Origin of the sequence: Nocardioides zeae, from assembly GCF_010686755.1 — a bacterium.
GTDB classification, from domain to species: domain Bacteria; phylum Actinomycetota; class Actinomycetes; order Propionibacteriales; family Nocardioidaceae; genus Nocardioides; species Nocardioides zeae.
On record NZ_JAAGXA010000002.1, the window covers coordinates 229,049 to 342,170 of the forward strand.

Below are 113,122 nucleotides of genomic sequence, written 5' to 3' on the forward strand. Positions count from 1 at the left end.
GGGTAGGAGCCCGACGGACGGGCGACGCCGTCCGCCTCGAGCCGGTCGAGGACGTGGCGCACCGCGTCCGCGGGGTCGTCGGTGAGGTGCAGGTGGTCGAGGTCGGACTCGCGGATCTTCCCGTCGGCCAGCAGCACGTCGCGCATCCAGTCGATGAGCCCCTGCCAGTACGCCGTGCCGAGCAGCACCACCGGGAACCGGGTGACCTTCTGCGTCTGCACCAGCGTGAGGGCCTCGAACAGCTCGTCGAGCGTGCCGACGCCGCCGGGGAGCACGACGAACCCGCTCGAGTACTTCACGAACATCGTCTTGCGCGCGAAGAAGTAGCGGAAGTTGATGCCCTTGTCGACCCACGCGTTGAGGCCCGTCTCGAAGGGCAGCTCGATGCCGAGGCCGACGCTCACGCCGCCCGCCTCGGACGCGCCCTTGTTGGCGGCCTCCATCGCGCCCGGACCGCCACCGGTGATGACGGCGAAGCCCGCCTCGGCGAGCAGGCGGCCGACCTCCTCCGCCTGGGCGTACTGCGGGTGGTCCACCGCGGTCCGCGCCGAGCCGAAGACGCCGATCGCGGGGCCCAGCTCGGCCAGCGCGCCGAAGCCCTCGACGAACTCGGCCTGGATCCGCATGACGCGCCACGGGTCGGTGTGCACCCAGTCGGCCTCGCCGGCCGAGTCGAGCAGCCGCTGGTCGGTGGTCGTCAGGTCGACCTGGCCGCGGCGCAGCAGCATGGGACCGCGCCGCTTGATGCGCTCGCGGAGCGGCACGGACGCCTGCGGCACCCGCTCCGGGCCCGTGGGCATCGGCGCCCGCTCGCTCTCCACCGCGGCCGGGTCGGAGCCCTCCCCCAGGCCGGTCTCGTGGTCGGTCATGGCCGCTCCTCGTCGTACGGGGTGGCGGGTGCGCCCAGCCACGACCGCAGCTGCTGCTCGCAGCGCACGATGTCGGCGGCGGGGACGAACTCGTCCTGCTTGTGGGCGTACATGGGGTCGCCCGGCCCGAAGTTGACCGCCGGGATGCCGAGGGCGCTGAAGCGGGCCACGTCGGTCCAGCCGAACTTCGGCGCGACCTGCCCGCCGACCGCCTCGACGAACGCGGCCGCGGCCGGGACGCCGAGCCCGGGCAGTGCGCCGGGGGCGGAGTCGGTGACCACGACGTCGTACCCCGCGAAGAACTCCCGCACGAAGGCCGCGGCCTCCGCCTCGGTGCGGTCGGGGGCGAAGCGGTGGTTGACGGTGACGACGCACTCGTCGGGGACGACGTTGCCGGCGACGCCGCCGGAGACGAAGACGGCGTTGAGGCCCTCGTGGTACTCGAGGCCGTCGATGACGGGGCGTCGGGCCTCGTACGCCGCGAGCCGGGCCAGCACCTCGCCGGCCGCGTGGATGGCGTTGGAGCCGCGCCAGCTGCGGGCCGAGTGGGCCCGCTCGCCGCGGGTGCGGACCTCGAGGCGCAGGGTGCCCTGGCAGCCGGCCTCGACCGCGGCGTTGGAGGGCTCCATGAGGATCGCGAAGTCGGCGGCGAGCAGGTCGGGGTCGGAGAGGCTGAGCTTGCGCAGGCCGTTGTGCTCGGCCTCGATCTCCTCGGCCTCGTAGAGGATGTAGGTGACGTCGCGGTTGGGCTCGGCCAGCTCGGCGGCGAGCTTGAGGATGACGGCGTCGCCGCCCTTCATGTCGCAGGTGCCGAGGCCGTGGAGCAGCTCGCCGTCGGGGGTCTGCTCGCGGCGGTGGGGCAGGTTGTCGTTGAGCGGCACCGTGTCGAGGTGGCCGGCGATGACGACGCGCTCGGCACGGCCGAGATCGGTCCGGGCGACGACGGTGTGCCCCCGTCGGGTGACGGTCAGGTGGGGCAAGGGGCTCAGCGCCGCCTCGACCGCGTCGGCGATGGCCTTCTCCTCGAGGCTCACCGACGCGATGTCGACGAGCTGCGCGGTGAGCGTGACGACGTCCGCGTGCAGGTCCAGGGTCTCGTCCGGCATGGCTCCATCCAAGCAGGCGGGCGGGGGCGGTCGGCGCCGAGTTGTCACGTACGCCGCGGTGGCCCCGGCGGTCGGTGACAAACGGGGGGGGGGAGGTGGCCCCCGACGCAGCCTTCGCGAGGTCCTGCTTCCAGACGCGGAAGCCCTCCTCGGTGCGGCCGCGGCGCCAGTACGCCGAGACCGACAGGTCGGCGCGCGCCACGCCCTGGGCCTTCAGCAGCGGACGGACGTGGTGCATCACCGCGTCGCCCTCGCCGTGCACGAACACCTGCACGCGACCGGCGGGCCAGCCGTCGGCGACGAGGGCGCGCACGGCCTCGACCATCGGAGCGCGCTCGCCGACGAGGTCGGTCGCGAAGGACGACGCTCCCCGGTGCAGCCAGCGCAGCTCGACTCCGGCCGGCACCGCGAGCGGCATCTCGTCGCCTGGGCCCGCGACCTCGAGCAGCACGTGGCCGCGCGCGTCGTCCGGCAGCGCCTCGACGGCGGCCGCGACCGCGGGCAGCGCCGACTCGTCGCCGACGAGGAGGTGGGCGTCGGCGCCCGGGTCGGGGGCGTACGCACCGCCCGGCCCGTTGACGAACAGCACCGCCCCGGGCTCGACCGTGGCCGCCCAGGGCCCGGCGACGCCCTCGTCGCCGTGCACGACGAAGTCGATCGCCAGCGTGCCGCGGGCGACGTCGAGCTGCCGCACCGTGTAGGTGCGCACCACGGGCGCCTGCTCCGGCGGCAGGGTCGCCTGCAGCCGACGCAGGTCGGTGGTCTCGCTCACCTCCGTGCCCTCCGGCGCGAAGATCAGCTTGACGTAGCGGTCCGTGTGGACGCTGTCGGCGAACGACGCGAGGTCGCCGGCGAACGTGACGCGCACCAGGTGGTCGGTCAGGGCGGCGCGACCGGTCACGGTCAGGCGGGTGGGCATGCGGACTCCTCGTGGGTGGACTTAGGCAAGCCTAACTCGCCGGCCCCCGCGGTCGTGGTGCGAGGCCCACGGATTCCGCAGGGCTCACACCACGACCGGGTGGGGTTGGAGGAAGAGGGCTCAGGCCTTCGCCAGCGCCACGCTGACCGACTGGCCGTCGCCGACCGTCACGTCGGCGACGTGGGCCCCGGTGGGCAGCACGCCGGTCCCGACGGTGTACGACGACGCGAGCGTCTCCCCCGCCACCAGCGCCTCGTGGGTGCGGAGCGCGGCGAGCACGTCCTCGTCACCCCCGAGCACCAGCACGATGCGGTCGGAGACGTCGAGCCCGGCGTCCTTGCGCGCCTGCTGCACGGCCCGGACGACGTCGCGCGCGACGCCCTCGGCCGCGAGCTCCGGCGTCACCGTCGTGTCGAGCACGACGAAGCCGCCGCCCGGCAGCACACCGATCGCCTCGCCGTCACCGCCGGACGCCACCGTCTCGAGCGTGTACTCGCCCTCGACCAGCGCGAGGCCGCCAGCCGTGACGGTCCCGTCGTCGGCCACCGACCAGTCGCCCGACTTGGAGCCCTTGATCGCGCGCTGCACGTCCTTGCCGAGCCGGGGCCCGGCGGCCCGGGCGTTGACCACGAGACGCTCGGAGACGCCGTACGCCGCGGCCTCGTCCGCGTCGGCGGCGACGAGCCGCACGCCCTTGAGGTTGAGCTCGTCGGCCACGAGCTCGCCGAAGCCGGGCAGCACGTCGGCGAGCGCCGCCGGGTCGTCGACCACGACCGTCAGCCCGGCGAGCGGGAGGCGGTTGCGCAGCTTGGCGCCCTTGCGGAGGGCCGAGCCGGCCGAGCAGACCTCGCGCACGAGGTCCATCGCGGCGACGAGCGCGTCGTCGGCGGGCAGCTCGTCGAGCGTCGGCCAGTCGGTGAGGTGCACCGAACGGCCCCCGGTCAGCCCGCGCCACACCTCCTCCGTGGTGAGCGGCAGCAGCGGCGCCGTCACCCGGCAGACCGTCTCGAGCACCGTGAAGAGCGTGTCGAACGCGGCCCGGTCGACGTCGTCGCCGGTGGACCAGAAGCGCTCGCGCGACCGCCGGATGTACCAGTTCGTCAGCACGTCGAGGAACCCACGGGTCGTCTCGCACGCGTCCGCGATGGCCAGCTCGTCGAGCTGGGTGGTCATCGTGGCGACGTACTGGCGCAGCTTCGCCAGCACGTAGCGGTCCAGCGGATCGGTCGACGCCGTGCTCCGCTGCGCCTCGTAGGACTCGGCGTTCGCGTAGAGGCTGAAGAAGTACCAGCTGTTCCAGAGCGGGATCATCACCTGGCGCACGCAGTCGCGGATGCCCTGCTCCGTGACCACCAGGTTGCCGCCCCGCAGGATCGGCGAGGCCATGAGGAACCAGCGCATCGCGTCCGCGCCGTCGCGGTCGAAGACCTCGGAGACGTCGGGGTAGTTGCGCAGCGACTTGCTCATCTTGTTGCCGTCGCTGCCCAGCACGATGCCGTGGCTGATGCAGGTCGAGAACGCCGGCTTGTCGAACAGCGCCGTGGCCAGGATGTGCAGCGTGTAGAACCAGCCGCGGGTCTGACCGATGTACTCGACGATGAAGTCCGCCGGGAAGTGGCCCTGCAGCGACGCCGCGCCGTCGAACCACTCCTTGTTCTCGAACGGGTAGTGCACCTGCGCGAAGCTCATCGACCCCGAGTCGAACCACACGTCGAGCACGTCGGTGACGCGCCGCATCGTGCTCCGCTCGCCCTCCGGGCGCGGGTCGTCGGGGTTGGGCCGCACCAGGTCGTCGACGAACGGGCGGTGCAGGTCGGGCTCTCCCGCCGCGTTGCGCGGCAGCCGCCCGAAGTCGCGCTCGATCTCCTCGAAGGAGCCGTAGACGTCGATCCGGGGGTAGGCGGGGTCGTCGCTCTTCCACACCGGCACCGGGGAGCCCCAGAAGCGGTTGCGGGTGATCGACCAGTCGCGGGCGTTCTCCAGCCACTTGCCGAACTGGCCGTCCTGGATGTGGTCGGGCACCCAGCGGATCTGCTGGTTCAGCTCGAGCATCCGCTCCTTGATCCGCGTGACCTCCACGAACCAGGACGAGACGCCCTTGTAGATGAGCGGCTGCCGGCAGCGCCAGCAGTGCGGGTAGGAGTGGTCGTAGGTCTCGCGCCGCAGCAGCACCGTGCCGAAGGAGACCGACCCCGTGTCGGTGGCGTCGCGGCCGGCGACGTGGTCGAGGGCGTACGTCGCGTTCTTGAGGTGCTCGATGATCGGCTGGTTCGCGTCGAAGACCTGCACCCCGGCGTACTCGGTCACCGGCGCGGTGAACCGGCCGTCCTTGCCGACGGGCATGACGGCCTCGATGCCCTCGCGGTCGGTGACGACCTTGTCGTCCTCGCCGAACGCCCCGGCGGTGTGGACGAGGCCCGTGCCGTCGGTCGTGGTGACGAACTCGGCCGCGACGACCCGGAACGCGTTCTCATGGCCCGCGTAGTAGGAGAACGGCGGCGTGTAGACGCGCCCGACCAGCTCGGCGCCCGTGTAGCGCGCGACCACCTGGTCCTCGATGCCCTCGCTGGCGTCGTCCTCCAGCTCCCGCGCGTACGACGCGAGCCGCGCCTCGGCGAGGACGTAACGCTCCGGCGTACCGGTGAAGGAGGACTCGACCACCACGTAGTCGATGTCCTCGCCCACCATGACCGCGAGGTTGGAGGGCAGCGTCCACGGGGTCGTCGTCCAGACGAGCGCGAGCGCGCCCGCCAGCGGGTCGTCGCCGCCGTCGGGGCCGTGGCCGTGCAGGCGCACGCCGACGGTGACCGCCGGGTCCTGCCGCATCTGGTAGACGTCGTCGTCCATCCGCAGCTCGTGGTTGGAGAGCGGGGTCTCGTCGTTCCAGCAGTACGGCAGCACGCGGAAGCCCTCGTAGACGAGGCCCTTCTCGTGCAGGGTCTTGAACGCCCAGATGACCGACTCCATGTAGTCGGGGTTGAGCGTGCGGTAGTCGTTCTCGAAGTCGACCCAGCGCGCCTGGCGGGTGACGTAGTCCTGCCACTCGCCCGTGTACTTCAGCACCGAGGCCCGGCAGGCGTCGTTGAACTTCTCGATGCCCAGCTCGAGGATCTCGTCGGTGGTCTTGATGCCGTTCAGGCGCATCGCCTCGAGCTCGGCCGGCAGGCCGTGGGTGTCCCAGCCGAAGCGGCGCTCGACGCGCTTGCCGCGCATCGTCTGGTAGCGCGGCACGATGTCCTTGACGTAGCCCGTCAGCAGGTGGCCGTAGTGGGGCAGACCGTTGGCGAACGGCGGGCCGTCGTAGAAGACGAACTCGTTCTCGCCCTGCTCACCGGCGCTGCGCTGCGCGACGCTCGCCGCGAACGTGTCGTCCGACTCCCAGTAGGCGAGCACCTGCTTCTCGATCTCCGGGAAGCGGGGGGACGTCGGGACGCGGTCGGCGCCGCTGGTGGAGACCTGGGGGTAGGCCATCGCGGGAGCTCCTGGTGGTCGGTTCGGTCGGTCGTCGTGCGTGGCTGCTGCTCGTGCCACGAGGACGACGCCGGGGCGCCGCGGTACCACCTCGCTTGCCGCCGCCCCCGTTGCCGGGACGCGACGACCGCTTCGTTCGTGGGCTGTGACGGGCCCACCCGTCCGGTTCTACTGAGGGAGCAGGCTCCCCGTTCTTCCGGAGGCTCGCCGCTGATGACGGCTCCAGCGCCTCTGCGCGGGATGGTACGCCGCCCGCTCGCCCCCCGCGAATCCGTTCCGTCGCGCTCCTCCGCCGGTGGGACGGTGCTGTCCTAGGGTGCCTGCGTGCCTCCCGCCGTCTGGCTCGTGCCCCTCATCCCCGTCGCGGTCGGCCTCGTGCTCGTCGTCGTGGGACGCGTGCGGCTCGGGATGACGCGCGACTGGGTGCGCACGACGGGGGTGGTGACCACGCGGGACGGCGCGGTGAGCGGCTTCCCGTCGCAGTACCCGACGTTCATGTGGCAGGACGAGGCCGGCACCTGGCACCGGCGCCGCTCGGGCATGCGGGGCGGGATCATGGCGCCCGGGCGGCCCGTGCCCGTGGCCTACGACCCGCGGTCGCCCAGCCGCGCCATGATCGACACCCCGGTGCAGAACGGTCGGCTCTTCGCCGCGATCGGGCTGGCCGTCGCCCTCGGCGGCGGGGGCCTCGCCCTCGCGATCCTCGTGATGGTGGCGGTCGTCGTCGCCTGACCGCGCCGCGGCGTACCGGTGCCCTCCTAGAGTGGGCCCGATCCGTGGGTGCGGTCCGCTGCGAGGACGAGGAGGTGGGCGCCGTGGCTCCGAGGCTTCCCGAGCCGGGTGACGTGATCGACGGGCGCTACGAGCTGGTCCGCGTCCTCGGCCGCGGCGGCATGGCCGTGGTGCTCGAAGCGCGCGACCTGCTGCTGGAGCGGTCCGTCGCCGTCAAGGTGCTGAGCGACGTCGACGACGACGAGCGGGCGCACGAGCGGTTCGTCGCCGAAGCGCGGCTCCTGGCCCGCCTCCACCACCCCCGCCTCGTCACGGTGCTCGACGCCGGCACCGTCGACGGCCGGCCCCACATCGTCATGGAGCTCGTGCCCGGTTCCGACCTGGCGGCCGTCCTGCGCGAGGGCCCCCTGCCGCCGGACCGCGTGGCCCGCCTCGGTGCCGAGGTCGCGGAGGCGCTCGCCCACGCCCACGCCGCCGGGATCGTCCACCGCGACGTGAAGCCGGGCAACGTGCTCGTGGAGGACAGCGGTCACGTGCGCCTCGCCGACTTCGGCATCGCCCGCCTCGCGGAGGCGACCACCCGGCACACCCGCACGGGGACGGTGATCGGCTCGCCCGTGTACCTCGCCCCCGAGCAGGTCGCCGGGGAGACCGTGACGACGGCGACGGACCTCTACTCGCTGGGCCTCCTCCTGCTCGAGGCCCTCACCGGTGAGCCGCCCTTCACCGGCACCCAGGTCGAGGTGGCCATGGCGCGGCTCGCGAACGGACCGACGCTGCCGCCGACCCTGCCGCCCGGCTGGGCCGCGCTGCTGCGCGACCTCACCGCCCGGGAGCCGGCGCAGCGTCCTGCCGCGGCCGCCGCCGAGGCGCGGCTGCTGGCCCTGGCGACGGACGACCCTGCGGGCGCCACCGCCACGGCGGTGCTCCCGGTGGCGGACCTGCCGTCCCCGGCCTCCCTGGCGCCCCCGCTGCCGCCGCACCCCGGCGGCCCTGCGCCGTCGAGCACCGCGGTGCTCCCGGGTCGCGACCGGGACCGCGACGTACGACGACGCCGCGGTCCGCTCCTCGCCGCCGTGGGCGTCGTGGTCGTGCTCGGACTCGTCGGCGGTACCGCGCTCGCCCTCGGCACCGGTGACGACGGGGGCTCGGCGCCCGACGTGCCCGCGGTGCCGGCGGACGCGCCCGCCGACCTCCAGGACCCGCTCGGCGCCCTGCACGACGCCGTCGAGGAGGCGACCCGATGAGGACCCGCCCGTCGTGGCTCGGCCGCACGCTCGCCGCCGCGGCCCTCGTGCTCCTGACCGCCTGCGGCGGCGCGGACGACAGCCGCGCCGCGCTGGTCGACGCCCTCGAGGCGATCGACGAGAGCGTCACCGGCTCCGACGACGACCTCGTGCTGCAACGCATCGACGAGCTGGTCGAGCGCACCCAGGACGCCCGCGACGCCGGCGCCATCAGCGACGCCGAGGCGGAGCAGGTGCTGGCCGCCGCCGAGGCCCTGCGCGAGGCGGTGCTCGCCGGGGCGGACGACGAGCCGACCACCGAGCCGACCACGGGACCGACCAGCGAGCCGACCACCCCGTCGACGACCGGACCCGCTCCGCCCACCTCGTCACCGACCTCGGAGGAGCCCGACGACGAGGACGACGAGGACGAGGACGACCGCCGGGGACCGGGCGGGGGGCCGGGTGGCGGACCGGGCGGTCACGACGACAAGGACGACGACAAGGACGACGAGAAGGACGACGGCCCGCGGGGGCCGCGGGAGCCCTAGCTGATCCCCGCGCGGTCGAGCGCCTCGGCGGTGAGGCGCTGGCCCAGCTCGACCATCTCGGTGGCCCGGTGGAAGTCGAGCGTCCGGCAGGCGTCCACCGGGACGTCGACCGTCACGTCGGCCGGGAACGCCGCCTGCCGGTAGCGGTGCACGAGCCCCTGCATCGCCTCGAACGCCTGGGCGGTGACGTCGGTGAGCCGCAGGTCCTTGGGCAGCGGGTCGATCCCGCCGACCGGGGGCTCCGCGGCGGCCACGGCCTCGACCGCGGCCGGCTCGGCGGGCTCCCCCGGCTGCTCCTCGTGCTCGCCCAGGTCGGCGGCGTGCTCGTCGCGGCCGGTGATGCTGGAGATGGTGCGGCGCAACCGGTCGCGCCACTCCTCGCGCCGCTGCGGGGCTGCGGACTCCTGCGACGGCGCCTGCCGGCCCGGGCGCTCCCGCCGACCGAGCAGCGACACCGCGACGGTCAGGTCCGCCGGGACGGCCGTGGTGGGGTCGATGGGCACGGGGTTGAGCAGCCCACCGTCGACGAGCAGCCGGCCGTTGATCATCACGGGGGTGAAGAAGCCCGGGATCGCGATGGAGGCGCGCACCGCCGGCAGCAGGGGGCCGCGCTGGAACCAGACCTCCCGCTGCGAGCCCAGGTCGGTGGCCACCGCCGTGAACGGCACCGGCAGGTCCTCGATGTCGGCGCCGCCGAAGAGCTCCCCGATCTCGTTGAGCAGCCGATCCGCCGCGACCGCGCCCGGCGCGGAGAGCTTGAAGTCCATCAGGCGCAGCACGTCGCGCTGACGCAGCCCCATGGCCCAGGCGGCGAAGTCGTCGTCCCGCCCGGCGGCGGCGAGGGCGCCGACCACCGCGCCCATCGACGTACCGGCGATCGTCACCACCTCGTGCCCGCGGGCCCGCAGCTCCCGGATCGCGCCGAGGTGCGCGTACCCCCGCGCGCCCCCGCTGCCGAGGGCGAGGGCGACCCGGGTGCGCCGCGCGGGAACCGGTGCCGGAGGAGTCGTCGCGGGGGTCGTCGCGGGGGTCGTCGCGGGGGTCGTCGCCGAGGTCACAGCAGGCAGAATAGGTGGCGGCCCACGACGGGCGTAGCGTGCTGCGCCGTGCAGATCCGCGGCCTCCTCGCCGACACCCGACCCCTCGCCGTGCCCGCGTTCCGGCGGCTGTGGATCGCCAACATCGTCACGGTCATCGGGGCGCAGCTGACGGTCGTGGCCGTGCCCGCGCAGATCTACGCGATGACGGGGTCGTCGGCGTACGTCGGCCTCACGGGCGTGTTCGGGCTCGTCCCGCTCGTCGCCTTCGGCCTCTGGGGCGGCGCGCTCGCCGACCACATCGACCGACGGCTCCTCCTGCTCATCACCACGTCCGGCCTCATCGGGACCAGTGCGCTGTTCTGGGTGCAGGCGGCGGCCGGCTGGAACGACGTGTGGGTCCTGCTCGGGCTGTTCTCGGTGCAGCAGGCCTTCTTCGCGATCAACCAACCGACGCGGACGGCCGTCCTCCCGAAGCTCGTCGACACCTCGCTCCTGCCCGCGGCGGCCTCGCTCAACATGACCGTCATGCAGGCCGGTGCGATCGCCGGGCCGCTCGTCGCGGGGGTGCTCATCCCGTTCACGGGCTTCGCGTGGCTCTACCTGGCCGACACGGTCTGCCTGTTCGCGACGCTGGCGGCCGTGATCAGCCTGCCGCCCCTGCCGGTGGAGGGGATGAGCGGTGCGCCCGGGCTCCGGTCCGTCGTGGAGGGCCTCACCTACCTCGCCGGGCAGCCCGTGCTCCTCATGAGCTTCGTCGTCGACATCATCGCGATGCTGTTCGGGATGCCGCGCGCACTGTTCCCCGAGATCGCGCACGTCTCCTTCGGCGGCCCGGACGAGGGCGGTCTCGCGTTCGCGCTCCTCTTCGCCGCCATCCCCGCGGGTGCCGTCATCGGCGGCGTCCTCTCGGGGTGGGTGACGCGGATCGAGCGCCAGGGCCTCGCCGTCGTGCTCAGCATCGTCGTGTGGGGCCTCGCCATCACCGGGTTCGGTCTCGCGGCAGGTGCGGCCGACGGGTCCGCCGGACCGTGGCTGGCCGTCGCCGTGCTGATGCTCGCCATCGGTGGCGCCGCCGACATGGCCTCGGCCGCCTTCCGGCAGACGATGCTGCTCGCCGCCGCGTCCGACCAGGTGCGGGGACGCCTCCAGGGCGTGTTCGTCGTCGTCGTCGCCGGCGGCCCCCGTCTCGCCGACGTCGCGCACGGCGGTGCCGCCGCCGTCGTCGGGGCCTCGGCCGCCGCGGCGGGCGGTGGCCTGCTGACCGTCGTCGGCGTCGTGGTCGCCGCCCTCGCCGTACCCGCGTTCGTGCGGTACCGCGTCGCGCGGGCGGGGTGAGAGCTGCGCGTCACTTTCCCCGGTCGACCGGGGAAAGTGTCACCTTGACCATCAATATTGATGGTCAAAGCGGCGTGTTCCCCGGTCGACCGGGGAAAGTCGCGGCAACGACGGCTCAGCGCAGGACGGGCTCGGGGCCCTTGATGGTGTCGATCCAGAACGTCACCTGGTCCGGCGCCGGCCACGCCCGCACCGGCGTCACGCCGTCGACCGCGCCGCCGTCGATGCCGGCGAGCCGCACGTAGGCCAGGCGGCCCTCGTCGACGCGCAGCGCCACGACGTACGCCTCCCCGTCCGGCCCCACGAAGCGCGCCCGCACGGGGAACTCCGCGTCGGCGGGTACGGCGAGGGGCACGTCGTCGGGCACCTCGAAGGTCGCGAAGTCGATGGGCTGGCGCGGGTCGTGGGGGGCGTCGGCGGTGACGGAGCGCGCGAGCTGGGCGCGGAGCGCGAGGGCGCCGTAGTCCTCCGTCTGCGACAGGATCGCGTCGGTCAGGGCCTGCACGTCCTCGTCGAGGGCGCGGGTCTCCCACGTGGGCTCGCCGAGGTCGAGGTGGAGCTCGCTGCTGGACGCGTCGCCGCGCGCCCGTGCGGCCAGGCCGCCGAGCCGGTCACGGACGGCGTCGGCGGGGACGGCGCGGCGAGCGACCTCCCACCCGGCCCAGGCGAGGCCGCCGAGGACGGAGGCGGCGGCGCCGCGGCGTACCAGTCGCAGCGCCTCGCGCCGGGCTCGCGAATCGGGATCCATGGACCCAGACGGTAGCCGGACTCACCTCGGAGCTGTCGGCGGTGGTCCGTAGCATGGTGCGACGTGACCACCACCGACGCCGCCGCCCTGCCCGACGACGCCGCACGCCCGGCTCCCACCGCCACCCCGACCGCCGCCTGGGGCGTCGGGCTCGCCACGGTCGCCGCCGACGGCACCGTGCTCGACGTCTGGTTCCCCGCGCCGGCGCTGGGGGCCGCTCCCCACGCCGACGCCGCCGACGAGCTGGCGGGCGTCGAGCTCGACGCCCTGGCCGGGGTCGACGAGCTGCGCGGGGTGACGCGCGAGGTCCGCCGGGTCGAGATCGACGACCTGCAGGCGGCACCGACGTCCACCGAGGAGGTGTGGCTCCGGCTGCACCTGCTGTCCGCGCGCCTCGTGACGCCCCACAGCATCTCCCTCGACGGCCAGTTCGGCCTCCTCGCCAACGTCGTGTGGACCTCGGCCGGCCCGTGCGCGGTCGAGGGCTTCGAGCTCACCCGGGCGCGGCTGCGGGCCGCGGGCCAGCACGTCAGCGTCTACGGCGTGGACAAGTTCCCGCGGATGACGGACTACGTGCTGCCCACCGGCGTGCGGATCGCCGACGCCGACCGCGTGCGCCTCGGCGCCCACCTCGCGCCCGGCACGACGGTCATGCACGAGGGATTCGTCAACTTCAACGCCGGCACGCTCGGCGCCTCGATGGTCGAGGGCCGCATCTCGGCCGGCGTCGTCGTCGGCGACGGGTCCGACATCGGCGGCAGCGCCTCGATCATGGGCACGCTGTCCGGCGGCGGCAAGCAGGTCATCTCCATCGGTCGCCGCTGCCTGCTCGGCGCCAACGCCGGCATCGGCATCTCGCTCGGCGACGACTGCGTCGTCGAGGCCGGCACCTACGTCACGGCCGGCTCGAAGGTGCTCGTCACCGAGCCGGGGGCGGAGCCCCGCACCGTCAAGGCGGCCGAGCTCTCCGGCGCCTCCAACGTGCTGTTCCGGCGCAACTCCGTGTCGGGCGCGCTCGAGGCCGTGCCGTGGAAGAGCGAGGGCGTCTCGCTCAACGCCGCGCTCCACGCCAACGACTGATCGCTGGCGTGTGCGCGAGGGGGGCCGAGCGATGAGGGCCCGCCTGGTCGTCGGGCTCGTGGTCGTGGTGCTCGTCGGTGGCGTCGTGGCGCTGGCCGGACGCTGGGTCTACCGCAGCGTCGAGGGCTTCCTGCCCCCGCCCGAGGGGTGCGTCGCCGAGGTCGACGGCGCCCGGGTCGAGCTCAACCGGGAGCAGGCGGAGAACGCGTCGCTGATCGTGGCGGTCTCCGTGCGGCGCGGCCTGCCCGCGCGGGCCGCGACGATCGCGCTCGCCACGGCGTACCAGGAGTCCAAGATCGAGAACATCGCCTACGGCGACCGTGACTCCGTCGGCCTCTTCCAGCAGCGCCCCTCGCAGGGGTGGGGCACCCGGGAGCAGATCCTCGACCCGTACTACGCGACCGAGCGGTTCTACGACGGTCTCGTCGAGGTGCCGGGGTACGCCGACCTGCCCGTCACCGAGGCCGCGCAGGCCGTGCAGCGCTCGGCCTTCCCCGAGGCGTACGCCGACCACGAGGCCGACGCCCGCGTGCTGGCCTCGGCCCTGACCGGCTGGTCCGAGGCCGCGTTCACCTGCACGTGGGACACCGACGTGCGCAGCGACGCGTCCGACGAGCTGGACGAGGCGGGCCTGACCCCGCGGGCCTCGACGGTCCTCGCGGAGCTGGAGGCGGCGTACGGCGACCTGCCGGTCGGCGGCTTCGCGCCCGGCGGCGTCGAATCCGGCCACTCCGAGGGCTCGGCCCACTACGACGGCCGCGCCGTCGACGTGTTCACCCGTCCGGTGACGGAGGAGTCGCAGCGCTCCGGATGGTCGATGGCGCAGTACCTGGTGGCCCACGCCGAGCGTCTCGACGTCGCCACGGTCATCTACGACGGGAAGATCTGGACGGCCCGGCGCTCCGACGAGGGCTGGCGCGACTACGACATCGACACCGACGGCGTGGACGCGGAGACGGCGGCGATCCTCGAGCACCGCGACCACGTGCACGTCGACGTGTTCTGATCCGACCCGCGGCGACCCAGCAGCGAGCGACCAGACCTCCACAAGACTGGCTCAAGTGCTGGGTCCGGGGGTCGTGACCTGCGCAGACTGGTCGCACGCGGGGCCGCTCGGACGCCCCGACCAGAGCGGGAGCACACACATGGTGGCGATGCCGCGCAGCGGGGTGGACGGCCTCGTCGCGCCGAGCCTGCACGCCGGGATCGTCGAGGCCATGCCGGACGCCGTCGTCGTGACGGACCCCGAGGGTCGCATCGTGCTCACCAACCCGCGCGCCGCCGAGGTCTTCGGCTGGCGCGACGGCGAGCTCATCGGGCGTCCCATCGAGATCCTCATGCCGCCCCGCTACCGTGCCCGGCACCCGCGGCTGCGCCGCGGCTACGCCGGCCTCCGGATGAACCTCCTCGAGCTGCGCGGCTACCGCAAGGACCGCACCGAGTTCCCCGCGGAGATCTCCCTCGCCACCATCGTCGAGGGGTCGAGCACGTGGGTGTGCGCGACGATCCGTGACATCACCGAGCGCAAGCGTTCCGAGGAGCGCTTCCGCCAGCTCGTCGACGCCGCCCCCGACCCGCTGATCATCACGGACGCCGACGGCACGATCGTGCTGGCGAGCGAGCAGGCGCAGGCGGTGTTCGGCTACACCGGCGACGAGCTCGTCGGGGAGCCCATCGAGGTGCTCGTGCCCACCCGGTACCACGCGACCCACCGCGCGATGCGCCAGCGCTTCGCGGCCGACCCCCGGTTCCGGCCGATGGGAGCGGGCCGGGAGCTCTACGCCCGGCACCGGGACGGCTCGGAGATCCCCGTCGCCATCTCGCTGGCCCCCCTCGTCACCGAGGACGAGGTGCTGCTCTCGGCCTCGATCCGCGACCTCACCGAGCGCGACCGCGTGCAGACGCAGATCGACCAGGTCCGCGAGGACCTCGTCGCGACCGTGTCGCACGAGATGCGGACGCCGCTGACCTCGATCATCGGCTACCTCGAGCTCGTGCTCGACAGCGCCGAGCCGCTGCCCCCGAACGCGCGCAGCATGCTCGAGGTGGTGCACCAGAACGCCTATCGCGAGCTGGGCCTCGTCAACGACCTGCTCACCGTCGCCTCCGCGGGCACCGAGGGCCCCTCCGCGACCGTCGTGGACATGGGCGACGTCGTCGCCGCGGCGGCCGCCCAGGCGCGCGCGCTGGCGCAGGACCGCGGCATCGAGCTCCAGGTCGTCGCCGATCCCGGCGCCCGCGCCGTGCGCGGGCGGGCGCACCGCCTGCGCCAGGTCGTCGACAACCTCGTGTCCAACGCGCTGAAGTTCACGCCCGAGGGCGGCACCGTGCGCGTCACCTGCAGCGACCTCGACGGCCGCACGACCGTGACCGTCGAGGACACCGGCGTCGGCATCGAGCCCGACGAGCTCCCCATGGTGTTCGAGCGGCTCTACCGCACCCGCGCGGCCGTCGACGCCTGCGCCCCCGGCGTCGGCATCGGCCTGTCCCTGGTGCGCAGCATCACCCAGGGCCACGGCGGCACCGTCGAGGTGCGCAGCACCCCGGGCACCGGCACCACGGTGCGCGTGCGGCTGCCGTACGCCGCAGGCTGAGGCCCCCGCGGTCCGGCGGGCCGGGAGTCCGCGGGCCGGGGGCGCGGCGGCTCAGGCCGCGGCCGTGGGTGAGCCGACGTGGCTCTCCTCGACGGCGCGCAGCGCCATGAGGACCACGCCGCCGGTGCCGCCGACCAGCACGGTCGAGCCCTCCCGCACCGGAGCCGCGCCCTGCACCTGGACACCATCCACGAAGGTGCCGTTGGTGCTGCCCAGGTCGCCGATCCACCAGCCGCCGCGCGCCTTGTAGAGCACCGCGTGCTGGCGCGAGACCCGGGCGTCCGCGAGCCGCACGCGGCACCCCCGCGAGCGTCCGACGACGGCCCCTGACGGGACGCGGAACAGCAGGCCCGAGGTCGACACCAGCGCGATCTCGTCGCCGAGGAGCACCGATCGTGCGGCTCCCGCCGTGGCCGGCGTCGCGACCGGCGCGGCGCGCGGGTCCCGTCGCGGCCCCGGGACGGGAGGCGGGCCCGGGCGGGGTGCCGGACGTGCGGCGCGCAGGGCCGCCGGGGAGGCGGCCGGGGTCGCGACGGGAGCCGACACCGGACGCATCGGCAGCGGCCGCACCGAGGTCGGCAGCGGCCGGGTACGCCGCGGACCGGGCTCCACGTCGGCGGGCGTCACCGCGGGGCTCACCGCGGGGCCGGGCTCCGGTGCGGCCGGTCGCACCCGCACCGGCGTCGTCACCTCGTCGGCTGCGGCGCGCACGGCCGGGGCGTCACCCGCGCCGTACGAGCCGGCCCGCGGCGGGAGGACGGGCGCGGAGCGGTGCGCCGCACCGCTCTCCCGCGCCTCCTGACGGCGCAGGAGCGCCACGAGCACCACCAGTCCCGAGCAGACACCGACGGTCGCCCCCACGACCGTTGCGACCACGACGACCCACATGCTGCGCCCCCTCTGCTCCGTCCTCAGGCTCCCAGTGAGCCACGTCCGCGGCCGGAAGTCACCTGGTTCGGCGAATTCTCAGGACCGAAGTGGTCGCTGGTCGGACGGCGCCCTACCAAAGGAGGGGGGGTGGTTGCGGTCCCATCTCCTAGACTCTGGCGCGCTGGTGACCGAGGACGGGAGCGACGTGGCAGGGATCGAACGCGGCGACGACATGCTGCGCATGCGGGAGGTGCTCGCGCTGACGGCGCCGGGCACCGCGCTGCGCGACGGTCTCGAACGCATCCTCCGCGGGCGCACCGGCGCCCTCATCGTGCTGGGTCGCGACGCGCTGGTGGAGTCCATCTCCACCGGCGGCTTCGAGCTCGACGTCCCGTTCAGCGCCACCGGTCTGCGCGAGCTGGCGAAGATGGACGGCGGCATCATCGTCGACAGCGGACTGACGAAGATCCACCGTGCCGCCGTGCACCTCATGCCGGACCACACGATCCCGTCGTTCGAGACCGGCACCCGCCACCGCACGGCCGACCGGGTGGCCCGCCAGACCGGCTTCCCGGTCATCTCGGTGTCCCAGTCGATGCAGATCATCGCGGCGTACGTCGGCGAGAGCCGCCACGTGCTCGAGGACTCGGGCCAGATCCTGTCCCGCGCCAACCAGGCGATCGCGACGCTGGAGCGCTACAAGCTGCGGCTCGACGAGGTCGCGACGACCCTGTCCGCCCTCGAGATCGAGGACCTCGTGACGGTCCGCGACGTCGCCGTCGTCGCGCAGCGCATGGAGATGGTCACGCGGATCGCGCGGGAGATCGAGGACTACGTGCTCGAGCTCGGCACCGACGGCCGCCTGCTGTCGCTGCAGCTCGAGGAGCTGGTCTCCGGCGTCGACGCCGAGCGCGAGCTCGTCGTGCGCGACTACCTGCCGTCGGGCCGCCGCTCCCCCACCCCGGAGAAGCTGCTCGAACGGCTCGAGACGCTCTCGGCGACCGAGCTGGTGGACCCGGCCTCCGTCGCCAAGGCGCTGGGGCTCGGCACGAGCGAGCACCTCGACGGCGCCGTCGCGCCCCGGGGCTACCGGCTGCTCGCCAAGGTCCCGCGGTTGCCCGGCGCCGTCGTCGACCGCCTCATCGAGCACTTCGGCACGCTGCAGAAGCTGCTGTCGGCCGGCATCGACGACCTGCAGGCCGTCGAGGGCGTCGGCGAGCTCCGGGCGCGCAACGTGCGCGAGGGCCTCTCGCGACTGGCGGAGTCGAGCATCCTCGAGCGGTACGTCTGAGCGTCAGCCCGTCGGGCCCGTCGTGGCGGCCGGGGGCGTCGTCCCCGTCGTACCGGACGGGGAGGCCGGGTCGCTCGGGGCGCTCGGGTCCACCGTCGGCGTGATGGTGCGCTCGATGACCTCGGGCTGCGGCGTCTCCAGCTCGAACTGCACGTCGGTCGGCTCGCCGGCGAGCGCGGCCGACTCGACGTGGTAGGCGCCCGGCAGCGACCACTGCTCCAGCTCGCAGCCCGGTCCCGAGCGCCAGGCCGGCCACTCCAGCTCCGCCGCGGCCTCCGCGTCCGTCCGCAGCACGAGCTCCCGCTCGGGCAGGGCGTCCGGGCAGTGCTGGGTCGACCAGATGTCGTCGCTGCCGCTGGTGATCTTGACGACCGTGGTCGTCGACGAGGCCGTCCAGTAGCAGGCCGGCGTCTCCTTGCTGGAGAACAGCAGCGTGACCGCGACGGGCTGGCCCGCGACCGCCCGCTCGACCTTGGCGCGCACGGCGACGTCGTCCGCGGCGCAGCGGCCCTCGGGGGTGGCCGGCGGGGGCGGCGCCTCCGTCGTCGTCGTGGGCGCCGGTGCGGTCGAGGTGGGCTGCTCCGTCGTGGTGCTCGCGTCGCTCGATGCCGGCCGGGCCTCGTCGTCGTCGCCGTCCGAGCCGGCGCCCAGGAGACGCCCGACGAGCACCACGAGGAGGGCGGCCACCGCCGCCAGCAGGATCCGACGCCGCCAGTAGACACGGGGCGACAGAGGCCCTCGGGGGCGGGTCACGGCAGACACGGACCCCACGCTAGCCACCGCGCCGGGCACCCTGTCGCAGGCGCACCGTAGTCTCCACCGACGTGCGCGCCACACCCGAGATCCCCGCCGTCGACGACCTTCCCGGGCTGCACGGAGCGGTGCTCTCCTGGTTCGACGAGCACGCCCGCGACCTGCCCTGGCGCGGCGTCGACGCGAGCCCCTGGTCGGTCATGGTCTCCGAGTTCATGCTCCAGCAGACGCCGGTCGCCCGGGTGCTCCCCGTGCACGCAACGTGGCTCGAGACCTGGCCGACGCCCGCCGCGCTGGCCGCCGCCAGCACCGGCGACGCCGTGCGCGCCTGGGGCCGGCTGGGCTATCCCCGCCGGGCCCTGCGGCTCCACGCCGCGGCGACGGCCATCGTGGCCGAGCACGGCGGCGAGGTGCCGCGCTCCTACGAGGACCTCATCGCCCTCCCCGGCATCGGCGACTACACCGCGGCCGCCATCGCGTCGTTCGCCCACGGCCAGCGCCACGTCGTGCTCGACACGAACGTACGGCGCGTGATCGCCCGCGTCGCCGCCGGCCAGGAGCTCCCACCACGCTCGGTCACGGCGGCCGAGCGCGCACTGGCCGCGTCGCTGCTGCCGGACGCCCCGGCCGACGCCGCCACCTGGAACGTGGGCCTCATGGAGCTGGGCGCCCTCGTCTGCTCGGTGGCGTCGCCGGCCTGCGAGCGGTGCCCCGTGCTCGACCGGTGCGCCTGGGCCGCCGCGGGACGGCCGGCCTACGACGGCCCCGCCCGTGTCGCCCAGACCTACGCCGGCACCGACCGGCAGTGCCGCGGCCGCCTCCTGGCGGTGGTGCGCGACGCGGAGGGCCCGGTCGCCTTGTCGACATTGGAGGCCGCGTGGGCCATCGCGGACCAGCGCGACCGGTGCCTGGCGAGCCTCGTCGAGGACGGGTTGCTGGCGCGGGTCGGACCCGCGTCGTACGCCCTCCCCTGACCACCTCGCGGACGTCATGCGGAGCGGCGCCCCCGACCACCGGCTCGCATGACGTCCCGCAGCGGCGGCGGCCCCACCTCGCGGACGTCATGCGGAGCGGCACCCCCGACCACCGGCTCGCATGACGTCCCGCGGCGGCGGCAACCGCCCCACCTCGCGGACGTCATGCGGAGCGACGCCCCCGACCACCGGCTCGCATGACGTCCCGCGGCGGCGGCGGTAGCCACCAACGACGAACGGCCCGCACGCTGGTCGCGTGCGGGCCGTCCGGTCGTTCAGGAGCGGGTCACTCCTCGGGGCGCTTCTCGATGTCGATCGGTCCCTCGGTCTCCGCCGTCGGGTCGCCCTTCGCCATGTCCGCCGTCTCGAACGGGGGCACGTCGGGGAGCGCACCGACCTTCTGGCCCTCGAAGGTGAAGGTCGCGGTCGGACCCTCGCCCTCGACGTCGATCAGCACGATCTGGCCGGGGCCGACCTCGCCGAAGAGCATCTTCTCGGCCAGGGCGTCCTCGATCTCGCGCTGGATCGTGCGACGCAGCGGACGCGCACCCAGCACCGGGTCGAAGCCCCGCTTGGCGAGCAGGTCCTTCGCGGTCTGCGTGAGCTCGACCGACATGTCGCGGTCCTTCAGGCGCTTGTCGACGTTGGCGATCATGTTGTCGACCATCGCGATGATCTGCTCCTGGTTCAGGGGCGGGAACACGATGATCTCGTCGACACGGTTGAGGAACTCGGGACGGAAGTGCTGCTTGAGCTCCTCCGACACCTTCGACTTCATGCGGTCGTAGGAACCCGCTGCGTCACCGGTCTGCGAGAAACCGAGGTTGACGCCCTTCGCGATGTCCCGCGTGCCGAGGTTGGTCGTCATGATGATGACCGTGTTCTTGAAGTCGACGACCCGACCCTGGGAATCGGTGAGTCGACCCTCCTCGAGGATCTGCAGGAGCGAGTTGAAGATATCCGGGTGCGCCTTCTCGACCTCGTCGAAGAGCACGACCGAGAACGGCTTGCGCCGCACCTTCTCGGTGAGCTGCCCGCCCTCTTCGTAACCCACGTATCCGGGCGGGGAACCGAAGAGCCGCGACACCGTGTGCTTCTCGCCGAACTCGCTCATGTCGAGCTGGATCAGCGCGTCCTCGTCACCGAAGAGGAACTCGGCCAGCGTCTTCGACAGCCACGTCTTACCGACACCGGACGGACCGGCGAAGATGAACGAACCACCGGGACGCTTCGGGTCCTTGAGGCCGGCACGCGTGCGACGGATGGCCCGGGAGAGGGCCCTGACGGCCTCCTCCTGGCCGATGACGCGCTTGTGGAGCTCGTCCTCCATCTTGAGGAGGCGGCTGGACTCCTCCTCGCTGAGCTTGACGATCGGGATGCCCGTCGCGACCGCCAGCACCTCGGCGATCAGCTCCTCGTCGACCTCGGCGACCTCGTCCATGTCGCCGGCACGCCACTGCTTCTCGCGGTCGGCCTTCTTCAGGATGAGCTGCTTCTCCTCGTCGCGGAGCGCGGCGGCGGCCTCGAAGTCCTGGCCGTCGATCGCGGCCTCCTTGCGGACGCGGACGTCGGCGATCTTCTCGTCGTACTCCTTCAGGTCGGCGGGCGCCGTCATGCGCTTGATGCGCAGGCGCGAGCCGGCCTCGTCGATGAGGTCGATCGCCTTGTCCGGCAGGAACCGGTCGGAGATGTAGCGGTCGGCCAGCGTCGCCGCCGAGACCAGCGCCTCGTCGGTGATGGTGACCCGGTGGTGCGCCTCGTAGCGGTCGCGCAGGCCCTTGAGCATCTCGATCGTGTGGGCGATGGAGGGCTCGGCCACCTGGATCGGCTGGAACCGGCGCTCGAGCGCGGCGTCCTTCTCGACGTACTTCCGGTACTCGTCCAGCGTCGTCGCACCGATCGTCTGGAGCTCGCCCCGGGCCAGCATCGGCTTGAGGATGCTGGCGGCGTCGATCGCGCCCTCGGCCGCACCGGCGCCGACGAGGGTGTGGATCTCGTCGATGAACAGCACGATGTCGCCGCGGGTGCGGATCTCCTTCAGCACCTTCTTGAGGCGCTCCTCGAAGTCACCGCGGTAGCGCGAGCCGGCGACCAGGGCGCCGAGGTCGAGCGTGTAGATGTGCTTGTCCTTCAGCGTCTCCGGCACGTTGCCCTTGACGATGTCCTGGGCGAGGCCCTCGACGACCGTCGTCTTGCCGACGCCGGGCTCGCCGATGAGGACCGGGTTGTTCTTCGTGCGCCGCGAGAGGATCTGCATGACCCGCTCGATCTCGCTGCCGCGGCCGATCACCGGGTCGAGCTTGCCCTCGCGGGCCGCCTGGGTGAGGTTGCGCCCGAACTGGTCGAGCACGAGGGAGGAGGAGGGGGCCTCGCTGCCGCTGCCGCCCGTCGCGGCCGCCGCACCGGCGCTCTCCTTGCCCTGGAAACCGCTGAGCAGCTGGATGACCTGCTGCCGCACGCGGTTGAGGTCGGCACCGAGCTTCTGCAGGACCTGCGCGGCGACACCCTCGCCCTCGCGGATCAGGCCGAGCAGGATGTGCTCCGTGCCGATGTACGAGTGACCGAGCTGCAGCGCCTCGCGCAGCGACAGCTCGAGCACCTTCTTGGCTCGGGGGGTGAACGGGATGTGCCCGCTGGGCGCCTGCTGACCCTGGCCGATGATCTCCTCGACCTGGGCGCGGACCGCCTCCAGCGAGATGTCGAGGCTCTCCAGGGCCTTCGCCGCGACACCCTCGCCCTCGTGGATCAGGCCGAGCAGGATGTGCTCGGTGCCGATGTAGTTGTGGGAGAGCATGCGGGCCTCTTCTTGGGCCAGCACGACAACCCGACGGGCTCGGTCAGTGAACCGCTCGAACATGTGCGCCTCGATCCTTCTCATTTCGCGGCGCCGGGGCGCCGCAAGGTGGGCCGGTCGACCGCTCTCGGCAGTCGCCCGTACACCGCAGATCAACTCTTCGCCCAGCCTACGTGTTCCCCCCGACGACTCCACGGGGGTCTGCTCAGAGCGAACAGACCCCCGTGGACACCGTCAGGTGCGGCGCTCAGTGCGCGGCGTCGTACGCCTCACGGATCTCGGAGGAGACGCGACCGCGGTCGGGCACGTCCCACCCGTTCTCGCGCGCCCACTCGCGGACCTCCTTGGTGCTCGGCCCGTCGGTCGCCGCCGCCGCGGAGCGCGAGGTGGAGCGCTGGCGCCGCTGGCCGCCGGCGCGGCGCGCGTGGCCGACGTACGGCGCGACCGCGTCCCGCAGCGCAGCGGCGTGCTCGTCGTTGAGGTCGATCTCGTAGGTGACGCCGTCGAGACCGAACGTGACCGTCTCGGTGGCCTCGGAACCGTCGATGTCGTCGACGAGGACGATGTGGACCTTCTGTGCCATGACGCCTTCACTTTCCGCAGATCACTGCGATCGCCGGATATCGGGGGATATCGTCCCGCAGACTATTGCAGACCAGGACGGAGGAAAGCACGGCGCCCCACCGATTCCCTTTCCGGAAAGAGAATCTCGAGAAAGGCGACCCGCCGAATATCAGCCGACGTTGCGGCGGAATACGAGCTCGAGACCGCGGAGCGTGAGCCAGGGATCGTGGCGATCGATTCCCGTGCACTCGGCACTGATCATCGGGGCGAGATATCCCGTCGCCACGACGGTGGTCTCGTCCACACCGCGGCCGATCTCGGCCGCCACCCGTGCGACGAGGCCCTCCACCTGGGCGAGCACACCGAAGTAGAGCCCCGACTGGATGGCCTCGACGGTGTTGCGCGCGATGACGGAGCGGGGCCGCACCAGCTCGACGCGACGCAGCTGGGCCGTGCGCCGGTCCAGGGCCTCGGCCGACACCTCGATGCCGGGAGCGATGAGGCCGCCGACGTACTGGCCCTTCTCGTTGACCACGTCCACCGTGGTGGCGGTGCCGAGGTCGACGACGACGACGGGCCGCCCGGGCTCCGCGTGGTGGGTGGCCGCGGCGAGCGCGTTGACGATGCGGTCGGCGCCGACCTCGCGCGGGTTGTCGACGAGCACCGGGATGCCGGTGCGGATCCCCGGCCCGACGACCACGTGGGGCACGTCCGGGAGGTGCCGCTCGAGCATCTCCCGCCACTCGTGCAGCACTCCCGGCACCGTCGAGGCGATCGCGACGCCCTCCAGCGCGGCGAGCCCACCCGCGGTGCGGGTCCCGACGAGGGACCCCAGCAGCGCCGCCCACTCGTCGGCCGTGCGCCGCTCGTCCGTCGCGACGCGCCAGTCCGTCACCGGCGTGGCGCCGTCGAAGAGCCCCAGCACCGTGCGGGTGTTGCCGATGTCGACGCAGAGCAGGCGGCTCCGCGGGGGCGCCGGCGACGCGGTGCCCACCGCTCAGCCCCGGAGGTCGAGGCCGAGGTCGAAGACCTTCACCGAGTGCGTCAACGCGCCGACCGAGATGTAGTCGACCCCCGTCGCGGCGACCTCGCGCGCCCGCTCGATCGTCAGGCCGCCCGACGCCTCCAGCGTCGCGCGCCCCTGGGTCAGCTCCTCGTTGAGGGCGACGGCCGCGGTCATCGTCGCGGCGTCCATGTTGTCGAGCAGCACCCACGTGCAGCCGGCGACGAGCAGGTCGCGCAGCTGCTGCAGATCGGTCACCTCGACGACGACGTGGAGGTCGGGGTACGTCGCGCGCACCGCCTCGAACGCCGGCACCACGCCGCCCGCCGCGACGACGTGGTTGTCCTTCACCATCGCGACGTCGGAGAGGCTGAACCGGTGGTTGACGCCCCCACCGCAGCGCACGGCGTACTTCTGCAGCGCCCGCAGGCCCGGCAGCGTCTTGCGGGTGTCGAGCACCCGGGCGTCGGTGCCCTCGAGCGCCGCCACCCACGCGGCCGTCGCCGTGGCGACGCCCGAGAGGTGGCACGCGTAGTTGAGCGCCACGCGCTCCGCCGTCAACAGGCCCCGGGTCGGACCCGCGACGCTCATCACGGCGTCACCGGCGGTCACCGCCGTGCCGTCCGGCACGCGGCCCGTCACCTCGACGTCGTCGCCCAGCACCGCCCGGAAGGCCAGCTCCGCCAGCACGAGACCTGCCACGGTGCCGGCTTCCCGCGCCCCGAAGTCGGCCGTGCCCCGTGCGTCGACCGGGATCGTGGCCAGGCTCGTCACGTCCCCGTCGGGCACGTCCTCGACGAGGGCGGCGACGACGGCGGCGTACGTGGCCCGCGGGTCGAGGCCCGCCGCCTCGAGCTCGGCGACCAGCGGGGGCGGGAGCGCGTCGTACGGGGTGGTGGTCAGCGGGGTGCTCACACGATCTCCGGGGTCGGCTGGGTGGGGCTGGTCTCGGCGGCGGGAGCCAGCGACGCCGGCGCGTCGCTCGGCGGGGCCGGTCGGAAGAGGACGGCGACGGCGCCCTCGTCGTCGAGGGTGACGTCGACGTGGCCCGCCCAGCGCCGGTCGTCGCGGGCGGGGTGGTCGTCGCGCCAGTGCGAGCCGCGGGTCTCCTCCCGCAGCGTCGCCGCCGCCGTCAGCGCCGCCGCGACGGTGAGGAGGTTCGTGGTCTCCCAGGCGGCCAGCTCGGCCGGCACGTCATCGGGACCGTCCGCCGCGAGCTCGGCGATGCGCGCACCCGCCGCGACGAGGCCGTCCGCCGTGCGCAGCACGCCGACCTGCGCGGTCATCGTCTCCTGGAGGTCACGGCGGCGGTCGGGGTCGGCGAGGCCGGACGGTACGTCGCGGGCTCCGTCCGGCGCGACCGTGGGGAGCCGCTCCAGGTCGCCCGGCAGCACCTCGGCGATGCGCCGTGCGAAGACGAGCCCCTCGAGCAGCGAGTTGGACGCGAGCCGGTTGGCCCCGTGCACGCCGGAGCAGGCGACCTCGCCCGTCGCGTAGAGGCCGGGCACGCTGCTGCGGCCCCACAGGTCGGTCGCGATGCCGCCCGAGGCGTAGTGGCACGCGGGGGCCACCGGGACGAGGTCGACGGCGGGATCCACCCCGTGCCGCTCGCAGGTGGCGAGGATCGTCGGGAAGCGACGCTCCCAGAACGCACGACCGAGGTGCCGGGCGTCGAGCCAGACGTGGGGGCGGCCCGTGGCGTGCATGCGGCGGGTGATCGCCTTCGCGACCACGTCGCGGGGCGCGAGGTCGGCCAGCTCGTGCTCGCCGAGCATGAACCGCTCCCCCGCGTCGTCCACGAGGAACGCCCCCTCGCCACGCACGGCCTCGGAGATGAGCGGCTGCTGGCCGCGCGAGTCGGGGCCGAGGTACATGACCGTCGGGTGGAACTGCACGAACTCCACGTCCCGCACCACGGCGCCCGCCCGCAGCGCCAGCGCCAGCCCGTCGCCCGTCGAGACCGCCGGGTTCGTCGTCTGGCTGAAGACCTGGCCGAGCCCGCCCGAGGCGAGCACGACGGCCCGCGCGTGGACCGCCCCGATCCCGTCGCGCTGCCCCTCGCCCATCACGTGGAGGGTCAGGCCCGCGACCGGACGGCGGCCCTCGGCGTCGGGCTCGCCCAGCAGCAGGTCGACCGCGTGCGCGTGGTGGACGACCTCGATCTCCGGCGCCGCCTCGATCGCGGCGACGAGCGCACGCTGGATCTCGGCCCCGGTGGCGTCGCCGCCCGCGTGGGCGATGCGGTCACGGTGGTGCCCGCCCTCTCGGGTCAGGGACAGCTCGCCGTCGGTGCCCTGGTCGAAGACCGCCCCCAGGGCGATCAGCTCGCGCACCGCGGCCGGTCCCTCCGTGACGAGCGCCCGGACCGCCGCGGGGTCGCAGGCACCCGCACCCGCCACGAGCGTGTCGACCTCGTGCTCGTGCGGGGTGTCGCCCGGGCCGAGGGCCGCGGCGATGCCGCCCTGCGCCCACTGCGTCGAGCCGGCGCTCAGCACGTCCTTGGTCACGACGAGCACCGAGCCGACGCCCGCGGCGTGGGCGCGCAACGCCGCGGTGAGGCCGGCGATGCCGGAGCCGACCACGACGACGTCCGCGCGCGCCGTCCACCCCGGGGCGGCCGCGCTGAGACGGCGCGGCAGCCGGGGCTGCGGGCCGGGCTGCGGGCCGGGCTGCGGGCCGGGCTGCGGGGTGCCGGGGTCGAGCGGGCGGGACGCGGTCACCGGGACAGTGTGCGGTGCGCGCTCAGCGAGCCGCGAGGGTGTCGCCGCGGACGAGACCGGAACCGGCGATCGCCTCCGCCGGGTCGAAGCCCGTGGCGAGCACCTTGTTGTCGGCGTCGACGAACACGACGTGGGGCTTCAGCTCCTTCGCCTCCTGCGTCGTCACCTGCGCGTAGGCGATGAGGATGACCAGGTCGCCCGGCTGCACGAGACGGGCGGCGGCACCGTTGATGCCGATGACGCCGGAGCCCCGCTCGCCCGCGATCGTGTACGTCTCCAGGCGCGCGCCGTTCGTGATGTCGACGATGTGCACGAGCTCGCCGGGCAGCAGGTCGGCGGCGTCGAGCAGGTCCTCGTCCACCGTCACGGAGCCCACGTAGTGCAGGTCCGCCTGCGTCACGGTCGCGCGGTGGATCTTGCTCTTCATCATGGTGCGGAGCATCAGCGGCTCTCCTCGCTCGGGGGCGTCGGGTGGATCGTGATCGGCAGGTTGTCGAGGAGCCGGGTGGCGCCCAGCCGGGCCGCCACGAGGACGCGTCCCTCGCGGACGTCCTCCCGGGTGCCGTCGACGTCGGCGAGGTCCGCCTCCGTGACGACGAGGTAGTCGAGCTCCACCCCGGGCGTGTCCGCGACGACGGCGAGAGCGGCCTCGCGGGCGGCTCCCGCGCCGTACGTCGCGTGCTCGCGCGCCGCGTGGAGGGCGCGGGAGAGCACGACGGCCGTGCGGCGCTGCTCGGGATCGAGGTAGCGGTTGCGGGAGCTGAGCGCGAGGCCGTCGGGCTCGCGGACGGTCTCGGCGCCCACGACCTCGACCGGCAGGCAGAGGTCGGCGACCATGCGGCGCACCAGCGTCAGCTGCTGGAAGTCCTTCTGGCCGAAGACGGCGACGTCGGGCTGGACCAGCCCGAACAGCTTGGCGACGACCGTCAGCACGCCGCGGAAGTGACCGGGGCGGCTCGCGCCCTCGAGGAGGGTGGCGAGGGGGCCGGGCTCGACGGTGACCTGCGGGTCGCCGCCGGGGTAGACCTCCTCCACCGCGGGGGCGAGCACGACGTCGACGCCCTGCTCGGCGCAGACCGCGAGGTCGGCCTCGAGGGTGCGCGGGTAGCGGTCGAGGTCCTCCCCCTGCCCGAACTGGAGCGGGTTGACGAAGACCGACGCGACGACGACGCCGTCGGGGCCGACCCGGTCACGGGCCTCCCGCATGAGCGCCGCGTGACCCACGTGCAACGCACCCATCGTGGGGACGAGCGCGACGCGACCCGCGCCGCCACGCTGGGCACGCACGGCGGCGATCTCCGCGCGCAGGGCCGCCCGCGTCGGCGCGAGCGCCGGGGTGGTGACGGTGGTCATCGCACGGCCTCCGGCCCCGGGTGGGTGGTGTCGCGGCCGCTCGGGGCGGCGTCGTGCTCGGGCGCGTCGATCTCCTGCAGCAGGCGGGCGGCGCGGATGGGCAGCAGACGGCCGTCGGTGGCGGCGCGACCGACGGTGGCCCGCGCCAGCGTGCGGTAGGACGCCAGGGCCTGGGGCGCCTCGCGGCCGATCTCGTCGAGGTGGGTCGCGACCGTGCCGACGTCGCCCCGCACGACCGGACCCGTCAGGGCGGCGTCGCCGGCGCGGAGCGCGTTGTCGAGGGCCGCCTCGAGCAACGGACGGAGCACGTCGGCGGGGTCGGTCACGCCGTCCGCGCTGGCGGCGAGGATCTCGCGCGCCTCGGCGACGAGCGTGACGAGGTGGTTCGCGCCGTGGGCGAGTGCCGCGTGGTACAGCGCCCGACGCTCCTCCGGCACCCACACGACGCGGCCCCCGAGGTCGGCCACGAGACCTTCGACGACCGGGCGGTCGGCGGGGGCCGCGGTCGCGCCGTACGCGCACGCCGCGACACGGGGCAGGTCCGTCGCGGTGCCGGTGAACGTCATCGCCGGGTGGAGCGCGACCACGCGGGCGCCGGCCAGGCGGGCCGGCTCGAGAGCGGCGAGGCCGTGCCGGCCCGAGGTGTGGACGACGACCTGGCCGGGGCGGATGGCGCCACTGGCCGTCAGCACGTCGACCACGTTGCCGAGCATGTCGTCGGGAACGGTGAGGAGCAGGAGGTCCGCGGCGCGGGCGACGGCCGAGGGCTTGTCGAGCGGTACGCCGGGGAGGAGGGCGGCAGCGCGGTCCCGGGACGCGTCGGACTCGCCGGAGGCGGCGACGACCTCGTGGCCCGCGGCGGCCAGCGCCGCCGCGACGACGGCGCCGACACGGCCGGCGCCGATGACGCCCACGCGACGTGGGCAGGGCATGCCAGACGACATGGTCCGAACCTTTCGTTCCCGTCCCGCCGACCACCCCTCGCGGGGCCGGTGTGGGTACCGGACGTTGTCTCGAACTCCCGTGGCCGCGGGGAGCGGTCACGGTGGTGCAACGGGAACGTTACGCCCGTGATTCCAGGCGTGAGAATCGAACGCCGGCGTGACCTGCCTCACCTGGGCGCGGCGGGCTGGGTCGTACGGCGCTGACCCACCCGGGACGTCATGCGGTCCAGCGCCTCGGGCCACCGCCACGCATGACGTCCGGCGGGCGGGGGTGCGACCCGGGCCCGACCGGCGCCGGAACTGTGCGCCTGGTGCAGCGCAGATCGCGGCGGACCAGCCCCAGCTGCACATTCCGCGCTACTGGTGAGGACGGACCAGCCCCAGCTGCACATTCCGCGCTGCTGGCCAGGGCGGACCAGCGCGGGATCCGGCGGGCCGACGAGGACCGGGTACGCCGCCGGCGAGCCCCCGCCGTACCCAGGACGTCATGCGGTCCGGTGCCCCGGGCCACCGCCACGCATGACGTCCGGCGGGCGGGGGTGCGACCCGGGCCCGACCGGCGCCGGAACTGTGCGCCTGGTGCAGCGCAGATCGCGGCGGACCTGCCCCAGCTGCACATTCCGCGCTGCTGGCCAGGGCGGACCAGCCCCAGTTGCACATTCCGCGCTGCTGGAGAGGGCGGACCAGCGCGGGATCCGGCGGGCCGACGAGGACCGGGTACGCCGCCGGCGAGCCCCCGCCGTACCCAGGACGTCATGCGGTCCGGTGCCCCGGGCCACCGCCACGCATGACGTCCGGCGAGCAGGGCCCGACCGCCACCGGACCGCCACGGGAGATGTGCGCTTCGTGCAGCTCGGATCGCGCCAGGCCTGTCCCCGCCGCACATCTCGCGAGCCTCCGCCGCGCCGCGCCGCGCCGGACATCCCAGCGCGACGCCAGACGTCAGGCCAGGTGGACCACGCGGGTCGGGCCGTCGTCGTCGACGAGGACCGAGCCGGCGGCGTCCGCGACGGCGTCGAGCGCGACGTCGGCCACGATGTCCCGCGAGCCGTCCGGCACGATCACGGCCGCCTCGGTGCCCACCGGGCCCAGCGACCGCAGGCTGCCCCGGTCGGGCCGGGTCGAGCGGACGTGCCCGGGCTCGAGCGCGATCGCCCGGCCCCCCGGTCCCAGGTTGCGGACGACGTCGCGCCAAGCCGCGTCGCGCGCCGTACCGACCTCGGCGCGCGCCCCGGTGCCCCGGTCGGCGACGGGCCACCACTCCTGGAGCCACCGGCCCACCTGCTGCGGCACCCCGGTCTCGGCGAGCCGGGCGCCGAGCCGTTCCCGGCCGCTGAGCGGGTCGACGTGCACCATGCGGGGGTAGCCGTCGGCGTCGACCTGCACGACGTGGGTCGGCACGTGGGCGAGCCAGTCGCCCGCGAGCACCGTGCCGGTGTAGCCCGCCCGCAGGTCGAAGCGGATCTCCGCCCGCGGCAGTGCCCGCGCGATCGCGGGCGTCAGGGCACCGACGGAGCCGAGGAGCACGAGCTCTGCCGGGTCCTCGGTGGCGAGCAGGTCGAGCACGTCCTCCCGCGCCTGGAGCAGTGTCGGCGGGTGGGAGCGCAGGTATCCCCGCGCCGAGCCGTAGAGCGCCGCGTCCCACGCCTGCTTCCACGTCGGCTCGCTGGGGGGCGGCAGGGCCGGCATGCCGAGGCTGGTGAGGGTCATGGCGGGTCGGGGAGGCACGGCCGTCAGGCGTCGGCGCCCGGCGCCTCCACCGGGACGTCCTTGTGCCAGGACTGCGTCATGTAGGACGTGGTCCACCCCATCGACGTGTAGAGCCCGTCGGCGCCGGTGGGCGAGTCGGCGTCGACCTCGAGCCCCACCCGGTTGCGGTCCCGCGCGGCGGCGTCGGCGATCACCGTGTGGAGGAGGCCCTTGGCGACGCCCCGGCCGCGGGCGTTGGAGAGCACCCCCAGGTAGTCGACGTAGGACCCGTTCGGGCCGTCGTCGGAGATGCTCTCGGTCGCGACCAGCGCGCCGGCCGCGACGGGGGCGCCGGCGTCGACGATCTCGGCCAGCCACCAGTGGTCCCACCGGTGGCCCGGGTCCTGCCGCAGCCGGTGGACGAACTCCGCGAAGGTCTCCTCCCGCGAGTTGAAGTGGTCGGTGAAGGCCCCCTCGAGCACCTCGTGCACCGAGCGGAGGTCGGCCTCGTCCGGCATGCCGTCGTCGGCGCTGCCGACGGCACGGAACAGCACGCCGTTCTTCTCCCAGCGCTCCGGGTCGGGCACCAGCCCGGACTCCGCCGGCGTCACCGGACGGCTCATCTGCCACCACGACCGCACCCGGTCGAAGCCCGCCCCCGCCAGCCACGCGTGCTGCCGCGGGTCGTCGGCGAACGCGCCGGTGTCGATCTGCTGCACGGCCAGCCCACGGGCGGCGCCGACCTCGCGGGCCTGGCCCTCGGCCCAGGCGAAGAGCACGCGGGAGCAGGCCCCGGCGATCCGGTGGTCGATGTCGCGGGCGACGACGTGGACGTAGAGCATGCGCCCCGCCGCGCGGTCGTGGACGCTCCCCCACGCCTGGATCACGCCGTCGGTGTCACGCACCACCACGTTCTCGCGGGTGCGGGTGCCCAGGTCGGAGATCTCGACGAGCACGCCCTCGCGGTCCGCGCCGGCCCAGCCGCGCCCCGCGGTCTCGTGGCCGCGGAGCAGCTCCACGAGCCGGACGACGTCGGCGTCCACGGCGGGGTCGACTGTGTCGATCGCCCAACCGTCGGGCAGGGGTGGGTCACCGGGCAGGAGCTCGTCGGGGTCCGACTCGAATCGACTGTCGTCCGGGATCACCCGTGAGATTGTGCCGCACGCCACCGGTCGCCCGGCGGCCGGTCGTTCAGCGGCGGCTCAGGCGTGCTTGCGCAGGTCGACGTGGGAGCTCTCCCACGCCAGCAGGTCGGCGCGCACGACGTCGAGCTCCTGCTCGAGCTCCGCGAGCCGCACGATGGCCTCGGCGGCACGGTCCTCGGCTGCCTGCAGCCGGCGCCGCAGCTCGTCGCGCTCCGCGACCGCGGCATCCGCGCGCTTCGCCTCCGCGTCGGCCCGCCGCGTCAGCTCGACGACCTTGGCCTGGGCGAGCTCGACGGCCTCCTCCAGGTCGGTGATCGCCTTCTCCCGCGCGGTGATCGCGTGGTCCCGGTCGGCGATGCGACCCTCGACGGAGGCGATGAACTCGGCGTTCTCCTCGGAGCGCCGGGCCGCGAGCTCGGCGTACTCCTTCGCCTGCGACGCGCGGTCGGAGGCAGCGTCGCGCCGCGACGCCATCAGCTCGGAGTGGGCGATCCGCAGCGCGGCCGCCCCCAGCAGGACGGCGACGGCACCCGAGACGGCGACGGCGACGAAGGAACCGGTGGGCACCACAGCGGCCAGCAGCACGCCGGAGGCAACGATGAGGGCGACGGCCACGACGAGACGCGTGCTGCGCTGCCGGCGACGAGCGTTGGGGGAAGCCATGCTCGCCACCCTAGGGAGCAGGCGGCTCCGCAGGGACGCGACACGCCCGTTCCAGCAGCAACGACGCGGCCAGCACGGCCCCGGCAGCCGCCGCAGCCACCAGGCTGCGGGTGAGACGCTCGTCCGCGACGTACGACGCGGAGCCGAGCCAGCTGACCGCGTGGCCCACGTATCCGCCCACCAGCAGCGCGCCCACGAGCGCGCACGCGCGCGCCAGCACCAGCCGGTTGACGGCCTGGTGGGCGAGCAGGTCGGCGCGGGCGCGCTCCACGGTGCGGCGGGTGAACCACGCGGTGCCGGCCAGGATGGCGGCGACCAGCACCAGGAGGAGCACCTGGGTCCAGCTCACGGGCGGCACCGCGAACCCGAGGGACCGCCCCAGCCTGCGGAGCAGCCAGCCGCCGACGAGACCGACGACGACGAAGGCCGTCAGCGCGGCCGGCGAGACGGGCCCCAGGCGCGCGCCGTCGGGCTCCCCGCCGACCCCGGCGTCCCCGGGGCCGTCGCGTCCGTCAGGCGGGGTTGGCGAGGACGAGGTCGTCACGCCGCTGGAGCCCCTGGTCGCCGGTCTTCCCGAGCAGGTCGGCGACGCGACCGTGGTCGGGGATCTCGGCGTCGGGCTCGAGGTCGTACCACGGCTGCAGCACGAACGCGCGCTCCGCGGCCCGCGGGTGGGGCAGCTGCAGCCACGACTCGTTGCTGCGGCGATCGCCCACCACGATGAGGTCGACGTCCAGCGTGCGCGGAGCGTTGACGACACCGTCGCGCTCGCGCCCGAAGGCGTCCTCGATGGCCTGCACGCGGTCGACGAGGCGGGCCGCCGAGAGGGTCGTGTCGAACAGCACGACGGCGTTCAGGAAGCTGTCGGAACCCTCGGGGGCTCCGATCGGCTCCGACTCGTAGACAGCGGAGACGTTGGTGATCCACACCTCGGGGGTGTCCGCGAGCGCGTCGACCGCGCCCTGCAGGTTCGCGAACCGGTCGCCGAGGTTGGACCCCAACGAGACCACCGTGCGGCGGATGGGTCGCATCTCCCCGGTCAGGGTGTCCGCGTCGATGATGTGGGGGTTCGGAGTCTCGGTCACCTTGGGCCTCGTTTCCGTTCGATCGTCAGCGCCACGTCGGTGAACGTCGTGGGGATGGGTGCGTCAGGCTTGTGGAGGGTCACCCGGACCCATTCAACACGACGTTCCAACAGCACCACGTCAGCGATGCGCTGGACCACCGTCTCGACCAGGTCGACGGGATCGGACTCCACGGCGGCCTTCACCGCCATGGTGAGACTTCCGTAGTCGACGGTGTCGTGCAAGTCGTCGGACGCCGCCGCCGGGCGGGTGTCGAGCCCCAGCACGAGGTCCACGACGAAGCGCTGGCCCTGCCGTCGCTCGTCGGGGAAGACGCCGTGGTGGGCCCAGCACTCGATGCCCCGCACCGCCAGCTCGTCGGTCACGCCTGCTCCTCCCCCGTCGTGCGCGTCCCGGGGCCTGCTGCCCCGGACCCGGCCGCCTGCCACGCCTCGCGCACGGCCAGCACGTCCCGGCTCGCGCGCACGTCGTGGACGCGCACGCACCACGTGCCCGCCTCCGCCAGCATGAGGGTCAGCGCCGCGGTCGCGTGCTCCCGTCCGTCCACCGGACGCGGACCCTCGGCCCCGGCGAGGAGCCGCCCCAGGAACGTCTTCCGGCTGGCGCCGACGAGCAACGGGTGCCCGAGACCGGAGATCCGGTCGAGGCCCGCGAGCAGCTCCCAGTTGTGGTGCGCCCCCTTCGCGAAGCCCAGGCCGGGGTCGAGCACCAACCGCTCGGGCGCGATGCCGGCGGCGAGGGCGGCGTCGCGGCGTACCGCCAGCTCCTCGGCCACCTCCGTCACCACGCCTCGCGGGTAGTCCGCGAAGTCCGTCATCCGGTCGGAGTGCGCGCGCCAGTGCATGGCCACGTACGTCGCACCCGCCTCCGCGGCGACCCGCAGCACGCGGGGGTCGGCCAGGCCGCCCGAGACGTCGTTGACCACCGTGGCGCCGGCGGCGAGGGCCGCCTCGGCGACCTCCGCACGCATGGTGTCCACCGAGACGGTCACCCCGGCGGCGGCGAGGTCGCGGATGACGGGGACGACGCGGTCGAGCTCGTCCGCCAGCAGCGGCCGCGTCGCGCCCGGCCGGGTCGACTCGCCCCCGATGTCGAGGAGGTCGGCGCCGTCGTCCACCAGCGCGAGCCCGTGCGCCACGGCGTGCTCGGGGTCGGCCCAGCGGCCGCCGTCGGAGAAGGAGTCGGGCGTGACGTTGACGACGCCCATGAGGAGCGGACGCACGGACCGGCTCCTCAGCGGCGCGGGCTGTGGATCAAGGCCATGGCCTCCGACCGCGTGGCCGGGTCGTGCATCTGGCCCCGGACCGCCGAGGTCAGCGTGCGTGCGCCCGCCTTGCGGACCCCGCGCATCGTCATGCACAGGTGCTCGGCCTCGATGACCACGATGCAGCCGCGCGGCTCGAGGATGCGCATGAGGGCGTCGGCCACCTGCGTCGTGAGCCGCTCCTGCACCTGGGGGCGCTTGGCGTAGACGTCGACGAGGCGGGCCAGCTTGGAGAGGCCTGTGATCTTGCCGCTCGCCGACGGGATGTAGCCGACGTGGGCCACCCCCGTGAAGGGCACGAGGTGGTGCTCGCACATGCTCCACAGCTCGATGTCGCGCACGAGCACCATCTCGTCGTGCCCGATGTCGAACGTCGTGGTGAGCACGTCCTCCGGCTGCTGGCGCAACCCGGCCGTGAGCTCGGCGTAGGCCCGTGCGACCCGGGCCGGCGTCTCCTTCAGCCCCTCCCGGTCGGGGTCCTCGCCGATCGCGAGCAGCAGCTCACGGATCGCCGCCTCCGCACGGCCGTGGTCGTAGTCGGGACGCTCGGCCGGCTCGGGGTGGGAGACCGGGCTGATCACGGCGCACCCGGTGCGGGCGGACCGGGCGGGGTGCCCGGCGCGTCCGGACCGCCGTGGAGGTCGCCGCCGGGGCCGGGGGGCGTGATGATCGTGCCGCCCTCGCCCTTCTCCAGCGCCACCGCGCCCTCGGCCGCACGCTGCCGCACGGCGGCGGGGATCTCGACGGGCGGGATCGCCGAGGGGTTGCGGGTCGGGGAGCCCGTCCACGCCGGACGCACGGGACGTCGGCGGAGCGGCTCGAACACGGCCGCGATCTCCGCCTTGTCGAGCGTCTCGCGCTCGAGCAGGGCGAGCACCAGCGCGTCGAGGACGTCGCGGTTCTCCTCGAGGATGTCGAACGCCTCCTGGTGCGCCGCGGCGAGGAACTTCTTCGTCTCCTCGTCGACGATCGCGGCGACGTCCTCCGAGTAGTTGCGCTGGTGGCCCATGTCGCGGCCCAGGAACGGCTCGCCGCCGGAGTCGCCGAGCTTGATCGCGCCCAGCCGCTCCGTCATGCCGTACTGCGTCACCATCGCCCGCGCCAGGCTCGTGGCCTTCTCGATGTCGTTGCCCGCGCCCGTCGTCGGGTCGTGGAAGATCAGCTCCTCCGCCGCGCGGCCACCGAGCATGTACGCCAGCTTGTCGAGCATCTCGGACCGGGTCTGGGAGTACTTGTCCTCGTCGGGCAGCACCATCGTGTAGCCCAGCGCCCGGCCGCGCGGCAGGATCGTCACCTTGTGCACGGGGTCGGTGCCGGGGAGCGCCGCCGCCACGAGCGCGTGGCCGCCCTCGTGGTAGGCCGTCACCAGCTTCTCGTGCTCGTTCATCAGGCGGGTGCGCCGCTGCGGACCCGCGATGACGCGGTCGATGGCCTCGTCGAGGGCGTGCGGGGTGATGAGCTTCTCGTTGGAGCGCGCCGTGAGCAGCGCCGCCTCGTTGAGCACGTTGGCCAGGTCGGCACCGCTGAACCCGGGCGTGCGGCGCGCCACCGACATGAGGTCGATGCCCTCGGCCAGCGGCTTGCCGCGCGAGTGGACCTGCAGGATCTTGTGGCGGCCGGCCAGGTCGGGGGCGTCCACCTGGATCTGGCGGTCGAAGCGGCCGGGGCGCAGCAGCGCCGGGTCGAGCACGTCGGGCCGGTTGGTCGCGGCGATGAGGATGACGCCGCCCCGCACGTCGAAGCCGTCCATCTCGACGAGGAGCTGGTTGAGCGTCTGCTCGCGCTCGTCGTGGCCGCCGCCCATGCCCGCGCCGCGGTGGCGACCGACGGCGTCGATCTCGTCGATGAAGACGATGGCCGGAGCGTTCTCCTTGGCCTGCTCGAACAGGTCCCGCACGCGGCTCGCACCGACGCCGACGAACATCTCGACGAAGTCGGAGCCGGAGATCGAGTAGAACGGCACCCCGGCCTCGCCGGCCACCGCGCGGGCCAGCAGCGTCTTGCCGGTGCCGGGCGGGCCGTAGAGCAGGACGCCCTTGGGGATCTTCGCCCCGACGGCCTGGAACTTCGCGGGCTCGGAGAGGAACTCCTTGATCTCGCCGAGCTCCTCGATCGCCTCGTCGCACCCGGCGACGTCCGCGAACGTGGTCTTCGGCATGTCCTTGGTGATGAGCTTGGCCTTGGACTTGCCGAACTGCATGACCCCGCGGCCACCGCCGCCCTGCACCTGGTTCATCAGGAAGATGAAGAGCGCCAGGATGATGATGAACGGGAGGATGCTGACGAGCAGCGAGCCGAGCAGGCTCGGCTGCGGGTTCTCCGAGTTCGACTTCTCGATCGTGCCGTCCTGCACCTGCTTGTCGACGGCCGCGAGGATCGTCTCCTGCTGGCCCTGCACGTAGTAGGCGACGACGTCCTTGCCGCCCTCGCGCTTCACGTCGTCGTCGAGGGTCGCCTCGATGCGCTGCTCGCCGTCGACGAAGGTGATGTCCTTGACCTGGCCCTCGGCGATGTACTTCTCGAGGCGGGAGGTGTCGATCTCGTCGGCGCCGTCACCGGACACCAGGAACTGCAGCGAGAGGAGCACCGCCACCACGGCGAGGACGATCCAGAGCCAAGGCCCCTTGAACAAACGCTTCACAGGCTTCTTCCACGACGTGATGACGGGCGGCCGTCACGACCGGCCCAGGACTCAGGGGACGAAACTACCGCGCCCGCACGGTCTGTCCGCCCTGCCGCCCGATTCTGGCAGCAGTTCCCAAGGACCGGCTGAGCGTGCGGTCAGGAGTAGACGTGGGGGGCGAGGGTGCCGATGCAGCGGAGGTTGCGGTAGCGCTCCTGGTAGTCGAGCCCGTAGCCCACGACGAACTCGTTGGGGATGTCCCAGCCGACGTACTTCGGCGTCACGGGCATCGCCAGCGCCTCCGGCTTGCGGAGGAGGGTCGCGATCTCGACGCTCGCCGGCCCCCGGCTCGACAGGTTGGAGATGAGCCAGCTCAGCGTGAGGCCGGTGTCGATGATCTCGTCGACCACCAGCACGTGCTTGCCCGAGATGTCCGTGTCCAGGTCCTTGAGGATCCGCACGACACCGCTCGACTTCGTGCCCGACCCGTAGGACGACACGGCCATCCAGTCGGTCTCCACGTGGCGCTCGAGGGCGCGGGAGAGGTCGGCCATCACCATGATCGCGCCGCGGAGCACACCGACGACGAGCAGCTCCTTGCCCGCGTAGTCGGCCTCGATGCGGCGGGCCATCTCCCCGAGCTTCTCGAGGATCTCCTCCTCGGTGAAGAGGATGTTGACCAGGTCGTTCTCGACGGAGGAGGCGTCCACGGGAGGTCAGCCTGCCACAGGTCGCCCGTCGGCCGGGCGGCGGCCCGCGCCCGGATCAGGCGGTCCGGCGGAACCCCACCGTGCCGGCGCCGCGCACCGCCGTCACGTGGCCGGGGAGCTGCACCGCCGCGCCGCCGGGCGCGTCGGCGAGCCGGGCCAGGGCGTCGACGTGCACGGCGAACAGCTCGGCGTCGCGCGCGCCCGCGGCGAGCGCCGCCCGCCGCAGCACCCGGCTGGCGATCGCCCGCGGCAGGCCCGCCAGCCCGGCGAGGTCCACCTCCGTGGCGAGGTCGCGCCCGCCGACGACGTCCTCGTACGCCGCGGCGGCGACCTCGTCGAGCGCCGCCAGGTCGTCGGAGAGGAGGTCAGCGGTGCGCGCGAGGTTGTGGCGGACCCGCGGGTTGAGCACGTCCTCGAGCACCGGCAGCACCTCGGCACGGACCCGGGCCCGCAGGAAGCGCGGGTCGCTGTTGTGGGGGTCGGTCCACCAGGTGATGCCCTCGGCGACACAGGCCGCCTCGGTCTCGGCCCGGGTCACGTCGAGCAGGGGCCGGCGGAACACGTCGAACCCGCGGCGCATCCCGGCGATGGAGCGTCCGCCCGAGCCGCGGGCCAGGCCGAGCAGCACCGTCTCCGCCTGGTCGTCCAGCGTGTGCCCGAGCAGCACCACCGGCGCCTCGACGGTCGTCGCCACCTGGCCGAGCACGGCGTACCGGGCGTCCCGGGCCGCCGCCTCCACGCCGAGACCGGCGGAACCGACGCTGACCGTCGCGGAGAAGGTCTCGTCGGCACCGAGCGCGGCCATCTGCTCGACGACGCGCGCGGTGTGCGCCGCCGAGCCCTCCTGCAGGCCGTGGTCGACGACCGTGCCGACGACGTGGGTGCCGGTCGCGTCGCGGGAGGTGTGCGCGACGAAGACCGTGGCCGCGAGCAGCGCCAGGGAGTCGGCGCCCCCGCTGCACGCGACGACGACCGTCGGCGGCCGCTCGGCCTCGAGCACGCGGCGCACCGCGGAGCGCACCGCCGCCACCGCCGGCGGGAGCGTCACCCGTGCACGCGCGCGACCCAGGCGGCGGGGTCGGCGATCTCGGCCTTGGACGGCAGGTGGTCCGGCGACGCCCAGACGGCGTTGAACTCCTCCATGCCGACGCGGTCGACGACGTGACGCACGAAGGCGGCGCCGTCGCGGTACTGCGCCATCTTCGCGTCGAGCCCGATCATCCGGCGCACGAGCCGGTCGAGGAACCCGAGGCCGTCGCGGCGCTGCTCGAACGCCTTGCGGATCCGCCGGACGGTGGGGATGACGCTCGGGCCGACGCCGTCCATCACGACGTCCGCGTGGCCCTCGAGCAGCGACATGACACCGGTGACGCGGTCGACGATCTCGCGCTGCTCCGGCGAGCCGAGCATGTCGACGAGCGACCCGCGCGCGCCGTTGCGGACCGCGTCGACGACCCGGGAGAGACCGTCCTCCAGCACCGAGGTCGGGTCGAGCGTGCCGGCCAGCGCGTCGACCTGCCCCCGCAGGTGCTCGCGCAGCCACGGCACCGCGGTGAACTGCACCCGGTGGGTCTCCTCGTGGAGGCAGACCCACAGGCGGAAGTCGGCGTGGCGGGCACCGATGTCCTCCGCCACCTGCCAGACGTTCGGGGCGACGAGCAGCAGGCGACCGTCGGGCGCCACCTCGGCCGGCGCGAACGGGTCGAACTGGCCCAGGACCTTGCCGGAGAGGAAGCCCAGGAGCACCCCCAGCTCGGCGCCGGTGACCCGCGACCCCACGGCGGTGGTCGCACGGCGCACCACGGCGGGCGGCTGGATCCCGCCCTCCGCGCTGCGCTCGGCCAGCCGGGCCAGGAAGGGCTCCATCATCACGGCGAAGCTCTGCGTGTTGGCCTCGATCCAGCGCGGCCGGTCGACCACCAGCACGGGCGCCGCGTGGGCGGGCGCGACCAGCCCGGTGAAGTCGGCGACCAGGCCCGTCGAGCGCGCCGCGTCGGACCGCAGCGCCGTGACGGTCTCCGCGACCTGGGCCGCGGGGACGTCGGGGGCCGGAGGGGCGAGGCGGGAACCGAGGCGGGCAGCGAGGTCCCAGTCGATGGCCGCGCCCGGGGAGGAGGTCATGCCGGCGACAGTACGTCGCGGGCGGTGGCCGCCGCGGCGTCGTCGCCCTCCCCCGGCGTGCTGCCCGGGCCACCGGCCGGGGGCTCGGTGGACGGCGCGGTCGGCGTCTCGTCCGGCGGCGCGGTGGTGGTCGTCGTGCACACGCAGGCCGCGAGCGCGGCAGCCGCCCGGTCGATCGCCTCGCGGCCGTCGAGCGCGCCCTCGGGAGCCACGCCGTCGGCGATGACGACGAAGAGCAGGGGCTGGCCCGTCGCGTCCTGGACGATCCCGGCCAGGCCCTGGACGCCCGTCAGGGTGCCGGTCTTCGCGCGGACGGCGCCGAGCCCGGCCGGGTCGGCCGTCGTGAACCGGTTGGTGAGCGACCCGGAGAAGCCCGCGACCGGCAGACCCGTCAGCACGTGGCGCAGCTCCGGGTGGTCGGCCGACGACGCGACGGCCAGGACGTCGACGAGCGTGCTCGGCGCGAGCAGGTTCTCCCGCGAGAGCCCGCTGCCGTCGGTGAGCACGTCGGACCCCAGGTCGACGCCGAGGTCGCCGAGCACGCGGCGTACCCCCGCCGCACCGCCCTCGAACGACCCCGACCCCTCCACCTCGAGGCCCACGTGGTGGGCGAGCACCTCGGTGGTCTCGTTGTCGCTCACGGCCAGCAGGTGCTCCACGATCTCGCCGAGGGGCGCGCTGTCCACGGCCGCGAGGCGCGGGCTGTTGCCCGCCAGGCCCGTCGAGGGCTCCCCGACGACGGTGATGCCCGCCTCCGCCAGGGCCCCCGCGAACCAGGTGGCGGTCGCGGCGGCAGGATCGGCGAGCGGGTCGCCCTCGTCGTCGTACCCCCGGTCCGACGTCAACGCCACGATCGGCGCGACGACGTCGTCCGGCACGTACGACACCGGCCACACGGGGTTGATCCCGGGACCGGTGAACAGGCTTGCGTCGTAGGACAGCTGGACCTGCGTGCGGCCCGCCTCGGTGAGCGCCGTCGCCGTGGCGGTGGCGAGCTCGCGGAGCGACGGACCGAAGCCGTAGCGCGACGGCCGCTCCGTCGGCACCGGCTCGCGGGTGAGCAGCGGGTCGCCGCCGCCCACGAGCACGATGCGGTGCAGCGCCGCAGCCTCCCCGTCGGTGGGCCCGTCGGTGGGTCCGCCCGTCGAGCCGCCCGCCGCGCCGTCCGTCGGCGCGGCGGGGCCGGCGTCGACGACCTCGGTGGTGAACGTGTGGTCGGGGCCGAGGGTCTCCAGGGCGGCCACGGAGGTGAGGACCTTGGTGGTCGACGCCGGGATCACCTGCGGCACGCCGGCCGTCCAGGCGTCGGCTCCGCTCAGGGGCGCCACCGCCACACCGACGCGTGGCCCCAGGTCGTCGTCGGCGAGCTGCGGGGCCAGCGCAGCCTCGAGGGCGGCCGGGTCGAGCGCACCGGCGGTGGCGTCGACCTCCGTCAGGAGCGGGTCGGGCTCCGCCACCGGAGGGAGGTCGAGGCCCTCCGGCGCGGCGACCGCCGCGGGGTCACCCGTCCGATCGTCGGGGTCGCCGAGCCACCGGTCGGCCAGTCCGAGCCTCCACGCCCCGGCGCCGGCACCTCCCAGGAGGACCAGCACCAGCACGACGAGGAGGGGGACCTTGACGCCCCGCCTGCGGCGCGTGCCCTTCGCCACCTAGGATCACCTCAGTTTCGATCGGTTCGGCGTCATTCTGCGCGAGGGCACCGACAAACTTGACCGTGGCCTCCGGTCGCGGCACCCACACGATCGACCGCGCTGGCGCGGTCGCGACGCGGAAGGCAGCAGCGTGCTCGAGTTCGACGTACTCGTGGAGATCCCCAAGGGCGAGCGGAACAAGTACGAGGTGGACCACCACAGTGGTCGCCTCCGTCTCGACCGCACGCTGTTCACCGCGACGCAGTACCCGACCGACTACGGCTACATCGAGGACACCCTCGGTCAGGACGGCGACCCGCTCGACGCGATGGTCATCCTGCTGCAGCCGACCTTCCCCGGCTGCCTCATCAAGGCCCGTGCGATCGGCATGTTCCGCATGACCGACGAGGCCGGCGGCGACGACAAGGTGCTGTGCGTGCCCGCGGGCGACCCGCGCTACAGCCACTACAACGACCTCGGCGACGTGTCGAACTTCGACCTCCTCGAGATCAAGCACTTCTTCGAGGTCTACAAGGCGCTCGAGCCCAACAAGTCCGTCGAGGGCGCCGACTGGGTCGGCGCCGAGGCGGCGCAGGCCGAGGTGGCCGCGTCGTTCCAGCGGTTCAAGGACAACGGCAGCAAGTACTGAGCTCCTCTGCTCAGCAGCGCCGGCTCCGGCCGGTACGGCGAGGGCGGGACACCCCATACGGGGTCCCGCCCTCGTGCTGTTCGAGCCCTCGGCGTGTAACGCGGTGTCCGGGCTTCCGTGGAAGTGGTCGACCACCGCACACGTAGCACCAACACCGCACCAGTTGATCCAGCCGGCCGCTCGGGGCCCCGCCGGCCGGACCGTCGGTCGCGATGGCGACCGGGCCGGCGGCGTACGCCATCCCCCGCTGTAACGCGGTGTAGGTGCGTCCGAGCGCGCTGCACGACACTTCCATGGACACCCGGACACCGCGTTACAACCGGTGGTGGTGGCGTCCTGCACCCCAGCCGCGGGCCGGGGACCGTCAGGCAGCGACCCTCGCGCGTGTGCCGCGGAAGTACGCCAGCGCACCGGACGGACGCATCGTGAAGCCCTCGAGGCCCGCCGCGTCGGCCCACCGCCGGAGGTCGGCCGACGAGCACATCGGGCCGATGAGGCCGCTGGCGCGGCCCACGCGGCGTACGCCCTCCCAGCGACGGCCGGTGTCGGTCAGCACCGCGGAGCCGAGCAGGGTCCCGCCGGGACGGAGCACGCGCACCATCTCGACGAACGCCGCGTGCGGGTCGGGGAAGCAGTGCAGCCCCGTCAGGCTGAGGACCCGGTCGACGTCGCCGTCGGGCAGCGGCAGGGCGGTCACGTCCGCCTCGAGCAGCGTCACCTGGTCCGCCACCCCGAGGCGCTCGGCGGTGCGCCGGGTCCGGGCGAGCATGGCGGGGGCGAGGTCGGCGGCGACGTACTCGATCCCCTGTCCCGGCCGCACGCCCCGCAGGGCGACGCCCGAGCCGCACGGCACGTCGAGCACGCGCGACCCCGCGGGCAGGGTCCCGGTCTCGTCGGCGGCGTCGAGGAGCAGGCGCAGGTCCGACCCCACGGCCAGGCGCCAGCCGGTCGAGCCGAGGCGGGGGTGGTCGACCGACCAGCTGTAGACGTGCGCCCACGCGGGGTCGTCGGCCCAGCCGCCGGCCAGGCCCCGCAGCCGCCCCAGCACGCCGCCGCCCACGCCGCCGCCCACGCCGCCGCTCGCGCCGCCGCTCACGCCGACTCCGCGACCCGCTCCGCGGTCTCGCCCTGCGTGTGGTGGCCCGGCTCGTGACCCACGGCGGGCGGGTCGCCGGCCGTCACGACGGGGCCGAGCAGGTCGGGGGCGCGGAGCACCTCCTCCGGCACGCCGAAGGCGTCGACGAGCTGCCGGGCGATCGGGCGCACGCGCCGGCACAGCGCGTCGACCTCGCGACGGACCGCCTTCGAGCGGGCCGCGGACATCCGGCCGGACTCCATGAACCACGCCCGGTCGGCCTCGATCATCCGCAGTGCGTTGAGGTCGACGAGCAGGCCGAGGGCCCGCTTCTCGGGGCCGTCCTCGAGACCGGCGACGCGCGCCACGAAGGCCTCTTGCACGACGCGGTCCATGTGGGCCCGCGCGGCGGCGATGACGTGGGGCTGCACCTGGGAGAACACCGCGCCGGGGTTCATGCCGCTGTCGACGCCCCGCTTGAGGCGCCGGGCCGCCGAGGAGATCACCTGCTCCTCGCGGTAGCGCAGCATCGCGAGCTGGTAGTCCGTGTCGAGCAGACCGGCCTCGTCCTCGCCCTCCGCGCCGGTCGGCAGGAGGTCCCGCACCCGGTCGAGGAGCTGGTGGGCACGGGTGCGCTTGACGATCTCGTCGAGCGCGATGCCGGCGACGAGCTTGACCATCTCGAACTGGTCGGCGTCCTGGAAGTCTCCGGCGTAGTCGGTGAGCAGGCCCTTCGCGACGAGCTGCAGCAGCACGTGGTTGTCGCCCTCGAACGTCGTGAAGACGTCGGTGTCGGCCTTGAGCGCGGCGAACCGGCTGGCGGAGAGGTAGCCCGCCCCGCCGCACGCCTCTCGGCACTCCTGGATGGTGCGCGTCGCGTGCCACGTGCCGACCGCCTTGAGGCCCGCGGCGTGGGACTCCAGCGCACGACGGGACCGACCGTCGGTCTTCTCGCCGGAGAACACGGCGTGCAGCTCGGCCGCCAGGTCCTCCTGGGCGACGTGGAGCGCGTAGGTCTGCGCGAGCAGCGGCAGCAGCCGCCGCTGGTGCTGCCCGTAGTCGAGCAGCAGCTCCTCCTGCTCGCCCGTCGCCTCGAACTGGCGTCGCCGCTCGGCGTACCGCACCGCCAGCACCATCGCGACCTTCGCCGCGTTGATGCCGGCGCCGCCGACGCTGACGCGGCCCTGCACGAGCGTGCCGATCGTCGTGAAGAAGCGGCGCCCCGGGCTCTCGATCTCGGAGGAGTAGACGCCCGCGGGCGACACCGTCGCGAACCGATCGAGCAGGTTCTCGCGCGGGATCCGCACGCCGTCGAACCACAGCCGTCCGTTGTCCACGCCCTGCAGCCCCATCTTGTGGCCGCAGTCCTCGATGCGCACGCCGGGCGCCGGCACGAGCTCCCCCGCGTCGTCGCGCACGCGGATCGGCACGATGAACGCGTGCACGCCCTGGCTCTCGCCACCGATGTGGAGCTGCGCGAACACGACGGCGAGCTCGCCGTGGCGGGCGGCGTTGCCGATGTAGTCCTTGCGTGCGGCGTCGTGCGGCGTCTCGACGACGAACTCGTCGGTGGCCACGTCGTACGTCGCCGTGGTCGCCAGCGCCTGCACGTTGGAGCCGTGGCCCGACTCGGTCATCGCGAACGACCCGAGGATCGTCCCGTCGATGATCCCGGGGAGGTACGCCGCGTGGTGCCGCTGGGTGCCGAGCTGCAGCACCGCGCCGCCGAAGAGCCCGAACTGCACGCCGACCTTGACGAGAACCGACAGGTCGCCGAACGCCAGCGTCTCGAAGGCCGCGATGGACGCCCCGATGTCGCCTCCGCCACCGTGCTCCTCGGGGAACCCGAAGCCGGTCTGGCCGGTCGCGGCGACCTGCTGGACGATCGCGAGGACCCGGTCGCGGTAGGTCTCGCGGTCGAGGTCGTCGACCTCGCCGAGGAGGTCGGCGTGCTCGACGAGGTTGCGGCGCACGAGGTCGCGGACCTCGGCGTACTTCCCGTCCAGGATCCGCTGCAGCGCGGCCGGGTCGGGGGCGACGGTGTGCTCGGGGGCGGCGTCGCGGGCGACGCCCAGGTCGGTGGCCATGCCGCCAAACTACCGGCGGGTCACCAACCGCGGGAGGCGCTCAGTCGGGGTCGCGGGCCGCGGGCGACGCGTCCCTGCGGCGGAGGCGCCGGAGGAACCGCGACGGGTCGAGCCGCGACGCGCTGGGCGCCCGCTCCTCGTCGGTCTCGACGCGCACGTCGACGTCGCGGCCGTCGGGGCCGAGCGGCACCCGCGACGTGGTCGTCGTGGGATGGCTGGAGAACCCGCGTCTCTCGAACTTCTGCCCGCTCGCCACGCCTCCCACGTAGAACGCGACCACCGCGATCATGGCTCCGGCGATGTCGTCGGCCACGTAGTGCCAGCCGAAGTAGAGCGTCGCGATGATCGTGAGGCCGAAGTTGGCCCAGAAGACCCAGTGCACGATCCGGCTGCGGATCGTGTACTGCACCATCAGGGCCCACAGCAGCGTGATCGCGGTGTGCAGGCTGGCGAAGGCGGCGGTCGACTGGAGCCCGTCGCCGTCGCCCCACAGCACGTTGGTGCGGCTGTAGAACAACGAGTCGGCGAGCTGGCTGGCCCCCGTGTCGAGGTCCGCGTAGAGCCACGGGAAGGCGAACTTCGGGCCGAGCGCCGGCAGCATGTAGTACGTCGCCGTGCCCAGCGTCCAGGCGATGACCTGCGACGTCACGAACCAGTAGCCGAACGAGATGTTGCGGGACCAGATGGTCCACACAGCGACGAGCACCGGCACGAGCGGCAGGTACCAGAGGTAGATCGTCGAGATGAACTGCTCGAACCAGGCGAACCCGAAGATCGTGTGGAGCACGGCCGACGGGTCGTTGCCGAGGAACAGGATCTTGTCGAGCGCGTGGAGCTCGGTGTCGTACTTCTTCTCGCCCAGCACGAACGGCAGGAACGACTTGAGGTTCCGGTAGCAGGCGTAGGTCACGTAGAAGCAGCCGATGCCCAGCGCCACGAGGGTGAACCGCTCGCGCGTCCAGTGCTCCCGCCAGCGCGCCTTCACCAGGTCGGGGACCTGCGACAGGCGCATCCGCGAGTGCCACAGCGCCCGCGGCACCAGGTCGGCGAGGAGCGCCAGGCCGACGAGGAGCGGGAAGCGCAGCCAGCCCGGGCCGAGGAAGCCCTCGGGGTCCACGACGCTGCGTCCGAGCGACAGCGCGGTGACGACCGTGAGGATCGCCATCGTCGCTGCAACCCCGATGAGGAGGACGTAGGCGCGGCGATACACGCCGGTCAGTGTAGACGTGCGTCCGCCGCCTCCCCTCCCCGCCGCTACCTCCCCGGCCCGCCGAGCGGCGCCGTGCCCGTCGGGTCGACGTGCACCTCCACCCGCTCGCCGGGCTCGGGCTCGGGGGTCCCCGGCAGCGGCACGACGTCGACCGGACCGACCCCGTCGAGGTCGACCAGGAGCCGTCGCCCGGCGCTCGTCGCGCGGGCGTGGAGCACCGTTCCTGTGCACGCTCCCCCGGCGCCGGCGGCGAGCGTGAACGCCGTACGGCGCACCGCCCGGTCCCCGACGACGTGGGGGTAGCCGAGGAGGCGGGCCACGGCCGCGTCGCGCGGGGCGGCGTCGACGTCGGCGACGGCGCCCTCCTGCACGACGCGCCCGTCCCGGACGAGCGCCACGCGGTCGGCCACGGCGTAGGCCTCGTCGACGTCGTGGGTGACGAGCAGCGCCGTGGTGCCGGCGGTGCGCAGGATGCCGGACAGGTCACCGGCCAGGCGCTCGCGCAGCGCACGGTCGAGTGCGGAGAGCGGCTCGTCGAGCAGCAGCAGCCGGGGCGCGCAGGCGAGGGCCCGGGCGAGGGCGACCCGCTGCCGCTCGCCGCCCGAGAGGGTGCCGGGCGCGCGGTCGGCGTAGCCGTCGAGGCCCACCAGCGCCAGCAGCTCGCCGACCCTCGCCCGGGTCGCCGCCCGCGGGGTGCGCCGCAACCGCAGCGGGTAGGCCACGTTGCGGCCGACGCTGAGGTGGCCGAAGAGCTGGCCGTCCTGGAACATCAGGGCGAAGCCGCGGCGGTGCGGCGGGACGCCGGCCAGGTCGGCACCGTCGAACGCGACGGAGCCCGCGGTGAGCGGCTCCAGCCCGGCGACCGCCCGCAGCAGCGTCGACTTGCCGCTGCCGGAGGGGCCGAGCACGGCCAGCACCTCGCCCGCCGGCAGGTGGAGGCTCGCGTCGGCGAGGGCGGGCACGCCGTCGTACGCCACCGTCACCCCGCGCAGCCGCAGGCCGCCCTCCGGGTCCTTCTCCTCCACCATCACACCGCTCCCACGCTCGGCACCCGCAGGCGCTCCACCACCAGCACCACCGCCGTCACCGTCGCCGCCAGCACGACCGCCGCCGCCATCGCCATCCCCGGGTTGGACTGCGCGCCCGTCGTGCCCGGCGACCCGAGGAGCCGGCCGATGACCACCGGCAGCGTCGGGTGGTCGGGACGGGACAGGAACGACGTGGCGCCGAACTCCCCCAACGACGTCGCGAAGGCGAACCCCGCGGCCGCCAGCAGCGGCCGCCACACCACGGGCAGGTCGACGACGAGCAGCGTGCGGGCCGGGGACGCCCCGAGGGACGCCGCCGCCTGCCGCTGCCGGTCGTCGATGCCGGCGAGCACCGGCACGAGGGTGCGGACGACCAGCGGCAGCGCGACCAGCGCCTGCACCAGGGGCACGAGCAGCGGCTCGTCGCGCAGGGCCAGCGGCGGGCGCGCGACCGTGACCAGCAGCCCGAAGCCGAGGACCACGGCCGACACCCCGAGCGGCAGCATGAAGAACCCGTCGAGCAGGCCGCGCGCGACCCGCTCGGGCCGGGAGCGGGCCCGCCGCGTCACCACGAGCGCGACGAGCAGGCCGAGCAGCAGCGCCATCCAGGTCGCGTCGACGGCGACCTGGAGCGAGTTGCGCAGGGCGGTGAGCACCGGCACGTCGAGCGCCGTCGTGATCCCCGGTTCGTCGAGCGCGCGGTAGTTGGCCAGCGTCCACTCGCCCCGTACCTGCAGGGACGCCACGGCGAGGCCGACGATCGGGAGGGCGGTCGCGAGCACGACGAGCCCGGTGACGACGAGGGCGGGGACGTCGCCGCGCCGCGCCCGCCGGGGTCGCGGCGGGACGCGGTCGACGGGCACGGCGTCGCCGGCCCGGCCCCGCAGCCGGCCCAGGACGGCGAGCAGCGCCACGACCGTGACGACCTGCACGAGCGAGAGGCAGGCCGCGGCGGGCAGGTCGAAGGCCCGGGTGAGCAGGTAGATCTCCGTCTCCACGGTCGCGTAGCGCAGGCCTCCGAGCGTCAGCACGACCCCGAACGCCGTGGAGCAGAAGAGGAAGACCACGGCCGCCGCCGAGGCGAGCGCCGGGCGCAGCGCGGGCAGCGTCACCGTCAGCAGCACCCTCGCCGGGCTCGCCCCGAGCGCGGCGGCGGCCTCCTCGGCCCGGGGGTCGAGGCCGGCCCAGGCGCCACCCACCACCCGCACGACCACGGAGATGTTGAAGAAGACCAGGGCGGCGACGATCGCAGCGGGCGTGCCGTCCCAGCCGAGGAAGCCCAGCAGCCCGCCCTCGCCGAGCAGCGCCCGGAACGCCGCGCCGACCACGACGGTCGGCAGCACGAACGGCACGAGCGTCAGCGCCCGCAGCACCCGGGCACCGGGCACCGCGACCCGGAAGAGGGCGTAGGCGACCGGCAGGCCGAGCACCAGCGACAGCAGCGTGCCGAGCGCCGCCGACCAGAGCGTGAACCACAGGACGCGACCGGTGCGGTCCCGCCCCAGCACCTCGACGAGGCCGCCCGGGTCGAGGTGCCCGTCGGGCGCGAGCCCCCGCACGAGCATCGCGCCCACGGGGAGCACGAAGAACACCGCCACGACCCCCAGCGGCAGCGCCGCGAGGGCCAGGAGGCGGAGGGTGCGGGTCAGCGCTGCGTCTCCTCGCGCCACTCGCCGATCCACGTCTCCCGGTTCGCGGCGATCTCGGCAGGCTCCATCGTGTACGGCGCGGCCGGCCGCGGGGCGAACTCCGCCCACGCCGCGGGGAGCTCGACGTCGTCGCGCACCGGGTAGACGTACATGTTGTCCGGCAGGGCCGCCTGGACCTCCTCCGACAGGAGCCAGGACACGAGCTCCTGGGCGCCCTCGGGGTTGTCCGCACCACGCAGCACGCCGGCGTACTCCACCTGCGTGAAGCACGTGTCGAGCAGGGCGCGGGTCGTCGTCGCGGACCCGTCCTCGGTCGTCGTGAACGCGGGCGAGGAGTCGTAGGACAGCACGATCGGCCGCTGGCCGTCCTCGCCGCCGCCCGTGAAGGACGTGTAGTAGGCGTCGCTCCAGCCCGCGACCAGCTCGGTGCCGTTGTCGACGAGGCCGCGCCAGTAGTCGCGCCAGCCGTCCTCGCCGTACGCCGCGACCGTCGTCAGCAGGAACGCGAGACCCGGGCTGGAGTCGACGGGGCCGGGCGTCACGAAGAGGTCGGCGTAGGTGGGGTCCACGAGGTCGTCGAGCGACTCCGGCTCGGCGAGGCCCCGCTCGGCGAACCACGCGGTGTCGACGTTGACGCAGACGTTGCCCGAGTCGACGGGGACGAGGCGGTCCTCGTCGGCGAGCGCGAAGGCGTCCGCGCCCGACGGCAGGTCGCCCTCGAAGGACTCGAGGGCGTCGGCGTCGAGGAGCCGGCTGGCGAACGTGGTGTCGACGCCGAAGACCGCGTCGGCGCCGGAGTCGTCGGGGTTGAGGGCGATCTCCGTGACGACCGCCCCGGCGTCGCCGGGCTGGCGGATCTCGAGGTCGACGTCGTGCTCGGCCTCGAACTCCTCGATCAGCTCGTCGGGGAGGCTGAAGGACTCGTGGGCGACGAGCACCAGCTTCTCGGTGCCGCCGCTCGCGCTCTCCCCCTCCCCGAACGTCGAGCAGGCCGCGAGGGCCGGCAGGACCAGGGCCCCCGTCACGAGGGTGGGCAGGATGCGACGCATGGCGTGACTCCCTTCGCCGGTGCTAACCGGAGCAGGTTCGAGGGTCTGCGGCGGATCCGCACTCTCAGCGCCCTGGCCATCTCGGCTCTCGGCGCTCCCCTGTCGTTGGGGGCCGACTCTACGCTCCGCCCGCTCCGGGGCCGTGAGACGGTCGGCCCATGGACGTGCGCACCCTCGCCTTCGACGAGCTCCCCCCGCGGCTGGCCTACCGGGTCTGGCAGCTCCGGCAGGAGGTGTTCGTGGTGGAGCAGGAGTGCCCCTACCCCGACCTCGACGGCCGCGACGACGAGCCCGGCACGCGCCACGTGCTGCTGCTCGACGGCGACGAGCTGCTCGGCTACCTGCGCGTGCTGTCCGACGGGGACGACCCGGAGACCGGCGAGCCGGTGGCGCGCGTCGGCCGGGTCGTGCTGGCGCCGGCCGCCCGGGGGCGTGGCCTCGGAACGCCGCTGATGCGCGCGGCGCTCGACGTCGTGGGCGACCGGGTCTCCGTGCTGAGCGCCCAGGCGCCGTTGGCGGGCTGGTACGGCGCGCACGGGTACGTCGTCAGCGGCGACGGGTACGACGAGGACGGCATCCCCCACCTGCCCATGACGCGGCCGGCGGGAGGCTGAGACAGGCGCCGCCCGGAGCCGGTGCTGGCCCGGGCTGGGCTGGGCTGGGCTGGGCCGGGCTGGGCCGGGCCGGGCCGGGCAGGGCCGAGAAATGTGCGGCTGGGACACCTCCGGCTCGCCCTGGGCTGCACCAGCGGCACAGTTCCGAGCCCGACCGATCACCCGACCGATCACCCGACCACCCCACACCCCGGGACGTCATGCGAACCGCAGGCACCGGGCACCGCTGCGCATGACGTCCGGCGGTACGACGCGGGTCTGGCGCCGCGCACGCCGCCGGCCATCCGGCCGAGGCCGAGGCCGAGGCCGAGAAATGTGCGGCTGGGACACCGCCGGCTCGCTCCGGGCCGCACCAGCGGCACAGTGCCGCGCCCGACCCATCGCCCACGGGCGGGCCGGACCCGGCTCAGCCCGGGCCCGGCTCAGCCCGGGCCCGGCTCAGCGCGAACCCGGCTCAGGCCCGGCGGTACCGCGCCGGCACGCCGCTCACCGGGTCGCTGCCCGGGAGCGAGCCCGCGGCGGCACCGATGGCGTCCGCGAAGCCTTGGTCGCGCTCGACGACCGCCTGGCCGCGCGCGACGAGGACCTCGAGGTGGGCCCGCGTCTCCATGACGGCGAGGGCCGCGTTGAACCGGTCGAGGGACGACCAGGCCCGCTCGTGGCGGGTCCAGGTGAGGTGGCTGGCGACGTCCTCGGCCGTGGCGCCCGCGCCCCCGACCTCGAGCGGCGCCAGGCTCTGCTCGAGCCGGGCCTCGTGGTGGGCGAGGAGCTCGTCGACCCGTGCGTGGGCGGAGCCGGTGACCGGCCCGTGGGCGGGCAGCAGCCGCAGGTCGGGCAGCGCCCGCACCTTGGCCAGGGAGCCCATGAAGTCGGCGAGCGCACCGAGGCGCGTGTCGGGCTCGAAGCCGATGGAGGGCGTGATGGTGGGGAGCACGTGGTCGCCCGCGAAGAGCAGGCCGGCGGCGGCGTCGGCGAAGACGTAGTGCCCCGCGGTGTGTCCCGGGGTGTGGACCGCGTCGAGGCGTCGGTCGCCGACCGCGATGGGGACGTCGCCCTCGATCCAGGTGTCGGGCAGTCCCCAGGTCTCCGCCTCGTCGTCCGCCGGAGCGGCCAACCACGCCTCGGCGGTGCGCACCGAACCGGCGTCGGCGAGGTGGGCGGCCATGACGCGGCGTACGGCGTCGCCCTCGGCCGCCAGCCGCAGCGAGGTCTCCTCACCGCGACCGAGCGCGACCTCGGCACCGGTGGCCCGGCGCAGCGCGACGGCCTGCGAGTAGTGGTCGCGGTGCACGTGGGTCACCAGGAAGCGGCGGATGTCGCCGACGCCCGCGTCGATGGTGGCGAGGGCCTTCTCGAGCGCCTCCCGCGACTCGTCGATCGCCCAGCCGCCGTCGACGAGCGTGAGCGACCGGCCGCGGTCGTCGGCGGTCTCGACCGCGTAGACGTTGACGGCCCGCAGCCCGTCGTTCGGCAGCGGGAGGGGGATGCGGTGCACGCCCGGGGCCACCGGCCACGCCCCGGGCGTGGCCCAGGGGCGGTCCGAGTCGGGCGAGATGGCGTCGGCGGTGCTCACCCCGGCAGGCTAACCGCTGCCCGAACGGACGCTCGGGCGGGTGGCGCGGTCAGGGACGCGCGCGCCGGCGGCGGCGCCGCAACGCCAGCAGCTGCGTCGCGAGGGCCAGCACGCTGAGCACGCCGATGACGACCGCGCCCCACCACGCCCAGGTCGGGACGGCGTCGCGACCGAGCAGCAGCACCACGGCAGCGATGACGACGCCGGCCACGTTCGAGACCGTCTCGACGACGGGGAAGCGGGAGGCGTCGGTCGCGTCCAGCATCGCCTCCGTCGCCGCGCGCCCGACCGTCGTCGCCTCGTGGGTCGTCACCGGCAGGTCGGAGGTCCCCTCGAGCACGTCCAGCGTCTCGGGCGGCAGTCCGAGGGCGGCGACCACCTCGGGCAGGTCGACCGGGTGGCCGCGGAAGGCGGACCGGCGTCGTACGGGGTCGTCGCCCCACGACGTGAAGTCCTCGTCGGCGTGCTGGGGAACGAGGTCCGCGAGCACGTCGGCCACGAGGGCGCGAGCGGGTTCGACGTCCTCGAGCGCGTCGGCGTGCACGGTGGGCCAGAGGTCCGCCGGCCAGTGCCGACCGCCGACCACCTCGCCCTTCGCGACGTCGAGCACCGTCGTGTGCCCGGCGTCGAGCAGGACCAGGACGCCCGTGGCGGAGCGCCCGGTCGCAGTGGTGGAGACCAGGTGGGCGATCACGTCCTCCTCGGCGGGGACCACCCCGGGGGCGGGCACCCAGGTCACGAGGTGCCACCCGCGCACCTCGCGCACCTCGGTGCGCGAGCCGGCGGCGTCCTTGCCGACCGGGCGGTACTCGCGATCGCCCGCCGGGAGCACCAGGACGGCGTGCCACCCGTCGGCCAGCCGGGTGTCGACCTCGTCCTCGAAGCGTCGAAAGACGACGCTCCCGGCCGGGACCCCGAGGTGGTCGGCCAGCTCGGCGACCGCGAGGTCGAACCCGTAGCCCTCACGCCCCACCCGCACGAACCGCCAGCGGGCGCGCGCATCCTCGGCGCTGTAGCGGCCGTGCGTGTCACCGACGGTGAAGAAGGCCGCCCGGCCCCGCTCGTCGAGCCCGACCCGGCCGACACCACCGGTCGTGCGGACCGCCGCCGCGAGGGCGTCCACCTGGACGCCGGGGAACGCCACCTGCATGAGCTCGACCTGGTCGCGGGAGCGGAACATCTCACCTCGTGAGCCGTGCTCACCGAGGACGCCGGCCCGACCTACGTGCAGCGGGGGCACAGCGGAAATGGGAGAACCGCGGTGGCGTCTCGGGTCACCACCGCGGTTCGAGAAGAAGTATGCCGCGCCAGGGCCGCCGACGTCTCAGTTTTCCTGCGAATCCCTCACAACGTCTCCGCAAGAGGCTCCACCTGCCACCGGGCGACCGCCCACCGACCGACATCGGCGCAGGTCAGGCCGCCTGCGGGACCACGGACGGGACCTCGATCGCGCCCGGCGTGGCGCGCTCCTGACGGCGCCGGTCGCGGGCCGCGCCGCGTCGTACGGCGCCGGGCCACGCGTGCAGCCGCAGGTGCGTCGCCCCGGTGAGCGCGCGCTGCCACCACGGCACGGCGGCGACGCCCAGGGTCACGAGGGCACGCCCCCGGCACTCGACCCGCACGACCACGCCCCGCTCCGCCATCCGGGTGGCCGCCTCGCGCACCTCGCGGCTCGCGCGCACGCGTCCGAAGGCCGCGGGGTCGTCGATCCGGAGCACCAGCCCGTCGCGGTCGCGCACCAGCACCGCCGGGACGGCGCCGTCACGGCCCGCCATCTCGAGGAAGAGGCCGCCCACGTGGCCGACGCACCGGTGATCACCCATGTGAACAGCGTCCACCACCGGCCCGAAAATCTCAACAAGAAATCTAAACGGACTGTTGAGGTATAGGATCCAGCCATGGCTCACCCCCGATCGACCGACGCCGGTTCGACGTCCGTCGGCGACCTCGCCATCGGTGAGCTCTCCGAGGCCACCGGCGTCAGCGTCCCGACCCTGCGCATGTGGGAGCAGCGCCACGGCTTCCCCATCGCCCGCCGGTTGCCGAGCGGTCACCGGCGCTACGAGGCGGCCGACATCGAGCTCGTGCGCCAGGTGCTCGCCCACCGGCGGGCCGGCCTGCGGCTCGACCAGTCGATCTCCCGCGTGCAGCTGGCCGCCAGCCCGCCCACCGCCTCGGTCTTCGCCGAGCTGCGCGGCGTCAACGTCGGCCTCCCCGTCCACCGCCTCAGCAAGGGCACGCTCATCGCCGTCTCGTGGGCGATCGAGGACGAGTTCATGGCCCGGGCCCAGCGCCCCCACCTGTACGGCGCGTTCCAGCGCGCCCCGTTCTGGGAGCGCGCCGAGCCGCGCTGGACCGACCTGGCCCAGCGCGCGGCGACCACGATCGTCTTCGCCGACTTCGCCGAGTCCGACCCGCCCGCGCAGGCCGGCAGCGTGCGGCGCGTGGGCCTCCCCGACGACTCGCCGCTGCGGAACGAGTGGGCCGTCGTGTGCGACTCCGACGACCTCTGCATCGCCCTGTCCGCCTGGGAGATCCCCGGTCAGGCCGGCGTGCCCGACGACCGCCGGGAGTTCGAGGCCGTGTGGTCGCTCCGGCCGGCCGACGTCGCGACCGCCGCCCTCGTGTGCGCCACCGCCGCCGGCGAGTCCGCGACCGTCGCCAGCGAGGGGGCGCTGCTCCGCGCCGTGCGCCCCGGCCCCCGGGTCGACGCCGAGTGGGCGGCGGCCGAGGCGCTCTTCGCCCGGATGGTGGCCTACGTGGACCGCCGGCAGCGCTGATCACACCTGGTCGGGCCGGATCTCTGCCCGTCCGGGCGGCGATCGGGCGGTCCGTCGCTGCTACGTTCAGTTTTCATGCGCAGCGCCAAGGACTTCTTCGCCCCGCTCGCCGTCGGGGCCCCGGCCCCGGTCCGCGAGGTGCCCGCCCGACCGAGCCGGGCCATCCACTTCTTCGACCCGAGCAACCCCAAGATGGCGGCCAAGGTGCCCGCCATGGTCGGCACCGTGGACGTGCTGCTGGGCAACCTCGAGGACGCCGTCAAGGCCGACAAGAAGATCGAGGCGCGCGAGGGCCTCGTGCGGATCGGGCAGGAGGTCGACTTCGGGCCCACCCAGCTCTGGACCCGCATCAACTCGCTCGACAGCCCGTGGGCGCTGGACGACCTGACCACGCTCGTGCCCGCCATCGGCCACAAGCTCGACGTCGTCATGGTCCCGAAGGTGCAGGGCGCCGAGGACATCCACTACGTGGACCGTCTGCTCGCCCAGCTGGAGGCCAAGGCCGGCCTCGAGCGGCCGATCCTCGTCCACGCCATCCTCGAGACCGCCCGCGGTGTCGCGAACGTCGAGGAGATCTGCGGCGCCTCCCCGCGCATGCAGGGCCTCTCCCTCGGACCGGCCGACCTCGCTGCCGACCGCCGCATGAAGACCACCCGCGTGGGGGGCGGCCACCCCGGCTACCTGGTGCGCCAGGACCCCCCGAAGGGCGAGGACGGCACGGCGCAGATCGAGGCGCAGCGCGCGACGTACCAGCAGGACCTGTGGCACTACACCGTCGCCCGCATGGTCGACGCCTGCGCGGCCCACGGGATCTACCCCTACTACGGGCCCTTCGGCGACATCACCGACGTCGTCGCCTGCGAGGACCAGTTCCGCAACGCCTTCCTGCTCGGCTGCGTCGGCACCTGGTCGCTGCACCCGAAGCAGATCGCGATCGCCAACCGCGTCTTCTCCCCCAGCGTCGAGGACATCCGGCACGCGCGCCGCGTCGTCGCGGCGATGGGCGACGGCACCGGTGCCGTCATGCTCGACGGCAAGATGGAGGACGACGCCTCCCTCAAGCAGTGCCTCGTGATGGTCGACCTCGCCGAGCAGCTGGCGGCGATCGACCCCGAGCTGAAGAAGCAGTACGACGCGATCGACGCCGAGCCGCAGGGAGCCTGACATGACCGAGCCCGCCTTCACCCCCCTCCGCTCCGTCCTCTACATGCCCTCGTCCAACGCGAAGGCGTTGGAGAAGGCGAAGACGCTGCCGATCGACGGCGTGATCCTCGACCTCGAGGACGCCGTCGCCCCGGACGCCAAGCCCGCCGCGCGCGAGGCGGCCGCGGCGGCCGTGGGCTCCGGCGAGTACGGCCGCCGCACCCTCACCATCCGCGTCAACGGGCTGGGCACCGCGTGGCACGACGACGACATCGTCGCCGCCGCGCAGGCCGGCCCCGCTGGCATCGTCGTGCCCAAGGTCAACAGCGCCGAGGAGGTCAAGCAGCTCGTCGCCGCCATCGAGAAGGCCGGCGCGCCCGACCACACCCGGCTCTGGGCGATGGTCGAGACCCCCGAGGCCATCTTCGGCGTGCGGGAGCTCGCCGCCGCCGACGAGCGCCTCGCCGTGCTCGTCATGGGCACGAACGACCTCGTCAAGGAGCTGTACGCCGAGCACGTGCCCGGTCGCGCTCCCCTGCTGACGTCGCTGTCGTGGTCGGTGCTCGCCGCCCGCGCCGCCGGCATCGCCATCCTCGACGGCGTCTACAACGACGTGAAGAACACCGAGGGCTTCCTCGCCGAGTGCACGCAGGGCGCGCAGATGGGCTTCGACGGCAAGACCCTCATCCACCCCGGCCAGGTCGCCGGGGCCAACGAGACCTTCGCGCCCAGCGCCCAGGCCGTCGAGGACGCCCGCGGCATCCTCGCCGCCTGGGAGGAGGGCAAGGGCTCGGGCGTCGTCACCTACAACGGCAAGATGGTGGAGAACCTCCACGTCGAGTCCGCACAGCGCACGCTCTCGATCCACGAGGCCATCACCGGCCTCGAGACCGACGCCTGACCCACCCACGCCACGGCCCGGCACGACCCCCGCGGTCGCGCCGGGCCGTCGTCGTGCCGGGCCCGACGTAACGCCGCGGCTCCCCACACGTTCTGCCCTGTGAGGCCGGCGCCTCCTCCTGACCAGCCGGCCCGGAGACAGAGGCATGCCGACCGACCCGCCCGACGACACCTCGTCGCAGCCCGGCCACGACCTCCAGCGTGCCCTCTTCGACCTGTTCCGCGATGCCGAGGTAGAGCCCGAGACGCGGCCCGAGACGGAAAGGGTCACGGACGACACCCCGGACGGCGATCCGGTCGTCGTCCGTGACCCTTTCCCGGAGGCCCCGGAGGCCGGCCCGCCCCGGACCCTGGCCGAACGCCTCGCCGCACGGCAGGCGACGCTGCGCCCGGTGGGCCCCCTGGTCGACCCGGAACCGGAACCGGAACCAGGGCCGGAACCGGAGGAGCCGACTGCGGGGAGGACCTCGGGGACGACGGTCGCCACCGCGTCGGCCGACCTGTACCCGGCACCCGAGCCGGAAGCCGAGACCGCCCCGCTGGCCGCGCTCCTGGGCCCGCCCGCCGACGATCCCGCCGATGGCTCGGTGCTGGCCACCCCGGCGCCCCGCACCGCGGACGACGACGCGACGCGTCGCCCGTGGCTGCTGCCCCTCATCGGCGTCGCCGTCATCAGCGTCGTCGTCGCGATCGGTGGCGTGCTGACGCTCGGCGGCGACGACGAGGCGCCACCGCGGTCGACGTCCACCGAGGAGCCCAGCGCGACCCCGACCGCCAGCGACGTCGAGGCGCTGCTGGCGAGCAGCCAGGCGTTGTACGACGAGGTCTCCGACGCCGTCACCGCGACGGCCGACCTGGCGGGCCTCCCCGCGGCCGTCGCGGTCGCCGAGGACGCCCGGGCCGAGGCCGAGGCCCTCGTCGCCCAGGCCGGCACCCTCGATCCCGCCCCCACGCAGCCCCAGCTCGACGTCGTCACCCGACAGCGTGACCTGGTCGCCGCCGTGGCCGCGTTCGCGGCGCTCGACACGGCGACGCTCGCCTCCTTCGGGGAGCTCGCCACCGTGCTGCGGGGCGCCGCCGACCTGCTCGCCCAGGCCGAGGCGGGGCTCGAGCTGGCCGAACGCGACGGTGACGCGGCTGCGGCGGGCGCGCAGCTCGACGCCGTACCGGACGACCTGGTGCTCGCGGCGGCGCGGCCCCGCGCCGTACCGGCTCCGCCGACGTCCACCGCGCAGCACCTCGTCGGACTCGTGGGGACCGCGGCGATCCGCGCGACCACCGAGGACCTCACCGAGATCGCCGGTCGGCTGGAGGGGTCGACGCGCACCGCGGAGGTGCGGGAGGCGGCGGCGGACGCGGCCGCGCTGGCGGCCTACGCGCAGGCGGCGCGAGCCGGGTTCGACGACGACTCCGAGACCGCGGTGGCGCTCGACCGGCTGCTGGCGCTGCTCGGCCCCGTGGGGCGGCTGACGGAGCTCGACGGCGAGAACCTCGACCTCTGGAGCGACGTCAGCGCCGACCTGGCCGACGCCACCGACGGCGACGACCAGCTCGGCGCAGCCACCCGCGCCGCCTACGCCCACCTCGACGCCCTCGTGGCCGCCGCCCGTTCGACCATCGCCGCCTGGGAGGCGGAGGTCGCCCAGCAGGAGGGCTCGTCGGAGGACGCGGCGGAGGTGGCGGCGTACGCCTCGGCGATGAGCGGCGTCTTCAGCACCTACGACGCGCTCGCCGCCCAGACCCCGCGGCTCGCCGCCGGCGACACCCCGAGCTCGTCGGTGGGGTCGGCGCTCTTCCGGTTGCGAGGCCCCTACGCATCGCTGGAGCAACGGGTGCGGGGCATCACCGCGCCGGGATCGCTGCAGTCGGCCCACGCGTCGGTCGTCGCGCTCGCCGCCGCGGCCGAGCAGGCCGTGACCCGCGGCGAGGCGGTCTCCCGGGAGGGCGAGCAGTGCATCTCCCGCGGCGGCTCACCGGCCGGGTGCCGGCTCGGGAAGCAGCCGACGTGGGCCTCCTACAGCTCGAGCCTCGGCGCGGTGGCGGGCGCCGGGACCGTGCGCAGCGCGTGGTCGGCGGCGCTCGCCGAGGCGCAACAGGCCGCCCCCGCCGGTACGCCGCCGCCCCGGCCCGACGTCTGACCCGCCCGGGACCTGCCCGGGACCTGCCCGGGACCTGCCCTGGGCCCGCCGTGGTGGAGCGCGTCAGAGCGGTTGCCACCCACGGAGGAAGGCCAGCACCCGCTCGGACGGCATCTCGCACGGACGGAAGGCCTCGCCCGACGCGGTCAGGTAGACGTTGGCGCTCACGAACGCCGTACCGCCCAGTTCCTCGGCCCACACCTTCAGGCTGCGCCCGCCCGCGTGCTCGCTGACGGTCACCGCCCAGCGGCCGCCGTCGTAGCGCACCGTCGCGCTCCCTCGCGGCAGCCGTGCGACGAGGTCCGCGACGGGGGTCGGGGTGTCCACGGCCCCATCGTCGCCGACGCGCCATGATGGCCGGGTGCGTGCCGTCGTCCAGCGAACCCTCTCCGCCTCCGTCCGCGTCGCCGACGAGGTCGTCGGCAGGACCGACGAGCCCGGGCTGCTCGTCTACCTCGGCGTCACCCACGACGACGGCCCCGCCGACGTCGCCTGGATCGCGCGCAAGGTCTGGGAGCTGCGGCTGCTGCGCGACGAGCGCTCCGCCTCCGACGCCGGTGCCCCGGTGCTCGTGGTCAGCCAGTTCACGCTGTACGGCGACGTCCGCAAGGGACGACGCCCCTCGTGGTCGGCGGCGGCGCCGGGCCCGGTCAGCGAGCCGTTGTACGACGCGGTCTGCGCCGAGCTCGAACGCCTGGGCGCCCGGGTGGAGCGCGGCGTGTTCGGGGCCGACATGCAGGTCGCGTCGGTCAACGACGGACCCATCACGCTCGTGCTCGACTCGCCGCGGGCCTGACGGGCGCGCCCGGGGCCGCCCGGGGCCGCCCGGGGCCGCCCGGGGGGCCCGGGGGCCCGGGGGGCCTGGAAGAAACGCGGACGAGCTGGCCCGGTCGTGGGAAAACGCGGACCGGGTCCTGGCCGGGGAGAGAAAACGCGGACCGGGTTCTGGCCGGGGAAAGAAAACGCGGACCCGCGCCCGCGACACGCCGATGCCGACCGGGATCCGGTCCGCGTTCTCTTTGCCCCGTTCCCCCACCGGTCCGCGTTTTGTTTCCCGAACCGAACCGGACCGAACCGGGCCGGGTCGAGCCGGGTCGAGCCGGCCGGCCGGCCGGGCATCCCAGCCGTCAGTCGCGCCGTACCGGCTCCATCGGCACCCGCACCCCGCGCTCGGCCGCCACGTCGGCGGCGCGGGAGTAGCCCGCGTCGACGTGGCGCACGACGCCCATGCCGGGGTCGTTCGTCAGCACGCGCTCGATCTTCTCGGCGGCCAGCTCGGTGCCGTCGGCGACGACCACCTGGCCGGCGTGGATCGAACGGCCGATGCCCACGCCGCCGCCGTGGTGGATCGAGACCCAGGTCGCGCCCGAGGCCGTGTTGACGAGCGCGTTGAGCAGCGCCCAGTCGGCAATCGCGTCGGAGCCGTCGAGCATGGCCTCGGTCTCGCGGTAGGGCGAGGCCACGGAGCCGCAGTCGAGGTGGTCGCGGCCGATCACGACGGGGGCGGACAGCTCGCCGGACGCCACCATCTCGTTGAAGCGGCGTCCGGCGCGGGCGCGCTCGCCGTACCCCAGCCAGCAGATCCGGGCCGGCAGCCCCTGGAAGTGGACGCGCTCGCCGGCCATCTCGATCCAGCGGTGGAGGCGCTCGTACTCCGGCTTCTCGTCAGGCGGGAACAGCTCGAGGATCGCCCGGTCCGTCGCCGCGATGTCCGCGGGGTCGCCCGACAGCGCCGCCCAGCGGAACGGCCCCATGCCCTCGCAGAACAGGGGCCGGATGTAGGCCGGCACGAACCCCGGGAACGCGAACGCCTCCTCGAAGCCGCCCTTGCGGGCCTCGTCGCGGATCGAGTTGCCGTAGTCGAAGACCTCGGCGCCCGCGTCCTGGAGCGCGACCATGGCGCGCACGTGCTCCGCCATCGAGGACCGCGCCTGCGCGACGAAGCCCGCGGGGTCGGCCGTGCGGCGCTCCTCCCACGCGGCGAACGGCACGCCCGCGGGCAGGTAGGCCAGCGGGTCGTGCGCGGAGGTCTGGTCGGTCACCACGTCGACGGGCACGCCGCGGCGCACGAGCTCCGGGAGCACCTCCGCCGCGTTGCCGTGGAGCCCGATCGACAGCGGTCGGCGCTCGTCCCGCGCCGTCGTGGCGAGGGCCAGCGCGTGGTCGAGGTCGTCGGCGCGGACGTCGAGGTAGCGGTGCTCGATGCGGCGGGCGATGCGCGCGTCGTCGACCTCGACGCAGATCACCACGCCGTCGTTCATCGTGACCGCGAGGGGCTGCGCCCCGCCCATGCCGCCGAGGCCCGCCGTCACGGTCAGGGTGCCGGCAAGCGTGCCGCCGAACCGCTTGTCGGCGACCGCGGCGAAGGTCAGGTGGGTGCCCTGCAGGATCCCCTGCGTGCCGATGTAGATCCACGAGCCGGCCGTCATCTGGCCGTACATGGTGAGCCCGAGGTCCTCCAGGCGCCGGAACTCCTCCCAGCTGGCCCAGTCGCCCACGAGGTTGGAGTTCGCGATGAGCACCCGCGGCGCCCACGGGTGGGTCCGCATCACGCCCACCGGCTTGCCGGACTGCACGAGCAGCGTCTCGTCGTCGGCGAGGTCGGTGAGGCAGGCGACGATCGCGTCGTACGCCTCCCACGACCGCGCCGCGCGCCCCGTGCCCCCGTAGACGACGAGGTCGTCGGGGCGCTCGGCGTTCTCCGGGTCGAGGTTGTTCATCAGCATCCGCAGCGGCGCCTCGGTCTGCCACGAGCGGGCGGTGAGCCGGGAGCCGCGCGGTGCACGGACGGGGCGGGGCCCGCCCTCGGTTCGGGGGGTGGTCGTGCTCATGCCAGGTCTCCGATCTCGTGCTGGACGGCGGTGAGGAGCGCGCCCGAGGCGACGGCGCCGACCGCCGCCTCGATCTCGGGCGCGAGGTGGCGGTCGGGGCCCGGCCCGGGCACGCCGGCAGCCCGCAGGGCGGCGACGGCCGCACCCGTGCCGCGAGCGGGGCCGACGCCCAGCTCGGCGGCCCGCAGGTCGAGCGCGCGGGCGCCGGTCATCGCCTCGATCGCCACGACGCGCGCCAGGGCGTCGACCGCGCGGCGCAGCTTGCGGGCGGCCGACCACCCCATCGACACGTGGTCCTCCTGCATCGCGGAGGACGGGATGGAGTCGACCGAGGCCGGCACGGCGAGCCGCTTGAGCTCCGAGACGAGCGCCGCCTGCGTGTACTGCGCGATCATCAGGCCCGAGTCCACACCCGGGTCGTGGGCCAGGAACGGGGGCAGGCCGTGGTTCCGGGCGCGGTCGAGGAACCGGTCCGTACGGCGCTCGCTGATCCCCGCGACGTCCGCCGCCGCGATCGCGAGGAAGTCGAGGACGTAGGCCACGGGCGCCCCGTGGAAGTTGCCGTTGGACTCGACCCGCCCCTCCCCGTCCGGCCCGGCCAGGACGACCGGGTTGTCGATGGCCGACGCGAGCTCACGGCCCGCCACGAGCGCCGCGTGGTCGACGGTGTCGCGCGCGGCGCCGTGCACCTGGGGCGAGCAGCGCAGGGAGTAGGCGTCCTGGACGCGGTTGCAGTCGGGGCCGCGGTGGGAGGCGACCACCGGCGAGTCCGCCAGCAGTCGGCCGAGGTTGGCCGCCGATGCCCCCTGGCCCGGGTGGGGCCGCAGCGCCTGCAGGTCGGCCGCGAACACCCGGTCGGTGCCGAGCTGCGCCTCGACGCTCATGGCGGCGGCGACGTCGGCCGTCGCCAGGAGCATCCGCAGGTCGGCGATCGCCAGCACGAGCATGCCGAGCATCCCGTCCGTGCCGTTGATGAGCGCGAGACCCTCCTTCTCCGCCAGCTCCACCGGAGCCAGACCGGCGGCGGCGAGCGCGTCGGAGGCCGGGCGCAGCACGCCGTCCGCGTCCCGCACGTCGCCCTCCCCCATCAGGGCGAGCGCGCAGTGCGACAGCGGCGCCAGGTCGCCGGAGCAGCCGAGCGACCCGAACTCGTGGACCACCGGCGTGATCCCCGCATCGAGCATCGCCGCCAGGAGGGCGGCGGTCCCGCGGCGTACGCCGGTGTGCCCCGTCGCCAGCGTCGAGAGCCGCAGCAGCATGAGCGCCCGCGTCACCTCGCGCTCGACCTCCGGGCCGCTGCCGGCGGCGTGGGACCGCACCAGCGAGCGCTGCAGGTCGCGGCGCTGGCTCGCGGGGATGTGGCGCGTGGCGAGGGCTCCGAAGCCGGTGGAGACGCCGTACGACGGGGTGGGCGCCGCCGCCAGCCCCTCGACCACCGCGCGGGCCCGGTCGATCGCGGCGAGGGCGTCGTCGCCGAGGCGCACCCCGGCCCCGTGGCGCGCGACGGCGACGACCTCCTCGGGGCTGAGGGGTGCGGTGCCGACGACGACCTGCGGGAAGCTCATGGCTCCATCGAACGGCGGCGGCGACCGCGCCGCCAGAGGACGCCGACGGCCCCCGTCTCGGATGCGAGACAGGGGCCGTCGGCGACGCGGGGGTCAGGACTTCTTCGCGGCGGCCTTCTTCGTCGTCTTCTTGGCCGCGGTCTTCGTGGCGGTCGCCTTCTTCGCCGTCGCCTTCTTCGCCGTGGCCTTCTTGGCCGGCGCCTTCTTCGCGCCCTTCTTGGCCGCCTTCTTCGCCGGGCCCTTGGCGCGGCGCTCGGCGAGCAGCTCGGCGGCCCGCTCCAGCGTGAGGGCGTCGACGGAGTCGTCCTTGCGGAGCGTGGCGTTGTACTCGCCGTCCGTCACGTACTCCCCGAAGCGACCCGCCTTGACCACGATCGGCTGCCCGGAGACGGGGTCGTCGCCCAGCTCCTTGAGCGGCGGTGCGGCCGCGGCGCGACCCCGCTGCTTCGGCTGCGCGTAGATCGCCAGGGCCTCGTCGAGCGTGATGTCGAAGATCTGGTCCTCGCTCGTGAGGGACCGCGAGTCGGTGCCCTTCTTGAGGTAGGGCCCGTAGCGACCGTTCTGCGCCGTGATCTCGACGCCCTCGGCGTCGGTGCCCACCACCCGCGGCAGGCTGAGGAGCTTGACCGCGTCGTCGATGCCGATGGTGTCGAGGGCCATCGAGCTGAGCAGGGAGCCCGTGCGCGGCTTCGCGCTCTTCGGCGCGTCCTCGGGCAGCAGCTCGGTCACGAACGGCCCGTAGCGACCGTTCTTCGCGACGACCACCAGGCCCGTCTCGGGGTGGCGGCCGAGCTCGCGCTCCTCGCCCGACGGGTTGGCCAGCAGCTCCTGGGCCTTCTCCAGGGTCAGCTCGTCGGGCGGCAGGTCGTCGGGCACGTTGGCGCGCTTCGCGAGCGGTGTGCCGTCGTCGCCCGGCCCCTCGAGGTAGGGCCCGTACTTCCCGACCCGCAGCTGGATGCCGGAGGGCTCGCCGTCCTCCGTGCCGCCGAACGGCACGGGGAAGGTCGCGAGCTCCTTCGCGTCGATGTCCCCGAGCTCGTTGACGAGCGTCTTGAGACCGTCCACGTCGCCGGCGCCGAAGTAGAACTCCGCCAGCTCGGTGTTGCGGTCGGAGCGCCCGGCGGCGATCTCGTCGAGCACGTCCTCCATCTGTGCCGTGAACTCGTAGTCGATCTGGCGCGGGAAGTGCTCCGTCAGCAGGCGCACCACCGAGAAGGCCAGCCAGGCCGGCACCAGGGCCGTGCCCTTCTTGTAGACGTACCCGCGGTTCAGGATCGTGCCGATGATCGACGCGTACGTCGACGGGCGGCCGATCTCGCGCTCCTCGAGCTCCTTGATGAGGGTGGCCTCGGTGTAGCGGGCCGGCGGCTTCGTCTCGTGGCCGGACGCCGCGAGGCTGGCCGCCGCGACGGCGTCGCCCTCCGCCAGCTGCGGCAGGCGCGTCTCCGCGTCGTCCGTCGCGGCGCCGTGGTCGGTGCCCTCGACGTACGCCTTGAGGAAGCCGTGGAACGTGATGACCCGGCCGGAGGCGGAGAAGACGACGTCCTCGCCCGTGGCCGCGGTGCCGCCCACACGGATCGACACCGTCTGCCCCACCGCGTCGCGCATCTGGGAGGCGACCGTGCGCATCCAGATCAGCTCGTAGAGGCGGAACTGCTCACCGGTCAGCCCGGTCTGCGCCGGGGTGCGGAACGACTCGCCCGCCGGGCGGATCGCCTCGTGCGCCTCCTGGGCGTTCTTGACCTTGCTCGCGTAGACGCGGGGCGCGTCGGGCACGTACTCCGCGCCGTACAGCTCCCGCACCTGGGCCCGCGCCGCCTGCACCGCGCCGGCCGACAGCGTGGTCGAGTCGGTGCGCATGTAGGTGATGAAGCCGTTCTCGTAGAGCCGCTGCGCCACGGACATCGTGACGCTCGCGCTCATGCCGAGCTTGCGGGACGCCTCCTGCTGGAGGGTCGTCGTGCGGAACGGTGCGTAGGGCGAGCGCTTGTAGGGCTTCGACTCCACCGAGCGGACGCCGAAGGTCGTCTCGCCCAGGGCGCTGACCAGCGCCTCGGCGCGGGGCCGGTCGAGGTGCACGACCTTGCCCGCCGCCGCCTGCTTGAGCTGCCCGTCGGCGCCGAAGTCGGAACCGCGCGCCACCCGCGCACCGTCGACGGAGTGGACCTTCGCCGGGAACATGCGCTGCTCGTGCTTCGAGCCGGCGTCGAAGGTGCCCTCGAGGTCCCAGTACGACGCCACGCGGAAGCGCATCCGCTCGGCCTCGCGGTCGACCACCAGGCGGGTCGCCACCGACTGCACGCGGCCGGCCGACAGGCCGCTCATCACCTTGCGCCACAGGACCGGCGAGACCTCGTAGCCGTAGAGGCGGTCGAGGATGCGCCGCGTCTCCTGGGCCTCGACGAGGTCCATCGCGAGCTCGCGCGGGTTCTGCGCCGCCTCGACGATCGCCTGCTTGGTGATCTCGTGGAAGACCATGCGCTTGACGGGGATGTTCTTCGGCTTCAGCTCGTCGAGCAGGTGCCACGCGATGGCCTCGCCCTCGCGGTCACCATCGGTGGCGAGGAAGAGCTCGTCGGCGTCCTTCAACAGGCTCTTCAGCTTGCTGATGTGGGACTTCTTGTCCCGCGGCACCACGTAGTAGGGCTGGAACCCGTTGTCGACGTCCACCGCGAGGCGACCCCACGGCTTGTCCTTGATCTTCGCCGGGGTGTCGGCGGCGTTGTTGGGGAGGTCGCGGATGTGGCCGATGGACGACTCCACCACGTAGTCCGGACCCAGGTAACCCGCGATCGTCCTCGCCTTGGCAGGCGACTCCACGATCACCAGCTTGTGTGCCACTCTTCCCAACTCCCAGCTCGATCGGTGACGGACGGGACCGGCTCCCGTGCCCCCACGGCGGGTCACAGTAGCGCGATCCACCGACGGCCGGATCGGGTGGAGCCGCCGGACCTGTGGACAGACGTTCGACAACGCCGCGCCCCGGGGGCAGCGTGGGACACCCGGGAGAGCCCCGGGCGACGACACCACGGGAGCCACCGTTGTCCCACCTCTGGCCTGAGGACCCCTTCCACGAGCCCCGCCACGACCACGACCACGCGCCACCGCCCTGGGAGGTCGGGACGCGGCCGCCGGGCGACGGCGACGGCCTGCTCCTCAGCCACGGCGGCCCCCTTCCCGGCGACCGCGTGACCCACCTCGTCCTCGTCGACGGTCGCCTCGTCGACGTGTGGTCGACCGGCGTGGTCGGTACGCCGTGGGAACACCTCGCGCGCACCTTCGACCGCGAGCGGCGACCGCCCGTCCCGCGCGTGCCGGCCCCCGGCCCCGTGCCGGCGCCGCCGCACGAGCAGGTCCTCGCGTGGCTCGACGCCGTCGTGGGCGGGCGCGAGGCCCTGCTCGCCCTCGACGCGGAACCGTCCGCGGGCGATGCCGAGCCGCCGTCCGGCCTGGTCCCCGCCGTCGTCGAGCGGCGAGCGGTCGTGCGCGACCTGGTCGCCGCGGTGGCCGAGGAGGCCTTCGACGACGACGTCGCGGCCACGCTCCTGCTCGTCGTCGACCGGCTCGCCCGGGAGGAGCCCGACCTGTTGACCGGGGCCTTCTCCGCGCTGCAGGTCGCCGGCGGCGTCTGCTGGTTGGTCGGCCGCGCCAACGCGCTGTTCACCGGCGGGGTCACGCAGACCACGGTCCGCGACCTCCTCGGGCTCGCGTCGCCGCTGACGACGAGCGGCCAAGCCGTCCGCCGCGCCCTGGGCGTCGCATGGCCGGAGGTCTCCCCGCCACCATCGTGGACCGGCGGCCGGCTGCTCACCACCGGGCGGCCCGAGGTGCTCACCCGGCGCGTGCGTCGCCAGCTGGTGCGCAGCCGCGACCGGGCGCTGGCCGAGCTGGAGCGGCTCCGACGCGAGCAGGCGACCCCGGACGCGTCGGCGGACGCTGCCTGAGCTCCCGGGCGGCCTCGGTCAGACCTCGAGGAACCCGTCGGCCACGAGGCCGCGCACGACGGGCACGTAGGTGCGGCGCAGCTCGGCGGCATCCTGGTCGAGGAGCTGGCCGAGCGCGTCGAGGATCTGCCCCACCGTGAGGTCGCCGTCGCTGGCCCCGACGAGCCCCGCCGTCACGGTGTCGGCGGCGTGGCCCCGGCGGAAGCCCCGCTGCTGGCGCAGCACGATGGCCTCGGGGTCGGCGGCGCCCGGTTGACCGAACGACTCCTGGCGCACGTCGGAGCGCACCCGCAGCCGGGAGTCGAGGAGGGCCTCGTCGTCGAGGGCGGCCAGGTCGTCGACCGCGTCCCCCCAGGCACCGATCGCACCGGCGATGGGCTGCTCGACCTCGTAGGGCCACTCCTCCAGGCGCACCGTGGCGTCGCCCGCGGCGCCGTCGGGACGGCGGCGCAGGTTGATCCAGCCGAAGCCGACGCCCTCGATGCCCTGGTCGGCGAACCACGAGAGCCAGGTGTCGTACCGCCGGAGGTACTCGGGCGTGCCCGTCGCCCCCTCGTCGGCGAGCCACAGCTCCACGTACGCCGCGGGGTCGAGCACCTCACGCTGCACGACGAAGGCGTCGCTGACGATGCCCTCGTCGGTCGGGCCGAGCCAGCCGGCCAGCCGCTCGTCCCAGGGGGTGCCCTTCGTGATCACCCAGTTCGCGAGCACCTGGCACCACCCGCCGGGCGTCAGGTGACGCGGCGCGGTGCGCACGATGTCTTCCACCACGCGGTCGCCGGGCAGGCCCGAGTCGCGGTAGACGAGACGCTCGCCCGTGCCGGGTGAGATGACGAACGGCGGGTTGGTCGCGATGAGGTCGAACTGCTCGTCCCGCACCGGCTCGAAGTAGGAGCCGTCGCGCACCTCGATGCCCGTCAGGTCGTTGAGCGCGGCGTTGAACCGGGCCAGGCGCAGGGCCCGGGCGTTGACGTCGGTCGCCACCACGCGGGCGGCGTGCGTGGCGAGGTGCAGGGCCTGCACACCACAGCCCGTGCCGAGGTCGAGCGCACTCACCACGTCGTCGCGCCGGGTGAGCTGCGCGAGCGACGTCGAGGCCGAGCTGATCCCCAGCACGTGGTCGGCGCTCACGCGGTTGGGCAGTCCGTCGAGCCCCGGCGTGAGGTCGCTGGCCACCCAGAGGTCGTGGTCGCCCGCGGCGTCGGGCGCCGCATAGGGACGGCAGTCGAGACGCGCCCGCACCTCCCCGACCGACGACTCCAGGAAGCCCTCCACCGCGAGCCGGTCCACGAGGTCGGGCAGCGCGGCCTCGGCCTCCGCACGGGTGACGGCCGTCTGCAGGAGGAAGAGGCGCGTCAGCGTCGCCAGGGGCGAGCCGTCAGTCGTGCGGGCCAAGCCGGGAGCCGTCTGGTTGCGGGCGAGGGCGGCATGCGCCGTACCCCCGAGGAGGTCCGCGACCGCGTCGTAGGTGAACCCCGCCGCCAGCAAGGCGTCGCGGAGGCGGTGGGGCAGCGTCGACGTGGCGGTCACGAGCCCCGAGCCTAGCGGCGGGGGACGGCGACACTTTCCCCGGTCGACCGGGGAACACGCCGCTTTGACCATCAAATTTGATGGTCTAAGTGACACCTTCCCCGGTCGACCGGGGAAAGTGTCGGCCACCAGATCCCCCCGAGAACGCGGAAAAGCCCCTCCCGCCGGAGCGGGAGGGGCCTTCCTGAGGAGATGACCCGAAGGTCACTCCGCCGCGATCAGACGGGGCGGACGTTCTCCGCCTGCGGGCCCTTGGGGCCCTGCGTGACGTCGAACTCGACCTTCTGGTTCTCGTCGAGGGACTTGTAACCCTGCGTCTGGATCGCCGAGTAGTGCACGAAGACGTCGTCGCCGCCGTCCTCCTGCGCGATGAAGCCGAAGCCCTTCTCAGCGTTGAACCACTTCACGGTGCCCAGAGTCATGGTGACTCACTACTCCTTGTGTCGGGGCGAGAGCCGTCACTTCGACGGCCCACACCAGATGCGGTGACACGTCGCTCCGACTCACGTGAGTGGTCTTCCCACGAGAAAAAAGCGCCGTTGGATCACGAACTCCGCCGGCTGTACCTGCTGGAACCTGCACCTGTTGCAAGCGAGAGCGTACCAACTCATCCCCGGAGAGCGGCATCCGTCCACAGCACCAATCGCAGGAAACCGGTGAAGTCTCTGCAACGTGCCGGTGACGGTGGCGCAACGCTCGCACACCCGCTGGCAAAATCGTCTCAGATGAGACACTATTGTCTCAGTCGACCTCACCCGTTCGAAGGATTCCCATGAACTCCCGCGACGACATCGTCACGGCGGCCCTGCGCCACCTCAACGTGCGTCCGACCGCGTCCACCGCCGACATCGCCGAGGCCGCGGGCATCAGCCGCGCCACCCTCCACCGCCACTTCGCGAGCCGCGACGACCTGCTCCGCGAGATCGGGCTCCGCTCGCTCGAGCACTGGGCCGGGGTGCAGGAGTCGACCGGCATGCTCGCCGCGACCGCGTCGGGCGACGCCGCCCGGATCCGCACGTGCGCCGAGGAGATGCTGCGGCAGCTGGTCGTCAGCGCGGACGACTACGCCTTCGCCCTGGTCGACGAGTACCTGTACGCGCTGCCCGAGATCGGGGCCCGCACCGAGGAGCTCTTCGAGCTCGAGGTCGCCTTCTGGGCGGCCGCCCTCCAGGCCGGCGTCGTGCGACCCGGCCTCACGCCACGGTGGGTCGCGCACGCGTCGTACGGCGTGCTCGTCGCCTGCCGCGAGGCGCTGCGCCACGGCGACGTCGCACGTCGCGACGTCCCCGACCTCGTCCTCTCCACCTTCCTGCACGGAGTCTCCGCATGACCACCCCGCTCTCGACCCCCCGTCCCCCGACCACCCGCGACCCCCGCCGCTGGGCCGGGCTGGCGGTGCTGTCCGCCAGCCTGCTCGTGGTCGTCATGGACATGACGATCCTCAACGTCGCCCTGCCCTCGCTGGCGGCCGACCTCCGTCCCACCTCGGTGGAGCTGCTGTGGATCGTCGACGCCTACGCGCTGGTGCTCGCCGGGCTCCTCGTGCCCGCGAGCGCCCTCGCGGACCGCTTCGGCCGCCGGCGCGCCCTCGTCACGGGCTTCACGCTGTTCGCCCTGGCCTCCCTCGGCGCGCTCGTCGCCTCGACGCCCGCGCACGTCATCGGCGTGCGGGTGCTCCTCGGCGTCGGCGGCGCCCTCATCATGCCGTCGACGCTGTCGATGATCCGGGCGCTCTTCTCCGACCCGCGCGAGCGGGCGACCGCCCTCGGCGTGTGGGGGGCCATGGCGGCACTCGGCGGTGCCCTCGGCCCCGTCGTCGGCGGCGCGCTCCTCGAGCACTTCTCGTGGCACGCGGCCTTCCTCGTCAACGTCCCGGTGATGGCCGTCGCGATCGTCGCCGCCCTGGTCCTCCTGCCCGAGAGCCGCTCCGCGCGGCCCCCGCGCATCGACCTCGCGGGCGTGGTGCTCTCCATCGCGGGCATGGCCGGGCTGGTCTTCGCCATCAAGCACCTCGCCAAGCACGGCCTCGACCTGCAGGGCGGCGTCGCGGCGGTCGTGGCCACCGCCGCCCTCGTCCTCTTCGTGCGCCGCTGCCTGCGGTCGCCCGAGCCCATGCTCGAGGTGCGGCTGTTCCGGGGGCGGGCCTTCAGCGCCGGCGTGCTGACCGCCCTCACCACGAGCATCGCGATGTCCGCGCTCCTGCTGCTCGGCGCACAGTGGCTCCAGCTCGTCGAGGGCTTCTCGCCGCTGGACGCCGGGCTCGCGCTGCTCCCCCTCGCGATCGGCGGCCTCATCGGCTCCCCGTTCGCCCCGGCCGTCGCGGCGCGCATCGGGGCGCGCACGGTGCTGGCCGGCGGCCTGGCGGTCGCGGGCGTCGGCTTCCTCGTGCTGGGGCTCGCCCCCGGCGAGCTGCACTACCCGACGCTGGCCGTCGCGCTCCTGCTCGTCGGCGTCGGCATGGCCTCGCTCGCCGTCGCCTCGGCGGTCATCATGGCGGGCGCCCCGACCGACAAGGCGGGCAGCGCCGCGGCGATCGAGGAGAGCAGCTACGAGATCGGGGCCGTGCTCGGCATCGCCGTCCTCGGCTCGATGGCCAGCGCCGTCTACCGGTACGGGCTCGGGGACGGCGCGTCGTACGGCCTCGACCCCGCGAGCAGCGACGCCGCCCGCGAGTCGCTGGCCGGCGCGCTCGAGGTCGCGGACGGCCCCGGGGCCGCCCTGCTCGCCGCGGACGCCTCGGCGGCGTTCACCGACGCGCTCGCCTGGACGGGCCTGGCGGGCGGGGTGCTGCTGCTGCTCGCGGCGTACGTCGTGCACCGGCTCACGCCGCGCGACCTCGACCTCGCGGACGCCGCGCACTGATCGAGGCGGTCACCGCGGTCACGAGGAAGGTGACCGTGGTGCCCAGCACGACGAGCAGGGGCGCGGTCCACGAACCCGTCGCGTCGTGGACCGCCCCCAGGAGCGTCGGCCCGACGGCCGCGAACGCGTAGCCGACGCTCTGCACGAGCGTCGACATCCCGGCACTCTCGCGGTCGGAGCGGGCGCGGCGAGCGACGATCGTGAAGATCGTCGCGAAGCCGCCGCCCTGGGCGATGCCGCCGAGGACGCTGCCGAGGAGGTACGCCGAGGGCTCGACCAGCAGCTGCACCGGCATCGCGATCCAGAGCAGGCCGACGATGCCCACGGCGACCGGCTCCGGCACCCGGAGGGCCAGCAGCGGGGTGCCGAGCGCACCCACGACGGCGGCGATCTGGAAGACGGCGGCCAGTCCCCCGGCGGCGCTGCCCGCTCCCGCGTCGTCGGCGAGGATCGAGGGCAGCCAGGCGGTCATCGAGTAGTAGGACGTCGCCTGCCCCGCGAAGGCCATGACCAGCAGCACCGCCACCGGGTCGCGCCACACGGGGCCGGCCGGGACCGCCGGCGCCGCGGCCGGCTCGGGCCCCGTCGACGTGCTGCCCACCACGCGCCGCGACGGGCCGATGACCCGCCACCAGACCACCGCGGCGACCGCGCAGAGCGCCGCCGGCGCCACGAGGGCCGTGCGCCACCCGGCCGCGGACGTCAGCGGACCGCTCCCGACGAGCACGAGCATGGCGCCCACGTTCATCACGGCCGTGTAGACGCCCGTGACGGTGCCGACCCGCTCCGGCGCGACGCGGCTCCGGATCAGCACCGGCACCACCACGTTGCCGATGGTGATGCCGAGCCCGATGACGACCGTGCCGAGGACCGCGAGAGCGAAGGAACCGCTCGACCGCACCACGCACCCCGCCAGCACGAGGCCGAGACAGGCGAGCACGGCGGTCTCCGCGCCGTACCGACGGACGACGGCGAGCGCGACCGGCGCGGCCAGGGCGAAGCACAGCACCGGCAGGCTCGTGAGGAGCCCGACCGCGCCGTTGCCGATGTCGAGCCCCGACCGCAGGTCGTCCGTCACGGCCGAGACGCCGACGAACGGCGCTCGCAGGTTGAGCGCCAGCAGGACGAGCGCCACGAGGAACGCCCAGGGCCATCGACCGACGGTGCGTTCCGAGCTCACCAGCACCACGGTAGGTGCCCGGTCGGGGCTGCCCGCGCGCAGGCTGGGTACCACCGTCCTTGAGAAGAGCCTAAGGACCGGGCAGGCTGTCAAGTCCCTGTTTCATCACCCGAGAGAAGGTGCGTCATGGGATACGGATTCGGAGGGTTCCTGGTCGTCGTCGGCCTGGTGCTCGCCCTCGCAGTGCGCGACAGCATCAACGAGGTCGACCTCGTCATGGTCGGCTGGATCATGACCGCGGTCGGTGTCGTCGTGCTGCTGCTGACGGCGATCACCCTCAACCGGGGCGGACGGGCGCGCTCGCGCACCACCGTCACCGACCCGAACGGCGTCCAGCAGGTCCGCGAGACCCGCACCGACATCTGATCGGTCGCCGCACCACCAGCAGGACCAGCACCATCCCCTCAGGCACGACCCCCCACCCCAGGAGGAACACCATGAACACTCGCACCATCGCCATCGCCGCGCTCGTGATCGCCGTGATCCTGCTGCTGATCTTCCTTCTCTGACCGGGGACGGTCCCGGCGCACCGCCGCCGGGTCCTGACACGCCGACGGGGCGGACGCACCAGCGTCCGCCCCGTCGTGCGTCCCGGACCGGCGGGTCCCGGACCGGGTCATACCAGCCGCGGGTCCCCCGGTACCACGTCGACGAACGTGATCGCCACGTCGGCCGGGCCGAAGGCGGGGTCGGGCCCGAGGAGGTCCCGCAGCTCCTCCAGCACGACGGCCCGGACGGCGTCGGCCAGCGGCCGCAGCTCCACCCCGTACGCCGCCACCAGGTCCAGCTCGACCCCGCGGAGCCGGTCCTCGTCCACCACGAGGCGCAACGCCGACGGGGCGTGGGTGGCGCTCGGCTGCAGCGCCCGCCGCAGGGCCGCCTTGACGACCCGGTCGGTCACCCAGGTGCGCGACCCCTCCGCGTCGTGGTCGAGCCGTCCCCGGGCGTCGTGCACGAGGATGGGCACCGCGGGGTCGAGCACGGAACGCAGCCGGCCGCGCACCGACGCGGCCACCTCGCTCCACCCCTCGGGCGCGCCCTCGGCCGCCTCCTGGCGCACGGCATCGACAGCGAGGCCGAGCGGATCATCGTCCAGGTGCTCTAGCGCCACCGCTCCATCCTCTCCGCCAGCGTGCGACGGCCGCGGTGCAGATGACCGCGCACCGCCCCGACCGTGGTGTCCAGCGCCGCCGCGATCTCGTCGTACGACATGCCCTCGATCTCCCGGAGCAACCACGCGGCGCGCTGGTGCCACGGTAGTTCGTCCAGCGCAGCCTGCAACGCCCGGAGCAGCTCGACGCGCTCGACGTGGCGCAGCGGGTTGTCCTCGGAGGGCCGCACCATGGCCGACAGCAGGTCGTCGTCGATGGGCGTCGGACGGCGGTGCCGGTGCAGGTCGGCGGCCCGGCGGTGCACCAGTCGGAACAGCCACGTGCGCAGGCTCGACCGCCCGGCGAAGGTGTCGAGGCCCTTCCACGCGGAGATCAACGCCTCCTGCGTGACCTCCTTGGCATCGGCGTCGCTGCCGCCCACCAGACGCAGGGCGTAGCGGTACATCCCGGGGCCGTGCCGGTCGACGAGCACGCCGAACGCCTCCTCGTCCCCCAGGCGCGCAGCACGGAGCAGCGCGTCGTCCGAAGCCCCGCCTCTTCGCGGGCCATGTGTGCTCACCCAGGCAGCGTGACGGGACCACCCAAAGCGGACTGCCGGTACCCGGTTCCACGCCGCGCAACCTTTGTCAATAGGGGTGACTCAGGTCACACCAATCCGGCGTGACGAACCACCGGTACGACGCGACCAACCCTTGTCCGACCTTGAACGAGAGGAACTCACCATGACCGAGAAGCAGGCCCCCAAGGCTCCCAGCACCACCGCCCTCGAGCAGCGCGGCACCGGCACCCTCGCTTCCGAGGACGGCCGCACGTCGATCGCCGACACCGTGGTCTCGAAGATCGCCGGCATCGCGACCCGCGAGATCAGCGGGGTCCACGACCTCGGCGGCGGCGCCGCCCGCGTCGTCGGCGCCCTCCGCGAGCGCATCCCCGGCTCGCGCACCAACCTGTCGCAGGGCGTCGCGGTCGAGGTGGGCGAGCGCCAGGCCGCCGTCGACATCGACATCGTCGCCGAGTACGGCGTCGCGATCGCCGACCTCGCCGCCGCGGTGCGCCGCAACGTGATCGCGTCGGTCGAGCGCATGACCGGGCTCGAGGTCACCGAGGTCAACATCACGGTGCACGACGTCTACATCGAGGGCTCGGAGGACGACGCCGAGCCCGCCGCCCCGCGCGTCGAGTGAGCGCGGCGTGAGCCACGAGCCGCTGGAGACCACGGGAGAACCCGAGGTCGACGTCGCTGACCGGGTCGCCGCCGCCGTGCTGGGGGTGCCGGGCGTCCACGCCCTCCACCCCGGCGCGTTCGGCGAGATCGCGACCTACCTCCCCGGGCGACGTGTCGCCGGGGTGCGGGTCGCGGACGAGCGGTGCGAGGTGCACGTGGTGCTGCAGTGGCCGGCGCCCCTCGCGGCCACCACCGACGCGGTGCGGGCTGCCGTCCGCGCGGTGGTCCCCGGCCCGGTCGACGTGACCGTGGGTGACGTCGTCGGGCCGGGAGCCCCCTGAACGGGCCCACGATGACCACGCCTCCGCCCCCCGACCGACCGGACCCCGACCAGCTGCGCTCGCTGCGGCGCGCGGTGGCCCTCCGCCACCACCCCGACCGGGGTGGCGACCCGGAGGTGTTCGCCCGCCTGATGGCCGAGCTCGACCCGCGGCGCTCCCCCGCCGCGGGGCTGGACGGCCCCGGTCGGGCGGAGGCCGGGCGGGCGGACCGCGCCTCGGTCCGCCCGCCCCCGGTCACCGTCGTGGAGACGGCGTGGACCCGGTCCACCGGCTCCCTGCGACGACGCGGCCGCAGCGTCGTCGCCCTCGTGCGGCAACGACTGCCGCGGTCCGTCCCCGGCTCCCGCCGCTACGGGCGGCTCTGAACCCCGACCCCCCCCGATCCACAGGAGAACCCACCATGACCACCTCGAGCCTCGGCCTCGTCGCCGGCCTGCTGCTGACCCTCGCTGTCACCACCGGCGGCTTCCTCGGCCTGCTCCTCGCCGTCGTCCTCGGCGGCGGCGGCTACCTGCTCGGCGGCCACGTCGACGGGCAGTTCGACCTCGGCGCCCTCCTGCGAGGACGTCGTGACTGACGCCGCCGCCGTCGACGCCGCAGACCGGGGCACCCTCGAGGTCCGCACCAAGGCCATCCGCACGCTCGTGGAGCAGGCGGCCCTGGAGACCCCGGGCACCGTCGCCCACCGCGCCGGCTTGGCCCGGCTCACCGGTCAGGGGCGCACCACCGTCGAGATGCACGGCCGGAGCGCCCGCGTCACCACCGACGTCGCCTGCGTCTGGCCCTGCGCCGTCACGCAGGTCGCCGTCGAGGTGCGTGACCGCATCCGGGAGCTGGCCGCGCGCTACTCCGGTGTCCACATCAGCTCGGTCGACGTGACCGTGCACGTCGTCGCCCCCGGCGACACCGACCAACCGCGAAGGAGGGTGGAATGAGCACGACCGGATCCCTGCCGACCCCCGTGAAGGCGGCGCCGCGCTCGCTGCCCGCGTCGGGCATCGTGGCCGTCCTCCTCGCGCTGGCGCTCGTGGCCCTGGCCGTCGTCGCCGGCCACGACCTCGCCGCGCGCCAGGGATGGACCACCGGCCAGGACAGCTGGCTGACCCCGGCCGTCGAGTCCCTGGACGGGCTGACGGCCAGCGTCGCCGTGCTCGTGGGTGCCGGCGTGCTCGGCCTGCTCGGCCTGGTGCTGGTCGTGCTGTCCTTCGTCCCTGCCCGCACGTCCCACGTGCGCAGCGCGGCCCGTGTCGACGGCGCCGCCCTCGACCTGTGGGTCTCCCCCGCGGCCGTGGCCGCGGTGGCCCGCAACGCCGCCGACCGCGCCCCGGGCGTGGTGGCCGCCGAGACGGTGCGCGTGTCGCGTCGCCGCATCCGGATCGCCGTCACGACCCAGCGCGACGCCGGGCCCGTCCGCGAGGCGGCGACGACCGCCGCCCGCCAGGCCGTCGGCTCGCTCTCGAACGCCCGCATCGACGTCGTCACGAAGGAGCTGCCGCGATGACCTCCCGTCTCCGCCTCCTCGACCGCACCGCCTGCCTCCTGCTGGGCCTCGCCCTCGTCGCGCCCGCCCTGCTGGCCTACGACTGGCGCTACGGCGTGGTGGGGTCCTACCCCGACACGCTCCGCACCGCTGCCGCCGTCGACGTCGTCGACAGCAGCTGGTGGCCGTGGGCCTTCGCCGCCGGCGCCCTCGTGCTCGCCCTGCTCGGCCTCGCCTGGCTGCTGGCGCACCTGCGCCGCCCGGGGCCTGGCAGCGAGCGCCTCGACGCCAGCGACCCCACCGGGCGTCTCGAGGTCGACCTCCGCTCCACCGCGTCGGCCGTCGCCGACCGGTTCGCCGAGCTGGCTCCGGTCGCCCACGTCCGCGGGACGACGGAGCAGCGCGGCCGGCACGTGCTCCTCGTGCTGCACGGGCACGTCGACCCGGCCGCCGACGCGGACGCCCTCGCCGAGGCCACCGCGACCTGCACCCGCGAGGTGGCCGCGGCCTTCCCCGACGACGACGTGCGGCTCCGCGTCGTCCTCGAGTCCCCCCGACGCCGCCGGATCCGCGGGGGCGACGACCGGGTCCGGGTCCGCTGACGGCGGACCGCACCCCCACCCTCGTCCGCGCTCCCGCGCGGCGACCAACCACCACGCACCACCTGAGAGGAGAACCACCATGGGTATCGCTGACAAGGCCAAGAACGCCGCCGAGGACCTCAAGGGCAAGGCCAAGGAGGTCGTCGGTGACGTCACCGGCAACGACGAGCTGAAGGCGGAGGGCAAGGCCGACCAGACCAAGTCGTCCGCCAAGCAGGCCGGCGAGAACGTCAAGGACGTCTTCAAGGGCTGATCTCGGCACTCCCACGACGAGCGGGTCGGGCGGCCTCGGGGCCGCCCGGCCCGCTCCGCTCTCCCCGTGCCCCGACGAGAGGACCGCACCATGAGCCGGCTGGTCTCCCGCATCGACGCCTTCCAGCGCCGCCGCCCGGCCGTCGGGCTGCCGCTCGGTGTCGTCTACAAGTTCGTCGACGACACCGGCCCGCACCTCGCGGCGCTCATCACCTACTACGGGTTCATCTCGCTCTTCCCGCTGCTCCTGCTCGGCTCGACGATCCTGGGCATCGTGCTCGACGGGAACCCCGAGCTCCAGGCCCGCATCATCGAGTCCGCGATGGCGCAGGTGCCGGGGCTGCAGCAGGACCTCGCCCGCCCGGAGGGTCTCGGCGGCGGTGTGGCCGGCGTCGTCATCGGCGTCCTGGGGGCCCTGTACGGCGCGTCCGGTGTCGGCCAGGCCGTGCAGAACGCGTCCAACACCGCCTGGAACGTGCCGCGCCACCTGCGGCCGAACCCGGTCACGTCGCGGTTCCGCAGCGCGGGTCTCGCCGCCCTCATCGGGCTCAACGTCGTGGGCACCACCGTCGTGGCCGGCCTCATCGGATCGGCTGCGTTCCTCGGCCCGCTCGGCAGCGTGCTCGTGCTGGCCGCCACCCTCGCCGTGCACGTCGCGACGTTCGCCGCCGTGTTCCGGCTCTCCGCGGCGCGCTCCCTCGACTGGCGCACCGTGCTCCCCGGGTCCGTGCTCGCCGCGCTGGCGTGGCTCGGGCTGCAGTACGTCGGCGTCGCCTACGTCGGCCGGTACGTCGCGTCGGGGTCCGTCACGAACGGCGTCTTCGCCGTGGTCCTGGGCCTCCTCGCCTTCCTCTACCTCGCGGCGGTGCTCGTCGTCGTCGCCGTCGAGCTCAACGTCGTGCTCGCGGAGCGGCTCTACCCGCGCTCCCTCCTCACGCCGTTCACCGACGACGTGGAGCTCACCGAGGCCGACGAGCAGACCTACGAGGAGATGGCCAAGGCCCAGGCCCTCAAGGGTTTCCAACGCATCGAGGTCGAGTTCGACCCGCACGACCGCGAGCGCGTGGAGGATGTCGGATGATGGAGGCGTGATGCCTCCAGACGCGCTGCGTCGTGCCGTCGCCGACGCCGCCCAGGACATGCAGGCCGGTCGCGGCCGCGCCGAGACCGTGCAGGTCGCCGCCGACGCGGTGCGCCACCTCGTCTCCGGGTGCGACATCGCCGCCATCTCGGTGCTGACCCGCGACGGCCTCGACAACGTGGTCTGCTCCCCGGAGTCGGCGGGCGCTCCCGGTCACCCCGAGCCCGGCGACGGCCAGACCGCCCGCAGCGCGGTGCAGGTCGTCGACGACCTGCAGTACGAGATCCGGCAGGGCCCGTGCCACGAGGCCATGACCGCCCTGGCGACCGTCCACAGTCCCGACATGGCGGCCGAGGCGCGGTGGGACCGGTGGGCGGCGACCGCCGTGCGCGAGCTCGGGATGCACAGCGTCGTGAGCCACCCCCTGCGCTCCGGTGGCCGGGTGCTCGGGGTGCTGAAGGTGTACGGCGCGCGCACCGCCGCCTTCACCAGCGACGACATCGAGCTGGTCGTGACGTTCGCCGCCCACGTGAGCGTCGCCATCGCGTCGGCGACGCAGGTCGAGCAGCTGGGCGACGCCCTCGACTCCCGCACGCTCATCGGGCAGGCGACCGGGTTGCTGATGGCGACCTACGACCTGCCGCCCGACGCCGCGTTCGCCGCGCTGGCGCGCTCGTCGCAGACCACCAACACCAAGCTGCGCGACCTCGCCGCCGAGGTCGTCCGCACCCGGCGGTTGCCGTCGGCCTGAGCGGCGCTCACGCCGGCTCGAGCAACCCCTGGTCGTCCACGACCCCGGTGGCCAGGGTCTTGTAGCCGGTCTCCTCGAACAGCACCGTCAGCTGGCGCTCGTCGGCGTCGACGACGACGCCCGTCCCGAAGGTGCCGTGGACGACCCGCTCGCCCCGACGCTCGTCGTCCACCACCGGCGCGTCGCCGGCGCGTCCGGAGGCGCAGTTGTCGCACTGCGCGCAGTCCTCGGCCGCCTGGCCGTAGTAGCCGAGCAGCCACGCCGAGCGGCAGCGTCCGGTGCCGGCGTACTCCAGCATCATCTCGACCCGCGACTGCTCGAGCCGCTTCCGCTCGCGGGCGACCTCGCGCACCGCCTCGGCGTCGGCGTCCGCGCCGGCGAGCTCGAGGAGGTTGAGCACCCGGGTGGCCGCGGCCGTGCCGACGTCGGCCGCCCGGGCCACCTCGCGCGGCTCCGCGGCGCCCACGCGGCGCGCGGCGGCGAGCACCGCGCGCACCGTCGAGCGGCGGGGCACCCCGGCGGCGAAGAACCGGCCGAGCGCGCGGTCCTCGGGGCGGTGCACGAGCACCACCTCCGCGGGCTCGCCGTCGCGGCCGGCCCGACCGATCTCCTGGAAGTAGTCGTCGACCGACGCCGGCGCGCCGGCGTGGACCACGCGCCGTACGTCGGGCTTGTCGATCCCCATCCCGAACGCCGAGGTCGCGACGAGCACGTCCAGCTCGTCGGCGTCGAAGCGGCGGTGCACCTCCTCGCGGGCGTCGCGCCTCATCCCGGCGTGGTACGCCGCGGAGCGACGCCCCGTGGACCCGAGCGCGGTCGCGAGCTCCTCGGCGTGGGTGCGGGTGCGGACGTAGACGAGGGTCACGCCGCCCCGGTCCTCGCGGGCGAGCTCGAGCACACGGGCGTCGAGACGGTCGCCGTCGGCCGCCTGCTCCACGACGAGGGCGAGGTTGGGCCGGGCGAGGTCGGCGGTGACGACCGTCGGGTCGGTGAGCCGGAGCCGCGTGGTGAGCGACTCGAGGACGGGAGCCGCGGCGGTCGCCGTCGTGGCCACCCGCACCGCCCGCGCCTCGGAGTCGTCGAGCCGGTCGAGGAGGGTCCCGAGCCGCAGGTAGTCGGGACGGAAGTCGTGACCCCACTCGGAGACGCAGTGCGCCTCGTCGACGGCGACGAGGCCCGGCGGGCAGGCGGCGAGCGCCTCGGCCACCGCGGGGTTGGCGAGCTGCTCGGGGGCCAGGAAGAGGAGGTCGACCTCGCAGCGGCCGACCGCGTCGAGGAGCGCGGCGCGACGGCGCTTGCCGAGGGTCGAGTCGAGGGCCTCGACCCGGGTGTCCGTGCCGTCGAGGTGCGCGACCTGGTCGCGCTGGAGGGCGATCAGCGGGGAGACCACGAGCGTCCAGCCCGGGGTGAGGCGCGCGGCGGCGAGGTAGACGAGCGACTTGCCGGAGCCGGTCGGCGCCAGCACGACGGTGTCGCGCCCCTCCACGACCGCGGTGACGGCCTCCCGCTGCCACGGCGTCGGCTCCTCCACACCGAACGCCGCAGCTGCCTCGTCGACCCTCGCCCCGGTGCGTTCGCCACTCATGCACGGAGCCTAGGAGGGGCCCCGGTAACGGACCGCCCGGGCGGGTGAGGGCGAGTGCTACGTGGACCGGCCGTGCGCCACGAGCGCAGCCAGCCGAGCAACCTCCCCCACCCTCTGCTCGGCCGTCGAGGAGACCGCGTTGAGCAGCAGGGTGGTGACACCCGCCGCAGCGAAGCGCTCCACCTTGGCGGCCACCTCCGTCTCGTCGCCGATGAGGGAGACCCCCCGCGCCAGCTCGTCGGGCACCGCGGCCGCGGCATCGTCCTTGCGACCGGCGAGGAAGAGCTCCTGGATCTCGTCGGCCTCACGCTCGTAGCCGTAGCGACCGGCGAGCTGGTGGTAGAAGTTCTTGTCCCGCGCCCCCATGCCTCCGATGTAGAGCGCCAGCTGGTCGCGCACCGCAGCCAGGTGCCGCTCGTCGTCGCCCTCCATGCTGAACGTGACCTGCAGCTGGACGTCGAGGGGTGGGAGGGAGGGGTCACGTCGGGCACGGCCCTCCGCCAGCGACGTCCCGAAGGCGCGGTCGGCGTGCTCGGGGTGGAAGAACAGGGGTTGCCACCCCTCCGCGATCTCGGCGGCCAGCGCCACGTTGGCCGGTCCGAGCGCTGCCAGGGACACGGGGATCCGGTCCCGGAGAGGTCGGTTGATGAGCTTGAGGGGCTTGCCGAGGCCCGATCCACCCTGCTCCGGGGTGAGCGGCAGGTGGTAGTGCCGGCCGTCGTGCACCAGGGGCTCACGCCGCCAGACCGTGCGACAGATCTCGACGGTCTCGCGGGTGCGGCCCAGGGGCGCGTCGTACCGGATCCCGTGGAACCCCTCGATGACCTGGGGTCCCGACGCGCCGAGGCCGAGGTTGAACCGCCCCTCCGAGACGTGGTCCAGCCCCGCCGCCGTCATGGCGACGAGGGCGGGAGTGCGGGAGTAGAGGGGCAGGATGCCCGAGGCGAGCTGCACCCGGTCGGTCCGCGCCGCGATGAAGCCGAGCTGGCTGACGGCGTCGAACGAGTAGGCCTCGCCGACGGCGACCATCTCGAGCCCTGCGGCCTCGTAGTCCTGCAGCAGCTCGACGCTCTCGCGGAAGCCGCCGCTGTAGTCCATGATCATGCCGACGCGCACGTCGGTCCTCCTCGTCGTCGTCGGCGGCGCCCTCGCGCCGCCGTGGTTGAGCCCGTGGGGAGCCCGTTCACAGGGGGGTCATCTCGGCGATGACCCAGTCGTCGCCGTCGCGCCGGGCGTTGACCCGCATCGCGGAGCTCGAGACGCGGGGAGCCTCCAGCGTCGTGCTCTCCGTCGTGAGGGTGAGCAGCACCAGCACCGCCACCTCGTCCTCCCCGGCGTTCTCGAGCGCGGCCCCGTCGACCCGGGCGGTCTGGGTGACGTCGCCCTCCGCGACGAGCGGCAGGATGACGCTGCGGGTGACGCCGTCGATCTCCTCCGCCAGCTCGTCGGTCAGCCACGGCTCCTCGGCGGCGAGGTCGGACTCGGCGGTCGCCGCGGTGTAGGAGAGCACCGCCGCGGCGCGGTCGGCGAGCAGCTCGACCGCCGCCTCCCGCTCCCGCTCCGCCCCGGCCTCCGCGGCGTTGTGCCGGTAGAGCGCGGCCGCTGCCGCGACGAGAGCGAGCACGAGCCCGCCGACGAGGACCGCCCCGCCGCGCCGGGGCAGGCCCTCGCGGAGGTGCACGAGCCGGACCCGCCAGCGAGCGGGACCGCTGGTGCCGCTCCCCGTGGTCACTGGACGAACTCCATGTTGGTCACCTTCCAGTCGTCGCCGTCGCGCCGCAGGTCCACCTGCACGCGGTGCACGCTCTCGATCGCCTCGGCGTCGGGCATCGCGATCGCTGCGGTGGCCGCCACCAGCACCGAGGCGCTGTCGGCCTGCAGGTCGCGCACGCCGACGCCGACCACCTCGCCGGTGGTGGTCACCCCGCCATCGCGGACGTTCGCGGCGAAGGTGCCGGCGAAGTCCTCGACCTGGTCGGCGAACCGGTCGTCGGAGCGGTCCCGGATGGCCTCCATCCGGGCGTCGACGTCGGCCGGGGTGAAGTTGACGAAGTCGTCGACTTGGTCGCGAGCGACGGCGGCGACGGCGGTACGCGCCTCCGCCTCCGTCGTTGCGTCTCGCCAGACGACGCCCTGCCAGACCAGGACGGCGAGGGACGCGACGACGGCCGCGGCGAGCAGGGCGACCCGCACCGATGCGCGGGTGCGCAGGGTGGTGGTGGCTCCCTGGTCCTGCAGGGTCATGCCTGGTCTCCTCTCGGTGCCGCCCCGCGGGGCGCGACGGTCGGGCGGGTCACTGCTCGGCGCCGAGGCACGCGGCGGCCACGCCCTCCCGTCGGGCGGGGTCGTCGGGGCACGGCAGGTTGCGGGCGCCTCGCACGCCACGGGGGTCGTCGGACGGTGCCTGGCAGTAGAGGTAGGCCAGCTCGCGCACGGACAGGTCGTACGGCGAGGCCCACTCCGACGGGGGCAGGAAGCCCTCGACGCACTCGGCCGGGCGGTTGACGTTGGCCAGGGTCAGGCGCACGTCGTGGGTGCCGAGGGCCGGGAGCGTGACGGACTGCACGGCACGCAGCGCGGCGGGGTACTCGGCGAGCAGCGACGCCAGGTGCTGGTCCCAGACCTCCAGCACCCCCGTCACCCGGGTCAGGGGCGGCAGCAACCCCGGCAGCAGCGCCCCGAGGTCGTCGACGAGCCCGGTCATCTGGTCGAGGGAGCCCGGCCCCTGCTGGAGCAGCACGCGGAGGTCCGCGTCGCCGGCGCGCAGCTGGCCGGTCAGGTCCGCGAGCTGCGCGGTGAGCGCCGCGATGTTCTCCGACTCGCCGGCGACCGTGGTCAGCACCGGCTCGGCGTCCGTCAGCAGCAGCTCGGTGGGCTCGAAGGCGGCGTCGGCCTGGGCGAGGAGCGACGAGCCGTCGTCGAGGATGTCCTGGAGGGCGCCCTCCCGGCCCTGGAGGGCCGCGGCGGCCTCGTCGAGCACCGTGTCGAGGTCCTCGGCGTCGACGCTGCGGGCGAGCGCGTCCACGTTGTCGAGGACCGGCCCGATTGCGACGGGGATCGTGGTGCGCTCGACGGGGATGACGTCGCCCTCCGCGAGCCGCTCGCCGTCGGGGGCGCTGTCACCGGCGCTGGCTCCGGTGGCTGCGGTGCTGGCGGTGGTGCTGGCGGTGGAGGTCGCCGGCGAGAGCGCGACGTACTGCTCCCCCACGGCCGAGCGGCTGCGCACCTCGGCACGCACACCGGCCGGGATGACGACGTCGTCCACGAGGCGGAGCGTGACGCGCACCCCGGAGTCGGTGAGCACGACGTCGCGGACCCGACCCACCGGGTCGCCGAGGTAGGTCACCTCGGCACCGTCGTAGATGCCCCCGCCGACGGGGAGGTCGACGGCGACGTCGTACCGCCCCAGCTTGAGGGTCTCGGGAAGACGCAGGAAGAAGCCGCCGAGGGCGAGCGCCGCCACGATCGTCGTCACGAGGATCGCGGCGAGCTGCCTGCGGATGAGCGGGGTGATCATCGGGTGCCTCCGAGCAACGGTCCGAGGAGGGTGTCGAGCAGACCGCCCACCGGGGCGTCGGTCACGGGTGCCCCGGACGGAGCCGGCGCGGGAGCGGCACCGGGGGTGGGGGCCGCCGGGGTGCCGAGGCCGTTGGTGAGCAGGTCGACGAGCCCCACCAGGTCGGTGATCCCGCCGAGGTCGGCGCCCACCGGCGGCAGGGCCGGGCTGGCGCCCAGGCCGTTCGAGCCCGGGAGGCCCGGAAGACCCGACGCGGCCCCGCCCGGAGGCGAGCCGCCGAGCACCCCGTCGAGCAGCGTGCCCAGCTGCGGCAGCGCCGGGAGCAGCGAGCTCCCGGGGATGCCGGGCAGGGCGAGCTCGCCGCCGGGGGTGACGAGGCCGTCCGCGAGCGCGTCGGTCGTGAGGTCCACCGTCAGGTCGAGGTTGCAGTAGTCGCCCCGGCAGGCGTTCGTGACGGTCTCCGGCGCGAACGGGAAGGTCACGGCGAACCCCAGCGCCCCGACGAGCGAGTCCCCCGCCTGCGCCAGGCTGGCGAGCGTGGGAGCGAGGTCGGACAGGTTCCCGACCAGGTCCTCCTGGGTCGCGGCCACGAGCGGGGTCGCGACGTCCTGCAGCTCGCCGAGCGCGGTCAGTGCCTCGACGACCTGCGGCCGCTCCTCGCTCAACGTGGCGAGCAGCGGTCCGATCTCCTCGAGCGCCCGGGCGATCGTCGGGCGGTTCTCCGCGAACCGCTGCGACAACGTGTCGAGGGCCGTGATCGCCTCGACGATGGTCCCCCGCTGGGCGTCGAGCTCCGCGACGAACGAGTCGACCCGTGGCAACAGGTCCGCCACCGCCAGGTCGTTGCCGTTGACCGCCTTGTTCAGCTCGGAGGTGATCGTGGCGACCTGGGCGAGGCCGCCGCCGTTGAGCACCGTCGAGGCCGACGACAGCACGCTCTCGGTCGAGGGGTACGCCGAGCCCCGCTCGAGCGGGACCCGGTCGCCGTCGGCGAGAAGCGGGACGTCGCCCGAACCACCGCCCGCTGCACCCCCCGTTCCCGGGGCCGGGGCGGCGACCAGCTCGACGTAGCTCGAGCCCAGCAGCGAGTTGATGCCCACCGCTGCCGTCGTATCGGCCCGCACCCGCACGTCCGGCTCGAGGCTCAGCGTGGCCACCGCGTGCCAGTCCTCGACCTGGAGGTCGGTGACCGTGCCGACCGCGACGTCACCCACCCGCACCTGTGCGTTGGTCGTCAGCGTCCCCACGTCGGGCAGCTCGACGGTCACGACGATCGCGTCGTCGCCGGTGCCGATCGTGCCCGGGAGCGACTGCGCCTGGATCCCGTCGAAGCGGCAGCCGGCGAGCAGCAGCAGTCCGGTCCCCACGAGGGCCGCCCCCGTGGTCCTGCGTCCTCCCATCACACGGCTCCCATCAGCAGGCGGAGGAGGTCGAGCAGCTCCTGGGTTCCGGGACTGCCCGCGACCTCGTCGAGGAGGTCGCCCACGAGCGCGCCGCACAGCTCCTCGACGTCGCCCGTGGAGTCGAGACCGGCCGCGCCGCCGATGCCGGCGCACACGAGCTGGCCGGGCGAGTTGATGTTGGCGGCGTGCAGGTCGACGGCCACCGCGTTCTGGCGCTCCTGGTAGGAGGCGATGAGGTTCGTCAGCGCGTTCGGGGCCACGTGCAGCGCCTGGGCGATGTCGGCCTCGTGGGCGGCGACGACCTCCGACAGGGCGGTCACGTCGGAGAGCGTCGTCGACAGGCGCCCGCGGTTCTCCTCGACGAACGTGCCCACCTGCTCCGCCGAGGTGCGCAGGGTGGCGAGCGCGTCCCGGAGCGCGTCGTCGTCGGCGGTCAGCACCGCGGACACGCTGTCGAGCTGGTTCGTGAAGGTCGCGATCTGCTCGTTGCTGAGCGCGAGCGCCGACACGAAGAGCTGCAGGTTCTGCACCGTGGCGACGGCGTCCGGCGCGCTGTCGTCGAGGGTCGTCACCGCGGCGCTCAGGGCCTCGATGGTGGCGCCGATGTCGGCGCCCTGGCCGTCGAGCGCACCCGCGGCGCTGCCGACCAGCTCGCCGAGCGCGCCGTCGGCGTTGGCCCCGTTCGGACCGAGGGCCACGGCGAGGTCGTTGATCTGCTCCTTGACCTCGTCCCACTCGACCGGCGTGGCCGTGCGCTCGATCGGCACCACCCCGCCACTCTCGAAGGTCGGACCGCCGTCGTACCGAGGGGCGAGCTGCACGTAGCGGCTGCTCACCAGCGACGGAGCGACGATCGCCGCGCTCGGCTCGGCGGGGAGCGTGACGTCCCCGTCGACCTGCACCGTCACCCGCACCTGCTCGGCCACCGGGGTGATGTCCTCGACGGTGCCGACGGGGACGCCGAGCACCCGCACCTCGTCGCCCTCGTAGAGTCCGTCGGAGCTCGCGAAGTAGACGACGACCTCCGTGTCGCGGCCGCCGGGCCACCAGGTCCACGCGAGTGCGGCGACCAGCGCCAGGGCGAGGACCACACCGAGCCGGCGCGCCGTCCGCGACCGGAGGCGACCCCGCACTCCCGCCTCGGCGTTCACGGCGCCTCCCCCACGGACAGGCCGGACAGGTCGAGGACCGGTGGCACGAGGTTGCCGGGGACGAGGTTCTGCAGGTACGCCGTGAAGAACGGTCCGCTCGAGACCACCTCGCCCAAGGAGGTCGCGTAGACCGCCAGACCGCGCAGGGTCGACGAGATCTCCTCCTCGTTGGCCCGCAGGATCGCCGTGACCCCGTTGAGCTGGTCGAGCGCCGGCCCGAGGGAGTCCCGGTTGTCGGCCACGAGACCGTTGAGCTGGGCCGCGGTCGCCTCGACCGCCCCCAGGAGGGTGCCCAGGTCCTCTCGTCGTTCGAGCAGCTCGGTGAAGAGCAGGTTGCCGCTCGCGATGAGCTCCGTGACGTCGTCGGTGCGGGCGGAGAGCACGGCCGAGAACGACTCCGCGTGCCCCAGCAGGCTCTGGAGCTCGGCGTCGCGCGAGCTGATGGTCGTCGAGAGGCGGGCCACGCCCTCGACGGCGGCGGCCAGCTCGGGTGAGGCCGCGTCGAGGGCGTCGGCCGTGGTACCGAGGGCGTCCGCGACGACCTCGACGTCGATCTGGCCGGTCTCCACGGTGAGGTCGGCCAGCGCCTGGCTGACGTCGTACGGCGCGCGGGTCCGCTCGAGGGGGATCGTGGCGCCCGCCTCGAGCTCACCCGGACCCCGTGGCTCGAGCTCCAGGGACTTGTCGCCCAGCACGGTGTCGACCCCGACGCTCGCGCGGGTCTCCGACCCCAGCCGCACGTCGCCGTCCGTCAGGGAGAACTCGACGAGCACCGCGGGCCCCTCGAGCCGGACGTCGGTGACGCGGCCGACCCCCAGGCCCCCCACCCGCACCGGGTCGCCCTGTCGCAGGCCCGCGGCCTCGGAGAGCTGGACCGAGAACGCGCGCCCCACGAGGCCCGTCAGCGTGCTGATGTTGAGCACGACCAGCACCGTGAGCACGAGCCAGACGGCCAGGCCTGCACCCAACGGGATCGGGTTGCGTTCGCGGAACATCTTCATCAGTTGCACCTCGCGGCATTGGAACGGACCACCGGCGTGCGGACGTCGAGGTCGGACGTGCCGACGACCACCTGCACCGAGCAGAGGAAGAAGTTGAAGAAGTTGCCATGGGAGGCCACCCGTCCGAGGGTCGCGTAGGCACCGGGCAGCGAGTTCAGGACCTCCTCGAGGGTGTCGCCGTTGGCGTTCACGACCCCCGCGGTGGCGGCGGTGCCGTCGACGGTGGCCGCCAGGGGTGGGCGCACCTCCTGCAGCAGACCGGTCAGGGTGCCGGCCAGCTCGCCCACGGACGAGACGGCGACCCCCAGCGGCTCGCGGTCGGCGGCGAGGCCGTCGAGCAGCGACCGCAGCTGGACGATCGCGTCGCTGAGCTGGCCGTCACGCTCGTCGACCGTCGCGAGCACCGCGCCGAGGTTGTCGACCAGGGAGCCGATCGCGACGTCCTGGTCGGCCAGGGTCGAGGTCAGGGAGGCGGTGCCCGCGAGGAGTGACTGGAGGGTGCCCCCGCGCCCCTGCAAGGTCGAGACGAGACCGCTGGCGAGCTGGTTCACCTGCGCGGGGTCCAGGCCCTCGAAGAGCGGGGCGAAGCCGTTGAGCAGGGTGTCGAGGTCGAGCGCGGCCGTGGTGCGGTCCAGCGGGATCGTGCTGCCACCCTCGAGAGGGGCGCCCTGCCCCGCCGGCTGGGCCAGCTCGAGGTAACGGTCGCCCAGCAGGTTCTCGTAGCGCACGAGCACGTGGGTGGCGTCCGTGACGGTCTGGCCCTCGTCGACGCTGAAACGCACCTCAATGAGCTGGCGGCCGTCGACGTCCGTGAAGCCGACCTCCTCGACCTGACCCACCCGCACGCCGGCGATGCGGACCAGGTCGCCAGCCTCGAGTCCCGACACGTCGGCCATCACGGCGTTGTACGACGCGCGCGGGCCCAGGGTGATGCGCCCCAGCGTCAGGTAGAGCAGGGCGAGCATGAGGGCGCCGACGGCACCGAAGACCACCAGCTTGAGTGCGGCACCGCGCACGCTCATCGCGCACCTCCGCGCTGGGGGGTCGGGAGCTGTGCCTCGCCGAGCACGGGGAGCCCCGCGCACCCGCCGTTCTCGGTGACGAGTGCACCGGGCAGGTCCCCGGGCGCCGCGTAGGCGGGCAGCTCGGACCGGATAGTGAGGAGGGCCCGCAGACCGGCGTCGGTGCCACCGATCGCGTCGGCCATCACCTCCCGGGTGCGGTCGAGTCCGACGAGCAGGCAGGGCAGCTCACCGGAGTAGGTGCGGAGCGTGGCGGTCGTGGGCCGCAGGCTCGCCAGCAGCCGGGTCAGCGCCTCACCGTTGACCCCGAGCACCTCCGCTCCCTGCTGGCCGAGCAGCGTGAGGCTCACGAGCAGGCGGTCGAGCGCGGCCTGCTCGGAGGTGATGGTCTCGCTGCTGGACGCGGCGTTGTCGAGGACCTGCATGAGGGACGGAGTGATGCGGGTGCCGAGGTCGGCCACCTCGACCAGGGCGTCGAGGTCGCGACGCAGCTGGGGCAGGAGCGGCTCGAGGCGGGTGAGGTACGCCTCGGCCTGCGCCGCGATGGCGGCGATGTCGTCCCCGCGGCCGTCGAGCGTGGACGCCAGCACGGTGAGGGTGCTGTTGAGGTCCGGCACGTCGATGCCGTCCAGCAGCGTGCCGAGGCTCTCGAAGACCGTGTTGACCTCGGTGGTGACGGCGGTCGCATCGAGCACGGCGCCCGCCGCGAGCGTGGTCGTGGACGGGCTGGACGGTGCCGCGAGGTCGACGAACTTGGCACCGAACACCGTCGAGGCCGAGATGCGTACGTCGACGTTGGCGGGGATCCGCGACAGTGCCGCCGGATCGACCGCCAGCACCAGCTCCGCACCGTCGGCCGTGCCCCGGACCTCGTCGACGCGGCCGACCTCGACGCCCCGCATCTTGACCTTGTTGCCGGGGCTCATGACGAGCCCGGCGCGGGCGGTGTCCACCGTGATCCGCGCGTCGTCGCTGAACGCGTGGGTGTAGAACCCCGCGGTCAGCCCGAACGCTGCGACGACCGCGACCACGAGGGCGGCAGCGGCGGCGCGCACCTTGACCGTCTCGGACATGTCAGACCTGCTCCTGGCTCTCCGCGGCCGCATCAACCGGCGAGGTGGAAGGTGTTGAAGTTGCTGTAGATCGCCATGCCGATGAGCAGGTTGACGACCATGACGCCGGACAGGGAGGCGCGCACGGAGCGGCCGACGGCCTCACCGACCCCGGCGGGACCGCCGCGCGCCGTGTAGCCGTAGTAGGTGTGCACGAGCATCACCACGACGACCATCCCGAGCACCTGCACGTAGGAGAAGACGATGTCGAGCGGGTGCAGGTAGGAGAAGAAGTAGTGCCGGAAGTTGCCGGCACCGACGTCGTAGAAGAGGACGAGGAAGACGTAGTCCGCCACGAACGCCGTCAGCGTCGCCACGATGTAGAGGGGGGTGATGACGACCATGCCCGCCGTCACCCGGGTCGTCGCCAGGTAGGGCAGCGACGGGATCGCCATCACCTCGATGGCGTCGATCTCCTCGCTGATCCGCATCGCGCCCAGCTGCGAGGTGGTGGCGGCGCCGAGCGTCACCGCGAGCGCGACGCCCGCGAGGAGCGGCGTCGAGAGGCGCGCGGTGAAGAACGCCGCGAGGAGCGGGCTCAGCGAGCCCACGCCGATGCTCGAGGACGACTCGAACCCCTGGGCGGCGGCGACCGCCCCCGCGAAGAAGGTGATGGAGGCGACGATGACGACGGACCCGCCGATGAGGGCGAGCGCGCCCGTCCCGGTGCCGAGCTCGGCGACGAGGCGCAGCACCTCGCGGGGGTAGCGGCGCAGCACCCGCGGGATGCCGGCCACGACGCGGATGTAGAACAGGCCCTGGTGGCCGACGGCGTCGACCGCCGCCAGGGGACGTCGGGCGAGGTCGCGGAGGGGATGACGGTCGCTCACGGTGTGTCCTCCGAGATCACAGGACGGCGAACTGGACGAGGCTGATGGTGAGGCTGACCGGCACCAGCACGGCGACCGTGATGACCACGGCCTGGTTGACCGCGTCACCGACACCCTTCGAGCCGCCGGCGACGTTGAGTCCCCGGTAGCAGGCGATGACGGCGGCGATGAGGCCGAAGACGAAGGCCTTCACGATGCTGAAGGCGAGCTCGGGCACGCCGGTGAAGAGGGGGATGCTGTCGAGGTAGGCCCCCGGCGTGACCCCCTGCAGGTAGACCGAGAAGAAGTAGCCGCCGACGAGGCCACCCGAGCTGATGAGCACGTTGAGCACGAGGGACACGGCGACGCAGGCCACGATGCGCGGCACGACGAGGCGCTGCACCGGGTCGATGCCCAGCACCTGCATGGCGGCGATCTCCTCGCGGATGGTGCGCGCGCCCAGGTCGGCCGTGATCGCCGTTCCCCCGGCGCCCGCCACGACCACGACCGTGACGAAGGGGCCGATCTGCTGCACGGCCGCGATGCCGGCGATGCCGCCCGACAGGTCGAGCGCCCCGAGGTCGGCCAGCAGGAGGTTGACCTGGAACATCACGAGCAGCGTGAAGCCGAGCATGACGAGCAGCGTCGGCACGAGCGAGACCCGCGCGATGAACCACGCCTGGAGCACGGCCTCCCGCCACGAGAACCGCCGCGTGCCGAGGATGACGAGCGCGTCGAGCGCCATGGCCAGCATGCGCCCGAGCTCGCGGGCCGGGGCGACGACGATCGCGGCCATGGGCACCTCCTCGACGGTGGGTTATCGGTACGGCGACACGGGGTGTCCCAGGTCACAACGCGCGAGCGGGACCGGGGTCACGGATTTTTCTAATCCAATATTGATTCAAGACGACGGCGCCCCCGCGACTGAGGGAGGTCGTGACCGGGGGCGCCGTCCGCGCGGGGCCTCAGAGGAGGCGACGGAGAAGGGCGCGCGCCTTCGCGTCGTAGGGCGGGTAGAGGATCCGCAGGTCGGGACGCATCGGCTTGACGAGCACCGACTTGCGGTGGCTGAGGGCCTGGAAGCCCCACTCGCCGTGGTAGGCACCCATGCCGCTCGCCCCGACGCCGCCGAAGGGCAGGCTCGGCACGAGGCAGTGCATCGCCACGTGGTTGATGACGGCACCGCCCGCCGGGACCGCCGCGACGACGTCCTCGGCCCAGCGGCGCGAGGCCGAGAACACGTAGAGCGCGAGGGGCTTGTCCCCGGCGTTCACCCGGGCCACCGCCTCCTCGACCGACCCGTAGGAGACGACGGGCAGCACCGGGCCGAAGATCTCCTCCCGCATGAGGGACTCGTCGGCACCGGGTTCGAGGACGATCGTGGGCTCGAGGGTCGTGCGCGCACGGTCGGCACCGCCACCCATGACGACCTCTCCGCTCGTCGCGACCAGTCCGGCGACGAGCCGGTCCAGCTGCCGCTCGTTGACGATGGGGAGGCCGTCGCGCCGCTCCGCCCCGAGCTCCTCGAAGGCCGTGCGCAGCTCGCGCACCAGGTCGTCACGCACGCTGCGGTCGACGAGCACGTAGTCGGGCGCGATGCAGGTCTGGCCCGAGTTCATGAGCTTCACCCAGGCGACGCGCCGGGCGACGACACCCAGGTCGGCGTCCGGGGCGACCACGACGGGGCTCTTGCCGCCGAGCTCCAGGGTGACCGGGGTGAGCGTCGCCGCCGCGCCGGCCATGATCTTGCGGCCGATCTCCGTCCCGCCCGTGAAGAGCGCGTGGTCGAACCCCTGGGCGAGCAGCTCCTGCGTCACGGCACCGTCGCCCTCGACGACCACGACGGCCTCGGGATCGACGTACCGCGGCAGGAGGCGGGCGAGGAGCGCCGAGGTGGCCGGCGCGAGCTCGGACGGCTTTACGACGGCACAGTTGCCCGCGGCCAGTGCGGCGACGAGGGGGCCCAGGCTGAGGTAGACCGGGTAGTTCCACGGGCCGATGACGAGCACCACGCCGAGCGGCTCGTACTGGATCCGCGCACTGCCCGGGAGCTGCACGAGCGGGAGTCCCCGTCGGCGCGGGCGCATCCACGAGCGCAGGTGACGCAGCGCGTGGGCGATCTCGCCCTGCGTCGACACGATGTCCCCGAACCAGGCGTCGAAGGCCGGGCGCCCGAGATCGGCCTCGAGCGCGGCCGCGATCTCCGTCTCCCGCTCGACGAGGAGACGCTCGAGGCCGCGCAGCTGGCGTCGGCGCCACTCGAGCGTCCGCGTGCGGCCCGAGGCGTGCACCGCACGCAGGCCGGCCAGCACCGTCTCCGGCGCGTCCCCGGACGTGCCCGCGGCGTCCACCTGCTCCTGCACCACGGCTCAGATCTCCGGCGCGGGGACGAGGCCGGTCAGCACCGAGCCGGAGACCCCGCCGTCGACGATCAGCGCGTGGCCGTTCACCCAGCGCGCGTCGTCGGAGGCGAGGAACAGCACCGCGTCGGCGATGTCCTCAGCCGTCGCGTGGCCGCCGAGCAGCTCCCGCACCCCGTCGAGGATGTCCTTGCCCATCGACTCCTCGAAGTCCGCCAGGATCGGCGTCTCCACGGGACCGGGCAGCACCGCGTTGATGCGCAGGCCCAGCTCGCGGAACGCGAGGCCCATCGTCATCACGTAGACGGTCGACGCCTCCTTCGAGAAGTTGTAGGCGTTCCCCTCCTGGGGGTTGCGGCTCCACCACGCGGCGGCGTCCTCGTAGGTGTCCGTGGCGAGGAGCTCCTTGATGGTGTCGAGCCGCTCCGGCCAGCCGAACCCCGCCGTCGACGAGACCACGACGACGCTGCCCCCTTCGTCGAGCCGGTCGAGGAACGCCTCGCTCAGGTGGCGCACCGCGAACGTGTTGACCCGCATGACGACGTCGCTCGGGGCCGTGCCGGGCACGCCGGCGACGTTGAGCAGCACGTCGTACCGGTCGTCGAGCGCAGCCAGCGCCGCGTCGATGCTGGCGCGGTCGGCGAGGTCGACGGGGACGTGGCGGTCCACGGGGAGGGTGGGCTCGTTGCGGTCCAGGGTGTGGACCACGGCACCCAGGTCGAGCAGCCGGGCGGTCACGGCGTGGCCGATGCCGGAGGCGGCACCGGTGACGACGACGCGACGGCCGCGGAAGTGGTCGGGATCGGGCATGGTGCTCCTTCGATCGGCCGGGGACGTCCGGCGGTCGGCGGGTGGATGTGCGTGGGCGCGGGGCCGGTCAGCGCACGGTGAACGGCAGGGACTTGACGGCGCGCACGAAGTTGCCGGTGAGGTACGCGGGCTCGCCGAGCCGGAGGCCGGGCGCCCGGTGGAGCAGCTGGTCGAAGATCTCGCGGAGCTGCATCTTCGCGACGAAGTTGCCCATGCAGAAGTGCGGGCCCCCGCCGCCGAAGCCGACGTGGGGGTTCGGCGACCGGGTGATGTCGAAGCGGTCCGGGTCGGTGAAGACCGACGCGTCCCGGTTGCCCGAGGAGTAGATCATCGCGACCCACTCCCCCTCCCTGATCTCCTGCCCACCCAGCACCGTGTCGCGCGTCGCTGTGCGGCGGAAGGTCATCACGGGCGACACGTAGCGCACGAACTCCTCGATGGCGGTCGCGATCCGGCCGTCGAAGTCGGCCATCAGCAGGTCCCGTTGGTCGGGGTGGTCCTGGAACGCCTTCGCCGTGAGGCTGATGGTGTTGCGGGTCGTGTCGTTGCCGGCGACGCTGAGCAGCACGAAGAAGGAGCCGATCTCCTCGTCGGTGAGGCGCTCGCCGTCGACCTCCGCCTGGACCAGCGCGGTCATGAGGTCGGCGCACGGGTGGGCTCGGCGCTCCTCCGCCAGCTCCATGCCCATCGTGAGCAGGGTGACGAGGGCGTCGCTCAGCACCTCGCCGGGCTCCCGCCCGGCCGCCACGTCCTCGTCGGCCCACGACACCATGCCGTCGGCATGGTGGGCTGCCTCGTCGCGGCGGCTCTCGTCGAGGCCCATCATCTCGTAGATGGTCCACATGGGCAGCCGCTTGGACACGACCTCGACGAAGTCGCCCTCGCCGGCCGCGAGCAGTCCGTCCACGATCGTGGCCGCCTGGGCCTTGATCTGCTCGTGGATGAGCGCGACGCGCTTGGGCGTGAACGCGGAGCTCACGAGCTTGCGGAGCGCCGGGTGACGTGGGGCGTCCATGCCGAGGAAGGAGCCTGCCGCTTGGAGGAAGTCGTCCGGCACCTCCTCGAACTGGAAGCCGCGCCCCGAGCAGTAGATCTCGGGGTGCTTGCTCACCTCGCCGATCAGCGCGTGCGACGTCACGACCCACACGCCCTCGTTCTCGGGCGGCATGAGCGCTCCCTCGAGCGGCGGGTGCCAGCTCACCGGGCGCTGCTCGCGCAGCTGTCGGAAGGTCTTCTCGCGCTCCTCCGCGGTCGCCGCCCAGAAGTCCAGGTGGGAGACGGAGAGCGGGTCGTAGGCCCGCGGGGGGCTCACCAGGATGCTCACGCCGTCGCCACCTCCCGGTAGCGCGCCTCGAGCACACGCTTGAGGAGCTTGCCGGTGGGGGTGCGGGGCACCTCGGACACGAAGTCGACGCTGCGGGGCGCCTTGAAGTGCGCGACGCGCTCCCGCACGTACGTGATCAGCTCCTCGGCGAGCGCGTCGGAGGGCTCGACGCCCTCCCGCACGGACACCACGGCCTTCACCGCCTGTCCCATCTCGGCGTCCGGGACTCCGATCACGGCGACGTCGAACACCGCAGGGTGGAGCGTCAGGACGTTCTCGACCTCCTGCGGGTAGATGTTGACGCCGCCCGAGATGATGACGAACGACTTGCGGTCCGTGAGGAAGAGGTAGCCCTCCTCGTCGACGTACCCGAGGTCGCCGACGCTCGTCCAGCTCGGGTGGAGGGGGTGCTCCGCCTCCCGCGTCTTCTGCGGGTCGTTGTGGTACTCGAAGGGACGCTGGTCCCGCTCGAAGTAGATCGAGCCGACCTCACCGGGCGCCAGCTCCGTGCCCTCGTCGTCGCAGATGTGCAGCGCGCCGACCGCGGCACGGCCCACGGATCCGGGCCGTGCGACCCACTCGGGGGACGAGATCAGGGCCATGCCGTGCTGCTCCGTGGCACCGTAGTACTCCAGCAGGATCGGGCCCCACCAGTCGATCATCGCCTGCTTCACCTCGGGCGGGCAGGGTGCGGCGGCGTGGACCACGAGCCTCAGGGACCCGGTGTCGAAGCCCGCCCGGACGTCCGCGTCCAGCTGGAGCATCCGCACGAACATGGTCGGCACGAACTGGGCGATCGTCACGCCGTGCCGTTCGATCGCCTCGAGCGCGGCCCGGGCGTCGAACTTCTCCATCATGACGACGGTGCCACCGAGCGACTGGACGGCACCGGCCCACTTCAGGGGCGCGGCGTGGTAGATCGGCGCCGGCTGGAGGTAGACGTCGGCCGGGCCGACCCCGAGCTTCTGCCCCAGGAGCCCGGTGACCGGGTCGGCGGGCTCGTCCACCTGCACTGGGAGCATCGCCGACCGCACGCCCTTCGGGCGTCCCGTCGTGCCGCTGGAGTACATCATGTCGGCGCCGCGAGGCTGGTCGGTGAGCGGCGTGCGCTCGACGCTGAGCAGCTCCTCGTAGGAGTCGAAGCCGGCGACCGCGCCGCCGAAGGCGAATGCCCGCTCGACCGCCGGCACCTTCACGCGGACCGCGGCGGCGACCTCCGCGAGGGCCGCCGAGGCGACGAGCACCCGTGCCCCCGAGTCGGCCACGATGTAGGCCACCTCGTCCGCCGTCAGGTAGCGGTTCACCGGCGTGATGTAGAGGCCCGAGCGCAGCGCGGCCCAGTAGACCTCGAAGCACTCGACGGTGTTGTCCGAGAAGAGGGCGACGACGTCGCCCTTGCGGAGGCCGAGCTCGTGGAGCGCGGCGGCGAGGTTCGCGGACCGCTGGTCCAGCTCGCCGTAGGTGAGGCTGCGGCCGCTGCCGGCCATGACGACGGCCGTGCGCTCGGGCGCGGTGCGGGCGATGGTGCCTGGGAACATGGCTCTTCCTGGGGGGGGGTCGGGCGACGCGGGATCGGGTCGGACGGAGGCTCAGACGAGCAGGTCGTCGCGGCCGTCGGCCTGCAACGTGGCGATGTAGCGGGGGTAGAGCTTCTTCCCGAGCGGGGCGAGCTTCAGCAGGCTGGCGACGTTGCCCTCGACCTTGATCCGGCTCTTCGCCATGGCGAGGGGCAGGTTGACCTTGCCCTGCCAGTAGGCGTTGCCGGTGTCGGCGGTCATCGTCATCGTGGCGGTCGACGGCGTCGAGGCGTCGCCGAGCTCGACCGTCCCGGCAGCGGTGTCGATCACGACGACGGCCGCGGGGTCCGTGTAGACGGTCTTGAGCACGATGCCCGTGCCCTGGAGCTGCGGCGCGATCTCGGGGTCGGCGAACGCCGCCTCGAAGACTCCCCCGAGGTACTGGCGGACCTCTGCCGCGTCGTTGAAGGACATCTCGACTCCTCTTCAGGTGGCTACGGAACACGGGAGACCGGGGCGCCCGAGCCGTGACGAAGCACGGTCATCGACGGTTATCGAATCTCGCGTCAAAAACATAACTCATCTCATGTGATCGGCGCCACCCTTCTCCACGGGAAAGTTCGGCGGCATCCGGTGCACACACCGCGCCCCTGGTCCGGAGCCGCTCGCGCGGCGTACGCTGCTGCTCGATTATCTAATGCAGATTCACATCAAGGAGCGACATGGACCTCGGACTCGGCGACGCACGGGTGATCGTCACGGGCGGCGCCTCCAACATCGGCCGCGGTGTCGTGCACGCCTTCGCCCGGGAGGGCGCCCGCATCGTGATCGCCGACGTGGACGCCGCCCAGGCGACCCGCGTCGCTGCCGAGGCCACCGCGCTGGGTGCCGGCGACGTCGCGACCGCTGTCGGGGACCTGACGCAGGAGGGTTCGGCGGAGACGGCGGTCGCCCGGAGCGTCGACGCCTGGGGCGGTGTCGACGTCCTGGTCAACAACGCCGGCTGGAGCGTGCCCGGCTTCGTCGCGAAGGACCGCGACCGGGCCCGTTGGCAGCGGACGGTCGAGGTCAACTTCTTCACGGCGGTCGCGATGACCCAGGCAGTCCTGGAACCCATGCGGGGCAACGGAGGGGGCTCGATCGTCTTCATGGCGAGCGAGGCCGCGTTCGGCCAGATCCGCCAGGGCATCTACGGCGCGACGAAGGCAGCCGTGGTCGCGTTCGCCCGCACGACCGCGCGCGAGCACGGCCGGCACGGGATCCGGTCCAACGTCGTCTGCCCCGGACTGGTGGTGCCGGCCGGACCCGAGGCCGTCGGGGCGAGCAGCCTGTGGGCGGTCGGCGAGGACGCGGTGTTCGACGACAAGCAGCGCGCCTACCTGCTGAAGGACACGCCGACGCAGCGGCTCACCACCGCGGACGACGTCGCGGGCGCCGTGCTCTGGTTCGCCTCCCCCGTCGCCGCGGGCCAGGTGACGGGCCAGCTCGTGAGCGTCAGCGGCGGCTACACCATGCCGTGACGGACCGCAGCGCGTCTAACACGTCGTAGAATCCGCGGCATGCCGAAGAAACCCGCCGCCACCGGTCGCACGACGACCGCCCGCGCGGCCCGCTCGGCGGGGGCCCGCACCGACGATGCGCCGACCGCCACGAAGGAGTCGAAGTCGGCCCGCACGCGTGCCCGCATCCTCGACGCGGCGGCGAACGTGCTCTCCCGACGGGGCTTCGCGGGCACGCGCCTCAGCGAGGTCGCGGAGCAGGCCGAGCTGCAGGCCCCGGCGATCTACTACTACTTCCCGTCCCGCGAGGACCTCATCGAGGAGGTCATGTGGGTCGGGATCGCCGAGATGCGGGCCCAGCTCGAGGAGCGGCTCGGCGAGCTCGACGACGGCACGCCGCCGATGGAGAAGATCATGGTCGCCGTCGAGTCGCACCTGCGCCACGCGCTCGAGATCTCCGACTACGCCACGGCCTCCATCCGCAACGCCGGGCAGCTCCCCGACGCGCTGCGCAAGCGGCAGCTCGCCGAGGAGGTGAAGTACGGCGAGGTGTGGCGCCGCCTCCTCACCGACGCGGTGCGCGAGGGTGACCTCAACCCCGAGCTCGACCTCTACGTCGCGCACATGCTCGTCATCGGGGCGCTGAGCTGGGCGGTGGAGTGGTGGTCCCCGCGCCGCGGCTCCGTGGACCTCATCGTGGCCAACGCCCAGGACTTCGTGCGCGCCGGGCTCCGGGGCCACGATGCCGCGGCGGGATCGACGGAGACGGGCGCGGCCGAGGCGGGCTGAGCCCACCGCGGCCGCGCGCACCACCCCTCCCCTCCCGGGGGGTCGGTCAGACGGCGGATCCGACGGGACTGCCCGGGCTGCTCACCCCGCGCGACCGCTCCCGGCGGCGCGCGGCGAAGTCGAGCGCCTCGTCCCACGAGCCGCCTCGCATGATCTGCACGCGGTACTTCATGACGTCGCTCTGGCCGTTCACCGTCAAGGCCCCGACCAGCCGGTCCCCCCGGCGGTAGAGCGCGATCCACCGCCCCGACGTACCGGGGTCGCCGTCGACGACGACGACCTCGTCGGCGTTCGGCGACCCCACGAACTGGATGCGCACGTCGTACCAGTCCGACCAGAAGTACGGCACGGTGCCGTACGGTCGCGCTTCTGCGGGCGCGATCGCGTTGCGCGCCGCGGCCGCACCCTGCTCGGCAGCGGCCGTCCAGTTCTCCATCCGCTGCACCTCCTGGAGCGTCGGGTTGTGCCAGCGGGCGACGTCGCCCGCGGCGTACACCCCCGGCACCCCCGTCCAGAGCCGCTCGTCGCAGACGATGCCGTCCTCCAGCCGAAGCCCCGAACCCTGGAGCCAGTCGACGGTGGGAACGACACCGATGCCGACGACGACCAGGTCGGCCGGGATGCTGCTCCCGTCCTCCAGCACGACCCGCTCGACGGAGCCGCTCCCCTCGAGGGACCGCACGCCCGTGCCGCAGCGCAGCGTCGTGCCGTTCCGCTCGTGGAGGGCGGCGATCGCGGCGCCCATCGCCGGCCCGGCCGCCCGCACGAGCGGGGTCGGGAGCGCCTCGAGCACGGTGACGTCGACGCCGCGCTTCTGCGCGCTGGACGCGACCTCGGAGCCGATGAAGCCCGCTCCGATGACGACCGTGCGCGCCCCGGCGTCGAGGGCCGACCGCACCTCGCGTGCGTCGTCGACGGTGCGCAGCGCGTGCACGCCGTCCAGCGCCGCCGCGCCCGGGAGGGTGCGGGCGTGGGCACCGGTGGCGATGACCACGGCGTCGTACGGCACCTCGTCGGTGCCGTCGACCGTGACGACGCAACCGTCGGTGTCGAGGCCCGTCGCCGGGGCACCGAGACGGAGCTCGACGCCCAGCTCCTCGAGCTGCGCGCGCTCGCGGAAGGTGGGCGCGGTGCCGTCGCCCTCCGCGTCGAGGAACGCCTTCGACAGGGGGGGCCGGTCGTAGGGCAGGTGGGGCTCCGCGCCGATCAGGGTGACGGAGCCGTCGAAGCCGGCCTTGCGGGCGGCCTCGACGGCCCGGAGCCCGGCCAGGGAGGCTCCGACGACGACGAGCCGGGAGATGTCGGTCATGGCGGGGCTCAGTCGACGAGGCGGAGCGCCTCGGTGGGGCAGCCGGCGACCGCCTCCTCGAGCTCCTGGCGCTCGGCGTCGCCCACCTCCTCCTTGAGCAGGACGAGGTCACCCTCGTCGTTGACCTCGAAGAACGCCGGAGCGAGGGACTCGCAGATGCCCAGTCCCGTGCACTTCGTGTAGTCGACGACCACTCTCATGATGGTTCCTTCCTCCAGGGGCCGCCGGTGGGACGGCCCGATCGGGTCAGTGGACCGGCTGGGCCGGCTGGACGGGGTGGGCGGCGGCGATCTTGCCGACGATGATCTCCGCGGTCTCTGCGCAGGCCGTCGTGCCGCCGTTGGCGTACTCCTTGACGCCGTCGCCGACGTTCCACAGCCCACCGAGGGGCGTGTCGTGGGGAGCGTCGAAGCCGGCGACCGCCCGCTGCGGCGGCCAGTCGTCGCGGGTGATGTTGATGCTGACCTCGCGGGCCTTATCGTCGTAGCCCGGGAACGCGTCGCGGAGGTCCTCCCGCAGCAGCTCGATCTCGGCCGCTTCGTCGAAGTCGCCGATGGCGGGCTCGGGGACCGAGGTCGCGACGTACAGGTTCCAGCCCTCGGGCGCCATCTCCGGGCAGGAGCGGGTGAAGTTCGCGACGTAGGCCATGCGGCGCGTGGTCGCGAACCCGAGCATGCCGGGGGCCGCGACGAGCTCCTCGCGGCTCGCGAAGTTGATCGCGACCATCGAGCACGGACGGTCCTTCTGCTTCACCATCTGCGTGTAGTCCTCCGGCAGGTTCTCCTCCCCCACCAGCCGGACCGTGCCCGCCGGGCCCACGTTGCTGACGACCACCGGGGCGCGGAGCTCCAGCTCCCGGCCGTCCCGCTCGAGGCGGATGCCCGTGACGGCTCCGTCGCTGGTGGTGATCGCGGTGACCGGTGTGGAGAGCCAGACCTCCCCGCCGTTGGACGTGACGTAGTCGGCGAGCTGGCGCCAGACGCCGATCGTCCCCTCCGGGTGGAAGCCGAAGCGCTTGAACGCGCTCTTGCGCGTGAAGTAGGTGAGGAAGACGCGCGCAGGCAGCTCGGCGGAGGACACCGCGAAGATCGAGGCGCACATGTTGCGGAAGATGCCGCGCACGCCCTCGTTCTTGGTGAACTTCCGCACCCACTCGTCCGTGGAGATCTCGTCCTCGGGAAGACCCGAGTCGTTGCGCGCGGCACCGAGTCCGCTGACGATCTTGGCGCCCTGCCGCGTCAGCTTGCTGAGCATGAAGCCCCAGCCGCCGCCGGTGACGTCGACGTCCTTGCCCTTGATCCGGTACAGGATCGGCGGGTCCGTCTCGCGGATGCGCCACTCGAGCCCGAGCTCCTCGAAGGTGCGCTGGGTGTGGGTGCCGACCTCGATGACGATCGCGCCGTCGTTCACCTTGAAGCCGTCGACGTCGGTGGTCGACGCGCGACCGCCCACCTTGTCGAGACGCTCGACGACCAGCGTGCGGTAGCCGAGCTTCGTGAGGCGGGCGGCGGTGAAGAGACCACCGGCGCCCGCGCCGACCACGATCGCGTCGTAGTCCGTGGATGCAGTCATGTGCCGTGCCTTCCGGGTAGCGCTGCGTCGCAGCGCGCGTGGGTCAGTAGGAGCGGGGCAGCCCGAGCGAGGTCTGGGCCACGAAGTTGAGCACCATCTCGCGGCTCACGGGCGCCGTGCGCATGAGGCGCGTGACGAACCACATCTCGGAGAGGCCGTACTCGTGGGCGAGACCGTTGCCGCCGTGGGTCTGGATCGCCTGGTCGAGGGCCTCGAGCGCGGCCTCCGAGGCGACGTACTTCGCGATGTTGGCCGCCTCGCCGCTGGCGGAACGGCCCTCGTCGAACTCGCGGGCGCTGTGCATGGTGGCGAGCCGGCCGACCTCGACCTTCATGTGGCAGTCCGCGAGGCGGTGGGCCACGCCCTGGTGCTGCCCGATCGGCACGCCCCACACCTGACGGCCGTTGGCGTAGTCCACGGCCTTGGAGATCGCGTAGCGACCCACGCCCCCGCAGATCGCGCCGACGAGGATCCGCTCGGGGTTGAGGCCCGTGAAGACCTGCCGGAGGCCGTTGCCGGCGGTGCCGACCAACGCCTCGGGCCCGACCCGCACCTCGTCGAGGAAGACGGTGAACTGCTTGTCGGGGGAGACGATCGACGTCGGGATCTCCTGGATCGACAGACCGGGGGCATCGGTCGGCACGAGGAAGATCGAGAGCCGCTTCTTCTCGGGCGTCGAGTGGTCGGCGTCGCGGCAGACGAGCAGCAGCGCCTCGGCCTGGTCGATGGCCGAGATGTAGTACTTCTGCCCGGAGATCACCCAGCCGTCGCCGTCGGCCCGGGCCGTCGTGCTGACCTCGTGGCTGTTGGAGCCCGCGTCGGGCTCGGTGATGCCGAAGGCGACCTTGCGCGAGCCGTCGGCGATCCCCGGCAACCACTCCCGCTTCATCTCCTCGCTCGCGTGCGCGGCCAGGACCGAGCCGACGATCGCCGGCGAGATGACCCAGATGAGCATCGGCATGCCGTGCGCGGCGAGCTCCTCGACGACCACGACGGCCTCGGCCATGCCGCCCCCGCCCCCGCCGTGCTCGACGGGCAGGTGCACGCCGAGCAGACCGGCGCTGCCCAGCTCGTCCCACAGCTCGTCGATGTGGCCGCCCTCGCGGCCGCGCCGCAGGAAGTAGTCGGCGCCGTAGCGGGCGGCGATCTTCGCCACGCTGTCACGGATCGCGCGGTGCTCCTCGATGTCGTTGACCAGGCCAGGCATCGTCAGGCTCCTTCGAAGGTGGGTCGCTGCTTGAGGCGGAAGGCCGCGATCGCCCCCTGGGCGTCACGGGTGGCCGCGGTGAGCCGCAGCTGGTCGATCTCCTCGCGGAGGTGGTCGGACTGGCTGCGGGTCCACGCGTCGCGGAGCAGGGCCCGCATGGAGGCGTGGGCGCGCGTCGGCCCCGCGGCGAGCCGGCGCGCGCGCTCGAGGGCGACGTCCTGCAGCCGGTCGGCCGGCACGATCTCGGACACGAGTCCCCACGCCAGGCCCTCCTCCGCGGAGATGGGGCGGTTCTCCAGCAGCACCTGCGCCGCGCGGAGGGCGCCGATGCGGCGCGGCAGGTGCCACGAGCTGCCGCCGTCGCCACTGAGGCCGAGGGCACCGAAGGCGGTCACGAAGCGGGCATCGGGGGCGGCGAGGACGACGTCCGCGGCGTAGACGAACCCCAGGCCGCCGCCGGCCGTCGATCCCTGGGCCGCCGTCACGACCGGCACGCCGTGCCGGGCGAGCCGGCTGAAGCCCTCGTGGAAGGGGGTGACCATGCGGGCGAGGAGGTCGGGCAGGTCCTCGGCCGCCACCCCGCCGAAGTAGGCGATGTCGCCGCCGACCGTCAGGTCGCTGCCCGCGCCACAGACCAGCACGGCCCGCACGGCGGGGTCGGCGACGATCCGTTCCACGACGACCAGCCACTCCTGGGCCAGCCGCAGGTCGATGGCGTTGCGGACCTCGGGGCGGTCGAGCCGCACGACGGCCACGCCGTCCGCGACCTCGAGGTCGATGGTCGCGAGCGGCGAGCCCAGCGCGTCCCGCCACGCCGCCGTGTCGGTCACCTGCTCGAGGCGCCGGATCCGGCCGCCCTCGACCTGGAGGACGTGGACGTACGCCGCCTCGACCGGCCCGCCGCGACGCGCGGAGCCGCGGTAGGTCCCCGTCACCGCGACGCGGCCACCGGACCCGACGACGATGTCGGCGGGTTCGGGCGTCACCGCGAAGTGGCGCCCGATGGTCCACCACCCGTGCTCGCGCATGGACGTGCGGTCGTGCTCGCGCCCGCCGATGCCGAGCGGCATCCCGGTCGCGAACCGGCCGGAGAAGTCCTCGGCCAGGACGACGTCCAGGGCGTCCCGGTCCCCGGCCGCTAGAGCGCCGTAAAACCGCGCCACCAGGGCCGCTACCTCGTGCTCGTCCATGACACCTCCTTTTTTGAAGATAGATTAAATGCCACCGGCAGGTCAAGGGATCCGGACGGGATCAGCAGGGTCCCGGCTCCCGCCCGACGACGGACACGAAGGAGACGCACCCGCCGGGACGCCCGCCCAGGTTGTGGGTGAGGGCGGTGCGCGGGTCGTCCAGCTGGCGCGGGCCCGCGTCGCCGCGCAGCTGGAGCCAGGCCTCGTAGAGCATCCGCAACCCGCTCGCCCCGACCGGGTGACCGAACGACTTGAGCCCTCCGTCGACGTTGACCGGGAGTCGGCCGTCGGCGTCGAAGTGCCCCTCGAGCACGTCGCGCCACGCGCGGCCGCCGTCGCTGAACCCCAGGTCCTCCATCAGCACGACCTCGGTCGGCGTGAAGCAGTCGTGCACCTCGGCGAGAGACAGCTGCCGACGGGGATCCGTGATCCCCGCCTGGGCGTAGGCGTCCCGCGCGGCGTGGCGCACCTCGGGGAAGGACGTGAAGTCGTAGTCGGGGTCCATGCCCCCACGCATCGGGCCGGCCGCCAGTGCGAGGGCCTTCACGAAGACCGGACGGTCCGTGTAGTCGTAGGCGTCCTCCGCCCGCACGACGAGGGCGGCGGCCGCACCGTCGGACACCCCCGAGCAGTCGAGCACGCCGAGGCGTCCCGCGACCTTCGGGGCGGACTCGATCTTCTCGCGGGAGACCTCCGCCCGGAACTGCGCCTTGGGGTTGCGCGCGCCGTTGACGTGGTTCTTCCACGCGACGTGGGTCATCGCCGCGCGCATGTCGCCGGGGTCGACGCCGTGGCGGGCGCAGTAGGCCGGGTCGAGCAGCGAGAAGGCGGCCGGAGCCGTCACCGACAGCTCCGACGCGGTCCCGTCGGCGGGCGGGTCGGCTCGCAGGAGCCCGGAGAAGCCCGAGTCCTTCAGCTTCTCGACGCCGACCGCCACCACCCGGTCGTAGGCACCCGAGGCCACCGCGTAGCAGGCGTTGCGGAACGACTCGGACCCGGTGGCGCAGTAGTTCTCGACACGGGTCACGGGCTTGTACTCGATGCCGAGCGGCCGGCTGAGCGTGAGACCCGACTGACCGGACCCCAGCGTGCCCAGCCACCACGCGTCGACGTCGTCGCGGAAGATCCCGGCGGAGCCGAGTGCCTCCCCCACCGCTTCGACGAGCAGGTCGTCGGTGGAGCGGTCCCACAGCTCTCCGAACCGGGTGCACCCCATGCCGACGACAGCGACCTTGTCGGCGATCCCTCGGCTCACGCGTCCTCCTCGGTCGGTGCGGCGGGCAGGACCCGCGCTTTCCAGAAGTAGTTGTGCACGCCACCGGCCGTGGACAGGCGGCGGAAGACGAGATCGACCCGGCTGCCGACCCCGACCGTGGCCGGGTCCGCGTCCGCCACCTCGAGGGTGCAGCGACCACCGCCGTCCAGGTCGACCACGACGTCGACGACCGGGGGCGAGGGCGAGTAGGCGAGGCGATCTACCGTGGAGGTCGCGACGGTGCCGCGCAGGTCGGCCGCGTCGACCGGCGCCATCGCATCGGTGGCGCCGCAGGAGCGGCACACCCGCACCGGCGGGAGGTGGACGAACCCGCAGACGGTGCAGGCCGCGCCCACGAAGCCGAACTTCCACGCCACTGCCCGCGCCGACGCCGGGGCCGCGGGGCGGTCGGGCTCGGGTCGGCGCGGCAGCTCACGCTCCAGCAGCCCCCGCCAGGCGAGGTACGTCGTGTGGCGCACCTCGGTCCCGCCCTCGGCCTGCGCGGCCACCGCGGACGGTCGCCGCCGGGCCAGCGCCGGACCGGCCCGCAGCACCACCGCGTCGCAACCGTCGGCGGCCGACACCACGAGCACCGTCTCGCCGGGCGTGGCCACGTCGAGGGCCGCGGCGACGGCGAGGAGCGGGTCGGTGGCTCCTGCGTGACCCAGCGGCGTCGGCCGAGCGCCCTCGAGCAGGGCCCTTGCCCGCTTGGTGACCGCGGCGTTGGGGCTGGTGACGACGACGTGGTCGGCTGCGGCGATGCCGGCCTGCCGCAGCGCCTCGGCCGCTGTGGCACGGACGAGCGCGGCGTACCGCTCGAAGCCGAAGCGCTCCTCCCAGACCTCGGCCGTCGGCGCCGACGGCAGCCGCCACCGGTCGAGCAGCTCCTCGGTGGTCGCCCCGAGAGCGAGGACGTCGGCGACGACCTCGTCGGCGGTCACGGTCGCTCCTGGCGGGGCGAGCAGCAGCGCCGCTCCGTAGTCGGCTCCCGTGCGCTCGTCCCCCGACCCGGGGCGACCGACCCGCACGTCGCCAGCGGCGACGAGCCCGCCGGTCGCCAGCGCGGCCCGGAGCGCGGCGAAGACGGAGCGGGGCGAGCCCACGACGTCCCCGGCGAACGCGGAGGCAGGCAACCGCAGCGCTGCGTGGAGCGCCGAGGCGTTGGTCTTGTCGAGGTAGGGCGGCGTCGCGGTCACGAGGTACGCCGCGGGCACCGCCGCCGATGCCTCCGGACCCGCGAGGGCCAGCGCCGCGCGGGCAGCGGCCACGGCCATCGTCGTGGCGTCCTCGTCGAAGGAGGCGACCACCCGCCGCCCGCGGATCCCGGCGTCGGCGCCCAGGCGCTGGACCGGGACGTGGGAGCCGTGCGCCAGCACCCGCCCCAGCGACGTGGCGCTCATCGGCCCACCCCCTCGAACAGCGCAGCGAGACCCTGGCCGCCACCGATGCACATCGTCTCGAGCCCGAGCCCGCCGCCGCGCCGCCCCAGCTCGTGCAGCATGGTCGTCAGCATCCGGACCCCGGTGGCCCCGATGGGGTGACCGAGCGAGATCCCGGAGCCGTTGACGTTGAGCCGGTCCTCCACCTCGTCGAGCGGCACCTCCCAGCCCTGGAGCACCGCGAGCGCCTGCACGGCGAACGCCTCGTTGAGCTCGATGAGGGCCAGGTCGTCGAAGGAGTGGCCGGTGCGGGCGAACAGCCTGCGCGTCGCGGGCACCGGACCGATGCCCATCGTCGCCGGCTCGCAGCCGGCGGCCGCCCACCCGAGGAACCACCCCATCGGCTCCAGGCCGAGCTCGTCGAGCACGTCCTCGGCGACCACGAGGCAGGCAGCCGCCGCGTCGTTCTGCTGGCTGGAGTTGCCGGCCGTCACGGTGCCGTCGGGCAGCAACGGCCGGAGGCGGGCCAACGTCTCGGGCGTCGTGTCGGGACGCACGCCCTCGTCGCGGTCGAGCACGACGGCATCGCCCCGGCGCTGGGGCACCTCGACGGGCACCACCTCGGCGTCGAACCGGCCCTCGTTCCACGCGGTGGCCGCGCGGGCGTGGCTGCGGGCCGCGAACGCGTCAGCTGCCTCCCGCGCGATCGCGTGCTGCTCGGCGAGGTTCTCGGCCGTCTCGACCATGCCGCTGATCGGGCCGAACCTCCACTCCGGCTGCGAGCGCTCCCGGCCTCGGTCGAGCCGGTCGTAGAGCACCTGGTTGCCCGAGCGCGAGCCCCAGCGGGCGGTCGTCGTGTAGTGCTCGATCGTGCTCATCGACTCGACGCCGCCGGCCACGACGACGTCCGCGGCGCCGGTCTGCACGGCCATCGCCGCGTCGATCACCGCCTGCAGTCCGCCGCCGCAGCGGCGGTCGACCTGGTAGCCGGGCACCGTCACGGGAAGACCCGCGTGGAGGGCGACCCACCGACCGATGCACGGCGCCTCGGAGCTCGCGTAGGACTGCGCGAGCACGACCTCGTCGATGCGCTCGGGGTCGACGCCGGAACGGTCGACCACGGCGCGCACGACGTGGGCGGCGAGGTCCTCCGCGCGGACCGGGCGGAGGGTTCCCCCGAACGCCCCGACGGGCGTGCGGAGGGGCTGGACGATCGCGACGCGTCGCATCACTGCTCCTCGTGGGTGTGACGGTGGGCTGCCAGGGCGGCAGGGGACGGTTCAGGCGTGGGCCAGCAGGCCGGCCGCCTCGGCCTCGAGACGGGCCCGGTGGGCGGGGTCGGCGATCGCCAGCATCCGCTCGACCCGCTGGCCCAGGGGAAGCCCGCGGAGGTCCGCGACGCCGTGCTCGGTGACGACCACCAGCGGCTCGCAGCGGGGGGTCGAGGTGGGGCCGCCGAGGCGGTGCACGATCCGGCTGCGCTCCCCGGCGGTGGACGGGAGCGCGACGACCGGCACGCCCCCGGGCGAGGCGTGGGCTCCCCGCAGGAAGTCGACCGCCCCGCCGACCGCGCCGACGTACCGTCCGCCCGCGGACTCCGCGTTGACCGCCCCGGTCAGGTCCACCTCGATCGCGGCGTTGACCGCCACCAGCCGGTGGCTGGCGGCCAGCACCCGGGGGTCGTGGGTGTACGTCGTGGGGCGCAGCGCCATCCCGGGGTTGCGGTCCGCCCAGGCGAAGAGGCGCCGGGTGCCGCCGAGGAGGCCGCCGACCACCGCGCCGCGGTCGAGCGACTTGCGGCGACCGGTCGCGACGCCGGCGAGCACCAGGTCGAGGGCCGCGTCGTTGACGATGCCGGAGTGGATGCCGAGGTCGCGGTGGCCGTGCAGGTGCCGGAGCACGGCCTCGGGCAGCCCGCCGATCCCGAACTGCAGGGTGGCGCCGTCGGGGACGAGCTCCGCGACCCGGCGGGCGACCGCGTCGACCTGGGCGGTCGGCGTCGCCGGTGCCATCTCCCCCGGTGGCTCCGCGGAGCGGACGGCCGCCGTCCAGTCGCCGGGGGCCACGGTGCGGGCACCGGGGGTGGCCGGCACGTGGGGGTTGATCTCGGCGATGACCACCCGCGCGTTCCCGAGCGCCGCGGAGAAGTAGTCGTCGGCCAGCCCCAGGCTGTGCCGGCCGTCGGGCCCGGCCTCCGACACCTGGACGAGCACCACGTCGGCGGCCAGTCCCCCCGTCGTCAGCAGCTGCGGCAGCGCCGAGTAGTGGACCGGCCAGATCTCCAGACGTCCCTCCGCGTGGAGCCGAGCGTTGGAGCCGGCGCCGCAGTAGGAGTGCACCGCGAGCGAGCCGTCCGGCGGCAGCGTCGTCGCGGTGAGCTCGGACGCCGCCGGGATGCCCACGAAGCAGCGCAGACCACCCACCTGCGGTGCCTGCTCGATCAGGCGCCGCACGAGGCTGCGGGGCTCGGCGCAGGCCTGGCCCCACACGACGGTGTCACCCGGGCGCAGGAGCGCCGCGAGGTCGAGGTCGGAGGCCGAGGACGCGACGGGGGTCGCGTTCACCCCCGCCACCGGTCGGACGACGGGTCGAGCAGCTGCGTCAGGTGCCCCTCGGGCAGCCACACCACCGCCTCGAGCTCCAACGCGTCGAGGTGGCGGACGCGCCCCGTGCGCAGGTCCTCGATGCGGAGGCGCACCGAGTTCCCCTCGTGGTCGAGGTCCACGGACACGCTGGCGAACTCGCTTTCCACCACCGGCCCGACACCGGGCACGACGAAGCGGCCGGTGCGCATCGAGCCTCCGGCCACGATGTCGTGCTGGGGGCCGGCGGACGGGTCGGGGATCGCGGGATCGGTCATGTCACTTCTCCTCGGGGGGTCGGGGGGCGCGGGCTCACACGAGGAACGCGAGCGTCGGGACGGGCTTGTCGTTGTCGACCAGCACGACCTTCTTGAACGCGAGGCGGATCTCGGCCGCGCCGTCGGGGCCGGGCTGCCGACGGAGCCGGTAGGTCGTGCGGCCCGCCCACAGCTCGTTGCCGCGCGGCTTCGACTCGACGGCGAGGAAGTTGGCGCCCACCTCGAGGTCCACCCCACCCGCGTGGTTGGGCCGACCGCCCAGCAGCTCGACGTTGCCCACGACACGACGCAGGTGGGACGGCGGGGCCTGGGCATAGCGCTTGCCCGTGCGCACCTGCTTCATCCGGGTCGCGATGCGGTTGCGGTTGTCGAAGATGATCGACACCTCGCTGAGGGGGTCGGTGCCGGGACCGCCCGCCGGCACCCAGTAGAGGGCGTCGTCGGTCCAGAGCGCCTCCCACGCGTCGTACTCGTTCTCGTCCGCCAGACGCGCCTCGCGGTAGAGGAAGTCCTCCACCTCGGCGCGGGTCCACCCGTCCGGGACCGGCCCGAGGGGCCCGGCACCCTCCGTGGACGGACGGGCCGTCGTCGCCGCGCTGGCGGCCAGGGGGGCTGCGGTCTCGGTCATCAGGCCTCCATCAAGGACTTGTAGTGCTTCCAGAAGCCGCGCATGCCCGTCTCGTCGGTGGCGGCGCCGATCGTGAACCCGTCCTCGTCGACCCGCTCGCGCACGAGGCCGCGGCTCACCTCCAGCCACTCGGGCTGGAGGGCCTCGACGCCGCGCTGGTTGCGCTCGTACATCTCCGTGTCGTCCGCGAGCAGCATCCCCGCGGGTCCGACGGAGCCGATCGACTGCGACACCATCCGCCGGTTCAGCTCCGGGGCGCCGTCGAGCTGGACGGCCGTCGAGTACTGCACGCACTCGCCCGTCGCCACCGGCTGGATGTTGAACACCTGGATCTCGGCGATGAAGAGGTTGGGGAACACCATGACGTGGGGCGCCCCCTCCACCAGGCGCCGGCGGGCGTCGTCGCCGTACGCCGCCTCCATGCGCGCGACGTAGTCGGGGACGCGGTCCGGGGTCGTGCCGAACCAGCGCATCGGCTCGTCGAAGCCCCGGAACTCCGGGCGCAGGTCGTTCTCCGAGTGCCCGCCCCCGAGGTTGCGGGTGACCGCGGTCGAGGCATCGCTGTAGAGGGCGCCGATGGGGCTGCCGGTGACCCCGAAGATCGAGCCGTGCACGAACTGGGGGTGGTAGCCGTCGGTCTCGTTCTCCGCGAGCAGCTTCCAGTTGGCGCGGGTCTTGTGCTGGAGCCACCCGGCCGTCAAGGACACGGAGCCCTCGGGCGAGAGCCCGACGAGGCGGTCGATCTCACCGGCCGCCGCACCGAGGTGCTCCTCGAGGCTCGGCCCGTCGGCGGCGAAGCTGCCGAACACGAACCCCTGGTACGACGCGACGCGCGGCACGCGGCCCATGCCGAGCTCGAGCTTGTTCTTCCCGCCGTACCCCTTGTTGTAGGGGTAACCCAGCAGCTCGCCGGTGTTGCGGAAGGTCCACCCGTGGTAGGGGCAGCGGAAGGAGCTGGAGTTGCCCTTCTGGTCGTCGCACACCTGGTTGCCCCGGTGCGCGCACCGGTTGAGGAGCAGGTGCACCTCGCCGTCCTTGTCGCGCGTCATGACGACGTCCTGCATCGCGAGCTTCTTGCGGACGTAGTCGTTCGGCTGGGGGACCTCGCTCTCGTGCCCGACGAACACCCACGTGGTGTGCCAGATCTTGGCCAGCTCCTCCGCGAAGATCGCGGGGTCGGTGTAGAGCGACCCGTGGACCCTGTCGGGGAGGATCAGGCGGTCGTAGCGGGTGCTGGTCCCGCTCGACGTGGTCGGCACAGCGGTCATGACGGCACTCCTTCGTGGTGCGCGAGGCTCTGGACGAGCCGGAACTTCTGGACCTTGCCGGTGGGCGTGGTCGGGAGGTCGGCGGCGTCGAGGAAG

At 73.8% G+C, this 113,122-nt stretch carries 108 protein-coding genes and 1 pseudogene (2 of these 109 cut by a window edge); 32 read left to right on the forward strand and 77 right to left on the reverse strand.

The window, feature by feature from the left end:
• From G3T38_RS04405 to ileS, 4 genes and pseudogenes are all read right to left on the reverse strand, one after another.
• Positions 1–728, reverse strand: partial view of an LOG family protein gene (locus tag G3T38_RS04405; protein ID WP_241728518.1) — the 5' portion only. It extends 7 nt beyond the left edge of the window; 728 of the gene's 735 nt are visible here — the first part of the coding sequence; it begins with the start codon at positions 726–728; the stop codon falls past the left edge of the window.
• A 137-nt stretch (positions 729–865) separates the two neighbouring features.
• Positions 866–1,975 (reverse strand): succinyl-diaminopimelate desuccinylase, encoded by a 1,110-nt coding sequence (gene dapE, locus G3T38_RS04410; RefSeq protein WP_163770864.1) that lies wholly within the window; start codon positions 1,973–1,975, stop codon positions 866–868.
• A 169-nt stretch (positions 1,976–2,144) separates the two neighbouring features.
• Positions 2,145–2,894 (reverse strand): annotated as a pseudogene (locus G3T38_RS21145) (siderophore-interacting protein); the annotation flags it as partial.
• Positions 2,895–3,014: 120 nt separating this feature from the next.
• Positions 3,015–6,365, reverse strand: coding sequence for an isoleucine--tRNA ligase (gene ileS / locus G3T38_RS04420; protein WP_163770865.1), 3,351 nt, complete (start codon positions 6,363–6,365; stop codon positions 3,015–3,017).
• Positions 6,366–6,689: 324 nt separating this feature from the next.
• On the opposite strand from ileS, the gene G3T38_RS04425 reads away from it, so the two are divergent.
• The 3 genes from G3T38_RS04425 to G3T38_RS04435 all read left to right on the forward strand — a co-directional run bounded on the left by G3T38_RS04425 (position 6,690) and on the right by G3T38_RS04435 (position 8,874).
• Complete coding sequence (locus G3T38_RS04425) at positions 6,690–7,097, forward strand: DUF3592 domain-containing protein (RefSeq protein WP_163770866.1); 408 nt, start codon at positions 6,690–6,692, stop codon at positions 7,095–7,097.
• 83 nt (positions 7,098–7,180) lie between these two features.
• Positions 7,181–8,344: a protein kinase domain-containing protein gene (locus G3T38_RS04430; protein ID WP_163770867.1), complete on the forward strand. Its 1,164-nt coding sequence runs from the start codon at positions 7,181–7,183 to the stop codon at positions 8,342–8,344.
• Positions 8,341–8,874: a hypothetical protein gene (locus G3T38_RS04435; protein ID WP_163770868.1), complete on the forward strand. Its 534-nt coding sequence runs from the start codon at positions 8,341–8,343 to the stop codon at positions 8,872–8,874. The genes G3T38_RS04430 and G3T38_RS04435 overlap by 4 nt, the downstream gene beginning before the upstream one ends.
• Here G3T38_RS04435 and G3T38_RS22095 read toward each other — a convergent pair.
• The gene (locus G3T38_RS22095) at positions 8,871–9,932 is read right to left on the reverse strand and encodes a patatin-like phospholipase family protein (RefSeq protein WP_163770869.1); all 1,062 of its coding nucleotides are present in this window, start codon (positions 9,930–9,932) and stop codon (positions 8,871–8,873) included. The genes G3T38_RS04435 and G3T38_RS22095 overlap by 4 nt on opposite strands.
• Positions 9,933–9,980: 48 nt before the next feature.
• Between G3T38_RS22095 and G3T38_RS04445 the strand changes: the two genes are divergently transcribed.
• A complete protein-coding gene (locus tag G3T38_RS04445; RefSeq protein ID WP_338037464.1) occupies positions 9,981–11,249 on the forward strand; it encodes an MFS transporter in 1,269 nt (422 codons plus the stop codon).
• A gap of 115 nt (positions 11,250–11,364) precedes the next feature.
• On the opposite strand, the gene G3T38_RS04450 is transcribed toward G3T38_RS04445, so the two are convergent.
• A complete protein-coding gene (locus G3T38_RS04450) occupies positions 11,365–11,997 on the reverse strand; it encodes a hypothetical protein (protein WP_163770870.1) in 633 nt (210 codons plus the stop codon).
• An 87-nt stretch (positions 11,998–12,084) separates the two neighbouring features.
• On the opposite strand from G3T38_RS04450, the gene dapD reads away from it, so the two are divergent.
• The 3 genes from dapD to G3T38_RS04465 all read left to right on the forward strand — a co-directional run bounded on the left by dapD (position 12,085) and on the right by G3T38_RS04465 (position 15,671).
• Complete coding sequence (gene dapD, locus G3T38_RS04455; RefSeq protein WP_163771004.1) at positions 12,085–13,077, forward strand: 2,3,4,5-tetrahydropyridine-2,6-dicarboxylate N-succinyltransferase; 993 nt, start codon at positions 12,085–12,087, stop codon at positions 13,075–13,077.
• Positions 13,078–13,108: 31 nt separating this feature from the next.
• Positions 13,109–14,083 (forward strand): VldE C-terminal domain-containing protein, encoded by a 975-nt coding sequence (locus tag G3T38_RS04460; RefSeq protein ID WP_163770871.1) that lies wholly within the window; start codon positions 13,109–13,111, stop codon positions 14,081–14,083.
• A 139-nt stretch (positions 14,084–14,222) separates the two neighbouring features.
• A complete protein-coding gene (locus G3T38_RS04465) occupies positions 14,223–15,671 on the forward strand; it encodes a PAS domain-containing sensor histidine kinase (RefSeq protein ID WP_163770872.1) in 1,449 nt (482 codons plus the stop codon).
• A gap of 51 nt (positions 15,672–15,722) precedes the next feature.
• On the opposite strand, the gene G3T38_RS04470 is transcribed toward G3T38_RS04465, so the two are convergent.
• Entirely contained in the window at positions 15,723–16,559 is an 837-nt protein-coding gene (locus tag G3T38_RS04470) for an FHA domain-containing protein (RefSeq protein ID WP_163770873.1), read from the reverse strand.
• Positions 16,560–16,773: 214 nt separating this feature from the next.
• Between G3T38_RS04470 and disA the strand changes: the two genes are divergently transcribed.
• Entirely contained in the window at positions 16,774–17,832 is a 1,059-nt protein-coding gene (gene disA / locus G3T38_RS04475; RefSeq protein WP_163771005.1) for a DNA integrity scanning diadenylate cyclase DisA, read from the forward strand.
• Between the two features lie 3 nt (positions 17,833–17,835).
• Here the strand turns inward: disA and G3T38_RS04480 are convergent, their stop codons facing one another.
• The gene (locus G3T38_RS04480; protein ID WP_163770874.1) at positions 17,836–18,594 is read right to left on the reverse strand and encodes a hypothetical protein; all 759 of its coding nucleotides are present in this window, start codon (positions 18,592–18,594) and stop codon (positions 17,836–17,838) included.
• 62 nt (positions 18,595–18,656) lie between these two features.
• On the opposite strand from G3T38_RS04480, the gene G3T38_RS04485 reads away from it, so the two are divergent.
• Entirely contained in the window at positions 18,657–19,559 is a 903-nt protein-coding gene (locus G3T38_RS04485; RefSeq protein ID WP_338037465.1) for an HhH-GPD family protein, read from the forward strand.
• A 286-nt stretch (positions 19,560–19,845) separates the two neighbouring features.
• Here G3T38_RS04485 and G3T38_RS04490 read toward each other — a convergent pair whose 3' ends face one another.
• The 21 genes from G3T38_RS04490 to dacB form a co-directional block, all read right to left on the reverse strand.
• Positions 19,846–22,416: an ATP-dependent Clp protease ATP-binding subunit gene (locus G3T38_RS04490; protein ID WP_163770875.1), complete on the reverse strand. Its 2,571-nt coding sequence runs from the start codon at positions 22,414–22,416 to the stop codon at positions 19,846–19,848.
• Positions 22,417–22,600: 184 nt separating this feature from the next.
• The gene (locus G3T38_RS04495; protein ID WP_163770876.1) at positions 22,601–22,936 is read right to left on the reverse strand and encodes a histone-like nucleoid-structuring protein Lsr2; all 336 of its coding nucleotides are present in this window, start codon (positions 22,934–22,936) and stop codon (positions 22,601–22,603) included.
• Positions 22,937–23,086: 150 nt separating this feature from the next.
• Complete coding sequence (locus tag G3T38_RS04500) at positions 23,087–23,911, reverse strand: type III pantothenate kinase (protein ID WP_338037466.1); 825 nt, start codon at positions 23,909–23,911, stop codon at positions 23,087–23,089.
• A 3-nt stretch (positions 23,912–23,914) separates the two neighbouring features.
• Positions 23,915–24,835: a carboxylating nicotinate-nucleotide diphosphorylase gene (nadC, locus tag G3T38_RS04505; protein WP_163770877.1), complete on the reverse strand. Its 921-nt coding sequence runs from the start codon at positions 24,833–24,835 to the stop codon at positions 23,915–23,917.
• The gene (locus G3T38_RS04510; RefSeq protein ID WP_338037467.1) at positions 24,832–26,640 is read right to left on the reverse strand and encodes an L-aspartate oxidase; all 1,809 of its coding nucleotides are present in this window, start codon (positions 26,638–26,640) and stop codon (positions 24,832–24,834) included. The genes nadC and G3T38_RS04510 overlap by 4 nt, the downstream gene beginning before the upstream one ends.
• A gap of 22 nt (positions 26,641–26,662) precedes the next feature.
• On the reverse strand, positions 26,663–27,082 hold the full coding sequence (panD, locus tag G3T38_RS04515; RefSeq protein ID WP_163770878.1) for an aspartate 1-decarboxylase: 420 nt from the start codon (positions 27,080–27,082) through the stop codon (positions 26,663–26,665).
• Positions 27,082–27,993 (reverse strand): pantoate--beta-alanine ligase, encoded by a 912-nt coding sequence (panC, locus tag G3T38_RS04520; RefSeq protein ID WP_163770879.1) that lies wholly within the window; start codon positions 27,991–27,993, stop codon positions 27,082–27,084. Before panC ends, panD begins: the two co-directional genes overlap by 1 nt.
• Positions 27,990–28,937, reverse strand: coding sequence for a Rossmann-like and DUF2520 domain-containing protein (locus tag G3T38_RS04525; protein WP_241728466.1), 948 nt, complete (start codon positions 28,935–28,937; stop codon positions 27,990–27,992). The genes panC and G3T38_RS04525 overlap by 4 nt, the downstream gene beginning before the upstream one ends.
• A 942-nt stretch (positions 28,938–29,879) precedes the next feature.
• The gene (locus G3T38_RS04530) at positions 29,880–30,647 is read right to left on the reverse strand and encodes a hypothetical protein (protein WP_163770880.1); all 768 of its coding nucleotides are present in this window, start codon (positions 30,645–30,647) and stop codon (positions 29,880–29,882) included.
• A 23-nt stretch (positions 30,648–30,670) separates the two neighbouring features.
• A complete protein-coding gene (locus G3T38_RS22495) occupies positions 30,671–31,771 on the reverse strand; it encodes a GNAT family N-acetyltransferase (protein ID WP_206675780.1) in 1,101 nt (366 codons plus the stop codon).
• 57 nt (positions 31,772–31,828) lie between these two features.
• Positions 31,829–32,434 carry a hypothetical protein gene (locus tag G3T38_RS04540; protein WP_174267606.1) on the reverse strand — a complete coding sequence of 202 codons (606 nt, stop codon included), beginning with the start codon at positions 32,432–32,434 and terminating at the stop codon, positions 31,829–31,831.
• 10 nt (positions 32,435–32,444) lie between these two features.
• Complete coding sequence (locus tag G3T38_RS04545; RefSeq protein WP_163770882.1) at positions 32,445–32,978, reverse strand: DUF3180 family protein; 534 nt, start codon at positions 32,976–32,978, stop codon at positions 32,445–32,447.
• Entirely contained in the window at positions 32,947–33,519 is a 573-nt protein-coding gene (folK, locus tag G3T38_RS04550; RefSeq protein ID WP_163770883.1) for a 2-amino-4-hydroxy-6-hydroxymethyldihydropteridine diphosphokinase, read from the reverse strand. Before folK ends, G3T38_RS04545 begins: the two co-directional genes overlap by 32 nt.
• A complete protein-coding gene (folB, locus tag G3T38_RS04555; protein WP_163770884.1) occupies positions 33,516–33,884 on the reverse strand; it encodes a dihydroneopterin aldolase in 369 nt (122 codons plus the stop codon). The genes folK and folB overlap by 4 nt, the downstream gene beginning before the upstream one ends.
• Entirely contained in the window at positions 33,881–34,726 is an 846-nt protein-coding gene (gene folP / locus G3T38_RS04560) for a dihydropteroate synthase (protein WP_163771011.1), read from the reverse strand. Before folP ends, folB begins: the two co-directional genes overlap by 4 nt.
• Before the next feature lie 26 nt (positions 34,727–34,752).
• Positions 34,753–35,361 (reverse strand): GTP cyclohydrolase I FolE, encoded by a 609-nt coding sequence (gene folE / locus G3T38_RS04565; RefSeq protein WP_338037474.1) that lies wholly within the window; start codon positions 35,359–35,361, stop codon positions 34,753–34,755.
• Positions 35,361–37,424: an ATP-dependent zinc metalloprotease FtsH gene (gene ftsH / locus G3T38_RS04570; RefSeq protein ID WP_163770886.1), complete on the reverse strand. Its 2,064-nt coding sequence runs from the start codon at positions 37,422–37,424 to the stop codon at positions 35,361–35,363. The genes folE and ftsH overlap by 1 nt, the downstream gene beginning before the upstream one ends.
• 140 nt (positions 37,425–37,564) lie before the next feature.
• Complete coding sequence (gene hpt / locus G3T38_RS04575) at positions 37,565–38,116, reverse strand: hypoxanthine phosphoribosyltransferase (protein WP_163770887.1); 552 nt, start codon at positions 38,114–38,116, stop codon at positions 37,565–37,567.
• Between the two features lie 55 nt (positions 38,117–38,171).
• Positions 38,172–39,164 (reverse strand): tRNA lysidine(34) synthetase TilS, encoded by a 993-nt coding sequence (tilS, locus tag G3T38_RS04580; RefSeq protein WP_163770888.1) that lies wholly within the window; start codon positions 39,162–39,164, stop codon positions 38,172–38,174.
• Positions 39,161–40,237 carry a zinc-dependent metalloprotease gene (locus G3T38_RS04585; protein WP_163770889.1) on the reverse strand — a complete coding sequence of 359 codons (1,077 nt, stop codon included), beginning with the start codon at positions 40,235–40,237 and terminating at the stop codon, positions 39,161–39,163. Before G3T38_RS04585 ends, tilS begins: the two co-directional genes overlap by 4 nt.
• Positions 40,234–41,886 carry a D-alanyl-D-alanine carboxypeptidase/D-alanyl-D-alanine endopeptidase gene (gene dacB / locus G3T38_RS04590; RefSeq protein ID WP_163770890.1) on the reverse strand — a complete coding sequence of 551 codons (1,653 nt, stop codon included), beginning with the start codon at positions 41,884–41,886 and terminating at the stop codon, positions 40,234–40,236. The genes G3T38_RS04585 and dacB overlap by 4 nt, the downstream gene beginning before the upstream one ends.
• A gap of 133 nt (positions 41,887–42,019) precedes the next feature.
• On the opposite strand from dacB, the gene G3T38_RS04595 reads away from it, so the two are divergent.
• Positions 42,020–42,517, forward strand: a complete 498-nt coding sequence (locus G3T38_RS04595; RefSeq protein ID WP_163770891.1) for an inorganic diphosphatase — start codon at positions 42,020–42,022, stop codon at positions 42,515–42,517.
• 364 nt (positions 42,518–42,881) lie between these two features.
• On the opposite strand, the gene G3T38_RS04600 is transcribed toward G3T38_RS04595, so the two are convergent.
• The 6 genes from G3T38_RS04600 to G3T38_RS04625 are packed head-to-tail and all read right to left on the reverse strand — an operon-like array spanning position 42,882 to position 50,615.
• The gene (locus G3T38_RS04600) at positions 42,882–43,613 is read right to left on the reverse strand and encodes a methyltransferase domain-containing protein (protein WP_163770892.1); all 732 of its coding nucleotides are present in this window, start codon (positions 43,611–43,613) and stop codon (positions 42,882–42,884) included.
• Positions 43,610–45,679, reverse strand: coding sequence for an acyl-CoA dehydrogenase family protein (locus G3T38_RS04605; RefSeq protein ID WP_163770893.1), 2,070 nt, complete (start codon positions 45,677–45,679; stop codon positions 43,610–43,612). Before G3T38_RS04605 ends, G3T38_RS04600 begins: the two co-directional genes overlap by 4 nt.
• A gap of 40 nt (positions 45,680–45,719) precedes the next feature.
• Positions 45,720–46,889, reverse strand: a complete 1,170-nt coding sequence (locus tag G3T38_RS04610) for a phosphatase PAP2 family protein (RefSeq protein ID WP_338037468.1) — start codon at positions 46,887–46,889, stop codon at positions 45,720–45,722.
• A gap of 44 nt (positions 46,890–46,933) precedes the next feature.
• Entirely contained in the window at positions 46,934–47,917 is a 984-nt protein-coding gene (locus G3T38_RS04615) for an ABC transporter ATP-binding protein (protein WP_163770894.1), read from the reverse strand.
• A complete protein-coding gene (locus G3T38_RS04620) occupies positions 47,917–49,587 on the reverse strand; it encodes an ABC transporter permease (RefSeq protein ID WP_338037469.1) in 1,671 nt (556 codons plus the stop codon). The genes G3T38_RS04615 and G3T38_RS04620 overlap by 1 nt, the downstream gene beginning before the upstream one ends.
• Positions 49,563–50,615, reverse strand: a complete 1,053-nt coding sequence (locus G3T38_RS04625) for a thiamine ABC transporter substrate-binding protein (protein ID WP_163770895.1) — start codon at positions 50,613–50,615, stop codon at positions 49,563–49,565. The genes G3T38_RS04620 and G3T38_RS04625 overlap by 25 nt, the downstream gene beginning before the upstream one ends.
• Before the next feature lie 158 nt (positions 50,616–50,773).
• Here G3T38_RS04625 and G3T38_RS04630 point away from each other — a divergent pair, with 158 nt between their 5' ends.
• Complete coding sequence (locus G3T38_RS04630) at positions 50,774–51,229, forward strand: GNAT family N-acetyltransferase (protein WP_163770896.1); 456 nt, start codon at positions 50,774–50,776, stop codon at positions 51,227–51,229.
• A gap of 454 nt (positions 51,230–51,683) precedes the next feature.
• Here G3T38_RS04630 and G3T38_RS04635 read toward each other — a convergent pair whose 3' ends face one another.
• The 3 genes from G3T38_RS04635 to G3T38_RS04645 all read right to left on the reverse strand — a co-directional run bounded on the left by G3T38_RS04635 (position 51,684) and on the right by G3T38_RS04645 (position 54,625).
• On the reverse strand, positions 51,684–52,802 hold the full coding sequence (locus tag G3T38_RS04635) for an MBL fold metallo-hydrolase (RefSeq protein ID WP_338037470.1): 1,119 nt from the start codon (positions 52,800–52,802) through the stop codon (positions 51,684–51,686).
• Positions 52,803–52,851: 49 nt separating this feature from the next.
• Positions 52,852–53,982, reverse strand: coding sequence for a hypothetical protein (locus G3T38_RS04640; protein WP_163770897.1), 1,131 nt, complete (start codon positions 53,980–53,982; stop codon positions 52,852–52,854).
• A gap of 232 nt (positions 53,983–54,214) precedes the next feature.
• Entirely contained in the window at positions 54,215–54,625 is a 411-nt protein-coding gene (locus G3T38_RS04645) for a hypothetical protein (protein WP_163770898.1), read from the reverse strand.
• A 75-nt stretch (positions 54,626–54,700) separates the two neighbouring features.
• Here G3T38_RS04645 and G3T38_RS04650 point away from each other — a divergent pair, with 75 nt between their 5' ends.
• From G3T38_RS04650 to G3T38_RS04665, 4 genes are all read left to right on the forward strand, one after another.
• Positions 54,701–55,582, forward strand: a complete 882-nt coding sequence (locus G3T38_RS04650; protein ID WP_163770899.1) for a DICT sensory domain-containing protein — start codon at positions 54,701–54,703, stop codon at positions 55,580–55,582.
• A gap of 75 nt (positions 55,583–55,657) precedes the next feature.
• Positions 55,658–56,746: an HpcH/HpaI aldolase/citrate lyase family protein gene (locus G3T38_RS04655; RefSeq protein ID WP_163770900.1), complete on the forward strand. Its 1,089-nt coding sequence runs from the start codon at positions 55,658–55,660 to the stop codon at positions 56,744–56,746.
• 1 nt (position 56,747) lies between these two features.
• Positions 56,748–57,626, forward strand: a complete 879-nt coding sequence (locus G3T38_RS04660; RefSeq protein WP_163770901.1) for an HpcH/HpaI aldolase/citrate lyase family protein — start codon at positions 56,748–56,750, stop codon at positions 57,624–57,626.
• Between the two features lie 145 nt (positions 57,627–57,771).
• Positions 57,772–59,763 (forward strand): hypothetical protein, encoded by a 1,992-nt coding sequence (locus G3T38_RS04665; RefSeq protein ID WP_163770902.1) that lies wholly within the window; start codon positions 57,772–57,774, stop codon positions 59,761–59,763.
• 63 nt (positions 59,764–59,826) lie between these two features.
• On the opposite strand, the gene G3T38_RS04670 is transcribed toward G3T38_RS04665, so the two are convergent.
• Entirely contained in the window at positions 59,827–60,090 is a 264-nt protein-coding gene (locus G3T38_RS04670) for a peptide methionine sulfoxide reductase (protein ID WP_163770903.1), read from the reverse strand.
• A gap of 34 nt (positions 60,091–60,124) precedes the next feature.
• Here G3T38_RS04670 and dtd point away from each other — a divergent pair, with 34 nt between their 5' ends.
• Positions 60,125–60,559 carry a D-aminoacyl-tRNA deacylase gene (gene dtd, locus G3T38_RS04675; protein WP_163770904.1) on the forward strand — a complete coding sequence of 145 codons (435 nt, stop codon included), beginning with the start codon at positions 60,125–60,127 and terminating at the stop codon, positions 60,557–60,559.
• Between the two features lie 331 nt (positions 60,560–60,890).
• Here dtd and hutU read toward each other — a convergent pair whose 3' ends face one another.
• The 3 genes from hutU to topA all read right to left on the reverse strand — a co-directional run bounded on the left by hutU (position 60,891) and on the right by topA (position 67,000).
• Complete coding sequence (hutU, locus tag G3T38_RS04680; RefSeq protein ID WP_163770905.1) at positions 60,891–62,594, reverse strand: urocanate hydratase; 1,704 nt, start codon at positions 62,592–62,594, stop codon at positions 60,891–60,893.
• Positions 62,591–64,159 carry a histidine ammonia-lyase gene (gene hutH / locus G3T38_RS04685; protein ID WP_163770906.1) on the reverse strand — a complete coding sequence of 523 codons (1,569 nt, stop codon included), beginning with the start codon at positions 64,157–64,159 and terminating at the stop codon, positions 62,591–62,593. Before hutH ends, hutU begins: the two co-directional genes overlap by 4 nt.
• Before the next feature lie 93 nt (positions 64,160–64,252).
• Positions 64,253–67,000, reverse strand: coding sequence for a type I DNA topoisomerase (gene topA, locus G3T38_RS04690; protein WP_163770907.1), 2,748 nt, complete (start codon positions 66,998–67,000; stop codon positions 64,253–64,255).
• 200 nt (positions 67,001–67,200) lie between these two features.
• Between topA and G3T38_RS04695 the strand changes: the two genes are divergently transcribed.
• Positions 67,201–68,103, forward strand: a complete 903-nt coding sequence (locus tag G3T38_RS04695) for a hypothetical protein (RefSeq protein ID WP_163770908.1) — start codon at positions 67,201–67,203, stop codon at positions 68,101–68,103.
• Positions 68,104–68,121: 18 nt separating this feature from the next.
• On the opposite strand, the gene G3T38_RS04700 is transcribed toward G3T38_RS04695, so the two are convergent.
• Both G3T38_RS04700 and G3T38_RS04705 read right to left on the reverse strand, forming a co-directional pair.
• Positions 68,122–69,633 (reverse strand): DUF7059 domain-containing protein, encoded by a 1,512-nt coding sequence (locus G3T38_RS04700; protein WP_163770909.1) that lies wholly within the window; start codon positions 69,631–69,633, stop codon positions 68,122–68,124.
• Between the two features lie 218 nt (positions 69,634–69,851).
• Positions 69,852–70,055 carry a cold-shock protein gene (locus tag G3T38_RS04705; protein WP_163770910.1) on the reverse strand — a complete coding sequence of 68 codons (204 nt, stop codon included), beginning with the start codon at positions 70,053–70,055 and terminating at the stop codon, positions 69,852–69,854.
• Positions 70,056–70,405: 350 nt separating this feature from the next.
• On the opposite strand from G3T38_RS04705, the gene G3T38_RS04710 reads away from it, so the two are divergent.
• Both G3T38_RS04710 and G3T38_RS04715 read left to right on the forward strand, forming a co-directional pair.
• Positions 70,406–70,963, forward strand: coding sequence for a TetR/AcrR family transcriptional regulator (locus G3T38_RS04710; protein ID WP_163770911.1), 558 nt, complete (start codon positions 70,406–70,408; stop codon positions 70,961–70,963).
• Entirely contained in the window at positions 70,960–72,495 is a 1,536-nt protein-coding gene (locus G3T38_RS04715) for an MFS transporter (RefSeq protein WP_163770912.1), read from the forward strand. The genes G3T38_RS04710 and G3T38_RS04715 overlap by 4 nt, the downstream gene beginning before the upstream one ends.
• On the opposite strand, the gene G3T38_RS04720 is transcribed toward G3T38_RS04715, so the two are convergent.
• Positions 72,455–73,675 carry an MFS transporter gene (locus tag G3T38_RS04720; RefSeq protein ID WP_163770913.1) on the reverse strand — a complete coding sequence of 407 codons (1,221 nt, stop codon included), beginning with the start codon at positions 73,673–73,675 and terminating at the stop codon, positions 72,455–72,457. The genes G3T38_RS04715 and G3T38_RS04720 overlap by 41 nt on opposite strands.
• A gap of 126 nt (positions 73,676–73,801) precedes the next feature.
• On the opposite strand from G3T38_RS04720, the gene G3T38_RS04725 reads away from it, so the two are divergent.
• Positions 73,802–74,041: a DUF6458 family protein gene (locus G3T38_RS04725; RefSeq protein WP_163770914.1), complete on the forward strand. Its 240-nt coding sequence runs from the start codon at positions 73,802–73,804 to the stop codon at positions 74,039–74,041.
• Between the two features lie 250 nt (positions 74,042–74,291).
• Here the strand turns inward: G3T38_RS04725 and G3T38_RS04730 are convergent, their stop codons facing one another.
• Positions 74,292–74,786 (reverse strand): hypothetical protein, encoded by a 495-nt coding sequence (locus G3T38_RS04730; protein WP_163770915.1) that lies wholly within the window; start codon positions 74,784–74,786, stop codon positions 74,292–74,294.
• A complete protein-coding gene (locus tag G3T38_RS04735; RefSeq protein WP_338037471.1) occupies positions 74,777–75,346 on the reverse strand; it encodes an RNA polymerase sigma factor in 570 nt (189 codons plus the stop codon). Before G3T38_RS04735 ends, G3T38_RS04730 begins: the two co-directional genes overlap by 10 nt.
• Before the next feature lie 163 nt (positions 75,347–75,509).
• Between G3T38_RS04735 and G3T38_RS04740 the strand changes: the two genes are divergently transcribed.
• The 10 genes from G3T38_RS04740 (at position 75,510) to G3T38_RS04785 (ending at position 80,459) form a co-directional block, all read left to right on the forward strand.
• The gene (locus G3T38_RS04740; protein WP_163770916.1) at positions 75,510–75,971 is read left to right on the forward strand and encodes an Asp23/Gls24 family envelope stress response protein; all 462 of its coding nucleotides are present in this window, start codon (positions 75,510–75,512) and stop codon (positions 75,969–75,971) included.
• Positions 75,972–75,978: 7 nt separating this feature from the next.
• The gene (locus G3T38_RS04745) at positions 75,979–76,293 is read left to right on the forward strand and encodes an Asp23/Gls24 family envelope stress response protein (protein WP_338037472.1); all 315 of its coding nucleotides are present in this window, start codon (positions 75,979–75,981) and stop codon (positions 76,291–76,293) included.
• 11 nt (positions 76,294–76,304) lie between these two features.
• Positions 76,305–76,658 carry a hypothetical protein gene (locus G3T38_RS04750; protein ID WP_163770917.1) on the forward strand — a complete coding sequence of 118 codons (354 nt, stop codon included), beginning with the start codon at positions 76,305–76,307 and terminating at the stop codon, positions 76,656–76,658.
• 35 nt (positions 76,659–76,693) lie between these two features.
• Complete coding sequence (locus G3T38_RS04755) at positions 76,694–76,870, forward strand: DUF2273 domain-containing protein (protein ID WP_163770918.1); 177 nt, start codon at positions 76,694–76,696, stop codon at positions 76,868–76,870.
• Positions 76,863–77,228 (forward strand): Asp23/Gls24 family envelope stress response protein, encoded by a 366-nt coding sequence (locus G3T38_RS04760; RefSeq protein WP_163770919.1) that lies wholly within the window; start codon positions 76,863–76,865, stop codon positions 77,226–77,228. Before G3T38_RS04755 ends, G3T38_RS04760 begins: the two co-directional genes overlap by 8 nt.
• Positions 77,225–77,794 carry a DUF6286 domain-containing protein gene (locus G3T38_RS04765; protein ID WP_163770920.1) on the forward strand — a complete coding sequence of 190 codons (570 nt, stop codon included), beginning with the start codon at positions 77,225–77,227 and terminating at the stop codon, positions 77,792–77,794. Before G3T38_RS04760 ends, G3T38_RS04765 begins: the two co-directional genes overlap by 4 nt.
• Positions 77,791–78,375, forward strand: coding sequence for a hypothetical protein (locus G3T38_RS04770; protein WP_163770921.1), 585 nt, complete (start codon positions 77,791–77,793; stop codon positions 78,373–78,375). The genes G3T38_RS04765 and G3T38_RS04770 overlap by 4 nt, the downstream gene beginning before the upstream one ends.
• Before the next feature lie 79 nt (positions 78,376–78,454).
• Positions 78,455–78,628, forward strand: a complete 174-nt coding sequence (locus tag G3T38_RS04775) for a CsbD family protein (protein ID WP_163770922.1) — start codon at positions 78,455–78,457, stop codon at positions 78,626–78,628.
• 90 nt (positions 78,629–78,718) lie between these two features.
• Positions 78,719–79,708 (forward strand): YihY/virulence factor BrkB family protein, encoded by a 990-nt coding sequence (locus tag G3T38_RS04780; protein WP_174267609.1) that lies wholly within the window; start codon positions 78,719–78,721, stop codon positions 79,706–79,708.
• A 10-nt stretch (positions 79,709–79,718) separates the two neighbouring features.
• A complete protein-coding gene (locus G3T38_RS04785) occupies positions 79,719–80,459 on the forward strand; it encodes a GAF and ANTAR domain-containing protein (RefSeq protein ID WP_241728531.1) in 741 nt (246 codons plus the stop codon).
• A gap of 7 nt (positions 80,460–80,466) precedes the next feature.
• Here the strand turns inward: G3T38_RS04785 and G3T38_RS04790 are convergent, their stop codons facing one another.
• The 17 genes from G3T38_RS04790 to G3T38_RS04870 all read right to left on the reverse strand — a co-directional run bounded on the left by G3T38_RS04790 (position 80,467) and on the right by G3T38_RS04870 (position 98,544).
• On the reverse strand, positions 80,467–82,044 hold the full coding sequence (locus G3T38_RS04790) for a RecQ family ATP-dependent DNA helicase (protein ID WP_163770924.1): 1,578 nt from the start codon (positions 82,042–82,044) through the stop codon (positions 80,467–80,469).
• A gap of 57 nt (positions 82,045–82,101) precedes the next feature.
• On the reverse strand, positions 82,102–83,160 hold the full coding sequence (locus tag G3T38_RS04795; RefSeq protein WP_163770925.1) for an LLM class F420-dependent oxidoreductase: 1,059 nt from the start codon (positions 83,158–83,160) through the stop codon (positions 82,102–82,104).
• A gap of 67 nt (positions 83,161–83,227) precedes the next feature.
• Positions 83,228–83,776: a hypothetical protein gene (locus tag G3T38_RS04800; RefSeq protein ID WP_163770926.1), complete on the reverse strand. Its 549-nt coding sequence runs from the start codon at positions 83,774–83,776 to the stop codon at positions 83,228–83,230.
• Positions 83,773–84,288 (reverse strand): hypothetical protein, encoded by a 516-nt coding sequence (locus G3T38_RS04805; protein WP_163770927.1) that lies wholly within the window; start codon positions 84,286–84,288, stop codon positions 83,773–83,775. The genes G3T38_RS04800 and G3T38_RS04805 overlap by 4 nt, the downstream gene beginning before the upstream one ends.
• 49 nt (positions 84,289–84,337) lie before the next feature.
• Complete coding sequence (locus G3T38_RS04810; protein ID WP_163770928.1) at positions 84,338–85,561, reverse strand: MlaD family protein; 1,224 nt, start codon at positions 85,559–85,561, stop codon at positions 84,338–84,340.
• Positions 85,558–86,961 carry an MCE family protein gene (locus tag G3T38_RS04815; protein ID WP_163770929.1) on the reverse strand — a complete coding sequence of 468 codons (1,404 nt, stop codon included), beginning with the start codon at positions 86,959–86,961 and terminating at the stop codon, positions 85,558–85,560. The genes G3T38_RS04810 and G3T38_RS04815 overlap by 4 nt, the downstream gene beginning before the upstream one ends.
• The gene (locus G3T38_RS04820) at positions 86,961–88,115 is read right to left on the reverse strand and encodes an MCE family protein (RefSeq protein ID WP_163770930.1); all 1,155 of its coding nucleotides are present in this window, start codon (positions 88,113–88,115) and stop codon (positions 86,961–86,963) included. The genes G3T38_RS04815 and G3T38_RS04820 overlap by 1 nt, the downstream gene beginning before the upstream one ends.
• Entirely contained in the window at positions 88,112–89,116 is a 1,005-nt protein-coding gene (locus G3T38_RS04825) for an MCE family protein (RefSeq protein WP_163770931.1), read from the reverse strand. Before G3T38_RS04825 ends, G3T38_RS04820 begins: the two co-directional genes overlap by 4 nt.
• Positions 89,116–90,138 carry an MCE family protein gene (locus G3T38_RS04830; protein ID WP_163770932.1) on the reverse strand — a complete coding sequence of 341 codons (1,023 nt, stop codon included), beginning with the start codon at positions 90,136–90,138 and terminating at the stop codon, positions 89,116–89,118. Before G3T38_RS04830 ends, G3T38_RS04825 begins: the two co-directional genes overlap by 1 nt.
• Positions 90,135–91,211 carry an MCE family protein gene (locus tag G3T38_RS04835; protein ID WP_163770933.1) on the reverse strand — a complete coding sequence of 359 codons (1,077 nt, stop codon included), beginning with the start codon at positions 91,209–91,211 and terminating at the stop codon, positions 90,135–90,137. Before G3T38_RS04835 ends, G3T38_RS04830 begins: the two co-directional genes overlap by 4 nt.
• A gap of 32 nt (positions 91,212–91,243) precedes the next feature.
• Positions 91,244–92,080 (reverse strand): ABC transporter permease, encoded by an 837-nt coding sequence (locus tag G3T38_RS04840; protein WP_163770934.1) that lies wholly within the window; start codon positions 92,078–92,080, stop codon positions 91,244–91,246.
• Positions 92,081–92,096: 16 nt separating this feature from the next.
• Positions 92,097–92,855, reverse strand: a complete 759-nt coding sequence (locus G3T38_RS04845) for an MlaE family ABC transporter permease (protein WP_163770935.1) — start codon at positions 92,853–92,855, stop codon at positions 92,097–92,099.
• A gap of 169 nt (positions 92,856–93,024) precedes the next feature.
• The gene (locus G3T38_RS04850; protein ID WP_338037473.1) at positions 93,025–94,425 is read right to left on the reverse strand and encodes an aldehyde dehydrogenase family protein; all 1,401 of its coding nucleotides are present in this window, start codon (positions 94,423–94,425) and stop codon (positions 93,025–93,027) included.
• A 3-nt stretch (positions 94,426–94,428) separates the two neighbouring features.
• Positions 94,429–95,229 carry a coniferyl-alcohol dehydrogenase gene (locus G3T38_RS04855; protein WP_163770936.1) on the reverse strand — a complete coding sequence of 267 codons (801 nt, stop codon included), beginning with the start codon at positions 95,227–95,229 and terminating at the stop codon, positions 94,429–94,431.
• 67 nt (positions 95,230–95,296) lie between these two features.
• The gene (locus G3T38_RS04860; protein WP_163770937.1) at positions 95,297–96,553 is read right to left on the reverse strand and encodes a cytochrome P450; all 1,257 of its coding nucleotides are present in this window, start codon (positions 96,551–96,553) and stop codon (positions 95,297–95,299) included.
• The gene (locus G3T38_RS04865) at positions 96,550–98,091 is read right to left on the reverse strand and encodes an acyl-CoA synthetase (RefSeq protein ID WP_163770938.1); all 1,542 of its coding nucleotides are present in this window, start codon (positions 98,089–98,091) and stop codon (positions 96,550–96,552) included. Before G3T38_RS04865 ends, G3T38_RS04860 begins: the two co-directional genes overlap by 4 nt.
• Positions 98,092–98,142: 51 nt before the next feature.
• A complete protein-coding gene (locus G3T38_RS04870) occupies positions 98,143–98,544 on the reverse strand; it encodes an SCP2 sterol-binding domain-containing protein (protein ID WP_163770939.1) in 402 nt (133 codons plus the stop codon).
• 248 nt (positions 98,545–98,792) lie between these two features.
• Between G3T38_RS04870 and G3T38_RS04875 the strand changes: the two genes are divergently transcribed.
• Together G3T38_RS04875 and G3T38_RS04880 are read left to right on the forward strand one after the other, a co-directional pair.
• Positions 98,793–99,590, forward strand: a complete 798-nt coding sequence (locus G3T38_RS04875; protein ID WP_163770940.1) for an SDR family NAD(P)-dependent oxidoreductase — start codon at positions 98,793–98,795, stop codon at positions 99,588–99,590.
• 39 nt (positions 99,591–99,629) lie between these two features.
• The gene (locus tag G3T38_RS04880; RefSeq protein WP_163770941.1) at positions 99,630–100,358 is read left to right on the forward strand and encodes a TetR/AcrR family transcriptional regulator; all 729 of its coding nucleotides are present in this window, start codon (positions 99,630–99,632) and stop codon (positions 100,356–100,358) included.
• Positions 100,359–100,404: 46 nt separating this feature from the next.
• Here G3T38_RS04880 and G3T38_RS04885 read toward each other — a convergent pair whose 3' ends face one another.
• The 13 genes from G3T38_RS04885 to G3T38_RS04945 form a co-directional block, all read right to left on the reverse strand.
• Positions 100,405–101,667 (reverse strand): NAD(P)/FAD-dependent oxidoreductase, encoded by a 1,263-nt coding sequence (locus G3T38_RS04885; protein WP_163770942.1) that lies wholly within the window; start codon positions 101,665–101,667, stop codon positions 100,405–100,407.
• Between the two features lie 8 nt (positions 101,668–101,675).
• Positions 101,676–101,867, reverse strand: coding sequence for a ferredoxin (locus tag G3T38_RS04890; protein WP_163770943.1), 192 nt, complete (start codon positions 101,865–101,867; stop codon positions 101,676–101,678).
• Between the two features lie 46 nt (positions 101,868–101,913).
• Positions 101,914–103,239 carry a phytoene desaturase family protein gene (locus tag G3T38_RS04895; protein ID WP_163770944.1) on the reverse strand — a complete coding sequence of 442 codons (1,326 nt, stop codon included), beginning with the start codon at positions 103,237–103,239 and terminating at the stop codon, positions 101,914–101,916.
• A 43-nt stretch (positions 103,240–103,282) separates the two neighbouring features.
• Positions 103,283–104,446: an acyl-CoA dehydrogenase family protein gene (locus G3T38_RS04900; protein ID WP_163770945.1), complete on the reverse strand. Its 1,164-nt coding sequence runs from the start codon at positions 104,444–104,446 to the stop codon at positions 103,283–103,285.
• Positions 104,447–104,448: 2 nt separating this feature from the next.
• Positions 104,449–105,636: an enoyl-CoA hydratase-related protein gene (locus G3T38_RS04905; protein ID WP_163770946.1), complete on the reverse strand. Its 1,188-nt coding sequence runs from the start codon at positions 105,634–105,636 to the stop codon at positions 104,449–104,451.
• A gap of 61 nt (positions 105,637–105,697) precedes the next feature.
• Positions 105,698–106,891, reverse strand: coding sequence for an acetyl-CoA acetyltransferase (locus G3T38_RS04910; protein WP_206675781.1), 1,194 nt, complete (start codon positions 106,889–106,891; stop codon positions 105,698–105,700).
• Positions 106,888–108,291: an OB-fold domain-containing protein gene (locus G3T38_RS04915; RefSeq protein WP_174267610.1), complete on the reverse strand. Its 1,404-nt coding sequence runs from the start codon at positions 108,289–108,291 to the stop codon at positions 106,888–106,890. Before G3T38_RS04915 ends, G3T38_RS04910 begins: the two co-directional genes overlap by 4 nt.
• The gene (locus G3T38_RS04920; protein WP_163770947.1) at positions 108,288–109,499 is read right to left on the reverse strand and encodes an acetyl-CoA C-acetyltransferase; all 1,212 of its coding nucleotides are present in this window, start codon (positions 109,497–109,499) and stop codon (positions 108,288–108,290) included. The genes G3T38_RS04915 and G3T38_RS04920 overlap by 4 nt, the downstream gene beginning before the upstream one ends.
• A 51-nt stretch (positions 109,500–109,550) precedes the next feature.
• A complete protein-coding gene (locus tag G3T38_RS04925; RefSeq protein ID WP_163770948.1) occupies positions 109,551–110,834 on the reverse strand; it encodes an acetyl-CoA hydrolase/transferase family protein in 1,284 nt (427 codons plus the stop codon).
• A complete protein-coding gene (locus G3T38_RS04930; RefSeq protein ID WP_241728468.1) occupies positions 110,831–111,130 on the reverse strand; it encodes a hypothetical protein in 300 nt (99 codons plus the stop codon). Before G3T38_RS04930 ends, G3T38_RS04925 begins: the two co-directional genes overlap by 4 nt.
• A gap of 34 nt (positions 111,131–111,164) precedes the next feature.
• The gene (locus G3T38_RS04935) at positions 111,165–111,758 is read right to left on the reverse strand and encodes an aromatic-ring-hydroxylating dioxygenase subunit beta (protein ID WP_163770949.1); all 594 of its coding nucleotides are present in this window, start codon (positions 111,756–111,758) and stop codon (positions 111,165–111,167) included.
• Positions 111,758–113,026: an aromatic ring-hydroxylating oxygenase subunit alpha gene (locus G3T38_RS04940; protein ID WP_163770950.1), complete on the reverse strand. Its 1,269-nt coding sequence runs from the start codon at positions 113,024–113,026 to the stop codon at positions 111,758–111,760. Before G3T38_RS04940 ends, G3T38_RS04935 begins: the two co-directional genes overlap by 1 nt.
• Positions 113,023–113,122, reverse strand: partial view of a class I adenylate-forming enzyme family protein gene (locus G3T38_RS04945; protein ID WP_163770951.1) — the end only. 1,622 nt of this gene lie beyond the right edge of the window; 100 of the gene's 1,722 nt are visible here — the last part of the coding sequence; its start codon lies beyond the right edge, outside the window — the gene reads right to left on this strand; it ends in the stop codon at positions 113,023–113,025. Before G3T38_RS04945 ends, G3T38_RS04940 begins: the two co-directional genes overlap by 4 nt.

Excerpts from the sequence above, each read along its gene's own strand:
- dapE (WP_163770864.1), bottom strand. The coding sequence starts at position 1,975 with ATGCCGGACGAGACCCTGGACCTGCACGCGGACGTCGTCACGCTCACC.
- ileS (WP_163770865.1), bottom strand. The coding sequence starts at position 6,365 with ATGGCCTACCCCCAGGTCTCCACCAGCGGCGCCGACCGCGTCCCGACG.
- G3T38_RS04435 (WP_163770868.1), top strand. The coding sequence starts at position 8,341 with ATGAGGACCCGCCCGTCGTGGCTCGGCCGCACGCTCGCCGCCGCGGCC.
- G3T38_RS04450 (WP_163770870.1), bottom strand. The coding sequence starts at position 11,997 with ATGGATCCCGATTCGCGAGCCCGGCGCGAGGCGCTGCGACTGGTACGC.
- G3T38_RS04460 (WP_163770871.1), top strand. The coding sequence starts at position 13,109 with ATGAGGGCCCGCCTGGTCGTCGGGCTCGTGGTCGTGGTGCTCGTCGGT.
- G3T38_RS04465 (WP_163770872.1), top strand. The coding sequence starts at position 14,223 with ATGGTGGCGATGCCGCGCAGCGGGGTGGACGGCCTCGTCGCGCCGAGC.
- G3T38_RS04470 (WP_163770873.1), bottom strand. The coding sequence starts at position 16,559 with ATGTGGGTCGTCGTGGTCGCAACGGTCGTGGGGGCGACCGTCGGTGTC.
- disA (WP_163771005.1), top strand. The coding sequence starts at position 16,774 with ATGCTGCGCATGCGGGAGGTGCTCGCGCTGACGGCGCCGGGCACCGCG.
- G3T38_RS04490 (WP_163770875.1), bottom strand. The coding sequence starts at position 22,416 with ATGTTCGAGCGGTTCACTGACCGAGCCCGTCGGGTTGTCGTGCTGGCC.
- G3T38_RS04495 (WP_163770876.1), bottom strand. The coding sequence starts at position 22,936 with ATGGCACAGAAGGTCCACATCGTCCTCGTCGACGACATCGACGGTTCC.
- panD (WP_163770878.1), bottom strand. The coding sequence starts at position 27,082 with ATGCTCCGCACCATGATGAAGAGCAAGATCCACCGCGCGACCGTGACG.
- panC (WP_163770879.1), bottom strand. The coding sequence starts at position 27,993 with ATGACCACCGTCACCACCCCGGCGCTCGCGCCGACGCGGGCGGCCCTG.
- G3T38_RS04525 (WP_241728466.1), bottom strand. The coding sequence starts at position 28,937 with ATGTCGTCTGGCATGCCCTGCCCACGTCGCGTGGGCGTCATCGGCGCC.
- G3T38_RS04530 (WP_163770880.1), bottom strand. The coding sequence starts at position 30,647 with ATGACCCTCACCAGCCTCGGCATGCCGGCCCTGCCGCCCCCCAGCGAG.
- G3T38_RS04540 (WP_174267606.1), bottom strand. The coding sequence starts at position 32,434 with ATGGCTTCCCCCAACGCTCGTCGCCGGCAGCGCAGCACGCGTCTCGTC.
- folP (WP_163771011.1), bottom strand. The coding sequence starts at position 34,726 with ATGGGCGTCGTCAACGTCACGCCCGACTCCTTCTCCGACGGCGGCCGC.
- G3T38_RS04585 (WP_163770889.1), bottom strand. The coding sequence starts at position 40,237 with ATGACCTCCTCCCCGGGCGCGGCCATCGACTGGGACCTCGCTGCCCGC.
- G3T38_RS04605 (WP_163770893.1), bottom strand. The coding sequence starts at position 45,679 with ATGGCCACCGACCTGGGCGTCGCCCGCGACGCCGCCCCCGAGCACACC.
- G3T38_RS04615 (WP_163770894.1), bottom strand. The coding sequence starts at position 47,917 with ATGGTGGAGGAGAAGGACCCGGAGGGCGGCCTGCGGCTGCGCGGGGTG.
- G3T38_RS04625 (WP_163770895.1), bottom strand. The coding sequence starts at position 50,615 with ATGCGTCGCATCCTGCCCACCCTCGTGACGGGGGCCCTGGTCCTGCCG.
- G3T38_RS04630 (WP_163770896.1), top strand. The coding sequence starts at position 50,774 with ATGGACGTGCGCACCCTCGCCTTCGACGAGCTCCCCCCGCGGCTGGCC.
- G3T38_RS04640 (WP_163770897.1), bottom strand. The coding sequence starts at position 53,982 with ATGTTCCGCTCCCGCGACCAGGTCGAGCTCATGCAGGTGGCGTTCCCC.
- G3T38_RS04645 (WP_163770898.1), bottom strand. The coding sequence starts at position 54,625 with ATGGGTGATCACCGGTGCGTCGGCCACGTGGGCGGCCTCTTCCTCGAG.
- G3T38_RS04650 (WP_163770899.1), top strand. The coding sequence starts at position 54,701 with ATGGCTCACCCCCGATCGACCGACGCCGGTTCGACGTCCGTCGGCGAC.
- G3T38_RS04655 (WP_163770900.1), top strand. The coding sequence starts at position 55,658 with ATGCGCAGCGCCAAGGACTTCTTCGCCCCGCTCGCCGTCGGGGCCCCG.
- G3T38_RS04660 (WP_163770901.1), top strand. The coding sequence starts at position 56,748 with ATGACCGAGCCCGCCTTCACCCCCCTCCGCTCCGTCCTCTACATGCCC.
- G3T38_RS04665 (WP_163770902.1), top strand. The coding sequence starts at position 57,772 with ATGCCGACCGACCCGCCCGACGACACCTCGTCGCAGCCCGGCCACGAC.
- hutU (WP_163770905.1), bottom strand. The coding sequence starts at position 62,594 with ATGAGCACGACCACCCCCCGAACCGAGGGCGGGCCCCGCCCCGTCCGT.
- hutH (WP_163770906.1), bottom strand. The coding sequence starts at position 64,159 with ATGAGCTTCCCGCAGGTCGTCGTCGGCACCGCACCCCTCAGCCCCGAG.
- G3T38_RS04705 (WP_163770910.1), bottom strand. The coding sequence starts at position 70,055 with ATGACTCTGGGCACCGTGAAGTGGTTCAACGCTGAGAAGGGCTTCGGC.
- G3T38_RS04710 (WP_163770911.1), top strand. The coding sequence starts at position 70,406 with ATGAACTCCCGCGACGACATCGTCACGGCGGCCCTGCGCCACCTCAAC.
- G3T38_RS04715 (WP_163770912.1), top strand. The coding sequence starts at position 70,960 with ATGACCACCCCGCTCTCGACCCCCCGTCCCCCGACCACCCGCGACCCC.
- G3T38_RS04725 (WP_163770914.1), top strand. The coding sequence starts at position 73,802 with ATGGGATACGGATTCGGAGGGTTCCTGGTCGTCGTCGGCCTGGTGCTC.
- G3T38_RS04740 (WP_163770916.1), top strand. The coding sequence starts at position 75,510 with ATGACCGAGAAGCAGGCCCCCAAGGCTCCCAGCACCACCGCCCTCGAG.
- G3T38_RS04750 (WP_163770917.1), top strand. The coding sequence starts at position 76,305 with ATGACCACGCCTCCGCCCCCCGACCGACCGGACCCCGACCAGCTGCGC.
- G3T38_RS04755 (WP_163770918.1), top strand. The coding sequence starts at position 76,694 with ATGACCACCTCGAGCCTCGGCCTCGTCGCCGGCCTGCTGCTGACCCTC.
- G3T38_RS04765 (WP_163770920.1), top strand. The coding sequence starts at position 77,225 with ATGAGCACGACCGGATCCCTGCCGACCCCCGTGAAGGCGGCGCCGCGC.
- G3T38_RS04770 (WP_163770921.1), top strand. The coding sequence starts at position 77,791 with ATGACCTCCCGTCTCCGCCTCCTCGACCGCACCGCCTGCCTCCTGCTG.
- G3T38_RS04775 (WP_163770922.1), top strand. The coding sequence starts at position 78,455 with ATGGGTATCGCTGACAAGGCCAAGAACGCCGCCGAGGACCTCAAGGGC.
- G3T38_RS04780 (WP_174267609.1), top strand. The coding sequence starts at position 78,719 with ATGAGCCGGCTGGTCTCCCGCATCGACGCCTTCCAGCGCCGCCGCCCG.
- G3T38_RS04785 (WP_241728531.1), top strand. The coding sequence starts at position 79,719 with ATGCCTCCAGACGCGCTGCGTCGTGCCGTCGCCGACGCCGCCCAGGAC.
- G3T38_RS04790 (WP_163770924.1), bottom strand. The coding sequence starts at position 82,044 with ATGAGTGGCGAACGCACCGGGGCGAGGGTCGACGAGGCAGCTGCGGCG.
- G3T38_RS04805 (WP_163770927.1), bottom strand. The coding sequence starts at position 84,288 with ATGACCCTGCAGGACCAGGGAGCCACCACCACCCTGCGCACCCGCGCA.
- G3T38_RS04810 (WP_163770928.1), bottom strand. The coding sequence starts at position 85,561 with ATGATCACCCCGCTCATCCGCAGGCAGCTCGCCGCGATCCTCGTGACG.
- G3T38_RS04815 (WP_163770929.1), bottom strand. The coding sequence starts at position 86,961 with ATGGGAGGACGCAGGACCACGGGGGCGGCCCTCGTGGGGACCGGACTG.
- G3T38_RS04825 (WP_163770931.1), bottom strand. The coding sequence starts at position 89,116 with ATGAAGATGTTCCGCGAACGCAACCCGATCCCGTTGGGTGCAGGCCTG.
- G3T38_RS04830 (WP_163770932.1), bottom strand. The coding sequence starts at position 90,138 with ATGAGCGTGCGCGGTGCCGCACTCAAGCTGGTGGTCTTCGGTGCCGTC.
- G3T38_RS04835 (WP_163770933.1), bottom strand. The coding sequence starts at position 91,211 with ATGTCCGAGACGGTCAAGGTGCGCGCCGCCGCTGCCGCCCTCGTGGTC.
- G3T38_RS04845 (WP_163770935.1), bottom strand. The coding sequence starts at position 92,855 with ATGGCCGCGATCGTCGTCGCCCCGGCCCGCGAGCTCGGGCGCATGCTG.
- G3T38_RS04855 (WP_163770936.1), bottom strand. The coding sequence starts at position 95,229 with ATGCCCGATCCCGACCACTTCCGCGGCCGTCGCGTCGTCGTCACCGGT.
- G3T38_RS04865 (WP_163770938.1), bottom strand. The coding sequence starts at position 98,091 with ATGTTCCCAGGCACCATCGCCCGCACCGCGCCCGAGCGCACGGCCGTC.
- G3T38_RS04870 (WP_163770939.1), bottom strand. The coding sequence starts at position 98,544 with ATGTCCTTCAACGACGCGGCAGAGGTCCGCCAGTACCTCGGGGGAGTC.
- G3T38_RS04875 (WP_163770940.1), top strand. The coding sequence starts at position 98,793 with ATGGACCTCGGACTCGGCGACGCACGGGTGATCGTCACGGGCGGCGCC.
- G3T38_RS04880 (WP_163770941.1), top strand. The coding sequence starts at position 99,630 with ATGCCGAAGAAACCCGCCGCCACCGGTCGCACGACGACCGCCCGCGCG.
- G3T38_RS04885 (WP_163770942.1), bottom strand. The coding sequence starts at position 101,667 with ATGACCGACATCTCCCGGCTCGTCGTCGTCGGAGCCTCCCTGGCCGGG.
- G3T38_RS04890 (WP_163770943.1), bottom strand. The coding sequence starts at position 101,867 with ATGAGAGTGGTCGTCGACTACACGAAGTGCACGGGACTGGGCATCTGC.
- G3T38_RS04895 (WP_163770944.1), bottom strand. The coding sequence starts at position 103,239 with ATGACTGCATCCACGGACTACGACGCGATCGTGGTCGGCGCGGGCGCC.
- G3T38_RS04900 (WP_163770945.1), bottom strand. The coding sequence starts at position 104,446 with ATGCCTGGCCTGGTCAACGACATCGAGGAGCACCGCGCGATCCGTGAC.
- G3T38_RS04905 (WP_163770946.1), bottom strand. The coding sequence starts at position 105,636 with ATGGACGAGCACGAGGTAGCGGCCCTGGTGGCGCGGTTTTACGGCGCT.
- G3T38_RS04915 (WP_174267610.1), bottom strand. The coding sequence starts at position 108,291 with ATGAGCGCCACGTCGCTGGGGCGGGTGCTGGCGCACGGCTCCCACGTC.
- G3T38_RS04920 (WP_163770947.1), bottom strand. The coding sequence starts at position 109,499 with ATGCGACGCGTCGCGATCGTCCAGCCCCTCCGCACGCCCGTCGGGGCG.
- G3T38_RS04930 (WP_241728468.1), bottom strand. The coding sequence starts at position 111,130 with ATGACCGATCCCGCGATCCCCGACCCGTCCGCCGGCCCCCAGCACGAC.
- G3T38_RS04935 (WP_163770949.1), bottom strand. The coding sequence starts at position 111,758 with ATGACCGAGACCGCAGCCCCCCTGGCCGCCAGCGCGGCGACGACGGCC.
- G3T38_RS04940 (WP_163770950.1), bottom strand. The coding sequence starts at position 113,026 with ATGACCGCTGTGCCGACCACGTCGAGCGGGACCAGCACCCGCTACGAC.